The organism is Actinomycetospora cinnamomea (assembly GCF_003096675.1).
Classification (GTDB): Bacteria; Actinomycetota; Actinomycetes; order Mycobacteriales; family Pseudonocardiaceae; genus Actinomycetospora; species Actinomycetospora cinnamomea.
Map to the genome: position 1 here is coordinate 285798 of NZ_QEKW01000004.1, position 115343 is coordinate 401140.

92 protein-coding genes, 1 tRNA gene and 3 pseudogenes (2 of these 96 cut by a window edge) are annotated in these 115343 nt (G+C 75.0%); 54 read left to right on the forward strand and 42 right to left on the reverse strand.

From position 1 onward, the window contains the following. A protein-coding gene (locus C8D89_RS10550) for a LysR family transcriptional regulator (protein WP_116708064.1) crosses the window boundary here: on the reverse strand, positions 1 to 772 show its 5' portion. 98 nt of this gene lie to the left of the window's left edge; 772 of the gene's 870 nt are visible here — the first part of the coding sequence; the start codon lies at positions 770 to 772; the stop codon falls past the left edge of the window. 91 nt (positions 773 to 863) lie between these two features. Here C8D89_RS10550 and C8D89_RS10555 point away from each other — a divergent pair, with 91 nt between their 5' ends. From C8D89_RS10555 to C8D89_RS31100, 6 genes are all read left to right on the forward strand, one after another. Beyond that, positions 864 to 1559, forward strand: coding sequence for an SDR family NAD(P)-dependent oxidoreductase (locus tag C8D89_RS10555; protein WP_116708065.1), 696 nt, complete (start codon positions 864 to 866; stop codon positions 1557 to 1559). Beyond that, positions 1556 to 2602 carry an S-adenosylmethionine:tRNA ribosyltransferase-isomerase gene (locus tag C8D89_RS10560; protein ID WP_116708066.1) on the forward strand — a complete coding sequence of 349 codons (1047 nt, stop codon included), beginning with the start codon at positions 1556 to 1558 and terminating at the stop codon, positions 2600 to 2602. Before C8D89_RS10555 ends, C8D89_RS10560 begins: the two co-directional genes overlap by 4 nt. Next, complete coding sequence (locus C8D89_RS10565) at positions 2599 to 3003, forward strand: hypothetical protein (protein ID WP_243418000.1); 405 nt, start codon at positions 2599 to 2601, stop codon at positions 3001 to 3003. The genes C8D89_RS10560 and C8D89_RS10565 overlap by 4 nt, the downstream gene beginning before the upstream one ends. 33 nt (positions 3004 to 3036) lie before the next feature. Next, positions 3037 to 3816 carry a MerR family transcriptional regulator gene (locus C8D89_RS10570; protein WP_116708067.1) on the forward strand — a complete coding sequence of 260 codons (780 nt, stop codon included), beginning with the start codon at positions 3037 to 3039 and terminating at the stop codon, positions 3814 to 3816. A gap of 134 nt (positions 3817 to 3950) precedes the next feature. Beyond that, positions 3951 to 4307 carry a PE domain-containing protein gene (locus tag C8D89_RS10575; RefSeq protein WP_116708068.1) on the forward strand — a complete coding sequence of 119 codons (357 nt, stop codon included), beginning with the start codon at positions 3951 to 3953 and terminating at the stop codon, positions 4305 to 4307. 17 nt (positions 4308 to 4324) lie between these two features. Continuing rightward, a complete protein-coding gene (locus tag C8D89_RS31100; protein ID WP_423716945.1) occupies positions 4325 to 4867 on the forward strand; it encodes a DUF3558 family protein in 543 nt (180 codons plus the stop codon). A gap of 58 nt (positions 4868 to 4925) precedes the next feature. On the opposite strand, the gene C8D89_RS10585 is transcribed toward C8D89_RS31100, so the two are convergent. Beyond that, positions 4926 to 5888 carry a zinc-binding dehydrogenase gene (locus C8D89_RS10585; RefSeq protein WP_116708070.1) on the reverse strand — a complete coding sequence of 321 codons (963 nt, stop codon included), beginning with the start codon at positions 5886 to 5888 and terminating at the stop codon, positions 4926 to 4928. A 186-nt stretch (positions 5889 to 6074) separates the two neighbouring features. Here C8D89_RS10585 and recC point away from each other — a divergent pair, with 186 nt between their 5' ends. From recC to C8D89_RS10605, 4 genes are read left to right on the forward strand one after another with little or no spacing between them, the layout of a single operon-like run. Beyond that, positions 6075 to 9293, forward strand: a complete 3219-nt coding sequence (recC, locus tag C8D89_RS10590) for an exodeoxyribonuclease V subunit gamma (RefSeq protein WP_116708071.1) — start codon at positions 6075 to 6077, stop codon at positions 9291 to 9293. Continuing rightward, the gene (locus C8D89_RS10595; RefSeq protein ID WP_116708072.1) at positions 9290 to 12715 is read left to right on the forward strand and encodes a UvrD-helicase domain-containing protein; all 3426 of its coding nucleotides are present in this window, start codon (positions 9290 to 9292) and stop codon (positions 12713 to 12715) included. Before recC ends, C8D89_RS10595 begins: the two co-directional genes overlap by 4 nt. Beyond that, positions 12712 to 14574: an exodeoxyribonuclease V subunit alpha gene (recD, locus tag C8D89_RS10600; RefSeq protein WP_165825638.1), complete on the forward strand. Its 1863-nt coding sequence runs from the start codon at positions 12712 to 12714 to the stop codon at positions 14572 to 14574. The genes C8D89_RS10595 and recD overlap by 4 nt, the downstream gene beginning before the upstream one ends. A 44-nt stretch (positions 14575 to 14618) precedes the next feature. Further along, the gene (locus C8D89_RS10605; protein ID WP_116708074.1) at positions 14619 to 14885 is read left to right on the forward strand and encodes a hypothetical protein; all 267 of its coding nucleotides are present in this window, start codon (positions 14619 to 14621) and stop codon (positions 14883 to 14885) included. On the opposite strand, the gene C8D89_RS10610 is transcribed toward C8D89_RS10605, so the two are convergent. Then, entirely contained in the window at positions 14876 to 16381 is a 1506-nt protein-coding gene (locus C8D89_RS10610; protein ID WP_116708075.1) for a carboxylesterase/lipase family protein, read from the reverse strand. The two genes, C8D89_RS10605 and C8D89_RS10610, sit on opposite strands and share 10 nt — an antisense overlap. Positions 16382 to 16610: 229 nt before the next feature. On the opposite strand from C8D89_RS10610, the gene C8D89_RS10615 reads away from it, so the two are divergent. From C8D89_RS10615 to C8D89_RS10635, 5 genes are all read left to right on the forward strand, one after another. Further along, complete coding sequence (locus C8D89_RS10615) at positions 16611 to 17258, forward strand: hypothetical protein (RefSeq protein WP_116708076.1); 648 nt, start codon at positions 16611 to 16613, stop codon at positions 17256 to 17258. A gap of 30 nt (positions 17259 to 17288) precedes the next feature. Next, on the forward strand, positions 17289 to 17903 hold the full coding sequence (locus tag C8D89_RS10620; protein ID WP_116708077.1) for a hypothetical protein: 615 nt from the start codon (positions 17289 to 17291) through the stop codon (positions 17901 to 17903). Next, positions 17900 to 19126, forward strand: a complete 1227-nt coding sequence (locus C8D89_RS10625; RefSeq protein WP_207787157.1) for an MFS transporter — start codon at positions 17900 to 17902, stop codon at positions 19124 to 19126. The genes C8D89_RS10620 and C8D89_RS10625 overlap by 4 nt, the downstream gene beginning before the upstream one ends. A 139-nt stretch (positions 19127 to 19265) precedes the next feature. Next, on the forward strand, positions 19266 to 20813 hold the full coding sequence (locus C8D89_RS10630) for an N-acetylmuramoyl-L-alanine amidase (protein WP_165825639.1): 1548 nt from the start codon (positions 19266 to 19268) through the stop codon (positions 20811 to 20813). Positions 20814 to 20856: 43 nt separating this feature from the next. After that, complete coding sequence (locus tag C8D89_RS10635; RefSeq protein ID WP_116708079.1) at positions 20857 to 21657, forward strand: SirB1 family protein; 801 nt, start codon at positions 20857 to 20859, stop codon at positions 21655 to 21657. Between the two features lie 33 nt (positions 21658 to 21690). Here the strand turns inward: C8D89_RS10635 and C8D89_RS10640 are convergent, their stop codons facing one another. Beyond that, entirely contained in the window at positions 21691 to 23079 is a 1389-nt protein-coding gene (locus C8D89_RS10640) for a carotenoid oxygenase family protein (RefSeq protein WP_116708080.1), read from the reverse strand. A 58-nt stretch (positions 23080 to 23137) separates the two neighbouring features. Here C8D89_RS10640 and C8D89_RS10645 point away from each other — a divergent pair, with 58 nt between their 5' ends. Continuing rightward, the gene (locus tag C8D89_RS10645; protein ID WP_116708081.1) at positions 23138 to 23674 is read left to right on the forward strand and encodes a PadR family transcriptional regulator; all 537 of its coding nucleotides are present in this window, start codon (positions 23138 to 23140) and stop codon (positions 23672 to 23674) included. Here C8D89_RS10645 and C8D89_RS10650 read toward each other — a convergent pair whose 3' ends face one another. From C8D89_RS10650 to macS, 3 genes are read right to left on the reverse strand one after another with little or no spacing between them, the layout of a single operon-like run. Then, positions 23675 to 24349, reverse strand: coding sequence for a VC0807 family protein (locus C8D89_RS10650; RefSeq protein WP_116708082.1), 675 nt, complete (start codon positions 24347 to 24349; stop codon positions 23675 to 23677). A 46-nt stretch (positions 24350 to 24395) separates the two neighbouring features. Then, positions 24396 to 25034, reverse strand: a complete 639-nt coding sequence (locus C8D89_RS10655; protein WP_116708083.1) for a response regulator — start codon at positions 25032 to 25034, stop codon at positions 24396 to 24398. Beyond that, a complete protein-coding gene (gene macS, locus C8D89_RS10660; RefSeq protein ID WP_243418001.1) occupies positions 25034 to 26161 on the reverse strand; it encodes a MacS family sensor histidine kinase in 1128 nt (375 codons plus the stop codon). The genes C8D89_RS10655 and macS overlap by 1 nt, the downstream gene beginning before the upstream one ends. 292 nt (positions 26162 to 26453) lie before the next feature. On the opposite strand from macS, the gene C8D89_RS10665 reads away from it, so the two are divergent. Continuing rightward, complete coding sequence (locus C8D89_RS10665; RefSeq protein ID WP_116708084.1) at positions 26454 to 27470, forward strand: hypothetical protein; 1017 nt, start codon at positions 26454 to 26456, stop codon at positions 27468 to 27470. On the opposite strand, the gene C8D89_RS10670 is transcribed toward C8D89_RS10665, so the two are convergent. Together C8D89_RS10670 and C8D89_RS29140 are read right to left on the reverse strand one after the other, a co-directional pair. Further along, entirely contained in the window at positions 27460 to 27969 is a 510-nt protein-coding gene (locus C8D89_RS10670) for a hemerythrin domain-containing protein (RefSeq protein ID WP_116708085.1), read from the reverse strand. The two genes, C8D89_RS10665 and C8D89_RS10670, sit on opposite strands and share 11 nt — an antisense overlap. Before the next feature lie 72 nt (positions 27970 to 28041). Next, positions 28042 to 28962: a hypothetical protein gene (locus tag C8D89_RS29140; protein WP_165825640.1), complete on the reverse strand. Its 921-nt coding sequence runs from the start codon at positions 28960 to 28962 to the stop codon at positions 28042 to 28044. 117 nt (positions 28963 to 29079) lie between these two features. On the opposite strand from C8D89_RS29140, the gene C8D89_RS10680 reads away from it, so the two are divergent. Then, positions 29080 to 29397 carry an adhesin gene (locus C8D89_RS10680; protein ID WP_116708087.1) on the forward strand — a complete coding sequence of 106 codons (318 nt, stop codon included), beginning with the start codon at positions 29080 to 29082 and terminating at the stop codon, positions 29395 to 29397. Positions 29398 to 29416: 19 nt separating this feature from the next. Here the strand turns inward: C8D89_RS10680 and C8D89_RS10685 are convergent, their stop codons facing one another. Together C8D89_RS10685 and valS are read right to left on the reverse strand one after the other, a co-directional pair. Then, entirely contained in the window at positions 29417 to 30403 is a 987-nt protein-coding gene (locus tag C8D89_RS10685; protein ID WP_116708088.1) for a DUF6925 family protein, read from the reverse strand. 13 nt (positions 30404 to 30416) lie between these two features. Next, on the reverse strand, positions 30417 to 32999 hold the full coding sequence (gene valS, locus C8D89_RS10690; RefSeq protein WP_116708089.1) for a valine--tRNA ligase: 2583 nt from the start codon (positions 32997 to 32999) through the stop codon (positions 30417 to 30419). Between the two features lie 84 nt (positions 33000 to 33083). On the opposite strand from valS, the gene C8D89_RS10695 reads away from it, so the two are divergent. Together C8D89_RS10695 and C8D89_RS10705 are read left to right on the forward strand one after the other, a co-directional pair. Beyond that, on the forward strand, positions 33084 to 34043 hold the full coding sequence (locus C8D89_RS10695; RefSeq protein WP_341477317.1) for an NADP-dependent oxidoreductase: 960 nt from the start codon (positions 33084 to 33086) through the stop codon (positions 34041 to 34043). Positions 34044 to 34159: 116 nt separating this feature from the next. Continuing rightward, positions 34160 to 35233: a hypothetical protein gene (locus C8D89_RS10705; protein ID WP_165825641.1), complete on the forward strand. Its 1074-nt coding sequence runs from the start codon at positions 34160 to 34162 to the stop codon at positions 35231 to 35233. Between the two features lie 28 nt (positions 35234 to 35261). On the opposite strand, the gene C8D89_RS10710 is transcribed toward C8D89_RS10705, so the two are convergent. The 6 genes from C8D89_RS10710 to C8D89_RS10735 form a co-directional block, all read right to left on the reverse strand. Next, a complete protein-coding gene (locus C8D89_RS10710; RefSeq protein WP_116708092.1) occupies positions 35262 to 36035 on the reverse strand; it encodes a maleylpyruvate isomerase family mycothiol-dependent enzyme in 774 nt (257 codons plus the stop codon). Between the two features lie 64 nt (positions 36036 to 36099). Next, on the reverse strand, positions 36100 to 36426 hold the full coding sequence (locus tag C8D89_RS10715; RefSeq protein WP_116708093.1) for a Rieske (2Fe-2S) protein: 327 nt from the start codon (positions 36424 to 36426) through the stop codon (positions 36100 to 36102). After that, positions 36423 to 38933, reverse strand: a complete 2511-nt coding sequence (nirB, locus tag C8D89_RS10720) for a nitrite reductase large subunit NirB (RefSeq protein WP_116708094.1) — start codon at positions 38931 to 38933, stop codon at positions 36423 to 36425. The genes C8D89_RS10715 and nirB overlap by 4 nt, the downstream gene beginning before the upstream one ends. Continuing rightward, on the reverse strand, positions 38933 to 39277 hold the full coding sequence (locus C8D89_RS29720) for a molybdopterin oxidoreductase (protein WP_243418002.1): 345 nt from the start codon (positions 39275 to 39277) through the stop codon (positions 38933 to 38935). The genes nirB and C8D89_RS29720 overlap by 1 nt, the downstream gene beginning before the upstream one ends. Next, a complete protein-coding gene (locus tag C8D89_RS10730; protein ID WP_116708096.1) occupies positions 39277 to 41415 on the reverse strand; it encodes a molybdopterin oxidoreductase family protein in 2139 nt (712 codons plus the stop codon). Before C8D89_RS10730 ends, C8D89_RS29720 begins: the two co-directional genes overlap by 1 nt. Positions 41416 to 41461: 46 nt before the next feature. After that, positions 41462 to 42532: an LLM class flavin-dependent oxidoreductase gene (locus C8D89_RS10735; RefSeq protein WP_116708097.1), complete on the reverse strand. Its 1071-nt coding sequence runs from the start codon at positions 42530 to 42532 to the stop codon at positions 41462 to 41464. Between the two features lie 205 nt (positions 42533 to 42737). Between C8D89_RS10735 and C8D89_RS10740 the strand changes: the two genes are divergently transcribed. Together C8D89_RS10740 and pntB are read left to right on the forward strand one after the other, a co-directional pair. Next, the gene (locus tag C8D89_RS10740) at positions 42738 to 44294 is read left to right on the forward strand and encodes a Re/Si-specific NAD(P)(+) transhydrogenase subunit alpha (protein ID WP_116708098.1); all 1557 of its coding nucleotides are present in this window, start codon (positions 42738 to 42740) and stop codon (positions 44292 to 44294) included. Continuing rightward, positions 44291 to 45706 (forward strand): Re/Si-specific NAD(P)(+) transhydrogenase subunit beta, encoded by a 1416-nt coding sequence (pntB, locus tag C8D89_RS10745; RefSeq protein WP_116708099.1) that lies wholly within the window; start codon positions 44291 to 44293, stop codon positions 45704 to 45706. The genes C8D89_RS10740 and pntB overlap by 4 nt, the downstream gene beginning before the upstream one ends. Here pntB and C8D89_RS10750 read toward each other — a convergent pair. From C8D89_RS10750 to C8D89_RS10790, 9 genes are all read right to left on the reverse strand, one after another. Beyond that, positions 45701 to 46150: an ankyrin repeat domain-containing protein gene (locus tag C8D89_RS10750; RefSeq protein ID WP_116708100.1), complete on the reverse strand. Its 450-nt coding sequence runs from the start codon at positions 46148 to 46150 to the stop codon at positions 45701 to 45703. The two genes, pntB and C8D89_RS10750, sit on opposite strands and share 6 nt — an antisense overlap. Before the next feature lie 11 nt (positions 46151 to 46161). After that, entirely contained in the window at positions 46162 to 47337 is a 1176-nt protein-coding gene (locus tag C8D89_RS10755) for an alkaline phosphatase family protein (protein ID WP_116708101.1), read from the reverse strand. A gap of 117 nt (positions 47338 to 47454) precedes the next feature. Continuing rightward, a complete protein-coding gene (locus C8D89_RS10760; protein ID WP_116708102.1) occupies positions 47455 to 49290 on the reverse strand; it encodes a phosphoenolpyruvate carboxykinase (GTP) in 1836 nt (611 codons plus the stop codon). 197 nt (positions 49291 to 49487) lie between these two features. Continuing rightward, positions 49488 to 50408 (reverse strand): NAD-dependent protein deacetylase, encoded by a 921-nt coding sequence (locus C8D89_RS10765; protein WP_243418003.1) that lies wholly within the window; start codon positions 50406 to 50408, stop codon positions 49488 to 49490. Positions 50409 to 50464: 56 nt separating this feature from the next. Next, complete coding sequence (locus C8D89_RS10770; protein ID WP_207787158.1) at positions 50465 to 51904, reverse strand: metallopeptidase TldD-related protein; 1440 nt, start codon at positions 51902 to 51904, stop codon at positions 50465 to 50467. Beyond that, complete coding sequence (locus C8D89_RS10775; RefSeq protein WP_116708103.1) at positions 51901 to 53430, reverse strand: TldD/PmbA family protein; 1530 nt, start codon at positions 53428 to 53430, stop codon at positions 51901 to 51903. The genes C8D89_RS10770 and C8D89_RS10775 overlap by 4 nt, the downstream gene beginning before the upstream one ends. 40 nt (positions 53431 to 53470) lie before the next feature. After that, entirely contained in the window at positions 53471 to 53851 is a 381-nt protein-coding gene (locus tag C8D89_RS10780) for a hypothetical protein (RefSeq protein WP_116708104.1), read from the reverse strand. Between the two features lie 9 nt (positions 53852 to 53860). Beyond that, positions 53861 to 55585, reverse strand: coding sequence for a hypothetical protein (locus C8D89_RS10785; protein WP_133251875.1), 1725 nt, complete (start codon positions 55583 to 55585; stop codon positions 53861 to 53863). Beyond that, complete coding sequence (locus C8D89_RS10790; RefSeq protein WP_116708106.1) at positions 55582 to 57075, reverse strand: dynamin family protein; 1494 nt, start codon at positions 57073 to 57075, stop codon at positions 55582 to 55584. The genes C8D89_RS10785 and C8D89_RS10790 overlap by 4 nt, the downstream gene beginning before the upstream one ends. Positions 57076 to 57199: 124 nt before the next feature. On the opposite strand from C8D89_RS10790, the gene C8D89_RS10795 reads away from it, so the two are divergent. The 5 genes from C8D89_RS10795 (at position 57200) to C8D89_RS10815 (ending at position 61086) form a co-directional block, all read left to right on the forward strand. Then, the gene (locus tag C8D89_RS10795) at positions 57200 to 57637 is read left to right on the forward strand and encodes a hypothetical protein (protein WP_116708107.1); all 438 of its coding nucleotides are present in this window, start codon (positions 57200 to 57202) and stop codon (positions 57635 to 57637) included. A 100-nt stretch (positions 57638 to 57737) separates the two neighbouring features. Further along, positions 57738 to 58028 carry a hypothetical protein gene (locus tag C8D89_RS10800; protein WP_116708108.1) on the forward strand — a complete coding sequence of 97 codons (291 nt, stop codon included), beginning with the start codon at positions 57738 to 57740 and terminating at the stop codon, positions 58026 to 58028. Between the two features lie 114 nt (positions 58029 to 58142). Continuing rightward, positions 58143 to 58931, forward strand: coding sequence for a tRNA (guanosine(46)-N7)-methyltransferase TrmB (gene trmB / locus C8D89_RS10805; RefSeq protein ID WP_116708109.1), 789 nt, complete (start codon positions 58143 to 58145; stop codon positions 58929 to 58931). A 41-nt stretch (positions 58932 to 58972) separates the two neighbouring features. Further along, positions 58973 to 59671 carry an NYN domain-containing protein gene (locus tag C8D89_RS10810; RefSeq protein ID WP_243418004.1) on the forward strand — a complete coding sequence of 233 codons (699 nt, stop codon included), beginning with the start codon at positions 58973 to 58975 and terminating at the stop codon, positions 59669 to 59671. Between the two features lie 86 nt (positions 59672 to 59757). Next, positions 59758 to 61086 carry an amidohydrolase family protein gene (locus tag C8D89_RS10815; RefSeq protein WP_116708110.1) on the forward strand — a complete coding sequence of 443 codons (1329 nt, stop codon included), beginning with the start codon at positions 59758 to 59760 and terminating at the stop codon, positions 61084 to 61086. Positions 61087 to 61104: 18 nt separating this feature from the next. Here C8D89_RS10815 and C8D89_RS10820 read toward each other — a convergent pair whose 3' ends face one another. Continuing rightward, positions 61105 to 62865, reverse strand: coding sequence for a SulP family inorganic anion transporter (locus C8D89_RS10820; protein WP_116708111.1), 1761 nt, complete (start codon positions 62863 to 62865; stop codon positions 61105 to 61107). Positions 62866 to 63041: 176 nt separating this feature from the next. Here C8D89_RS10820 and C8D89_RS10825 point away from each other — a divergent pair, with 176 nt between their 5' ends. Continuing rightward, positions 63042 to 64931 (forward strand): propionyl-CoA synthetase, encoded by a 1890-nt coding sequence (locus C8D89_RS10825; RefSeq protein WP_116708112.1) that lies wholly within the window; start codon positions 63042 to 63044, stop codon positions 64929 to 64931. A 218-nt stretch (positions 64932 to 65149) separates the two neighbouring features. Here C8D89_RS10825 and C8D89_RS10830 read toward each other — a convergent pair whose 3' ends face one another. The 5 genes from C8D89_RS10830 to C8D89_RS10850 form a co-directional block, all read right to left on the reverse strand. Continuing rightward, on the reverse strand, positions 65150 to 65995 hold the full coding sequence (locus tag C8D89_RS10830; protein ID WP_116708113.1) for an SDR family oxidoreductase: 846 nt from the start codon (positions 65993 to 65995) through the stop codon (positions 65150 to 65152). A gap of 93 nt (positions 65996 to 66088) precedes the next feature. Then, positions 66089 to 66268: a CstA-like transporter-associated (seleno)protein gene (locus C8D89_RS10835; RefSeq protein ID WP_243418005.1), complete on the reverse strand. Its 180-nt coding sequence runs from the start codon at positions 66266 to 66268 to the stop codon at positions 66089 to 66091. A gap of 11 nt (positions 66269 to 66279) precedes the next feature. After that, the gene (locus tag C8D89_RS10840) at positions 66280 to 68547 is read right to left on the reverse strand and encodes a carbon starvation CstA family protein (RefSeq protein ID WP_116708202.1); all 2268 of its coding nucleotides are present in this window, start codon (positions 68545 to 68547) and stop codon (positions 66280 to 66282) included. 97 nt (positions 68548 to 68644) lie between these two features. Continuing rightward, complete coding sequence (locus tag C8D89_RS30175; RefSeq protein WP_243418006.1) at positions 68645 to 69496, reverse strand: transglycosylase SLT domain-containing protein; 852 nt, start codon at positions 69494 to 69496, stop codon at positions 68645 to 68647. A 360-nt stretch (positions 69497 to 69856) separates the two neighbouring features. Further along, on the reverse strand, positions 69857 to 70804 hold the full coding sequence (locus tag C8D89_RS10850) for an alpha/beta hydrolase (protein WP_116708115.1): 948 nt from the start codon (positions 70802 to 70804) through the stop codon (positions 69857 to 69859). Positions 70805 to 70925: 121 nt separating this feature from the next. On the opposite strand from C8D89_RS10850, the gene C8D89_RS10855 reads away from it, so the two are divergent. Both C8D89_RS10855 and C8D89_RS10860 read left to right on the forward strand, forming a co-directional pair. Then, positions 70926 to 71282 (forward strand): ArsR/SmtB family transcription factor, encoded by a 357-nt coding sequence (locus C8D89_RS10855; protein ID WP_116708204.1) that lies wholly within the window; start codon positions 70926 to 70928, stop codon positions 71280 to 71282. Then, on the forward strand, positions 71282 to 71761 hold the full coding sequence (locus tag C8D89_RS10860; RefSeq protein ID WP_116708116.1) for an SRPBCC family protein: 480 nt from the start codon (positions 71282 to 71284) through the stop codon (positions 71759 to 71761). The genes C8D89_RS10855 and C8D89_RS10860 overlap by 1 nt, the downstream gene beginning before the upstream one ends. A gap of 55 nt (positions 71762 to 71816) precedes the next feature. Here C8D89_RS10860 and C8D89_RS10865 read toward each other — a convergent pair whose 3' ends face one another. Beyond that, entirely contained in the window at positions 71817 to 72614 is a 798-nt protein-coding gene (locus C8D89_RS10865; RefSeq protein WP_116708117.1) for a hypothetical protein, read from the reverse strand. Between the two features lie 129 nt (positions 72615 to 72743). On the opposite strand from C8D89_RS10865, the gene C8D89_RS10870 reads away from it, so the two are divergent. The 6 genes from C8D89_RS10870 to C8D89_RS10890 all read left to right on the forward strand — a co-directional run bounded on the left by C8D89_RS10870 (position 72744) and on the right by C8D89_RS10890 (position 77114). Continuing rightward, on the forward strand, positions 72744 to 74465 hold the full coding sequence (locus C8D89_RS10870; RefSeq protein WP_116708118.1) for a carbon starvation CstA family protein: 1722 nt from the start codon (positions 72744 to 72746) through the stop codon (positions 74463 to 74465). Next, positions 74462 to 74734 (forward strand): cory-CC-star protein, encoded by a 273-nt coding sequence (locus C8D89_RS10875; protein WP_116708119.1) that lies wholly within the window; start codon positions 74462 to 74464, stop codon positions 74732 to 74734. Before C8D89_RS10870 ends, C8D89_RS10875 begins: the two co-directional genes overlap by 4 nt. After that, positions 74725 to 75657 carry an ArsA family ATPase gene (locus tag C8D89_RS10880; protein WP_116708205.1) on the forward strand — a complete coding sequence of 311 codons (933 nt, stop codon included), beginning with the start codon at positions 74725 to 74727 and terminating at the stop codon, positions 75655 to 75657. The genes C8D89_RS10875 and C8D89_RS10880 overlap by 10 nt, the downstream gene beginning before the upstream one ends. Before the next feature lie 32 nt (positions 75658 to 75689). After that, positions 75690 to 75818 (forward strand): hypothetical protein, encoded by a 129-nt coding sequence (locus tag C8D89_RS30730; protein WP_279323368.1) that lies wholly within the window; start codon positions 75690 to 75692, stop codon positions 75816 to 75818. Between the two features lie 181 nt (positions 75819 to 75999). After that, positions 76000 to 76260 (forward strand): hypothetical protein, encoded by a 261-nt coding sequence (locus C8D89_RS10885; RefSeq protein ID WP_116708120.1) that lies wholly within the window; start codon positions 76000 to 76002, stop codon positions 76258 to 76260. A gap of 68 nt (positions 76261 to 76328) precedes the next feature. Continuing rightward, positions 76329 to 77114 (forward strand): alpha/beta fold hydrolase, encoded by a 786-nt coding sequence (locus C8D89_RS10890; RefSeq protein ID WP_165825642.1) that lies wholly within the window; start codon positions 76329 to 76331, stop codon positions 77112 to 77114. Positions 77115 to 77184: 70 nt separating this feature from the next. On the opposite strand, the gene C8D89_RS10895 is transcribed toward C8D89_RS10890, so the two are convergent. Next, positions 77185 to 77258: transfer RNA gene (locus tag C8D89_RS10895), tRNA-Gly, on the reverse strand. A 257-nt stretch (positions 77259 to 77515) separates the two neighbouring features. Between C8D89_RS10895 and C8D89_RS10900 the strand changes: the two genes are divergently transcribed. Both C8D89_RS10900 and C8D89_RS10905 read left to right on the forward strand, forming a co-directional pair. Further along, positions 77516 to 78097 carry a glycosyltransferase family protein gene (locus C8D89_RS10900; protein ID WP_116708122.1) on the forward strand — a complete coding sequence of 194 codons (582 nt, stop codon included), beginning with the start codon at positions 77516 to 77518 and terminating at the stop codon, positions 78095 to 78097. Between the two features lie 151 nt (positions 78098 to 78248). Continuing rightward, entirely contained in the window at positions 78249 to 80009 is a 1761-nt protein-coding gene (locus C8D89_RS10905; protein ID WP_133251876.1) for a diguanylate cyclase domain-containing protein, read from the forward strand. Position 80010: 1 nt separating this feature from the next. On the opposite strand, the pseudogene dcd reads toward C8D89_RS10905, so the two are convergent. The 4 genes and pseudogenes from dcd to C8D89_RS10925 form a co-directional block, all read right to left on the reverse strand. Beyond that, positions 80011 to 80295: pseudogene (dcd, locus tag C8D89_RS10910) on the reverse strand (dCTP deaminase); the annotation flags it as partial. Positions 80296 to 80499: 204 nt separating this feature from the next. Continuing rightward, a pseudogene (locus C8D89_RS30960) lies at positions 80500 to 81291 on the reverse strand (LAGLIDADG family homing endonuclease); the annotation flags it as partial. Positions 81292 to 81336: 45 nt separating this feature from the next. Next, positions 81337 to 81645 (reverse strand): annotated as a pseudogene (locus tag C8D89_RS10920) (dCTP deaminase); the annotation flags it as partial. Between the two features lie 181 nt (positions 81646 to 81826). Next, positions 81827 to 84376: a heterodisulfide reductase-related iron-sulfur binding cluster gene (locus C8D89_RS10925; RefSeq protein WP_116708124.1), complete on the reverse strand. Its 2550-nt coding sequence runs from the start codon at positions 84374 to 84376 to the stop codon at positions 81827 to 81829. 478 nt (positions 84377 to 84854) lie between these two features. Here C8D89_RS10925 and C8D89_RS10930 point away from each other — a divergent pair, with 478 nt between their 5' ends. The 10 genes from C8D89_RS10930 (at position 84855) to C8D89_RS10975 (ending at position 97979) form a co-directional block, all read left to right on the forward strand. Next, positions 84855 to 85121: a hypothetical protein gene (locus C8D89_RS10930; protein WP_116708125.1), complete on the forward strand. Its 267-nt coding sequence runs from the start codon at positions 84855 to 84857 to the stop codon at positions 85119 to 85121. Continuing rightward, positions 85118 to 86296, forward strand: a complete 1179-nt coding sequence (locus tag C8D89_RS10935) for a hypothetical protein (protein WP_116708126.1) — start codon at positions 85118 to 85120, stop codon at positions 86294 to 86296. The genes C8D89_RS10930 and C8D89_RS10935 overlap by 4 nt, the downstream gene beginning before the upstream one ends. Next, positions 86280 to 89570 carry an ATP-binding protein gene (locus C8D89_RS10940; RefSeq protein WP_243418008.1) on the forward strand — a complete coding sequence of 1097 codons (3291 nt, stop codon included), beginning with the start codon at positions 86280 to 86282 and terminating at the stop codon, positions 89568 to 89570. Before C8D89_RS10935 ends, C8D89_RS10940 begins: the two co-directional genes overlap by 17 nt. Continuing rightward, on the forward strand, positions 89567 to 91624 hold the full coding sequence (locus C8D89_RS10945) for a hypothetical protein (RefSeq protein WP_133251877.1): 2058 nt from the start codon (positions 89567 to 89569) through the stop codon (positions 91622 to 91624). The genes C8D89_RS10940 and C8D89_RS10945 overlap by 4 nt, the downstream gene beginning before the upstream one ends. After that, positions 91608 to 92189, forward strand: coding sequence for a hypothetical protein (locus C8D89_RS10950; protein ID WP_116708128.1), 582 nt, complete (start codon positions 91608 to 91610; stop codon positions 92187 to 92189). The genes C8D89_RS10945 and C8D89_RS10950 overlap by 17 nt, the downstream gene beginning before the upstream one ends. 72 nt (positions 92190 to 92261) lie before the next feature. Further along, a complete protein-coding gene (locus C8D89_RS10955; RefSeq protein WP_423716946.1) occupies positions 92262 to 93272 on the forward strand; it encodes a C40 family peptidase in 1011 nt (336 codons plus the stop codon). Positions 93273 to 93451: 179 nt separating this feature from the next. Beyond that, entirely contained in the window at positions 93452 to 95305 is a 1854-nt protein-coding gene (gene dnaK / locus C8D89_RS10960; protein WP_116708129.1) for a molecular chaperone DnaK, read from the forward strand. Positions 95306 to 95423: 118 nt separating this feature from the next. Then, a complete protein-coding gene (grpE, locus tag C8D89_RS10965) occupies positions 95424 to 96182 on the forward strand; it encodes a nucleotide exchange factor GrpE (protein WP_243418010.1) in 759 nt (252 codons plus the stop codon). A gap of 67 nt (positions 96183 to 96249) precedes the next feature. Further along, a complete protein-coding gene (locus C8D89_RS10970; protein WP_116708130.1) occupies positions 96250 to 97497 on the forward strand; it encodes a DnaJ C-terminal domain-containing protein in 1248 nt (415 codons plus the stop codon). After that, on the forward strand, positions 97494 to 97979 hold the full coding sequence (locus C8D89_RS10975) for a heat shock protein transcriptional repressor HspR (RefSeq protein WP_423716935.1): 486 nt from the start codon (positions 97494 to 97496) through the stop codon (positions 97977 to 97979). Before C8D89_RS10970 ends, C8D89_RS10975 begins: the two co-directional genes overlap by 4 nt. Here C8D89_RS10975 and C8D89_RS10980 read toward each other — a convergent pair. Beyond that, a complete protein-coding gene (locus C8D89_RS10980) occupies positions 97976 to 99265 on the reverse strand; it encodes an FAD-binding oxidoreductase (RefSeq protein ID WP_243418011.1) in 1290 nt (429 codons plus the stop codon). The genes C8D89_RS10975 and C8D89_RS10980 overlap by 4 nt on opposite strands. 416 nt (positions 99266 to 99681) lie before the next feature. On the opposite strand from C8D89_RS10980, the gene clpB reads away from it, so the two are divergent. The 3 genes from clpB (at position 99682) to C8D89_RS10995 (ending at position 107230) form a co-directional block, all read left to right on the forward strand. Beyond that, positions 99682 to 102291 carry an ATP-dependent chaperone ClpB gene (gene clpB / locus C8D89_RS10985; RefSeq protein ID WP_116708131.1) on the forward strand — a complete coding sequence of 870 codons (2610 nt, stop codon included), beginning with the start codon at positions 99682 to 99684 and terminating at the stop codon, positions 102289 to 102291. Positions 102292 to 102544: 253 nt separating this feature from the next. Beyond that, positions 102545 to 105715 carry an ATP-binding protein gene (locus tag C8D89_RS10990; RefSeq protein ID WP_116708132.1) on the forward strand — a complete coding sequence of 1057 codons (3171 nt, stop codon included), beginning with the start codon at positions 102545 to 102547 and terminating at the stop codon, positions 105713 to 105715. An 84-nt stretch (positions 105716 to 105799) separates the two neighbouring features. Further along, positions 105800 to 107230: an FAD-binding oxidoreductase gene (locus C8D89_RS10995; RefSeq protein WP_116708133.1), complete on the forward strand. Its 1431-nt coding sequence runs from the start codon at positions 105800 to 105802 to the stop codon at positions 107228 to 107230. A 117-nt stretch (positions 107231 to 107347) separates the two neighbouring features. On the opposite strand, the gene C8D89_RS11000 is transcribed toward C8D89_RS10995, so the two are convergent. Further along, the gene (locus tag C8D89_RS11000) at positions 107348 to 108739 is read right to left on the reverse strand and encodes an FAD-binding oxidoreductase (protein ID WP_116708134.1); all 1392 of its coding nucleotides are present in this window, start codon (positions 108737 to 108739) and stop codon (positions 107348 to 107350) included. A gap of 34 nt (positions 108740 to 108773) precedes the next feature. Next, the gene (locus C8D89_RS11005) at positions 108774 to 109076 is read right to left on the reverse strand and encodes a YdhR family protein (RefSeq protein WP_165825643.1); all 303 of its coding nucleotides are present in this window, start codon (positions 109074 to 109076) and stop codon (positions 108774 to 108776) included. 130 nt (positions 109077 to 109206) lie between these two features. Between C8D89_RS11005 and C8D89_RS11010 the strand changes: the two genes are divergently transcribed. From C8D89_RS11010 to C8D89_RS11020, 3 genes are read left to right on the forward strand one after another with little or no spacing between them, the layout of a single operon-like run. Next, positions 109207 to 112140, forward strand: coding sequence for an AfsR/SARP family transcriptional regulator (locus C8D89_RS11010; RefSeq protein WP_207787161.1), 2934 nt, complete (start codon positions 109207 to 109209; stop codon positions 112138 to 112140). A 58-nt stretch (positions 112141 to 112198) separates the two neighbouring features. Further along, complete coding sequence (locus tag C8D89_RS11015; RefSeq protein ID WP_207787162.1) at positions 112199 to 112972, forward strand: PIG-L deacetylase family protein; 774 nt, start codon at positions 112199 to 112201, stop codon at positions 112970 to 112972. Between the two features lie 47 nt (positions 112973 to 113019). After that, a complete protein-coding gene (locus C8D89_RS11020; RefSeq protein ID WP_165825644.1) occupies positions 113020 to 114216 on the forward strand; it encodes an MFS transporter in 1197 nt (398 codons plus the stop codon). Here C8D89_RS11020 and C8D89_RS11025 read toward each other — a convergent pair. Continuing rightward, positions 114189 to 115343, reverse strand: the 3' portion of a protein-coding gene (locus C8D89_RS11025) for an FAD-dependent oxidoreductase (RefSeq protein ID WP_116708136.1). It continues 243 nt past the right edge of the window; 1155 of the gene's 1398 nt are visible here — the last part of the coding sequence; its start codon lies off the right edge, out of view; its stop codon occupies positions 114189 to 114191. The two genes, C8D89_RS11020 and C8D89_RS11025, sit on opposite strands and share 28 nt — an antisense overlap.

Here is a 115343-nt window from a genome sequence, read left to right on the forward strand (position 1 = left end):
ACCCGATCGGCACGAACCGCACGTCGGGGTGGGGGAAGAACCGCCGGGCCGGGTCGCCGTGCAGGCCGAGCAGCCCGGACGTGGCGACGGCGGTCGGGATGGCCGCCGGGGTGCGGACGGTCGGCGCGCGCCGCGACGTCTCGCCGGCGGGCCCGGCCCACCGCGCCAGGCCGGGGTGGCGCCCGAGCGGGCGGACCCAGGCCCAGCCCTCGACGTCACGGTCCTCGAGGCGCTCGGCGTCGGCCAGCGGGCTCGTGGCGGGGACGACCGCGACCGCCTCGGCCTCGAGCAGCGGGTCGAGGCGCACCCCGTCCACCGGGCCCACATCGTGGACCACCGCGACGTCGACCTCGCCGGCGCGCACGGCGTCGAACTGGCTGTCCCAGTCCAGCTCGACGTGCACGAGGCTGCGGCCCGGCAGCTGCGCGTGGACCAGCTGCCGCAGCTCCGCCCAGCGGTCGGCGGCCCCGAACCCCAGGACTCCCACCCGCACCACCGTGTCGTCGCCGGTCGGCGGGGCGTCGCGGGCGGCGGCGGCGAGGTCGTCGACCTGCGCCAGGACGTCGCGGGCCCGCTGGACGAGGCGGGCGCCGGCCGGGGTGAGCCCGACGCGGCGGCTCGTCCGGTCGAACAGCCGCGCCCCCACCTCCTTCTCCAGGGCGTGGACGTGCCGCCCGAAGGCCTGCGGGGCGATCCAGTGCCGCTCGGCCGCCTTCCGGAAGTGCAGCTCCTCCGCCAGCGTCACCACGTAGCGGAGCGCGCGTAGGTCCATGTCCGCCTCCGTGCCCGGCGACGCTACTGCCCCGGCGGGCGCGGGGGAACGGGCTTGACCTGCACCTTCGTAGAGGTCGCACCGTCGGGACATGACCGCACACCGATCCATCGCCCTCGTCACCGGCGCGTCCCGCGGGCTCGGGCGCGCCCTCGCCGCCGACCTCGCCCGCGACGGCTGGCGTGTCGTCGTCGACGCGCGTCACGGCGACCAGCTCGCCGACGCCGTCGCCGGCCTGCCCGGGGTCGTCGACGTCCCCGGCGACGTCGCCGACCCCGCCCACCGCACGGCGCTCGCCGAGATCGTCGACGATCTCGGCGGCCTCGACCTCCTCGTCCTCAACGCGAGCGTGCTCGGGCCCAGCCCGCAGCCGGAGCTCGCCGACTACCCCCTCGACGTGCTCGAGCAGGTCCTGCGGGTGAACGTCCTCGCGCCGCTCGGCCTGGTCCAGGCGCTGCGGGGTCTGCTGCGGCCCGGTGCGCGGATCCTCGCCGTCACCTCCGACGCGGGCGCCGAGCCCATGGCCGGGTGGGGCGGCTACGGGACCTCGAAGGCGGCGCTCGAGCACCTCGCCGCCGTCCTGGCCGTGGAGAACCCGCAGTGGCGCGTCTACGTCGTCGACCCCGGCGACATGCGCACCGCCATGCACCAGGAGGCGTTCCCGGGCGAGGACATCAGCGACCGGCCCGAGCCCGAGACGGTCGTGCCCGCGCTGCGCGCCCTCGTCGACGGCGACCTCCCGAGCGGCCGTCACCGCGCCGCCGACCTGGTGGCGGTGACGTCGTGAGCGTCGTCCCGGCCACCCGCTTCGTCCTGCCGGCCGGGGCCGAGGCGCACGAGCCGCCGGAGCACCGTGGGCTCGCCCGCGACGAGGTGCGGCTGCTGGTCGCGCGTCCCGGGGGTGTGGCGCACCGCCGGTTCCTCGACCTCGCCGACGTCCTCGAACCCGGCGACCTGCTGGTCGTCAACACCTCCGCGACGCTCGCGGCCGCGCTCGACGCCCGGCACGCCGACGGGCGGGCGATGACGGTGCACGTCGCCACCGCGCTGGACGACGGGACCTGGGTGGTCGAGCCGCGGCGCCCGGACGGCCCGGAACGCGACGTCGCCGCGGGCGACCGGCTGGAGCTGCCAGGCGTCGCCCTCACCCTCGTCGCGCCCTACCCCGACGAGGACGCCCCGCGACGCCTGTGGCGGGCGCGGCCGTGGCCGCCGGTCGGCCTGGTCGGCTACCTCGCGCGCTACGGACGGCCGATCGCCTACGGGCACCTCGGCGGGCGCTTCCCGCTCGCCGACCACCAGACCGTCTACGCGACCCTCCCGGGCAGCGCCGAGATGCCCAGCGCCGGGCGGCCGCTCTCGGAGCGGCTGCTCGTGCGGCTGGTGGCGCGCGGGGTGACGGTGGCGCCGCTCGTCCTGCACGCCGGGGTGTCGAGCCCGGAGAAGCACGAGCCGCCGACGCCCGAGCGCTTCTCCGTGCCGTCGGCGACGGCACGGCTCGTGAACTCGGCGCGCGACGCCGGGGCGCGGGTCGTGGCCGTCGGGACGACCGTGGTGCGGGCGCTGGAGACGGTGGCCACCCCCGACGGAACCGTGTCCCCGGGACACGGCTGGACCGACCTCGTCCTCGGCACCCACCGCCCGGCCCGGACGGTCACCGGTCTGGTGTCCGGGCTGCACGAGCCCGAGGCGAGCCATCTGGCGCTGCTCGAGGCGGTCGCCGGTCCGGAGCTGGTGGGGCGGACCTACGAGGCCGCGGTGCGCGAGGGCTACCTCTGGCACGAGTTCGGCGACTCGACGCTCCTGCTACCCACGGAGGTCTCGCGGTGACGACACGATCCACCCGGCACGCGCCGCTGCTCCTGCACAACACCATGCGGATCACGCCCGGCCACCTCGACGAGTTCCGCCGGGCCGTGGAGCGGGCCGTGGTGTTCGTCGAGGAGCACGGCCCGCAGCTCGCGGTCCAGGTGTTCGTCGACGAGGAGCAGCTCGTCGCGCACAGCTTCCAGCTCTACCCGGACTCCGCGGCGATCGCGCGGCACTGGCAGCTGTCCGACCCCTACATCGCCGCCGTGATGGAGCACTGCACGGTCGAGCGCCTCGAGATGTACGGCGAGCCCGAGGAGGACGTCGTCGGCGACGCGTTCCGTCCGGACGTCGCCGGGGACGTGCCGCGCACGGTCGTGCCGCGGCTCATCGGTTTCGTACGGTCTGCGGGAGACGCTTGACCCTCACGCGACGAGAGGCTCCACGGTGGTGCCATGACCGAGACGGCACGGGCGACGACCACATGGACGGTGGGGCAGGTCGCCGAGCGTTCCGGGGTGACGGTCCGGACCCTGCACCACTACGACGAGATCGGGCTGCTGCGCCCGAGCCGGCGGAGTGCGTCGGGCTACCGGCTCTACACCGACGAGGACCTCGTGCGCCTGCAGCACGTGGTGGTCTACCGGCGGCTCGGGTTCTCGCTCGAGGAGGTCGCCGTCCTCCTCGACGACCCCGAGGCCGACGTCGCCGCGCACCTGCGCCGGCAGCGGGCCGCGGTCATGTCCCGGCTGGACGAGCTCGCCGAGCTCGTCACGGCCATCGACCGAGCCCTGGAGGCAGAAGTGTCCGGAATCCAGCTGACCCCCGAGGAGCAGCGCGAGCTGTTCGGGGACGACTTCAAGGAGGAGTACCAGACCGAGGCGCGCGAGCGCTGGGGCGACACCGACGCGTGGCGCCAGTCCCAGCAGCGCACCTCGCAGTACACGAAGGCCGACTGGCAGGAGATCAAGGCGGAGGGCGACGAGATCAACGCCCGCTTCGTCGAGGCCCTGCAGACGGGCGAGCCCGCCGACTCCCCGGCGGCCGTGGACGCCGCCGAGGCCCACCGCCAACACATCACGCGGTGGTTCTACGACTGCCCGGCCGAGATGCACGCCTGCATCTCGGACATGTACGTGTCCGACCCGCGATTCACGAAGACCTACGAGGACATCGCGGTGGGGCTGGCGCAGTACGTCCGCGACGCCGTGCACGCCAACGCCGCTCGGCGGTGAGGGGCGAGGGGGAGGAACCGTGTCCTCGGGACACGGTTCCTCCCCGACGGGCTCGACCGAACCGGCCCCACGACGGAGTCGTGGTGGCTACCGTGTCGCCGAGCCCGAGGATCTCCCGACGAGGACGGTGACCCGTGACCCAGCCCGGACCGTCTGCACCGCCACCCGAGGCCGGAGGCGGCGCCTTCGCGGTGAACATCGCCGAAGCGCCGAAAGCGATCCGGGAGTTGGAGGCGGCGCGGGAGGAGTTGGAAAGCATCAAAGACGAGGCGCTGACACTGGGGCAGGTGAACCCGCCAGCGCGGGACCAGGTCAGCCTTGATGCCGCTGCTGCACTCGCGCGGACAGCGGTCGACGGCCCCACGTCGTTCATGCAGGCGCTCGACCAAGGAATTCGGGAGATCGACGCATTGATACACGCACTGAGAGCGGGGTTCGAGTCGTATCGGGCGAACGATGAAGAGGCACTAGCTCTCTACAGGTCGCAGTGAAGTATCAACTCGTTTCGATGTTGTTTCTCGTTGTGTTCGCAGGCTGCGGGAGGCAAGAAGCTCCCCAGCACGAACCGGTCGACAATCGCTATGGTGCTCCCCAGGTCGAGTCTCCTCGAGATGTTCGATCTTTCGCGGACGACCCGTGCAGCGGCCCCATCATCAGTGATAATTGGCCCGGCCTTGGATTCAGTGCCAGCGGGGAGCAGCGCACATTGACGACAGGGGAGCGGTCGTGCGTGCGCCAGGGCCCGGAGCGGCAGCGCAGGTTGTCGTTCATCGTTGTCCCGAGTCGGGATGTGCTGGTAGACGCGTACCGCGTGCGGCAATTCGCGCTATTCCGACCTTCGGCCGTCGGCGGGCTGCCAGCCGCGGTTGAGCAGAGCTCCCTCGACTCGCTGTCGTGTTCCGTCACGGTTGGCACCGCCGAGGGGCAAGGATTTGTGCTCAATTATTCCGAGTACAGTGCTCGTTCCAACGATGCAGTAGATCCTTGCTCCGCGGGGCGGCGGGTCGCCGAACACATAGTCGCCGGGCTGCCCCTGCTCTCCGAGAAGTAGCAACGAGCCGAACCGTGTTCTGAGGACACGGTTCGCTCGGTCGCTTCCCAAGGTCAGCTCACGGCAGCAGCAGCGTCTTCCCCACCGTCTCGCGCGCCGCGATCGCCGCATGGGCGTCCGACGCCTTCTCCAGCGCGAAGGTCTGGCCGATCACCGGGCGGTAGTGCCCCCGCGCCGCCTCGACCAGGGTCCGTTCGACCAGCGCCCGGCGGCGGGCGCGATCGAGGCGAGGCAGATCGGTCAGGCCGATCACGGCCACGGCGCGGCGGCGAGCCTCCTCGAGGTCCGGGGACGCGAACTCGCCGCCCGCGGTGCCGTACGAGACGAAGCGCCCACCGTCCCGGACGAGCGCGAACGCCGCACGGCCGAGCGCCGCGCCCGCCCCGTCGAGGACCGCGTCGACCATGCCGACGCGGTCGGTCCACCCGTCCTCGCCGTAGTCGACCACCTCGACCGCGCCGAGCGACCGCACCAGGTCGATCTTCGCGCGACCCCGCGCCGCGCCGACGACCTCGACCCCACGCCGGGTCAGCTCCTGCACGAGCAGCACGCCTGCCCCGCCGGCGGCCGCCGCGACCAGGACGCGTCGGCCGGGCTCGGCGGCCACGGCGTCGAGCAACGACTGCAGTGTCGGGCCGTCGTGCAGGAGGGCCACGGCCTGCTGGACGTCGAGCGCGTCGGGCACCGGGATCAGCTCGGTCTCGGGAACGACGGCGCGCTCGACGTAGCCGCCGACCGGGATCTCCGCGCCGCCCACCACCTGTTTCGTGTCCGCGACGACCCGGCGCCCGGTCCACGGCCCGGCGATCACGCGGCCGCCGACCCCGCTGCCCGGGACGTAGGGCGGGGCCACGGGGAAGAAGTCCTCGCCCCACCCCGACCGCAGCAGCGTGTCCAGGAACATCACGTCGGCAGCGGCCACCGCGATCGCCGCCTCGCCCGGCCCGGGCTCGACGTCCGCGACCGCCGCCGGGCGCAGCACCTCCGGCCCGCCGAACTCCTCCACCCGCACCACACGCACGGTTCCTCCTCGACTCGGTCGACACGTCGAGGTTCGGAGGTGAAGGAAGGTCGAGGTCAAGAGGTGTGAGCGCTTCTCCGTGCCAGGGCACGGGCAAGGGCGCACGAGCCCGGAGGGCAAAGGTGTCGGGCCCCTCGTCTAGCGTCCCGGGCAGGCAGAGATCGGATCGGCCGGGGGAGGTGCGGGGTGCTGCACGTGCACCGGGCCGAGCGGGCGGACCGTCTGGTCGAGGCGCTGGCCGACGTCCTCGCCGACCCGCTGGACGACCCCTTCGAGCCCGAGGTCGTCGCCGTCCCGACGCGGGGCATCGAGCGCTGGCTCGCCCAACGGCTGTCCCACCGGCTGGGCGTCACCGCGGGCGACGACGGGGTGTGCGCCAACGTCGTCTTCCCGTCGCCGGCGGAGATCGTCGCCGGGGTGCTCGACGTCGGGGAGCACGATCCGTGGCGCCCGGAACGGCTGGTCTGGCCCCTGCTGGAGACGATCGACGCGTGCGCCGAGGAGCCCTGGTGCGCCCCGCTCGGCGCGTTCCTCGGCGTCGGCGACGCGAGCGGCGCACGGCGCGGACGCCGCTTCGCCGCGGCGCGCCACCTCGCCCGGCTGTTCACCCGCTACGCCGACCACCGCCCGGCGCTCGTGCGCGCCTGGGCGGCGGGCGACGACGCCGACACGCCCGAGGACCTGCGGTGGCAGCCCGAGCTGTGGCGCCGGCTGAGGTCCCGGCTGACCGAGCCCAGCCCGGCGGAGATCGAGCCGCGGGTCGAGCCCGGTCGCTTCCCCGCACGCCTGTCGCTCTTCGGCGCCACGCGTCTGTCGTCCACCGAGCTCACGGTGCTCGGCGCGCTGGCCGTCGACCACGACGTGCACCTCTGGCTGCCGCACCCGTCGCCGGCGCTCTGGGCGCGCCTCGAGGGCCGCGAGGCGGAGCGGCGCGCCGAGGACGCGAGTGCCGACGCGGTGGCGCACCCGCTGCTCGCGAGCCTCGGCCGCGACGTCCGCGAGCTCCAACTGCGCCTCGCGCGGTCCCCGCGCACCGATCACCACCACGCGGTCGCGGCGCCGCCGACCACGCTGCTCGCGCGCCTGCAGGACGACCTGCGGCACGACCGGGCACCCGCGGGCGTGCCGGCCGTCGACGACGGCAGCATCCGCGTCCACCGCTGCCACGGGCCGGACCGCCAGGTCGAGGTGCTGCGCGAGACGATCCTGGGCCTGCTGCGCGACGACCCGACGCTCGAGCCGCGCGACGTCATCGTGCTCTGCCCCGACATCGAGACCTTCGCCCCGCTGATCACGGCGTCGTTCGGGCCCGGCGACGGGGAGGAGGTCGCCCACCCCGGCCACCGGCTGCGGGTCCGGCTCGCCGACCGGTCGTTGCGCGAGGTCAACCCGCTGTTCGGGACGGTCGCGACGCTGCTCGACCTCGCCGACGCGCGGATCACCGCGTCCCAGCTGCTCGACCTCGCCGAGTCCGACCCGGTGCGCCGCCGCTTCCGGTTCGACGACGAGGACCTCCAGCGGCTGCGCGAGCTCGCCGGGACCGCCGGGGTCCGCTGGGGCCTCGACGCGGCGCACCGCGCGGCGTTCAAGCTGGCCCGCTTCGGCGAGAACACCTGGGCACAGGGCCTGGACCGGCTGCTCGTCGGGGTCGCGATGTCGGCCGACGGCGGCGACTGGCTCGGCGACGCGCTGCCGCTCGACGAGGTCGACTCCTCCGACGTCGAGCCGGTCGGGCGGCTCGGCGAGCTGGTCGACCGGGTGGGCGCGATCGTCGAGGACCTGCACGGCGACCGGCCGCTGAGCGGCTGGATCGACGCGCTGCGCCGGGGCCTCGACACCCTCACGGCCACGGTCCCCGCCGACGCCTGGCAGCTCGCGCAGGCCCGCGCCGAGCTGGCCGCGGTGCTCGAGAGCGCGCCGCACGACCCACCGATGACGCTGCACGACGTACGGGCGGTGCTCGCCGACCGTCTCGCCGGCCGGCCGACGCGCGCGAACTTCCGCACGGGCACGCTCACCGTCGCGACGCTCATGCCGATGCGCTCGGTGCCGCACCGCGTCGTGTGCCTGCTCGGCATGGACGACCAGGTCTTCCCCCGCGAGACCCGCGCCGACGGCGACGACGTCCTCGCCCGCGACCCCCGGGTCGGCGAGCGCGACCCGGCCGCCGAGGACCGCCAGCTGCTGCTCGACGCGATCGTCGCCGCCACCGACCACCTCGTCGTCGTGCACTCCGGCGCCGACGAGCGCACCGGCGCCGAGCGCCCGCCCGCGGTCCCGATCGGAGAGCTGCTCGACACCCTCGACGCGAGCTTCGCGTTCGCCGACGGCCGCCGGGCCCGCAAGCACCTCACGCGGCTCAACCCCCTGCAGCCCTTCGACGCCGACGACTTCGACGCGCGCGGCCCGTTCTCCTTCGACGGCTTCGCCCTCGCCGGCACCCGCGCGTTGCTCGCCGAGCGGGGGACGCCGACGCCGTTCCTGCCCGGCCCGCTGCCGTCGCGGCCCGCCGGCGTGGTCGACCTCGAGGACCTCGCGCGGTTCCTCGAGCACCCGGTGCGCGCCTTCCTGCGCCAGCGTCTCGGGATCCACGCGCGCGGCGAGGAGGAGGAGCCGGTCGAGGCGGTGCCGGTGGAGCCCGACGGGCTCGCGACGTGGGCGATCGGCGAGCGCCTGCTGCGCGACCGCCTCGCCGGGCGCGACATCGCGACCTGCATCGCCGCCGAGCGCCGCCGCGGCGAGCTGCCCCCGGGCCCGCTCGGCGACCGGCTCATCCGGGACGTCGGTCACCAGGTCGACCCGCTGACCCGGGCCGTCGACGGGCTCCGCGACACCGCGGCCACCGACGTCGACGTCACCTCCGACGCCCTGGTCGGCGCGGTCGGCGGCGTGCACGCGACGACGCTGGTCACCGTCACGTACTCGCGGCTCGCGCCGAAGCACCGGTTGCGGGCCTGGGTGAGTCTGCTCGCCCTGGCCGCCGCGTACCCGGACCGGCCGTGGCGCGCGGTCACCGTCGGGCGTGGCTCGTTCGGCGCGCCCGTGCTGACGTCCACGCTCGGCCCGCTGGAGCCCGAGGTGGCGCAGAAGGTGCTCGCCGACCTCCTGGCCCTGCACGCCGAGGGGCTGCTCGAGCCGCTGCCGCTGATGTGCCGGACGTCCGAGGCCTACGCCCAGCAGCGGGCCACGAAGGGCGAGGTCGCGGCGATGAACAAGGCCCGCGACCAGTGGACCAGCCGCTTCGGCGGCGAGCAGTCCGACGCCGCACACGTCCTGGTCTGGGGCCGCCGGCGAGTGCTCGACGACCTGGTCGGCGCCCCGTGCGGTGACGCGCCCAGCCGTTTCGCGAGCCTGGCGACACGGCTGTGGACCCCCGTCCGCGAGGCCGAGGACCTGAGGCGATGACCGCGACGATGACCGCGACCCCGACGCTGACCCGGCCGTTCACCGTCACCGGGGAGCTGCCCCACGGCACCACGGTGCTCGAGGCCAGCGCCGGCACCGGCAAGACGTTCACCATCGCGGCGCTCGCCGCGCGCTACGTCGCCGAGGGCCACGCGACGCTGCCGCAGATCATGATCGTGACGTTCGGGCGCGAGGCGACCCGCGAGCTGCGCGAGCGGGTGCGCGGGCGGTTCGTGGACACCGAGCGGGGCCTGGCGGACCCGGCGACCGCACGGACCTCGGACGACCCGGTGCTGGCGCTGCTCGCCGACGCCGACGACACGGAGGTCGCGCGCCGGCGCGCCCGGCTGGCCGGCGCACTCGCCGGCTTCGACGCCGCGACGATCGCCACCACCCACCAGTTCTGCCAGGACATGCTCACCGGCCTGGGCATCGTCGGCGACACCGACCCGGACGGCACGTTCGTCGAGCGGATCGACGACGTGGTCACCGAGGTCGTCGACGACTTCTACCTGCGCAAGTACGCGGTCCCCGGCGCGCCGCCGCCCGATTTCGACCGCGCCACCGCGCTGGCGATCGGGCAGGCCGTCGTCAACGATCCGGGCGCGCGCATCGAGCCCGACCGCGACGCCCCGGACGCGGCGGGTGCGCGGGCGGGTTTCGCCGCCGCGGTGCGCACGGAGGTCGAGGACCGCAAGCGGCGCCGGCGCCTGTTCACCTTCGACGACATGCTCACCCGGCTGCACCGCGCGCTGCGCGACCCGCGGCTGGGCCGGGCCGCCTGCGCACGCCTGCGGGCGCGCTTCTCGGTGGTGCTGGTCGACGAGTTCCAGGACACCGACCCCATCCAGTGGGACATCCTGCGGGCCGCCTTCCACGAGGACCCGGGCGACGGCCGCCGGCCCGCGCTGACCTTCATCGGCGACCCGAAGCAGGCGATCTACGGGTTCCGCGGGGCCGACGTCGTCAGCTACCTCGCCGCCGTCGAGTCCGCCGACACCCGCGCCGGGCTGGCCACCAACTGGCGCAGCGACGCGCCGCTGGTCCGGGCCCTGGCCCGGGTCCTCGGCGGCGCCGCGCTGGGCGATCCGCGGATCGTCGTGCCGCCCGTCGAGGCCGCCCACTCCGGACGCCGGCTGGCGGGCGCGCCGCGGCCGGCACCGTTCCGGCTCCGGGTGCTCCCGCGCGCCGGCCTGCGCGCCGACCACCGCACGCAGCTCCCGCTGGTGTCCGGCGTGCGCGAGAAGGTCGCCGCGGACCTCGCCGCCGACGTGGCCGAGCTCGTCGCCGCCGAGTCCCGCTGGGACGACGGTGGCGGCCCCAGGGACCTCGGGCCCGGCGACGTCGCCGTCCTCGTGCGCACGAACGCGCAGGCGACGCTGGTCCAGGGCGCGCTCACCGCGGCCGGTATCCCCTCGGTGCTCGCGGGCGCCACCAGCGTGTTCGCCACCGAGAGCGCGGAGGAGTGGCTGACGCTGCTCGAGGCCGTCGAGCAGCCAGGACGTCCCCCGCGGGTGCGGGCCGCCGCCCTGACGACCTTCCTCGGGCACGGCGCCGCCGACCTCGACGCCCACGCCGACGAGGTGCTGCCCGAGGTCGGGGCGGCGCTGCGCCGGTGGGGCGCGGTGCTCCACGAGCGGGGGGTGGCGGCGTTCCTGGAGGCGGTGTCGGCCGAGACGGGGCTCGCGGCGCGGGTGCTGGCGCGTGTCGACGGCGAGCGGCGCATCACCGACCTCCGCCACGTCGGCCAGGTGCTGCACGCGGCGTCGGTGGAGTCGCGGCTCGGCGTCGTCGCGCTGGTCGAGTGGCTGCGCGCGCGGATGGCCGAGGCCGGCGCCGGGGCGGGGGAGATCCGCCCGGAGCGCAGCCGCCGGCTCGAGTCCGACGCGAGCGCGGTCCAGGTGCTCACCGTGCACAAGTGCAAGGGCCTCGAGTTCCCCGTGGTCTACGTGCCCTTCGGGTGGGACCGCTGGGTCGCCGACGCCCCGTCGGTGGTGACCCACCACGACGCCGAGGGGCAGCGGGTGCGTGCGGTCGGCGGGCCCGACGACCCCGCGTGGTCCGAGCACGTCACGGCCGCTCGCGCGGAGGAGGACGGCGAGGACCTGCGGCTGCTCTACGTCGCGCTGACCCGCGCGCAGGGGCAGGTCGTGTGCTGGTGGGCGCCGTCGACGAACACCGCGTCCTCGGCGGTGCACCGCCTGCTCGTCGGGCGGCCCGCGCCGGGCACCGACCCCGACGGCTCCTACCCGGTGCTCGAGGACGCGCGCATCGCCGAGCGCCTCGGCGAACTGGCCGGCGAGGACGTCACCGTCGAGCGCGTCGAACCCCGCACACCGGTGCCGTTCGTCCCCGACGCGGGGCCCGCCCGGCGTCTCGCGGCGGCCACGTTCGACCGTGACCTCGACCTCGCGTGGCGGCGCTCGTCGTACTCCTCGCTGACGGCCGGGGCGCACGCGGGCGCGCCGCTCTCGGAGCCCGAGGACCGCACGCTCGTCGACGAGACCGACCCCGACGAGGGGCCGGCGCTCAGCGCGGACGAGGTGCCGCCCGTGCCCTCGCCGCTCGCCGACCTGCCCGTCGGCGCCGCGTTCGGCACCCTCGTCCACGCCGTCCTCGAGACGGTCGACACCGGCACGGGCGACCTGCACCGCGCGCTGTGCGACGCCGCGGCCGCCGAGCTCGCGCACCGCCCGCACGCCGAGGTCGACGCGGAGACGCTGGCCGCCGCGCTCGCGCCGGTGATGGCCACGCCCCTGCCGCCGGCGGGCGGGCCGTGGTGCCTGGCCGACGTCGCCCCCCGCGACCGGCTCGCCGAGCTCGACTTCGAGCTCCCGCTGGCCGGGGGCGACCGCGCCGGGGCGGCGGGGCCGGGACAGCCCCGTGTCACGCTGGCGCGGGTCGCGGCGCTGCTGCGGCGCCACCTCCCCGCCGACGACCCGCTGGCCCGCTACCCCGAGGCGCTCGACGACGCCCACGGGCTGGGCGAGCAGGTCCTGCGCGGCTACCTCACCGGCAGCATCGACGGCGTGCTCCGCGGTCCGGACGGGCGGTTCGTGGTCGTTGACTACAAGACCAACTGGCTCGGGCCGGTCGGCCCCGCCGGGCGCGAGCCGCTCACCGCGGCGCACTACGGCCCGGCCTCCATGACCGCCGCCATGATCGCCGCCCACTACCCCCTCCAGGCGATCCTCTACGCCGTCGCGCTGCACCGGTTCCTGCGCTGGCGGCTGTGCGGCTACGACCCGGCGACCCACCTGGGCGGGGTGCTCTACCTGTTCCTGCGCGGGATGTGTGGGCCGGACACCCCGATGGTCGACGGCACCACGTGCGGGGTGTTCGCGTGGTCCCCGCCGCCCGCGCTGGTCGTCGAGCTCAGTGCCGTCCTCGACGGGGCCCTGCTCGACGGTGGCGCGCGGTGAGCGTTCCGACGGCCACCGGCGCGCTGCTCGCCGAGGACGGCGTCCGCTTCGCGGTGCGCGCCACCGGTCTGCTGGCGGAGTTCAACGCCCGCGGGGTCCTCGCGGCCACCGACGTCCAGGTCGCGCACCGTCTCGGACGGCTCGGCGGCGAGACCGACGAGCAGGTGCTGCTCGCGGCCGCGCTGACCGTGCGCGCGCTGCGGGCCGGGTCGGTGTGCCTCGACCTCTCCGCCGTCGACCGCACGGTGCTGGCCGAGGGCGACGAGCTCGTCGACACCTCCGACCTGCGCTGGCCCGAGCCGGAGTCCTGGACGGCGGCCTGCGCCGCGTCGCCGCTCGTCGCCGCCGACGACGCGACGGCCACCGGGCATCCCCTGCGGCTGGTCGACGGGCTGCTCTACCTCGACCGCTACTGGCGCCAGGAGGAGCAGGTCCGCGGCGCGCTCGCCACGCGCGCCGCCGCCCCGCCGCCCGTGGTGGACGAGGCGCGCCTGCGCGCCGCGCTCGACCGCCTGTTCCGCGGGGGCCCGGACGCCACCGACGCCGCCCAGCGCCGCGCCGTCGCCGTGTGCACCCTGCGCTGGATCAGCGTGCTCGCGGGCGGGCCGGGCACGGGCAAGACGACGACGGTCGCGACGCTGCTCGCGGTGCTGCGCGACCAGGACCCCTCGCTGCGGATCGCCCTGGCCGCGCCGACGGGCAAAGCGGCGGCACGGATGCAGGAGGCGCTGGCGGAGGTCGACCTGCCGCCGGGTGACCGCGAGCGCCTCGCCGGCCCGTCCGCGTCGACGATCCACCGCCTGCTCGGGCCGATCCGCGGGTCGTCGCGCTTCCGCTTCGACCGCCACCGCCGCCTGCCCTACGACGTGGTGGTCGTCGACGAGACGTCCATGGTGTCGCTGACGCTCATGGCCCGGCTGCTCGAGGCGGTCCGCCCCGACGCGCGCCTGGTGCTGGTCGGCGACCCGGACCAGCTCGCGTCGGTCGAGGCCGGCGCGGTGCTCGGCGACCTCGTCGCCGCCCCCGCCGACCCCGAGCCGCACCTCGACCACGCCCTCGAGCGCGTGGGCGCGCCGGGGCCGCCCGTCACCGGTGGTGTCACGGTGCTCGACCGCACCTGGCGCTTCCACGGCACCATCGCCGCGCTCGCCGCCGCCATCCGCGCCGGCGACGCCGACGCGGCGGTCGCGGCGCTGCGCGCGGGGCAGCACGACGTCGTCTTCGTCGAGGACGCCGACCTCACCGTCCGCGATCCGGCCGGGCTGCGGGCTCTGCGCGACGAGGTCGTCGGCGCCGCGTCGGAGACCGAGCTCGCCGCCCTCGACGGCGACGCGCCGCTGGCGCTGTCCCGCCTCGACGAGCACCGGTTGCTGTGCGCGCACCGTCGCGGCCCCTTCGGCGTCACCCGCTGGGCCGCGGACGTCGAGCGCTGGCTGCTCGAGGCCGGGCCCGTCGCCGACCGCGACGAGGAGTGGTACCCGGGACGTCCGCTGCTGGTCACCGCCAACGACCACGACCGCGGCGTCTACAACGGCGACACCGGGGTGGTGATCGCGACGCCGAAGGGCCCGCGGGCGGTGTTCGCGCGCGGGAACGCGCCGATCGCGATCGCTCCGAGCCTGTTGGACGCCGTCACCACGGTGCACGCGATGACGGTGCACCGTGCACAGGGCAGCCAGTTCGCCCGCGTCTCGGTGATCCTGCCGCCCGCCGAGTCGCCGCTGCTGACCCGCGAGCTGCTCTACACCGCGGTCACCCGGGCGCGGGTCACGGTGCGGCTCGTCGGCAGCGAGGAGGCCGTGCGGGCCGCGATCGCGCGCCCCATCGGCCGCGCCTCCGGGCTGCGGCGTCACCGGTGATGACGAGGGTTCAGCCGACCCCCGTGGGCGGGTAGTAGGCGGACATGACCGAGGACAGCGCCGACGCGGCCCGCCGGGCGCGCAACCCCGCCGCCGCACCGGACAGCTCGCCGGAGAAGCAGAGCGAGCTCAAGCTCAACGTCGGGATCGGCACCATCGGCACGATCCTGTCGATCGGCGTCGCGCTCATCTTCTTCTTCATCGAGCACCTCGTGGTGCTCGGCATCATCTTCTCGGTGGTCGCGCTGGTGTCCCTGCTGATCACCCTGTACGCGCTGCAGCGTCGGCGGCGCGCCCGTCCTCAGTCGTAACCGCGGAAGCCCTGCCAGGCGAGGCGGCGCTCGCGGCGCGGGTCGGACTCGGTGCGGTCGGCGCGGTCGAGGATCTTGGTCAGCCGGGTGTCGGCGTCGTAGGTCGGCCAGTGCGAGGCCGGGGTGCCGTGGTGGGCGAAGTGGATCCAGTCGTCCTGCACCCGCTGCTGCATCGCCCGCAGGTCGCGGCGGCCGCCGAGGAGCGTCAGCCAGGGCGCCTTGTCGGCGAGCCCGAAGACTCCGAAGAGCTCCATGCCGTGGGTGGCGCGCACGCCCATGAGGGTGAGCACCGGCGTCGTCAGGTCGTAGCGGTACGCCCACACCGGACCGCGGTGGGCCTGCATCACGCGCACCGACGGGTACCAGAACATGTAGTCGCCGCCGAGGTCGCGGCGGAACGCCGTGCCCCCGTAGACGGCGAGCACCTGTTCGCGCAGCTCCGGCTGGGTCAGCGCGAACATCTGCGCGGCACGCTCCTCGCTGACCAGCACGTCCATCCGCAGCCGGGGCAGCTCGAAGAGGCGCCCCTCGGTGTCGTTCGTCCCGATGATCAGCGGGACGTCGGCCGCGCGGCCGGCCTCGAAGGCGGCGAGCGGGGCCTCGGGCAGCAGGTCGCCGTCGACGACGGGCGCGGTGGGGATGGTGCCCGGTTGGTCGCCGAGGGTGTCGCGCAGCACCCGCGCGGCGCCCAGCAGCTGGTGCGGGGTGGCGGTGGTGAGCCCGGCGAGGGGATCGTCGTCGGCCCCCAGCGCCGTCACGTACCGGGCGGCCCACGCGCGGGCCCGTTCCTGGCCGAACACCATGCCGGGAGCGGAGCTCTGGGCGATCGCGCGGTGGAACAGGCCGCGGGCGGACGGGACGGTCAACAGGGTGGTCACCGAGATCGCCCCGGCCGACTCGCCGAAGATCGTGACCCGGTCCGGGTCGCCGCCGAAGGCCGCGATGTTGTCGCGGACCCACTCGAGCGCGGCGATCTGGTCGCGCAGCCCGAGGTTCGACTCGACGGGACGCTCCGGGGTGCCGTAGGAGGAGAAGTCGAGGTAGCCGAGGGCGCCGAGGCGGTAGTTGACGCTGACGAACACGGCCTCGCCGCGGCGGACGAAGTCGTCGCCGCGGTAGGTCGGGGCCGAGGACGCGCCGACGACGAACGCGCCGCCGTAGAACCAGACCATGACGGGGCGTGGCTCGGTCGACGGGGTCGTCGGGGCGCTGACGTTGAGCGTCAGGGAGTCCTCGTCCATCGGGGTCGTCCGGCCGGCGCCGATGAACTCGCCGACGCGCTCCTGGATCGGCACCGGGCCGTACCGCGACCCGTCGCGCACGCCCTCCCACGGCACGACGGGCTGCGGTGCGCGGAAGCGGCGCTCCCCGACCGGCGGCGCGGCGTAGGGGATGCCCCGCCACGCGTGGACGTCGCGCCGGGTGATGCCGCGGACGAGGCCGCCGGTGGTCTTCACCTCCGGGCCCGGAGCGGGCACCTGGTGACGGGAGCGCATGATCCCGAGCCTGCCCCGCGGCCCCGCCCGGCGCCCGTCGATGTGAGGGACGCGCCGCTCCCGGGCGTGTCGCGGCTCTCGTCCGTCGGTCGGCGACCCCCTCGTGACGGGACGAGTGGACGTGCTGACACGCTCGGCGGTACGCGGAGCCACGCTCGGTCACACAACTGAGTCATGTTCGCCCTAACGGCCCAGCGTGTCGCGTTGCGGCTGACGAGGATTTCCCTCGATGGACGTGCAGACGGACGCGGGGGTCGACGCCGCACTGTGGGGACTGGAGGCCGCCTTCGTGGCGCACCCGCCCCCGCGGTCGCTGGCGGGCTGCCCGCACTGCCACGGCGAGGTGCGGGTCGCCGACGCGGACCCGCTGACGCTCGCCCTCGCCCTGGGCAACACGCTCGGGACCGCGGACGACCTCCGCGCGCTCACCCCGTTCCTGCTGCGCCGGGCGCTCACCGACGAGCGGCTCGACCTCCGGACCGTCCTCGGGCGGATCGCCGAGACCTGGGCGGACTGGACCGACCTCGAGCGCGACGCGGTGCGCGACGTGGTCGACGCGGTGTGGTCGGCGCTGCTCGACACCCACCCGGACGTCCCCGACGGGGCGACGGCGGTGGCGATGCTCGACGGCATCGGCGCCCTCGGGGATCCGCCGGACCGGCTGCTCGCGATCTGGGAGTACAAGGAGATCGCCAGCGCCGATCACCACCTCGCCGAGCTGGTCGTCGACGCCTTCTACGGCGCGCGGGTCGACGAGCGGGTGCTGGCCTGGGCGCGGGCCCTGCCGCAGCGCGAGCGCCTGGAGCGCGCCCGCGAGCGCGACGCCGGCCAGCGCTGGGCGGGCACGCTGGCGGCGGCGTGCGACCTCGTCGGGTGAGCGGATGACCATCGGAGCGACACTGGTCCGGTGGCGAGCTCGCGGGGTCTGCCCGACACCCTGGTCGACGAGTTGTGGCGGCGCGCGGTCGGCGGGATCGGTCCGTTCGCGGGCGCGGCGTCGGTGGCCGAGGACGCGCTGGCGGCCACCGACGACGACGCCGAGGCCGCCGTCCGCCGGATCGTCGGCGCGCACGTGCGGCTCGCGGCGAGCTCGGGGCTGCTGACGAGCCTCGGTGGGGCGGCGACGCTGGTCGTCACCGCGCCGGCGGGGATGACCGGGCTCTACCTGCTCGGCACTCGCCTCGCCGCCGCGGTCGCCCACCTCCGCGGACGCGACCTCGACGACCCCGTGACGCGCACGGCGGCGCTCGTCTGCGTGCTCGGCGGCGACGGCGTCGAGCTGGCCGAGCGGACGGGGCTCGACCTCGTCAACGCCTCGCTGCTCTCGGGCCTGCGGCGGCTGCCGCCGGAGGTGCGCGCGCAGCTCGACACGCGGATCGGCTACCGGCTGACCTCGCGCTTCACCCGCCGCGGCGCGCTCAACGTCACCAAGCTCATCCCGGTCGTCGCCGGCCCGATCGGCGCCGGCGCGGACGCGATCGCCATGCGGACGGTGGCGACGTTCGCCCAGGCCCACCTGTGACCGGAGCCGACGGTCACGACCACGCCCGCGGGCGCGGGATGGCGCGGGACTTCGCCGCCCTGCTCGGCTGCGTGCTGCTGACCCAGGTCGCGCTGAACCTCGCCCGCCCGCTCGTGTCGTACCGGGCGATCGCGCTGGGCGCCGACGCGACGACGATCGGGCTGATCACCGCGGCCTACGCGCTGCTCCCCGTGCTCGTCGCGGTGCCGCTCGGGCGCGTCACCGACCGCTCGGGGCGCACGACCGCGGTGCTGGCGCTGGGGGTCGTCCTGCTCGGGGTCGCGCCGCTGGCGCTGTCGGCCACGGACACCCTGTGGGCGGTGGGGCTGGCGAGCACGGCCCTGGGCTTCGGGCACCTCGCCTTCATGATCGCGGCGCAGGGCACCGTCGCGGCGCGCAGCGAGACCGGCGCCCTGGACCGGGCGTTCGGTCTGTTCACCGCCGCCGCCTCGGCCGGCCAGCTGGTCGGCCCGCTGCTCGCCGGGGCGCTGCTCGGGACCGCGTCGGGCGACGTGCTGCTGGCCGCGAGCCGCCAGGCGCTGCTGGTCGCGGGCGTCACCGCCTTGCTGGCCCTGCCGCTCGTCGTGCTGCTGCGGCGGCGTGCGGTGCCCCGCGCCGACCCGTCGCCCGAGGGCGAGCGGACGCGCGTCCTCACCCTGCTCGGGCGCCCCGGGATGCGTCCGGGCCTGCTCGTGAGCCTCGCGCTGCTGGCCACGATCGACCTGCTCACCGCGTACCTCCCGCTGCTCGGCGAGCAGCGCGGCATCGCCCCGGCCGTGGTGGGCGTGCTGCTGTCGGCCCGCGCGGCGACCTCGCTGGCCTCGCGCCTGCTGCTGGACCGGCTGCTCGCCCGGTGGAGCCGCCCGGTGCTGGTGGTCGCGAGCGCGGCGGGGTCGGCGGTGGCCCTGGTGGCCGCGGCGTGGCCGGGCGCCGGGGTGGCGGTCCTGGCCGTCGCGCTCCCGCTCTGCGGCGTCTTCCTCGGCCTCGGCCAGCCGCTGACGATGACGCTGACCGTGCGCTCGGCGCCCGCGTCGTCGCGCAGCACGGCGCTGGCGCTGCGCCTGCTCGCGCACCGGGTCGGCCAGGTCGCGGTGCCCGCGGCGGCGGGGCTCGTCGCCGGCGTGGCCGGGGCGGCGGGGGCGCTGTGGATGGCGGGCGGGCTGCTCGGGGTCGCCGCCGGCGCCGCCGCCGACAGCGCCCGCCGCGGCGCGATCGAGCCCTGACCCGACACCTCGCGTCCCGGAAGTCACCCGACCGGGCGCCTTCTGCGTGTGATGGGACTGCCGTGACTCCTGTGGGGGTCAAGGTGGTGATCACGCGGTGCCGGTCGGCGCCGCCGCGAGACGCGGAGGGGTGTGCGCGATGGCCGGGTCCCGGGGTCCGACGGGGCGTCCCCGCAGGAGGGCGCGAGCGCGGTCGGTCGGCGTCGCGGCCCTGGTGGCGGCGACCGTCCTGGTGCTGCCCCCGGGTCCGGCCGCCGCGACGCCGCCCGCGGCACCGGCCGACCCGGCCCCGCCCGGGAACGCCGTCAGCCGGCCCGACCCGGCGCACGCCGTCCTGCCGCCGGCCGCCCTGCCGCCCGCTGCGCCCGTCGCCACCGGCATCGCGCCGGTGACCTACGCGCCCGGCGCCCGCGACGCCTTCGGCGCGCGGCGGGCGCACAGCCCCGAGCCCCTGCGCCTCGTCGCCGTCACGTGGACCGGCCCGGCACCCGACTCGGTCGCGCTGCGCTCCACCGACGCCGCCGGAACCTGGGGCGCCTGGACCGACCTCGACCCGGTCGGCAGCCAGCGCGACGACCCCGTCCCCGGCGCGGGCCCGCAGCGGGGCGGGACCGACCCCATTTGGGTCGGCGACCGCACCGCGGTCGAGGTGCGCGCGATGCGCGCCGGGCAGCCGGTCACCGACCAGGTGCAGGTGGTGCGGATCGACCCCGGGCTCGGCAGCAACGACGAGGCGATCGGCGCGATGGGTTCGGCGCGCGGCCCCGCGGCGCCGACGTACGTCACCCGGGCGCAGTGGGGTGCCGACGAGTCGATGATGAGCTGGCCGCCGGAGACCACGCCGACGGTCAAGGCCGTCACGATCCACCACACCAGCGAGTCCAACGACTACTCGCCGGCCGACTCGCCCAAGATCGTCCGCGCGATCTACGCCTACCACGCCCGCACCCAGGAGTGGGGGGACATCGGCTACAACGCGCTGGTCGACAGGTACGGCACGATCTACGAGGGGCGCGCCGGCGGCCTCGACCGCGCCGTCGTCGCGGCACACGCCGGCGGCTTCAACCGCGAGACCTTCGGCATCGCGGTGATGGGCAACACCTCGTCGACACCCCCGACGCCGGCCGCGATGGACTCGGTGGCGGCGCTCGCGGCGTGGAAGCTCGGCGGTCTCTACCGCGATCCGCGGCAGGAGGTCGAGCTCACCTCCGCCGGGGGCGGGACCTCCCGGTACCCCAAGGGTCAGACGACCACCGTGCCCGCGCTGTTCGCCCACCGCGACGTCGGCAACACCTCCTGCCCCGGCGACGCGGGGTACGCGCAGCTCGAGCCCCTGCGGGCCGAGGTGCAGCAGCTGATCGACCAGACGGCGACCGACGTGCGCACGGCCTGGTCCGCGGCCCGGGCGGCCCTCGGCGAGCCCGTCCGCGTCGAGTCGCCGACCGCCGACGGCACCGGGCGCAGCACCGACTTCGAGCACGGCACCGTCGTCTGGTCGCCGCGTACCGGGGCGTGGCCGGTGACCGGCGCGATCGCGGCACACTGGCGCGCCGCCGGGGCCGAGACCTCGGCGCTCGGCTACCCCAGGAGTGCGGAGTACGACGTGCCGAACGGGCGCCAGCAGGACTTCGAGCACGGGCGGCTCACGTGGTCCCGCGACACCGGCGCGGTGGCGTCACCGGCGTGAGCGCGTCCGGCGGCGGCGCGCCGGGCAGGGCACACTGCGCGCCGTGGACGACGACACGGGCCGGCGGGCAGCCGTCGACGGCGCCGTGGACCGGTTCCGCGCGCTGGTGGACGCGGGCGAGCCGGACCTGCTCGACGCCGCGCTGGAGATCGCTCGCGCGGCCGACCCGTCCGCCGACGTCACCACGGCGCGGGCCGAGATCGACCGGCTCGCGGTCGGCGTGGACGGCCTCGACGCGCTCGTGCGGCGCCTCTACGTCGAGGAGGGCTTCCACGGCGACCGCGAGGACTACTACGACCCGCGCAACTCCTCGCTGACCGAGGTGCTCGCCCGGCGCACGGGCATCCCGATCACGCTGGCGGTCGTGTGCCTGGAGGTCGGGCGGCGCGCCGACGTCGCGCTGGAGCCGGTCGGGATGCCGGGCCACTTCCTCGTCCACCCCGTGGGCTCGGCGCTGCACCTCGACCCGTTCACCGGCGAGCTGCTCGACCGCGACCAGTGCGTCCGGCGCTTCCGGGAGGCCACGGGCCTGGGCCGCGAGGTGGCGTTCGACGACGCGCTGCTCGCGCCGATCGGGACCGAGGCGGTGCTCGTGCGCATGCTGACCAACCTGCGCGGCATTCACCGCTCGCGCGGCGACCTCGCCGAGCTGGGCTGGGTGCTGCGCATGCGCCTGGGCCTGCCCGGGGTGTCGGCGACCGAGGTCGCCGAGCTCGCCGAGGTCTGGGGCCGGCGCGCGGCCTTCCGCGAGGCGGCCGACCTCCTCGACACCTGGGCCGAGGCGCCCCGCGACGCCGACGCCCTGCGCCGCCACGCCCGCCGCTGGCGCGCCCACCTCAACTGACGTGCGTGATCTTCTGAGCTATAGCTCAGAAGATCACGCACGTGGGTCGGGCAGCCAGGAACCGTGGAAGCCCGCGGGGACGCCGCGGGGGAGGGTCACGGCGGCGACGGGGGCGCCGGCGACGTCGGTCGCGTCGAGCACCAGCAGTCGCGAGGCGCGGCCGTCGCGGGTCGTCGTGATCGTCAGCAGCCAGCCGTCGTCCTCGGCCCGGTCGGACACCGTGCCCGACGGCGAGGACGGCACGAACACCGCCTCGCCCGCCGTGACGTCCGGGCCCAGCTCGTGGCTGGTCAGCGTGCCGTCGGCGTCGACCTTGACCACCGCGCCCGCCCGCTCGCCGCGCGCGCCCCGGTCGGCGATCGCGTAGCGCCACCGCGACGCCCGCCCGACCCGCGACTCGTCGAGCGTCGGGAACTCGACGCCCCGGTCCTCCAGCGTGGTCTCGCACACCGAACCGTCCCGCGGGTCGAGCACCCAGCGGTGCATCCGCGCGGCGCCGGTGGCCGCGGCGGCCGCGGCCGGGTCGCCCGGGACCGGCCCGCCCCACATCACCCCCACGTCCGCCGGCGCGTAGCGCGCGCCGTCGACCACCACGCGGCCCTCGGCGTCGGTGGACGCGCCGCCGACGTGGAACACGTAGCAGGGGTCGACGTCGAACCACGTCACCGCGCACGCTGGGTCGTCCTGGCGCATCACGCCCAGCCGCGCGCCGTAGGCCTCGTCCCACCCGAACGGCATGCCGGTGGCCATCCGCTCCCACTGGAACGTCATCGGCAGGTCGAGCCAGACGACGTGCTCGGCGGTGACCGCGAAGTCGTGCATCATCGTCGGCCCCGCGACCGCGACCTCCCGGCTGGTCAGCTCCGTGCCGTCGGCGGAGAGCCGGTGGTAGGTCAGGTGCGGCGGGAACGGTGAGTAGCCGAAGAAGTGCAGGTCGCCGGTGTCCGGGTCGGTCTTGGGGTGCGCGGTCATCGCCGTCGTGAGCCGCCCGCCGAAGTCGCAGGGACCGACCGTGCCCAGCGCGCGGTCCACCTCGTACGGCAGCCCGTTCTCCACCAGCGCGAGCAGCCGTCCCGCGTGCTCGATCACGTGGGTGTTGGCGGGCACGGCCGTGAGGTCGACGCCCGCCTCGGACAGGAACGGGTGGCCCTCGAGCGCGCGGGTGCGCACCCAGCGGTTCCGGTACCACTCCGCGCGCCCCTCGCGCAGCCGCACGCCGTGCAGCATCCCGTGGGCGGTGAACAGGTGGCCCGGCTCCTCGCCGGGCAGCCGGTTCGGGCCGTTGCGCAGGTAGCGGCCCGTGAGCTCGGGCGGCAGCGTGCCCTCGACGGGCAGGTCGACGGCGTCGATCTCGTCGGGCACCGGCGCGAAGCGCCCGCCCAGCTCGGGACGCCGGCCGATCTCGGTGGGGCTGCTCGTCATCCCGCCAGCGTCAACCTGTCACGATGGACATGTCAACCCGGACTGGTAGCGTCGTCGCATGTCGCTGCGCCACGCCCTGCTGGGTCTGCTCGCGCAGGGGCCGGCCAGCGGGTACGACCTCACGCGCACCTTCGACGGCAGCCTCGGACGCTACGCGTGGCAGGCCGGGCACAGCCGGATCTATCCCGAGCTGAACAAGATGGCCGACGCGGGTCTGGTGGTGGTCGACGAGACCGGCCCGCGGGGGCGCAAGACCTACGCCCTCACCGACGACGGGCGCACGGAGCTGCGCCGCTGGATGCTGCACTGGCCCGAGCAGACGACGGTGCGCGACGAGACCGTGCTGCGCATGTTCCTCGTCCAGTCGCTCGAGCCCGACGACGCGCGCCGCCTGCTCGAGGGCATCGCCGAGCACTGCGCCCGCGAGCTCCAGCGCCTGCGGCCGCTGATGGACGAGCTCGACGCCGAGCACGACCCGCACGAGCCGGTGCCGTTCGGTCGGCTGGCCGGCGAGTACGGCGTGCGCCAGTACGAGGCCGTGCACGGCTGGGCCCTCTGGAGCCTGGAGCGGCTGGCGGCGACCGTCCCGAGCTGATCAGGCGTTTGCGTGGTGCTCCTCGGCCCACGCGCGCGCCCTGGCGCCGGTGCGCGCGCCGTACCAGCCGTTCCAGATCGACAGCCCGACGATCACCGTCACCATCATCGCCGTCGAGACCCCGACCATGACGTCGATCGGCAGCAGGTAGATCAACGGGATGCGCAGGGTGGCCTCGAGCAGCAGCCCGACGCCCCACACCACCGCGCTGAGCCGGAACGTGTGCCGTACCGGCGGGATCGTCCGGTAGTACTCCTCCATCTCCCGGGCCTGGCGCGGCTGCCACGTCTGGAACGCCGAGAGCGTCAGCGGCTTGCGGGAGAACAGGCTCGCGAGGAAGACGAGGCCGACCAGGGCCGTGCCGAACGAGTCCTTGACCAGCAGGAACCGGGGGTCGCCACCGACGAACGCCAGCGCGAGCCCGAGCCCGAACACCGCGAGCATCACCGCGGCGAACCACGTGACCTCGCGCGCCCGCACCGCCACCCACACCAGCCGCAGGCCCGCCGCGAGCGTCGCGACGAGCAGCGCGACCCAGTCGGACGCGCCGAGCAGGTGCAGCGCGTAGTAGCCGACGAGCGGCACGCCGACGTCCCAGAGCAGCCCCGAGAACTGGCGCAGCCCGGGGCGCTGCGGCTCGTCGGCCTCGACGGTGGTCGACGTCTCCTGCTCCACGACGCCAGCGTCCACCTGTCCGCAGCGACATGTCAACCAGGACATGTCAGTCATCGGTGTCGAGACCCTGCTCGATGGCGTAGCGGGTGAGCTCCACGCGGTTGGCCAGCTGGAGCTTGCGCAGGGAGTTCTGGACGTGGTTCTCCACGGTGCGGTGCGACAGCGTCAGGCGCGACGCGATCGCCCGCGCCGTCAGGCCCTTCGCCACGAGGCGCAGCACCTCGGTCTCCCGCGGGGTCAGGCGCGGCTCGTCGGGCCCGACGCCCTCCAGCCGCCGGTACTCGCCGAGCACCAGCCCGGCCAGGCCCGGGGAGAACACGGCCTGTCCGGCGGCGGTCCGCGTGACGGCGTCGACCAGCTCGTCGAGCCCGGCCGACTTCACCAGGTAGCCCGACGCCCCGGCCCGCACGGCGCCGAGGACGTCGCCGTGCTCGGCGCTCGCCGAGAGCACGAGCACCCGGGTGTCGGGCAGCGCCGCCCGGATGCGTGCCGTCGCCTCCGCCCCCGAGAGCTGCGGCAGCTGCAGGTCCATGAGCACGACGTCCGGGCGCGTCGCCGGCGCGATCCGCACGGCGGCGGCCCCGTCGGGGGCGGTGGCGACGACGTCGACGCCCCGCTCGGCGAGGTCGCGGGCGACGCCCTCGCGCCAGATCGGGTGGTCGTCGACGACCATGACGCGGACCATCAAACCTCCCTCCGCGGCACGTGGATCTCCCACTCCGTCCCCTCGCCCGGCGCGGTGTGCAGTGCCAGGGTGCCGCCGAGCGCGGCGACGCGACCCCGGATCGAGCCGGCGACGCCGAGGTGGCCCTGCGCGGCGGCCTCCTCGAGCCGGCCCTCGGGGATCCCGATGCCGTCGTCGCGCACGCTCACGGTGACGCCCGTGTCGTCGTCCTCGACGAGCACCCACAGGCCCGCGTCGGCCCCGGCGTGCGTCGCGGCGTTGGCCGCGGCCTCGCGCACCACCGCGGCCAGCTCGTCGGCGTCGGCCGCGGGCAGCAGCACCGGTCCGGCCGGCACCGCCAGCGACGCCCGGGCCGGCAGCGCACCCCCGAGGCGGGCGGCGAGGTCGACGGTGCCGTCCTCGCGCGGCGCCGGCGACGAGGTGATCAGCCGGCGCAGCGCCACCTCCTGCTCGCCGGCCAGGCGCGCGAGCTCCGGGGCCGGGAGCTCGTCGCCGCGGCGCCGGACGAGCGCGAGCACCTGGAGCACGCCGTCGTGGATGTCGCGCGCGAGCCGTTCGCGCTCGGCCGTCGCCGCCTCTCGGGCCGCCGCGGCGCGCAGCCGTTCGGTGGAGCGACGCATGGTGTCGGCGGCGAGGCCGACCGCGAGGCCCGCCACCAGCAGCAGCTGCGCGTCGAAGAGCAGGGCGCCGTCGACCGTGCGGCGCACCCCGAACAGCACCCCGAGGGTGACCACGGCGCCCGCGAGGCCGCCGCGCCACCCGAGGGCGACGGCCAGCGCGAGCACCGGCCCCGCCGACCACACGGTCGTGATCACCGCCCCGCCCGCGGCGACCCGCTCCGGGGTCTCCACCAGCAGCGTCGACGCCGTCGCGAGTGCGGTGAGCCCGAGGTCGACGACGGCCGTCGCCGGGTCGCCGGTGCGCAGGTAGCGCCACGAGGACACCGCCGTCCACACCGCCATGCCGACGAGGACCGCGACGCCGAGCGCCGGGCGCGCCCAGGCGTCGAACGCCCGGACGAGGTTGACCACCGCCGCGGCGAGCGCCACCACGCGGTAGACGACGAGGCCCCGCCAGAGCGGCGCGAGGTCGGGGTGCGCCCGGGCGCGCGCGGCAGAGGCGATCACGGGGCGATCACGAGGCGATCACGGGACCTCCCGGGGCGGGGAGCGCGAGCGTAGGGCACGGGGTCGTCGACGACCGACCATGGACGCCGAGCGTGCTCGGATGGTGATCCACGGACCTCGTCGATCACCATGCGCGCACACTCGGTGCGTTCCGTGGGTCGCCGAACGGTCTACCGTGCGGTGTCACTCGTGGATGACGATCCCGGGATCGGCTAACGCAACGCGACTGTAGGCCGAACAGGCGAGTACGAGCGCACCTGCTCGGACCACAGCGCGACGCGAGGGGGACGACGTGGACCGGTGGACACTGGCGCTGGAGGCGGTCCCCGGCAGCCTCGCGGCCGTCCGGGTCGACGAGCAGGACCACCGCCCGGTCGACGTCGAGCTGGTCGACGGCGACGCCGGGGAGCTGGGCCGGTCGTTCGCCGCGCTGGCGTGCGCCGAGGGCGGCCACCCCGACCACGTCGTCATGGTCGTGCCCGGTGACCTCGACGTCGAGCGCTTCGCGACCCTCACCGAGGCGGTCGGCCTCGCCGGCCTGCCCGAGCCGTCGTGGCTGCCCGACGCCGTGGCGTGGGCGGGGGCGCAGCTCACGGGGTGGGTCGCGGGGACGCGCGCGCTCGTCGTCGACGCCCGCGGGGACGACCTCGTCGCGTGGTCGGTGTGCACGGCCGACGACGGCGTGGCCATCGCGCAGGGTGGCGCCCTGGACCTCGGCGGGCGGCTGGACACCCTGCTGGGCGGGGTCGTGCGCGCCAAGCTCGCGGTCGTGGCGCCGGAGCTCGCGGACGCCCTGCGCGGTCGGGTCGACGCGGCCGCCCGGCGCGACGCCGCCCACCTCGACCGCGAGCTGCGCGAGGCCCGCCGCCTCCTGTGCCGCGCGGACGACGAGGAGCTGGTGGTCTCGGCCGGGGAGACCGAGGTCTACCTGGACCGCGACGAGTTCACGCAGCTCGCCGACCACGCGCTGCACGACGTCGTCGTCGAGGCCCTCGGCCAGGAGGCCCCGCACCTCCCGATGGTCGTCGTCGCCGACCGGCCCACCGCGATCGTCGAGCACCTCGCTCCGCGCGCCACCGTGGTCCGGGCGCCCGAGAACGAGAGCTCGCTGGCCGGGGCGGCGGCCCTCGTCCTGCCGCGCCCGGCCGACGACCTCGACGACCCGACGCCCACCGACGGCATCCCGCGGACCGTGCTGCCGTTCCCGGCGCCCGCGTCCACCCCGCCGGCGACGCCCCGCGGGGGAGACGTGGTCCCGGCGCCGCGAGCTCGACGGCGGCCCGCAGCGCGGAGCAGGGTCAGGACGTGACGGCCTGCACGTACTGCTCGGCGTCCTTCTCCTCGAAGGACAGGCCGCAGCCCTCGGCGTGCTCGACCTTGAACTGCTCGAACTTCGCGCCGAGCTCCTGACGGAACGCGAGCGACGTGACCTTGCGGAACGGCGCGAGGTCGTCCCGCTCCTCCTCGGCCATGTGGTGGTTGTTCGCCTGGTCGGTCTCGTCGATGGCGTCCCACCACTCCTGGCTGCCGACCTCGGCGTTGCGCGCCTTGTCGGTGCCCTCGCGGATCTCGTCGTGGTCGCCGACGGCGTCCTCGGTGGCCGACGCGTCCTCGTCGTCGGCGCGGCGGGCCATCGACGGGTAGAAGTGCTGCTCCTCGGCGGAGGCGTGGATCTCGAGCTGGACCGCCAGCGCGTCCCAGACCTTCGCGGCCTCCTCGGGCTGCTCGCGCAGGTCGGCCAGGCGCAGGAACTGACGACGGAACCAGTCGTGGTCGTCGAGGATCATCTCGGTGATGTCGGCGGACATGCGGGCCTCTCGTTCGCGTGGTGGCGACCCGGTCCTACCCCGGCCTGCCGGGGACCAACCGGCAGGCCACCCTCACCTCGCGTGCACGGCCCCCGCCGCGTCGACGAACCACACCTCGGCCCGCGCCCCCGCCAGCGAGGCCGACCGCTGCTCGGTGAGGCTGCGGTAGCGGCGGGTGTCGGGCAGGGCGATGACGATCCGCGCCCGCGGGTGCGCCCGCCGGCGCTCGGCCGCCGCCTGCTCCGCCGCGGAGAACCAGTCGCCCGCGATCGTCGTCGGGTGCGTGCGCGCCCCGTCGGCGGGCCAGCCCGTGACCTCGACGTGGACGTCGTCACCGTCGAGCGACGCGACGAGGTCCCGCGCGGGACCCTCGTCGAGGCTCGCCGAGCGCAACGTGGCGCCCCGTCGCACCAGCCAGCTCGCCACCAGCGCCTGGACGTTGACGACCCGCGACCACGCCTGCAGCGCGTCGTACGGGGGCGGCCCGCACGTGGGGCCCTCCTGCCGTCGCGGCGCGGTGGCGATCGCCTTCGGCGGATGCTTCGGCAGCCGCAGCGTCGTGCGGGGACTCGGCGACGACGGCTCGGCGGAGGGTGGCGTCGGCGCGGCGGATGCCTCAGCGACGGGAGTGTCCGGCTCGGGTGCGGCGACGGCCGGCTCCGCGGGGACCGGCCCGGCCGCGGCGGGTGTTCCGGCATCCGGCTCGGGAACCGACGGCACCGCCTCGACGGCCGCGCCCTTGGTCCGGCGGCGGCGACGGCCCGGCCGGGCGGGGAGGCGGTTGAGGATCGGGCGGGTGCCGACGCGCTCGAGTTCGCCGGCGGCGGCCATCCGCCGGCACAGGTGGTTGACGGTCTGCGGCCGCACGCCGGCCTCCGGCCCCCCGAGCGCCCGGGCCAGCGCCGCGTCACTGAGCCCTTCCGGTGACGCGGTGAGCAATCGGACCACCGCAGCGCGCCGATCGGTGGGATCCGGGCTCACCGGGAGGGCCATCGGCTCGTTCCCCTCCGTGATCGGGCAGCGGTCTCGGGCTGAGCTGGGGATTTCCGTCGCGTGACGGCACGCGCATCCACGTGCGTGACCTATCCGTGACCCGTATGGTAACGAGGCATGCTGGCACTGACGGAGACGGCGGCCGAAGCCATCTCGACCATCCTCGAGTCCAACGAGATGCCCGAGGGGTCGGGTCTGCGCATCGCGGCCACCCCCAACATGGCCGAGGAGGGTCTCGAGCTCTCCGTGGCCCCCACGCCCGCGGCGGACGACACCGTGCTCGAGGGCGGTGGCGCGGTGATCTTCCTCGAGCCCCAGGCCGCCTCGGCCCTCGACGACAAGGTGCTCGACGTCGAGCGCGTCCCGGACGCCGAGCGCGGTGACGGCGACGAGTTCCGCTTCGCGATCACGCCGCAGTCCGAGCTCCAGGACTGATCCCGCACCTCCGTCGTGCTCACTGCGTCGGGTCGTGGGTGAGGGGCTGCCCGTCGTCCCCGGCACCCGCCGCCCGGTCCCGTGGCACCCGACTCCGCCACCCCTCGAGGTGGGGATGGTCGGGTTCCAGCTCCTCGCACTGCCGCAGCGCCAGCTCCACCGTCGCGCGGTGTTCCCGTGCCAGCACCCAGGGCGGCGGGACCGTCGAGGTCGCCAGCGCCTCGGTCACCGCCGCCTTCTCCGCCACCGCGGCCGGGTCGCCCCAGCGCGCCAGCACGTCCTGGGCCCGGCGATGACGCTCCGGTCGGGGAGCGGTGCGCCGCCCCTCGACCGTCCGCGTCGGGTGGGGTAGGTGCAGCGTCGCGACGGGGACGTGACCCGGCGGGATCGGGTCGGTCGCCGCGTGGGTGCGGCCGTGGGCGAGCAGCCGCGGCAGCAGGTGGGTGTGCGGGCCGTCGGGGCTCGCGCCGTCCGGCGGCGGGATCGGCGTGTACACCTCGAGGCGCGCCACGGCCGTGCGGAACACCCGGTGCGGCCCGGCCTCGACCAGCGCCGACGCCACCGCCCCGGCCTCGGCCAGCGGGCGCCCCTCGACCGCCCGCAGCGTCGCCAGCAGCGCGGCGTCGCGCGTGCGCACGCACGCCTCGAGGTGGGGCGCCCCGACCCCGAGGTCGACCAGCACGGCCTCGCGGTCCTCCTCGCGCAGCGCCCCGGTGTCGGGGCCGAGCTCGGTGACCACGGACCGCCCGCCCGAGGGCAGCAGCAGGCACAGCGCGAGGGCCTGGCTCCAGCTGTCGCCGGTCCTCCGCTCCCACGCGACGGGCAGGACGTCGTCGCTCACCCGCACCTCGAGACCGCCCCGTGGGGTGACGACGGACGCGCGCCCCGCAGCGTGCACCACCTCGGCCGGCTCGTCGGCGTCGCGCAGGAACTCGGCCAGGGCACCGAACGTCCCGACGCTCCAGCCCGCGTCCGGGTCGCCGACCCAGGCCAGCAGGTCGTCCATCCCGGTCAGCGGCTCAGGCGGTCGGCGCGCCGACCGTCGTGACGAGCTCGCCGTCGGGCGAGGCGACCAGCTCGACGTCGCGCACCCGGCCCGCGGCCCGCACGTCCGCGAGTGCCTCGCGCAGCGCCTCGAGCGCGGCCGGCGCGGCCTGCACCGAGAGCGTCTCGACCTCCGTGCGGATCGAGAGCTTCTGCTCCGACTTGGCACGCCGGATGCCGCCGATGACGTCGGAGGCGACCGAGAGCACCTGCGGGTCGACCTCGACACCGGTGGCGGCCTCGACCGGCTCGGGCCAGGCGGCCCGGTGCACCGAGCCCTCCTGCCACCACGACCACACCTCCTCGGCGACGAACGGCAGCACCGGCGCGAAGAGCCGCTGCAGCACGCGCAGGGCCACCGCCAGCGTCGCCCGCGCCGAGTCGCGGCCGGCCTCGTCGAACTCGCCGTAGGCGCGGGACTTCACCAGCTCGAGGTAGTCGTCGCAGAAGAACCAGAAGAACTGCTCGGTGACCTCGAGCGCGACCGCGTAGTCGTAGTCCTCCAGCGCCTCGGTGGCCTTGTGCACGACCTCGGCGAGCCGGGCCAGCAGCGCGCGGTCCAGCGGCGTCGACACGGCCTCGGTCGACGGGACGCCCGCGGGCACGCCGACCCCGAGGATGAACTTCGAGGCGTTGAGCAGCTTCATCGCGAGCCGCCGACCGACCTTCATCTGCCCACGGTCGAACGCGGTGTCGACACCGGGGCGCCCGCCGGCGGCCCAGTACCGCACGGCGTCGGAGCCGAACTCGACGAGCAGGTCCATCGGCGTGACGACGTTGCCCTTGGACTTCGACATCTTCTTGCGGTCCGGGTCGAGGATCCAGCCGGACAGCGCCGCGTGGGTCCACGGCAGGCTGTCGTGCTCGAGGTGGCTGCGCAGCACCGTCGAGAACAGCCAGGTGCGGATGATGTCGTGGCCCTGGGGCCGCAGGTCCATCGGGAAGACCCGGGAGAACAGGTCGTCGTCGATGCTCCACTGCCCCGCGATCTGCGGGGTGAGCGACGAGGTCGCCCAGGTGTCGAGGATGTCGCGGTCGCCGGTGAACCCGCCGGGGACGTCACGCTGCTCGGCGGTGAAGCCGGGCGGGACGTCGGTGGAGGGGTCGACGGGCAGCGCGTCGTCGGTCGGGGTGAGGACCTGGTCGGCCAGGACCTCGCCGTCGGCGTCGAGGCGGTACCACACCGGCACCGGGACACCGAAGAACCGCTGGCGGCTGACCAGCCAGTCGCCGTTGAGGCCGCGCACCCAGTCCTCGTAGCGGTGGCGCATGAACTCCGGGTGCCAGGCCAGCTCCCGGCCGCGTGCGATCATCTCGGCGCGGGTCCCCGAGTCGTGGTCGGGCGTGTCGCGCCCGCCGTTGCGGATGTACCACTGGCGGCTGGAGACGATCTCGAGCGGCTTGTCGCCCTTCTCGTAGAACTTGACCGGACGCGTCACCGGGCGGACGTCGCCGACGAGCTCGCCGGTCTCGGTGAGCATCGCGACGATCCGCTCCTTGGCGGTGTGCACCGTCGCGCCGGCGAGCTCCTCGTAGCGCCGGCGGCCCTGCTCGGAGGTGATCCACTCGGGGGTCTCGCGCACCAGGCGGCCGTCACGGTTGATCACCGTGCGGTTGGGCAGGTCGAGCTCGCGCCACCACGCCACGTCGGTGAGGTCGCCGAAGGTGCAGCACATGGCGATGCCGGCGCCGCGGTCGGACTCGGCTGCCGGGTGCGCGAGCACCGGGACCTCGACGTCGAACAGCGGCGAGCGCACCGTCGTGCCGAACAGCGCCTGGTAGCGCTCGTCGTCGGGGTGCGCGATCAGCGCGACGCAGGCCGGGATCAGTTCGGGGCGCGTGGTCTCGATGAACACGTCGCCATCGCCGCCGTGATAGGCGATCCGGTGCCACGCGCCGGTGTGCTCGCGGTCCTCGAGCTCGGCCTGGGCGACCGCGGTGCGGAACGTGACGTCCCACAGCGTCGGCGCCATCGAGACGTAGGCCTGGCCGCGCTCGACGTTGCGCAGGAACGCGCGCTGGCTGATGGCGCGGGCGCGCGCGTCGATGGTCTGGTAGCCGTGCGACCAGTCGACCGACAGCCCGTTGCGCCGCCACAGCGCCTCGAACGCCTTCTCGTCCTCGGCGGTCAGCACCTCGCAGAGCTCGACGAAGTTCCTCCGCGAGATCGCGAGCTGCTGCTTGCCGGGCTTCTCCGGCGGGGTGAACGCCGGGTCGTACGGGAGGCTCGGCTCGCACCGCACCCCGTAGTAGTTCTGGACGCGCCGCTCGGTCGGCAGGCCGTTGTCGTCCCAGCCCATCGGGTAGAAGACGTGCTTGCCCCGCATGCGCTGGAAGCGGGCGATGATGTCGGTGTGCGTGTAGCTGAACACGTGCCCGACGTGCAGCGACCCCGACACCGTCGGCGGCGGGGTGTCGACGGAGAACACCTGCTCGCGTGTGGCCGACCGGTCGAACGCGTAGGTGCCCTCGTCCTCCCATACCCGCGCCCACCGGTCCTCGAGGCCGTCGAGGGTCGGCTTCTCGGGCACGCGCGTACCGGGGTGGGACTGCACCATGACGTCGAGTTTACCGACGGGGCCGCCGCCACTTTCCGCCTGCTCAGGGTGTGCGCACGATGATCGCGGGGCACGCCGGGGGACATGCCCACCACCATGCGCAGGATCACCCAGGACACCCCCGGCGGTCCCGAGGTCCTGCACCTCGAGGACGCGCCCGTGCCCGAGCCGATCCCCACCGAGATCCGGGTGCGGGTGACGGCGGCGGGCGTCAACCCCGTCGACACCAAGGTGCGCGCGGGCGGGGCCGGGCTCGGCTCAGCCGGCGGGGACATGACCGCCCCGCCGTTCACGGTCGGCTGGGACGTGGCCGGCGTCGTCGACGCGGTCGGGATGGGCGTGACGCGCTTCGCGGTCGGTGACCGCGTGTTCGGGATGCCCTGGTTCCCGCGCCAGGCCGGTGCCTACGCCGAGTACGTCACCGCGCCGTCGCGGCACTTCGCGCACGTCCCCGACGGGGTGGACGACGTGACCGCCGCGGCCCTCCCGCTCGCCGGGCTGACCGCCTGGCAGATCCTCGTCGACGCCGCCGACGTCCAGCGCGACCAGCGGGTGCTGATCCACGCCGCCGGCGGGGGCGTCGGGCACCTCGCGGTGCAGATCGCGAGGACCCGCGGCGCGCACGTCGTCGGCACCGCCTCGGCCGGCAAGCACGCCGACCTCGTCGCGCTCGGCCTCGACGAGGCGATCGACCACCACACCGAGGAGGTGGCCGAGGCCACCCGGGACATCGACGTCGCCGTCGACCTGACCGAGGTCAACGGACCGTCCTCGCTCGCGGTGATGCGTCGCGGCGGCCTGCTGGTCTGCGTCCCGTCCGGCGTCCCCGAGGGCCTGGCCGAGCAGGCCGAGGCCGAGGGCAAGCGGGTGACCGACTTCCTCGTCGAGCCCGACGGCGTCGCGCTCACCGGTCTCGCGCGGCTCGTCGACGAGGACGTGCTGACCGTGCGCGTCGCCGGCACCTTCCCGCTCGAGGACGCCGCGTCCGCCCACCGCGAGCTCGAGAAGGGCTCGACGTTCGGCAAGCTCGTGCTCACGCTCTGAACGGCACGGCGTCACTCGTTCCGGTGACGGCTGCTAACGGTCCACGTAGCCCGACGACATGAGCGGCAGGTCCGCCGCACGGCGGACACCACACATCTCGTCGGGGGATCACCGTCATGACCGCTGTCCAGCCGCCGCGCCACCGGGCTCCCGCCGGAGCCCAGGGCTTCGGCCGCGAGCCGCACCCCTCCGGCCCGGTGGCGGTCACGCCGCGGATCGTGCGGATGCGCCGCTCCGCGCCCGCCGACACCGTGGCACCGTCGCCGGCCGACGGGGCGCTGACGGTGCCGATCCCGCGGGCCGCGCTCGACGCCGCGCGGCCCCCGTCGGGCCCGGTGCCGCCGGCCCCGACGGGGGCCGCGCCGGTGGGGCCGAGGGTTCCGGGGGTGCCCGTCCCGGTGGGCCCGGTCGCCCCGCTCGCCCCGGTGGGCCCGGTCGCCCCGGTGGGCCCGGTGGGCCCGCGCAACGGGCTCGGCATCGCCGGCCTGGTGCTCGGGCTGTGCGGCCTGGTGATCGGCCTCATCCCGCTGTTCGGGCTGGGCGCGATCCTGCTGGGCGTCGTCGGCCTGGTGCTGGGCCTCGTCGGCGTCCAGCGCGCCCGTCGCCGCGTCGCCACCAACACGAGGACGGCGGTCACCGGCGTGGTCGCCTGCGTCCTCGCGATCGCGCTCGGCATCACCGGGCTGGTCATCGTGGCCACCGCGGTGGACCAGCTCGGCGAGGATCTCTCGGCCATCGGCGCGACCACTCCGGCCGCGGGGTCGGCGCCGGCCGCCGGCTCGGCCCCCGCGAGCTCGGCCCCCGCGAGCTCGGTCGTCGCCTTCGGCCGGACCTTCACCTACGCCGACGGGCTGGCCGTCACGGTCGACGCGCCGACCTCCTACGACCCGGGGAGCTACGCCGCCGGCCACACCAACCCGTACGCGTACAGCGTCACCGTCCGCGTCACGAACGACACCGGCGCCGCGTTCGACCCGACGCTGCTGCGGGTCATGATGACCACCGGCGGTGCCCCGGCCTCCCAGATCCTCGACGATCGGTCGGGGCTGCCCCCGCAGAACCAGCTCCAGCCCGGCCGCAGCCTGACCTACGAGGTCGCCTTCTCCACCACCGCCGACACCGGCGAGGCGCAGGTCGACGTGGTCCCGTCCTTCTCCCACGACCACGCCGTCTTCACCGGCCGGCTCTGACCGACCCGCGCTGACCTGCACGCCCGACCTACACGGCGCCGTGGCGGCGCCACCGATCGAGCAGCTCCACGGCCCCGAGGACGTCGACACCGGCGTCCTCGGGGCCCTCGCGGTTGGTGAGGACGGTGAGCAGGGACCGCGCCGGACCCCGGACGGCGGCGTCGCTCTTGCGGTGCGCGTGCTCGACCCGCGGGCCCTCGGGCTCGAGGGTCACGACCCACTCGCCCGTGCCGTCGAGGCCCTCATCGGTCGCGTGCAGGTGCAGGGTCGCGCCGTCGGCGCCCAGGTCGGGGCGCCTCTTGGCGCTGCGCACCACCATCTCCAGGTGCTCGTCGACGGCGTCGGCCGCGATGATCGGGTCGACGTCGGCCAGCACCGGGCGCCCGGCGCCGAGCTCGGCGTCGGCGCGGTGCACGAGCGTCTCGTGGCACTGGCGGCGCGCCCAGAACGACACCGGCACCAGGCCGCCGAAGCCACCGACCAGGGTGTCGTCGCCGGCGTCGCGGACGGCCTTCGTCAGGACCGCGGCGCCCTCGAGCAGCCAGGTCGACACCTCGTCGTCGGCCTCGGGCATCGGCGGGTCGGTGACCCCGCGCCGCACCAGCTTCTCGCCCGGCCGGGAGACGGTCGCGGCGCACCACCGGTGCACGGCGCCGAGGTGCTCGGCGAGGTCGCGAACGGTCCACTCCGGACAGGTCGCCACCACCGCGTCCTGCCCGGAGGAGTGCACGGCGTCGGCGAACGCCGTGGTGTGGAGGACGACCTCGTCCAGGTAGCGGGCCACCGTCAGCATGGGCGCCATCTTTGCCCTCCGGGCTCGTGCGTGCTTGTCCGTGCCCCAGCACGGACGAGCACGCACGAGCGCGCTAGCGCAAACGCACGACCAGCTCGCCGTCCTCCTCGCGCGCGGAGTAGGCCGTCGCGTCGGGTGCACCCGTGGCGCACGAGCCGTCGGTCAGCGAGAACTGGTGCTGGTGCAGCGGGCACACCACCACCTCGCCGTCGGTGAGGCCGTCGGCCAGCGGGCCGCCGCGGTGCGGGCAGATCGCCCGCAGCGCGTGCAGCCCGCCCGACCGGGGCCGGAACACGGCCACCGGCTCGTCGCCGACGAGGAACGCCCGGCCCTCGCCGAGGGGGATCTGCTCCACCGGCCCCAGCCGCGCCTCGACGACGCGCCCCGTCTCGGTGCTCATCGCGCCGCGCCCCGGACCGGCACCTGCGGCAGCGGGACCAGCGGCAGCGCGTCGTGGAACTGCCCGGGCGTCCGGTCGACCTGGTCGGTGGCCCAGGGATCGGCGTAGCGGTCGACCGACTCCTGCATCCGCGCGTCGAGCTCGGCGGCGATGCCCTCGGTGTCGTCGACGACGACGCCGATGATGTGGTCGAGGCCCATCCGCGGCACGAAGTCGTACGTGCGCTCCAGCCAGTTGGCGTTCTCGCGGTAGTACTGCAGGAACCGTCCGGTGAGGCGCAACGCGTCGGCGTGCGTGTCGACCGTCGCCAGGACATCGCCCTTCCGGACCGTCGCGCCGGCGGCACCACCGACGTAGATCTGCCACTGTGTCGATCCCCCGGGCCGCCCTTCCACGGCGACGAGACCGACGTCCTTCACCATCGACTCGGCGCAGTTGCGTGGGCAGCCCGACACGGCGAGCTTCATCTTCGCCGGCCCCTCGATGCCTTTGTAGCGCTCCTCCAGGTCGATCCCGAGCCGCGTGGAGTCGCCCAGCCCGAAGCGGCAGAAGTCGGTGCCGACGCAGGTCTTCACGGTGCGGAAGCTCTTGCCGTAGGCCCAGCCCGAGGGCATGTCGAGGTCCCGCCAGACCTCCTGGAGCTTCTCCTTCGGCACCCCGAGCAGGTCGATGCGCTGCCCGCCCGTCAACTTGATCATCGGGATGTCGTGCTTCTCGGCGACGTCGGCGATGCGGCGCAGCTGCGCGGCGTCGGTGACCCCGCCGGACATCCGCGGGACGACGGAGAACGTGCCGTCGCGCTGGATGTTGGCGTGCACGCGGTCGTTGATGAAGCGCCCGTCGCGCTCGTCGACGAACTCGTCCGGCCACATCATCCGCAGCAGCGCCGTCAGGCCCATCTTCGAGCCGACGTGCTCGTTCCCGTCGGGCGCGAGCGCGGCGAACACCGCCGAGACGCTCCGCAGCCCCCGTTCGCGGATCTCGCGCATCAGGGTCGGCTTGTCCAGCGGGATGCCCGGCACGTAGTAGGAGTCGGCCGGGTCCTCGGCGCCGGCCCCGCCGAGCGCGGCCTCGACGACCTCCTTGACCAGGCCCTTGCACGATCCGCACCCCTTGCTCGCGCGCGTCTGCGTCATGCAGGCCGACACGGACTCCGCGCCGTGCTCCACGCACGCGACGAGGTCGCCCTTCGAGACGCCGTTGCAGTGGCAGATCTGGGTGTCGTCGGGCAGGTCCGCGGCGGCGGAGGCGTCGCCGGCCGCACCGAGGTCGAACAGCAGCCTGACGCGCTCCTCGGGCAGCGCGGAGCGGCTGTCGAAGGCCTGGGTCAGCGCCGCCACCTTGCTGACGTCCCCGACCAGCGTCGCGCCGATCAGCGTCCCGTCCCGGATGACGACCGTCTGGTAGACCCCGCGCCCGGTCTCGGAGAACTGCACGAACTCGTCGGACTCGCGCTCCGGGGCCTTGACGCCCATCTGCGCGACGTCGACGCCCGCGACCTTGAGCTTCGTCGCCAGCCGCGAGCCGTGGTACTCCGCGTGCGGGTCCGCACCCGTCACCACGTCCGCGAGCACGGCGGCCTGCTCCCACAGCGGACCGACGACACCGTAGACCTCGCCGCGGTGCTGGGCGCACTCGCCGACGGCGAAGATCGCGTCGTCGTCGACCGAGCGCATCGTGTCGTCCACGACGATCGCGCGCTGGGTCTCCAGCCCCGACACCATCGCGAGCCCGATGTTGGGCCGGATGCCGGCGGTGACCACGACCATGTCGCACGCCAGCTCGGAGCCGTCGGTGAAGCGGACGCCCGAGACGCTGCCGTCCGATGTCAGGATCTCGTTGGTCTTCACCCCGAGGTGGAGGTGCATGCCCATCTGCTCGAGCTTGCTGCGCAGCACCTTCGACGCCTCGGCCTCGAGCTGCTGGTTCATCAGCACCTCGGTCGGGTGCACGACGTGCACGGCGACCCCGTGCGCTTGCAGCCCGGCGGCCGCCTCGAGACCGAGCAGCCCGCCGCCGATGACCACCGCGGAGTGCCGGCCCTGGACGTGACGGAGCATGTTCGTCGCGTCGTCCAGCGACCGGAACCCGAACACCCCGCGCGTCAGCTCGGTGTTCGACGCCCACATGCCCTCCATGGGCGGGAAGAACGAGCGGCTCCCGGTGGCGAGCACGAGCACGTCGTACGGCGTCACCGAGCCGTCGTCGCCGAGGACGACCTTCGCGTGCCGGTCGATGCGCACGATGCGGACGCCGGCGTGCAGCGTGATCCCGTTCTCGTCGTACCAGTCCAGCGGGTTGAGGTAGAGGTCGTCCGCGTCGTCGTCGTCCACCGCCTCGTCGGCGGCGTTCGCGAGCACCTCCGAGAGCAGGATGCGGTTGTAGTTGCCGTAGGGCTCGTCGCCGAAGACGGTGATGGCGAACTGCTCATCGCCGCCGCGCGCGAGGATCTCCTCGAGCGCGCGGGCGCCGGACATGCCGTTGCCGACGACCACCAGGCGGCGCATCAGACCTCCACCAGACCGCAGTCGACGACGAGCGTGCCGCTGGTCCCGGCCGGGGCCGTGTAGTGCACCTCGACGGAGGTGCCGGCGAGGAGATCCTCGACCACGCGCAACGACACGTGCATGTCGGCCTTCGCCCCGACCGGCAGCCACCGCGCGGGCGCGCCGTCGAACACGAGGACGACCGTCGCGAGCTCGCCGGAGGAGTTGCCCGCGCGCACGTAGAGCACCTGCCCCGTGACGCCCTCGGGGACGGTGTAGGTCAGCGTCGGGTGCAGCAGGGCCGGCTTGTCCAGCCCCTTCCCGTCGAAGGCGAACGCGCCCTGCAGGAACCGTGGCGTGGTCATCATCCGGAGGGGTCCTCTCGTTCGGGCGAGCGGAGCGACGGGGGGTCGGCGGTGCGGGCGGCTTCCAGTGCGACCGCGCAGACCTTGAACTCCGGCATGCGGGAGGCCGGGTCCAGCGCGGGGTTCGTGAGGTCGTTGATCGTCTGCTCGCCCGACCAGTGGAACGGCGCGAAGACCGTGTCCGGCCGGATCGTCGTGGTGAGCCGGGCGCGCATCCGGGCGCGGGCGCGGCGGGTGCGCAGCTCGAGGTCGCCGCCCTCGGCCACGCCGAGGCGGGCGGCGAGGTCGGGGTGGATGTCGACGGCGGGCTCCGGCTCGGCGTCCAGTAGCGCCTTGGTCCGCCGGGTCTGGGTGCCGGACTGGTAGTGCGCGCGGCTGCGGCCGGTGGTCAGGCGGTACGGGTACTCGTCGTCGGGCGTCTCGGCGGCGTCGCGGTGGTGCACGACGTGGAAGCGGGCGCGCCCGTCGGGCGTCGGGAAGGCGTCGCGGAACAGCCGCGGGGTGCCCGCGTCGTCCTCCGAGCGGCACGGCCAGAACACCCCCTGCTCGGCCTCGATCCGCTCCCAGGTGATGCCCGCGTAGTCGGCCTTCCCGCCCGCGCTGGCGCGGCGCAGCTCGTCGAACACGGCGCGCGGGTCGTCGTCGAAGGGCTCGCCGCGCCCGAGACGCCGGGCCAGGTCGGCGAGGACGGCGAGGTCGCTGCGCACGCCCTCCGGGGCGTCCGTGACGCGTCGGCGGCGCAGGACGCGGCCCTCGAGGTTGGTCATCGTGCCGTCCTCCTCGGCCCACTGCGTGGTGGGCAGGACGACGTCGGCGAGCTCGGCGGTCTCGGAGAGGAAGAGGTCGGACACGGCGAGGAAGTCGAGGCTGCGCAGGCGCTCGCGCACGTGGGCGGCGCGCGGGGCGGAGACGGCGACGTTCGAGGCCATGACCAGCAGCGCGCGCACGCCGCCGTCGGTGCCGAGGCCGTCGAGCATCTCGTAGGCCGAGACGCCGGGCTGCGGGAGCTCGTCGGGGTCGACGCCCCAGACGCCCGCGACGTGGGCGCGCGCCGCGGGGTCGGCGAGCATCCGGTAGCCGGGCAGCTGGTCGGCCTTCTGCCCGTGCTCGCGCCCGCCCTGCCCGTTGCCCTGGCCGGTCATCGTCGCCCAGCCCGAGTACGGGCGGCCGGGCAGGCCGAGGGCGAGCGCGAGGTTGATCCAGGCCAGCGCGGTGTCCGAGCCCTTCGCGTGCTGCTCGGCGCCCCGGCCCGACAGGATCATCGTCGCCCGGGACTCGGCGAGCAGCCGGACCGCGCGCTCCATCACCGCGACCGGGACGCCCGTGATGCGCTCGACGCGGTCGGGCCAGTACTGGCGCAGCGCGCGCTTCACCGCGGGCCAGCCGGTGGTGCGCCCGGCGACGTAGGCGGTGTCGACCAGGCGGTGCTTCACCGCGAGGTGCAGCAGCCCGTTCGCGAGCGCGAGGTCGGTGCCGGGCACGGGCTGGAGGTGCACGTCGGCGGCGGCCGCGGTGGCGGTGTGGCGGGGGTCGACGACGAGATGGGTCGCCCCGCGCTCCCGACCCGCGGCGAACCACCGCATCGCGGGCGGCATCACGTCGGCGGGGTTGGAGCCGACGAGCAGCACGGTGTCGGCGCGGGCGATGTCGGACAGCGGGAACGGCATGCCGCGGTCCACCCCGAACGCCTTCGTCGCGGCCGCCGCGGCCGACGACATGCAGAAGCGGCCGTTGTAGTCGACCGAGGCGCTGCGCAGCGCGACCCGGACGAACTTGCCGGCCTGGTAGGCCTTCTCGTTGGTCATCCCGCCGCCGCCGAACAGGCCCGCGGCGTCCGGGCCGTGGCGCTCCTGCGCGACGGTGAGGCCGTCGGCGATCCGCCGGAGGGCCTCGTCCCAGGTCGCGGCCCGGAACGGCTCGTCGCGGACGTCGCGGACCAGGGGCGTCGTGAGCCGGTCGGGGTGCCCGAGCAGCTCGGCCGCCGACCGGCCCTTCTCGCACAGCCCCCCGCGGTTGGTGGGGAAGCGCGCGCCCGTCACCTCGAGCACCGTCCCCGCGCCCTGCTCGCGTGGCGTGAGGGTCATGCCGCACTGCAGGGAGCAGTACGGGCAGTGGGTGGTGGTCGGGGATCCGGCCATGCCCCCCACGCTGCGGGCGCGCCGTTTCCCGCCGGTTACACGGGCGCTACGCCTGCGCGAGCGAGGGTGCGACGCCCGCCACCGCGGGACCGGAGACGCCGAACGCCTCGGCCACCAGCTCGTACGACCGGCGACGCTCGGCGGCGTCGTGGATGGGCGTCACGAGCATGATCTCGTCGGCGTCGGCCTCGCGGGCACGGCGCTCGAGGTCGTCGCGGACCTGCTCGGGCGTCCCGGCGGTCATCTTCGGCGCCATGCCCTGCTCGACCTGGAGCTCGAGGGGGCTCCAGTCGTGGGCCATCGCCTCCTCGGGGCTGGGCAGCGGGCCCGGGTTGCCGGTGCGCAGCCGGGCCATCGACAGGGCGTGCGCGCGGCCCAGGGCGCGGGCGCGCTCGGCGTCCTCGCTGCACATGACCGCCGCGGCGAGGACGACGTGCGGGTCCTGGGCGCCGGCGGCGTCGCTCGGGCGGAAACCCCGGCGATAGATGCGTGTGGCCTCGCCGGGGTGGGCGCCGCCGAAGTGGCCGGCGTAGGCGAAGCCGGTGCCGAACGCGGCCGCGGCCTGCCCGCCGTAGTAGCTGGACGCGAGGATCCACACCGGCGGCAGCGGCACGTCATCGGGCATCGCGACGATGCCGGCGAAGGGGTGGTCGGCGGGGAAGCCGTCGACGTAACCGCGGAGCTCCGAGAACTGCTCGGGGAAGTCGTCCGCGGTCAACGCTTCCCGGCTGCGGCGCAGCGCGACCGCTGTACGCGGGTCGGTGCCCGGGGCGCGGCCGATGCCGAGGTCGATCCGGCCGTCCCCGTCCTGGCCGGGGTGCAGCCCGGCCAGCGCCCGGAACGTCTCGGCGACCTTCAGCGGCGAGTGGTTCGGCAGCATGATCCCGCCCGACCCGACGCGCAGGGTGGTCGTCGCGTCGGCGACGGCCCCGATGAGGATCTCCGGGCTCGAGCTCGCGACGCTGGGGATGCCGTGGTGCTCGGCGAGCCACATGCGCCGATAGCCGGCGCGTTCGACGGTGCGGGCGAGCTCGAGCGTCTCGTGCAGCGCCGCCGAGGTGCGCGTGCCGGACGGGACCGGCGAGAGGTCGAGGACCGAGAGCACGGGGTCACGCATGCCCGGTGCAACGCCGCGCCGCGCGGCCCGTGTTCCGGTGACAGCGGCCTGGCGCTGCAGACACCGGGTGTCCGTGGCGTCACACCGCCGACACTCACGACGCGCTCACCGGCTTTCGTCTCACATCGAGACGGACCTCCGCGCGGCTGCTCCGACCGCGTGAGTTTAAGGTCGGCGAGACGGGTGAGAGCGAAGGAGCGCAACGGTGCGCATCGGCGTGCCCCGGGAGTCCGGGGAGCACGAGACCCGCGTGGCCGCGACGCCGGCCACCGTGGTGGGACTGGTCGAGCTGGGGGCGACGGTCGTCGTCGAGCCCGGCGCGGGCAAGCGGGCGAGCTTCCCCGACGCCGCCTACACGGCGGCGGGCGCGGAGCTCGGCGATCCCTGGGGCGCGGACGTCGTGCTCGCGCTCGGGACGCCGGACGCCGCGCACCTCGACCGCATGACCCCGGGCGCGACGCTGGTCGCGATGGTCGGCCCGGCGCGGAACCCCGAGCTGCTCGCCGACCTCGCCCGTCGTGGGCTCACCGTGCTCGCCGCCGACGCCGTCCCCCGCATCTCCCGGGCCCAGTCGCTCGACGTGCTCAGCTCGATGGCCAACATCGCGGGCTACCGCGCGGTGGTCGAGGCCGCGCACCGCTTCGGGCGGTTCTTCGCGGGCCAGGTGACGGCGGCGGGCAAGGTCCCGCCGGCCACGGTGCTCGTCGCCGGGGCGGGCGTCGCCGGGCTCGCCGCCATCGGCGCCGCGACGAGCCTCGGCGCCGTCGTGCGCGCCACCGACCCGCGGCCCGAGGTGGCCGAGCAGGTCCGGTCGCTGGGCGGGGAGTTCCTCGCGGTCGGGACCGGGGACGCGGGCCAGGAGTCCTCCGACGGCTACGCCCGCGCCACCTCGGCGGACTACGACGCGCGCGCCGCGGAGCTGTACACCGAGCAGGCGGCGGACGTCGACGTCGTCATCACGACGGCGCTGATCCCCGGCCGGCCCGCCCCCCGGCTGCTCACCGCGGCCGACGTGGCGCGGATGAAGCCCGGCAGCGTCATCGTCGACATGGCCGCGGGGCAGGGCGGCAACGTCGAGGGGTCGGTGGCCGACGAGGTCGTCGTCACCGGGAACGGTGTGACGATCGTCGGCGACACCAACCTCGCCGCCCGCCTGCCCGTTCAGGCCTCCCAGCTCTACGGCACGAACCTCCTCAACCTGCTCAAGCTCCTGGTGCCGGCCAGGGACGGGCAGATGGTGCTCGACCTCGACGACGTCGTGATCCGCTCGATGACCGTGGCCCACCGCGGCGACGTGCTGTGGCCACCGCCCCCCATCCCGGTGTCGGCGGCCCCCGCGGTGCCGGTCGAGCCCGAGACGTCGACCCCGGTGGTGGCACCGGCGAAGCCCGCGTCCCCGGCCCGCCGGTACGGCCTCATCGCCGCGGCGTTCGCGGTCCTCTTCGCGGGCACGGCCTTCGCGCCGGCGGAGCTCGCCACCAACCTCACGATCTTCGTGCTCGCCGTGGTCATCGGCTACTACGTGATCGGCAAGGTGCACCACGCGCTGCACACCCCGTTGATGTCGGTGACCAACGCGATCTCCGGCGTCGTCATCGTCGGGGCGCTGCTGCAGTTCGGGCAGCACGGCACGGTGGTCTCGGTGCTCGCGGGCGTCGCCGTCCTGCTGGCCAGCATCAACATCGTCGGCGGCTTCGCGGTCACCCGCCGCATGCTCGCCATGTTCACGAGGGGCCCCGCCCAGGAGAGGTCGGCGCAGTGAGCCCGGAGACCGTGCCCGGACTGGCCACCGCCGCCTACATCGTCGCGGCGCTGCTGACGGTGATGAGCCTCGCCGGGCTGTCGAAGCACGAGACCGCGCGGGCCGGCGTCGCCTACGGCATCGCCGGTATGACCGTCGCCCTCGTCGCGACCGTGGTGCTCGCGGCGCAGTCGCTCACCGCCGGCGCGATCGCGCTGCTCGCCGCGGCGATGGTGGTCGGCGGCGGCATCGGGCTCTGGCGCGCCCGGGTCGTCGAGATGACCGGCATGCCCGAGCTCATCGCGCTGCTGCACAGCTTCGTCGGCCTCGCCGCGGTGCTGGTGGGGTGGAACGGCTACCTGGAGGTGGAGGCCCTGGGGCCGGCCCAGACCACGGTGGCGCCCGAGCTGCTGGGCATCCACTCCGTCGAGGTCGGCGTCGGGGTGTTCATCGGCGCGGTCACCTTCACCGGCTCCATCGTCGCCTACGGCAAGCTCTCGGGGCGGATGAAGTCGCGCCCGCTGACGCTGCCGGGCAAGAACGTCCTGAACCTCGTCGCGCTGGTGGCCTTCGCCGCGCTGACCGTCGGCTTCACCGTGGCCCCGTCGCTCGGGCTCATGATCGCGATCACCGCGGTGGCGCTGGCGCTCGGCTGGCACCTGGTCGCGTCCATCGGCGGCGGCGACATGCCGGTCGTCGTGTCGATGCTCAACAGCTACTCGGGCTGGGCCGCGGCGGCCTCGGGCTTCCTGCTCGACAACACCCTGCTGATCGTCACGGGCGCGCTCGTCGGCTCGTCCGGTGCGTACCTGTCCTACATCATGTGCCAGGCGATGAACCGCTCGTTCCTGTCGGTCATCGCGGGCGGCTTCGGCGTCGATGCGGGGACGTCGGGCGGGACGGTGGACGGCGAGCACCGCGAGGTCACCGCGCCCGAGGTCGCCGAGATGCTCGCCGAGGCGTCGTCGGTCGTCATCGTGCCGGGCTACGGCATGGCGGTGGCGCAGGCGCAGTACCCCGTCGCCGACCTGACGCGGCGCCTCACCGAGCGCGGCGTCGACGTCCGCTTCGGCATCCACCCGGTCGCCGGGCGCCTGCCGGGCCACATGAACGTGCTGCTGGCCGAGGCGAAGGTGCCCTACGACGTCGTCCTGGAGATGGACGAGATCAACGACGACCTGGCGTCGACGTCGGTCGTGCTGGTCATCGGCGCCAACGACACCGTCAACCCGGCGGCCATGGAGGACCCCAACAGCCCCATCGCGGGCATGCCGGTGCTGCGGGTGTGGGAGGCCAAGGACGTCGTGGTGTTCAAGCGCTCGATGGCCGTGGGCTACGCGGGCGTGCAGAACCCGCTGTTCTTCCGCGAGAACACGTCGATGATCTTCGGTGACGCGAAGGCGCGGGTGGAGGACATCCTCGCCGCGCTATGAGCGTTGCTCGAGGATCGCCAGCAGGTCCTCGCGCTCGAACATCCGCGCCGTGTCGACGGCCGTCGGGTGCCCGGCTCGGGGGTCCGCGCCGCCCGCGACCAGCGCCCGGACGACGGCCTCCTCGCCCTTGAACACCGCGCCGGCGACCGGCGACTGGCCGCGGTCGTTCAGCCGGTCGACGTCGGCGCCGCGGTCGACGAGCACGCGCACCGCGTCGGCGTGGCCGTGGTAGGCGGCGAGCATGACGAGCGTGTCGCCCTTCTCGTTGGTGAGGTTCACCGGCACCCCGGCGTCGACGTAGGACGCGAGCGCCTCCGCGTCGCCCGCCCGGGCGAGGTTGAACACCCGGGTCGCGAGCTCGCGAACCCCCTCCTCGATCGGCTCCTGGCCGGGGGCCGCGGTGCCCGGAGCGGGCGCGGACGGGTCGGGCGGCACGTGGCTCATCGCGGCCGAGTCTAAGCACCTCGCGCGAGCAGGAGCGGCACGTGCTGCTCGGCGTCGGTCAGGGAGCCGTGGTGCCCGACGAGTGCGGTCTCCCTCGGCTCGATCCGCGAGCGCACGAGCGTCCAGTTCCCCCGCGCGGCGGCGACGACGTCGCCGATGCGGCCGCGCGCGGCGTCGCTGACCGCGGCGCCGAACCAGCCCGCGTCGATCGCCTCGTCGCGGGTGCGCACCCACGCCGCGTCGCCGAGCTGCCCGCGCCAGGCCGCGGTGACGTCGTCGAGGGCCCCGTCGGCGACGAAGACGTGGCGCACCCGCGCCTCCCCGGCGAGCCGGCGTACCCCGGCCACGAGCTCCGGTGTGCTGTCGAGGTCGATCCGCCAGCCCGCGTCCGTGCCGACCATCCCGTGGTCGGCGACGACGGCGAGGGCCGTGTCGGCGGGCAGGTCCTCGACGATGGCGGCGACGAGGCGGTCGACGACGCCCAGCTGCTGGAGCCACGGCCGGCTGCCCGGCCCGTGCACGTGGCCGAGCAGGTCGAGGTCGCCGTGGTAGGCGTAGCAGAACGCGCGCTCGGCACCCGGGCCCAGCGCGTCGAGGACCCCGGCGGCGAGATCGCCGAGCGCGGCGACGCCGTGGAAGCGCCCGCCGCGCAGGGCGGCGCGCGTCAGCCCCGAGCGGCGCTGGATCTCGGGGGCCACCGTCGTGACCGCGACCCCGGCCCGCGCCGCCCGCTCGAGCACCGTCGGTGCCGCCTGCACCCGCTCCGGCGGCAGCTGCTCGCGCAGGTCGACCGGCTCGGCGCTGCCGTGCGCGCACCAGCGCAGCGTGTTGAGCACGACGTCGGCCGGCGCGCCCGGCTCGTCGAGCGGCGGGACGCCCATGCTGTAGCCGACGATCCCGTGCTCGCCCGCGGGCAGCCCGGTGCCGAGGCTCGCGACGCTGACCGCGGTCGTGGCCGGGAAGCCGGCCCGCAGTGTCCGGCCGCCCGCGGCCAGCTCGGCGAGGGCGGGCGCGCGGTCGGCGTGCTCGGCGAGGAGCTCGGAGCCCAGCCCGTCGACGAGCAGCAGCGCGACCCCGCGGACCTCGCCCGGACCGAGACCGGTGCCCAGGCGATCGGCGAACCCGTCGACGCCGAGCGCGGCGGCGAGGGCGGGCGTGACGTCGGCGAGCGTGCCGGCGGGAGTCATGCGACGGAGTATGGACCGCCGATCACGCGGTCCGGGGCGGGGCGGGGACACGAACGGCGCGTTCGCTGCGCGCGGAGCAGCGAACGCGCCGTTCGTTCGTCCCGGGCGGTGTGTCCGTCAGGCGACGCCGAGCCGCTGCTTGAGCGCCTCGAGCTCGTCGCGCATCGACGTCGGCAGCTTGTCGCCGATGGTGTCGAACCACTCCTCGATGAGCGGGATCTCCGCCTTCCACTCCTCGAGGTCGACCTTCAGCGAGGCCTCGATGTCGGAGAAGGGCTCCTCGACGCCGTCCAGGTCGATCTGGTCGGCGGTGGGGACGTGCCCGATCGCGGTCTCGCTCGCTGCGGCCTTGCCCTCCAGGCGCTCGATGATCCACTTGAGGACGCGGCCGTTCTCGCCGAACCCGGGCCACAGGAACCGGCCGTCGTCGCCGCGGCGGAACCAGTTCACGTAGAAGATCCGCGGCAGCTTGTCGGCGTCGGCGCCCTTGCCCACGTCGACCCAGTGCTGGAAGTAGTCGCCGACGTTGTAGCCGATGAACGGGATCATGGCCATCGGGTCGCGGCGGACCTGGCCGACCGCGCCGGCCGCGGCGGCCGTCTTCTCCGACGACAGGGTGGCGCCCAGGAACGTGCCGTGCTGCCAGTCGAACGACTCGTTGACCAGCGGGATCGTCGTCTTGCGGCGCCCGCCGAACAGGATCGCCGAGATCGGCACGCCGTTCGGGTCCTCCCACTCCGGCGCGAGGATCGGGCACTGGCTCATCGGCGTGCAGTAGCGCGAGTTCGGGTGGGCGGCGGGCTCCCCGGCGTCACCGTTGCTCGGCGTCCAGTCCTTGCCCTTCCACGAGGTGGCGTGGTCGGGCTGTCCCTCCATCCCCTCCCACCACACGTCGTGGTCGTCGGTGAGGGCGACGTTGGTGAACAGCGAGTTGCCGCGCTCGATGGTGCGCATCGCGTTCGGGTTGGTCTTCCAGTTGGTGCCCGGCGCGACGCCGAAGAAGCCGGCCTCCGGGTTGACCGCGTAGAGGCGGCCGTCGGCGCCGAAACGCATCCAGGCGATGTCGTCCCCGAGGGTCTCGACCTTCCACCCCGGGATGGTCGGCTCGAGCATCGCGAGGTTCGTCTTGCCGCAGGCGCTCGGGAACGCCGCCGCGATGTAGTACGTCCTCTGCTCGGGGCTGATCAGCTTGAGGATCAGCATGTGCTCGGCGAGCCAGCCCTCGTCACGGGCCATCGCCGACGCGATGCGCAGCGAGTAGCACTTCTTGCCGAGCAGCGCGTTGCCGCCGTAGCCGGAGCCGAAGCTCCAGATCGTGCGCTCCTCGGGGAAGTGGGTGATGTACTTCGTCTCGTTGCACGGCCACTTGACGTCCTGCTGGCCGGGCTCGAGCGGGGCGCCCACCGAGTGCAGCGCCGGCACCCAGTCGGTGTCGCCGTCGAGCAGGCGCATCACCTCGGGGCCCATCCGGGTCATGATGTGCATCGAGGTGACGACGTAGGCCGAGTCGCTGATCTCGACGCCCAGCATCGGGCGCTCGGCGTTCGTCGGGCCCATGCAGAACGGGATGACGTACATCGTCCGGCCGCGCATGCACCCGCGGTACAGCTCGGTCATGGTGGCCTTCATCTCGGCCGGGTCCATCCAGTTGTTGGTGACCCCCGCGTCGGCCGGGTCGACCGAGCAGATGAAGGTGCGCTCCTCGACCCGCGCGACGTCGTCGGGGTCGGAGGCGGCGTAGAACGAGTTCGGCTTCTTGGCCGGGTCGAGCTGGACGAACGTGCCGGCGTCGACGAGCTCCTTGGTCAGCCGGTCCCACTCGTCCCGGGACCCGTCGCACCACACCACCCGGTCGGGGGTGGTCATTTCGGCGACCTCCGACACCCAGTCGAGCACCTCGCGGCGTCGGATCGGCGGGTTCTCGAGTCCTTGGATGGTCGGAACAGCAGTCATGCGTCTCCTCGGTCGCTCGCTCGCCGGAACGCCGCGACCGCGAAGCGGCCCCGGTCGCCTCGGGAACGGACGGGCGGCGGACACGGCCTCGTGCCCGCTGACTCGTCCGTCGGGGTGTCCGACGTTAACGAGACTTCTCCCGAAGGACACCGCCGAGTGCTGTCGGGGGCCTCACTTCCACGATCAAGCTGAACGATTCAGGCTCGATCGGCCAAACCGAGGGTGTCCAGCACCGCCGGCAGGACGAGACCCAGTTGATCGGTCAATCGGATGGTGGCCGCCGCGTCGGCGCGGCTCGGGCCGGCCGTGGCGACCGCGACCGGGAGTCCGCGGCGCACCGCGGCGTGGACGAAGCGCAGCCCCGACATCACCGTCAGCGACGACCCGAGGACCACCAGGGAGCGGGCGCGGTCGACGAGGTCGAAGCAGTGGTCCACGCGCGGGCGCGGCACCGACTCGCCGAAGAAGACGACGTCGGGCTTGAGCGGCCCGTCGGCGCACGCGGGGCAGGCGGCCATGGTGAACCGGTCGAGCTCGGCGTCGGCGAGCTCCGCGTCGCCGTCGGGGTTGATCGCCGCGGCGCGGGCCCCGAACCCGGGGTTGAGCGTCGTCAGCCGGTCCTGGATGCGTCCCCGGGCGTGGACCTCCCGGCAACCCAGGCACACCACGCGCCCGAGGGCCCCGTGCAGCTCGACGACGTCGCGCGCGCCGGCGGCCTGGTGCAGGCCGTCGACGTTCTGGGTGATGAGGCCGCGCACCAGGCCCGCGCGCTGCAGCGACGCCACGGCCCGGTGCCCGGCGTTGGGCCGCGCGCCGGCGATCTGCGGCCAGCCGACGTGGCTGCGGGCCCAGTAGCGGTGCCGGGCGACGGGGTCGCCGACGAAGGCCTCGTAGGTCATCGGGGCGTGGCGGCGGGCGGCGCTGGTGGGGCCCCGGTAGTCGGGGATGCCCGAGTCGGTGGAGATGCCGGCGCCGGTGAGGACGAGCGCCCCGCCCTCGGCGAGCAACGTCGCCAGCGCGGCGACGTCCCCGTGCACCGGGACCGTGCCCTCAGGGGCCTCCCACGCCTCCTGGGGCGCGGTGTACCGCATCACCGACCGGACCACGGTCTCCATCATGCGCCTCCCACGTGCGTGATCTTCTGAGGTATAGCTCGGAAGATCACGCACGTAGATCAGCGGCCGGGGGACACCGAGGTCATGTGGTAGTCCGGGATACGCAGGGGCGGCATGGCGGCGCGGGTGAACCAGTCCTTCCATTCCCGCGGCAGGGTCCGCTCGGTGGCGCCGGCCTCGGTGGCGCGGCGCAGCAGGTCCAGCGGCGACTCGTTGAAGCGGAAGTTGTTGACCTCGCCCACGATCTCGCCGCCCTCGACGAGGTAGACGCCGTCGCGGGTCAGGCCCGTGAGCAGCAGGGTCGTCGGGTCGACCTCGCGGATGTACCAGAGGCAGGTCAGCAGCAGGCCGCGCCCGGTCGACGCCACCATCTCCTCCAGCCGGGCGTCCTCGCCGCCGGTGAGCACGAGGTTGTCGGTCGGCGCGGCGAACGGGGCGCCGTACTCCGCCGCGGCCGCCCGCGGGTAGGCCAGGGCGTTCACCGTGCCGTCGCGCACCCACTCCACGCGGCCGGTGGTGGCGCCGTTGTCGAACACCGAGACCTCGTCGCCGGAGTAGGTCGTGGCGAGCACCGGGGTGTAGGCGAGGTCGGGGAAACCGGGCGCGGCCGGGTCGCCGGCGAGGGTCAGCGGCAGGGCGCCGAGCTGCTCGCCCACCCGGGTGCCGCCGGCGCGGGAGAACGCCGAGCGGCCCTCCTGCGCCGGGCGCCCGCCCATGGACCACGCGAGGTAGATCATCAGGTCGGACACCGCCGACGGCGGCAGCAGCGTCTCGTAGCGCCCGGCGGGCAGGTCGATCTGCCGGCGTCCCCACGGCAGCCGGCCCCGCAGCCGCTCCACGAGCGCGGCGACGTCGACCGTGCGCAGGTCGACCGCACCCTCGCCGCCCCACACCGACGTGCCGGTGACCGGGTCCTTGAGGTTGAGCTCGACCGACCCTCCCGGCTCCACCCACCGCCGCCGCACCCCGGCCGACGTGCCCAGCCAGGACGTCGTGACGCGGTGCTCGGCGAACCCGTACGACGCCTCGTCGGGACGGAACGACGCGCCGAGCTCCCCGGCCAGCCGGCCGAACGCGGCCATCGAGGTCTCGCCCGCGCCCTCGTGCCAGGCGGGGTCGTCACCGGACGCGCCGTTGGAGGGCTCGGGCAGCGGGGCGGCGTCGCGGGCGGGACCCCCGCGCCGAGCGGCCTGCACCGCGCCGGCGACGGCCTCGCGCAGCACCGCGTCACCCTCGCGCCCGGCGGCCAGCGACGTCGGCGCGGGCACCGTCACCACACCGGCGCCGGTGCCCCCGTCCAGCGGCACGAGCATCACCACCGACAGGCGCCGCTCGATCGTGTGCCCGTTGGTCGTCAGCGTGGAGTTGGCCCAGCGCACGACGGCCTCGGACACCTCGCGGACCAGCGCGACCGCCCCGGCCCCCGGGGCGATCTGCGCCGCCACGACCAGCGCGCGCTCGACCAGCGCGGATCCGGACGCGGACCCGGACGCGCTCACGACCCGCTCCCCGTGTTGAGGACGTTCACGCCGCGCAACAGCGCCGACGGGCAGCCGTGGCTGACGGGGGCGACCTGGCCGGGCTGGGCCTTGCCGCAGTTGAACGCCCCGCCGAGACGCCACGTCGAGCGGTCGCCGACGGCCTCGAGCGAGCCCCAGAAGTCGGTGGTCGTGGCCTGGTAGGCCACGTCGCGGACCTGCCCCACGAGCCGGCCGTGGCGGATCCGGTGGAACCGCTGCCCGGTGAACTGGAAGTTGTAGCGCTGCATGTCGATCGACCAGGAGCGGTCGCCCACGACGTAGATCCCGTCGGACACGCCGTCGATGAGCGCGGCGGTGGAGCGGTCGGTGTCGGGGTCGGGCCGCAGCGACACGTTCGCCATGCGCTGCAGCGGCACGTGCTCGGCGGAGTCGGCGTACGCGCAGCCGTTGGAGCGCTCGAGCCCCAGCCGCGGCGCGAACGAGCGGTCCACCTGGTAGCCGACGAGCACGCCGTCACGGACGAGGTCGAACTCCTGGGCGGCCACGCCGTCGTCGTCGTAGCCGACGCTCGCGAGGCCGTGGGGGACGGTGCGGTCGCCGGTGACCGTCAGGGCGTCGCTGCCGTAGCGCAGGCTCCCGAGCTTGTCGGGGGTGGCGAAGCTCGTGCCGGCGTAGGCGGCCTCGTAGCCGATGGCGCGGTCGTACTCGGTGGCGTGGCCGATCGACTCGTGGATCACCAGCCACAGGTTGGTCGGGTCGATGACGAGATCGGTCGGCCCCGGCTCGACGCCCGGCGCGCGGACCTTCTCCGCGAGGAGCTCGGGCAGCTCGGCGAGCTCGGTGTCCCAGTCCCAACCGGTGCCCGTGAGGTACTCCCACCCGCGCCCGGTGGGCGGGGCGAGGGTTCGCAGCGTCTCGAAGCCCCCGCCGGCGCGGTCGACGGTCGTGATCGTGATGTCGGGGTCGACGCGCACCCGCTGCTGCGTGGTGGACGTGCCCGCGGTGTCGGCGTAGAAGACCTGCTCCTTGACCTGCACGCAGCTCGCGGCGACGTGGTCGACGCCGGGCGCGGCGAGCAGGGCCGTGGAGCGGGCGGTCAGCAGGCCGATCTTGTCGGCGACGTCGACGGCCCAGGGGTCGAGGTCGTACGGGGAGATCCACGTGGCGTCGGCGTGCACGGGCTCGGCGGCCAGCGTGACGCGCTCGGTGGCCAGCGCCGCCAGGGTCGAGGAGACGTCCAGGGCCCGGCGCGCGGTGGCGGCGGCCGCCTCCGGGGTGAGGTCGACGTGCGCGGCGAACCCCCAGACCCCGTCGCGCAGCACCCGCACCGCGAGCCCGGCGCTGTCCTGGTCGGCGGCGACCACCACCCGGCCGTCGCGCAGCTCGAGGTGCTGGGTGCGCAGGCGGTGGACGCGCAGGTCGGCGTGCTCGGCGCCCCCGCGGCGGGCGGCGTCGAGGGCCGCGTCGGCGAGCGCCGCGCGCGGCAGCGCGAGGAAGTCGGGATCGACGGCGGGGTCGACGGCGGGCGTGTCGCGACTCTCCACGGGCCGCGAACCTACCCGGCGGGGCGACCGGTTTCTCGCCTCAGCCGCCCCGTACCCAGCGTCCGGTCGCCGGGTCGATCGTCGTCGGCGGCGGGGTCGGCCCCTCGTCCCACGGGTCCCCGAGGAGCTCGCCGGGGTGCTCGCCGGGGGGCTCGCCGGGGAGGTCGGTCGTGGTGGCCGTGCCGTCGGCGTGCACGCGGGTGAGCACGTCGACGCGGGCGTCACCGTCGAGGTCGGTGGCCAGGGCCAGCACGTCGGGATCGGCGGGCTCGGTCACCACGGCGGTGTCGGCGCGGCCGTCGGCGTCGCTGTCGACGGTGGCGGGCCCGAGCGTGTGCGGTGCCGCGACCGGGCCGACGAGGAGCTCGGGTGCGGGGTCCGGGTCGACCTCGGGGTGCAGGAGGTCCGGCAGCTCCACCATGACGCGAGGCTAGGTCGCGCCGGCGGGGCGCGGGTGCGGTTCGCAGAGATCCCCGGCCACATCCCCGAGGGCATCTCCGGTCTCGACGTCGACCCGGTCCCGCGCCGCCGCGAGCCGGCGCAGCAGCGCCTCGGCGCGGTCCCGGCCCTCGCGGGCCTCGGCCGCCGTGCGGGCCGCCAGCCGGTCCGCCTCGACGCGATCCGCGCCGGCGTGCCGGGCGGCCCGCTCGGCGGCGGCCCGGGCGTCCTCGAGGTCGCGGGCGCGTTCCTCCAGCGCGGCGTCGAGGGCCAGGGTGACCTCGCGCTCCGTGGCGATCAGCGCGTCGGCGAGCACGCGGTCGAGGTCGCCGCGCACCTCCGCGAGCGCCTCGGCGGTCCACTGCCGCAGGTGCGCCCGGTCCGCGGCGAGCCGGCGGGCCCGCGCCACCCACCCCGCCGCGCCCAGACCCAGCCCCACCGACACCGGCACGAGCGCGACGCCCAGCGCCGCCGGGGCCAGCGGCACCGCCAGCAGCGGGAGCAGCGCCAACCGCGAGAGCCCGAGCCCGCCCGATGCCCCCGCGACGACGAGCAGCCGGTCCTCGGCCGGGCGGGCCCGCGGGGGCGGGACCGGCCCCGGACCGGCCACTCCCGACACCTCGGGGACGCGGAGGGCCGGGAGCTCCCCGGCGGGCACGAGGTCGGACAGCGTCGCGGTGACCAGGTGGCGCAGCCGCACGCCGAGGGCGTCGACCACGGCGGACACCAGCGCCTCGACCTCGGCGGCCAGCTCGTGCGGGATCGCGGCCACCCCCGTCCGGTCGGCGGTGTCGATGCGGGCGCGCGTGCTCGAGGCGAGGGCCCGCATCCGGGCGGCGAGGTCGTCGGCGGCCGCGACCCGCGCGGCGGCGAGTTCGGCCCGCCAGCGGGTGTGGTGGTCGCGCCGGAGCGCCGACCGCGCGGCGAGCAGCTCGTCGCGACGTCGGGCGAGGTCGCCGGTGGCCGGGGCCCGCAGCGCCGCCCGGGTCGCGTCGGCCCGCGCCGCGACGCCGTCGAGACCGGCCGCGAGCATCCGCAACGCGTTGGCCTCGGCGAGCATGCGCCGCCGGCGCGCCACGAGACGGTGCAGCTCGCGCTGCAGAGCCGCGACGCCCGAGCGGGCGCGCAGGGCGGCCGCGGCGCCCGGCGCCGCCGTGCCGGCCCGCCGTGCCAACGATGCGGCGACCGGGAACCACGGCGCGCCCGCCAGCCGCGGCACGTGCCCGGCGACCAGGGCGCGGTCGGCCTCGAGGACGGTGCGCCAGCCGCGGTGGGCGTCGGTGCGGGTGAGGGCGAAGACCACGGTGTCCACGCGGCCGGCGGCGCGGGCCAGCGCCTCGAGCTCCTCGGCGCCCAGCGGAGCGGCGGCACCGGCGAGCACGAGCGCCGCGGTGGCGCCGTCCACCGGCCACGCGCCCGGGTCCGCGCCGGGGCCGGGGACGACGAGGTCGAGCTCCTCGAGCAGGGGCACCGGGACGTGGACGTGGGTGGCGCACACGCCCCCGTCGGCGTCCCGCTCCGGGACGGCGTCGAGCCCCAGCAGCGCGGCCAGCAGCTCGCCGCGCCCCCGCCCCGGCGCGCCGACGAGGACGACGGCCGGTCGCGCCGGCGGGGGTGGTGCGGCGGCCGTGGCGGCGGCGTCGGGGTCGAGCCGGGCGAGCAGCGTGGCCAGCGCCTCGCGGGTGCGGGCGACCTCGGCCGGGATGCCGCCGGTCACGCGGACCGCCCGACGGTGAGGTCCCGCCACAGCCCGGCGTAGGTGCGGTGCACGACGTGGGCGAGGTCGGCGATGCGCCGCGGCGACCCCCAGGACCCGTAGGCCCGCCACCAGGCCGCGCGGCGGGCGGCGTGCCCGGCCAGCTCGACCGCGCCGGCCCCGGCCCGTCCGAGGCGGACGTCCGGCGGGGCGGGCGCGGCGAGGCGGTCGACCTCGTCGAGCAGTTCGGCGGGCAGGCCCAGTGCGCCGGCCCACAACCGGGCGCGGGCGGCGAGCAGCGCCCGCTCGGTGAACGCCTCCCGGCGCGCCAGCGCGGCGGCGGCGTCGGCGACCCGAATGCCCTCGCCGGACCGCCCGGCGCCGGTCTCGGTGCCGGTGTCGGTGCCGGTGTCGGCGCTGGCCTCCTGCGCCTCCGCCCGGGCCAGCGCCTCGCCGAGCTCGGTGAGCTCGCGCACGCCGGCCGTGGCGGCGTGCAGGTCGGTGCGCGCGCGGACCTCGTCGCGCAGCCGACCCACCAGCGTCGCGAGCCCCGACGCGGCGAGCAGCGCCTCGCAGAGCTCGCCGACGCCCGCCGCGGCGTCGGCACGCAGGAGGGCGAGCCCGAGGGCCAGCCCGCGCAGGTCGAGCAGCTCGAGCAGGCGCGCGCGGACCTCGACGGGCAGCGGCAGCTCGGCGGTGGTGAAGAGCTCGGCGTCGAGCAGGGCGACCTCGAGCACGGCCGGGTCGGCGCCGGCGAGGACCCGCAGCGCGCCGACGTCCTCGGCCCGCAGCGCGCCGGTCACCGCGGTCTCGGCGAGCAGCCCGATCACCGGCGTCACCGGCCCGACGCGGTCGCCGAGGCGCCGGCCCAGCGCCACCGCCAGCTCGCGGCCGTCGTCGGGACCCACGGTGTCGGCCCGCCCCAGCACGGCGACGACGCCCGCGGGCCCGTGCGCGGCCGGCCCGGGCAGGACGTCGAGGTCGCCCGCGTGCGCGGTGGCCGGCAGCACGACGAGCGCGGCGTCCGCCCGCGACCCGCCGGCCGGTCCGCCGGCCGGCCCACCGCGACGCCGCGCGGAGCCCGTGCCCGGCGTGTCGATCACCGTCAGGCCGTCGAGGGCGGCGCTGGTCAGGGTGACGAGGAGGTGGTCGACGTCCTCGACGCGCACCCCGAGCCGGTCGCCGACCGCGGCCGGCACCCGCCCGTCGGCGGCCAGCGGCAGCGGGCGCCGGGTGCCGTCGGTGAGGACGACGTCGAGACGGTCGGCCGGCCCGCGGACGTAGTGGGCGGTCAGGCCCGTGCACTCGCCCGCGCCCGTCGGCGCCACACGCCGGCCGACCAGCGCGTTGACCAGCGTCGACTTGCCCGACGACACCGGGCCGGCGACCACCAGCGAGGGCGTCGCGAGCATCCGCGCGGCCACGGCCTCGACGACGTCGGCGGTGGGTAGCGACACCCGGGGGGCCAGGGCGCGGCAGGTGGCCACGACGGCGCTGCGCAGGGGACCCACAGCGACCGCAGCGTAGGCGGCCGCCCGCGCGCGTGAGGCCCGTTCCGCGAGACGCCCGAGGGTTTCGCGTGATCGCCCGTCAGGGGAGACTGCTCACGAAACGTCACCAGGGAAGGAAGTCGCCGTGCTCGACACTCCCACGTACCTCTTCATCGTCGTCGTGGGCGGCTTGATCACGCTGGTGGTGGGCCAGATCCTCATGCGGTCGGGCATCGGGTTCCTGCGCGACGTCTTCGACGACGACGAGGCGGCGGTCTCGGCCAACCGGTTGCTCGGCGTCCTGTTCCACCTGGTCGCGCTCGGCTTCCTCGCCCTCATCTCGACCTACCGCCCGTTCGACGTCGAGGGCCGGGTGCAGATCGTCGTCACCCAGCTCGGCGGTGTCCTGCTGGTGCTCGGCGTCCTGCACGGCCTCGCCCTGCTGCTGCTCGCGCGCATCCGCAGCAAGCGCCGCAACGAGTCGATCGAGACGGCGATGACCACGCAGTACGAGCAGCAGCGCCGCGCACGCCAGACGCAGCGCCAGCAGGTGATCGAGGGGGGTCCCCCGTCCGGCGGTTAGGGCGTTCGCGCGGCCGCCGCGGGTGACACGTCCGATCGTCCGACCGGGTCATGCGGGCCGGCATCGCTAACCCGGCTCGAGAACGCGGCGATGGGCAGGTGTGACCCTCGTCCCCCTGACCCGGCGCCCGGCGCGTGGCGTCGCCGAGCCGATGACCATGCCGCTGCCCCGGCTCGCCGACGTGGTCCACGCGGTGACCGCCCGCTTCGGCTCGTCCTGCTGGACGCTGCGCTTCGGCCCCGGCGGCGAGCAGGTCGTGGTCGCGCGCCTGGCCGAGGCCGACGCGGCGGCCCGGCGCCTCGTGGGCCGGGTCCTCGGTGTCCCGGCCGACGCGGTCCGGATCCGCATCACGCCGGACCTGGCCACCCTGGAGGCGCTGCGCCGCCCCTGAGGACCCGCCCCTGACGACCCGCCCCTGACGACCCGCCCCTGACGACCCGCCCCTGACGATCGGCTCCTGGCCACGGACCGCACCCCTGCGTGGCCCGCGTGTGAGGATCGGGGGATGGGGCCCGACCACGACACGCTGCCGGCGTCCGGCGCGGACGTCCCGCGGCGCTCGGTCGTGAGCTTCACCGACCGCGGCGGGCGGATGACGGCCGGGCAGCAGCGCGCGTGGGACCGCCTGTGGGCGCGCTACGGGGCCGTCGCCCCGGGCTTCGACCGTCACGGCGACGGCCCACCACCGCCCCGGGACGCCGACGGCCGGCTCGCCGCTCCGGCGTGGTTCGGGCGGACCGCCCCGCTGCGCCTGGAGATCGGGTCCGGGATGGGCGAGACGACCGCCGCTCTGGCCGCCGCCGAGCCCGACACCGACCACGTGGCCGTCGAGGTCTATCCCCCCGGGCTCGCCCAGCTGCTCATGCGCCTCGAGGAGCGGGAGCTCACCAACCTGCGGCTGCTGCGCGGCGACGCCGTCGTGGTGCTCGAGCAGCTCGTCGCGCCGGACTCGCTGGCGGGCCTGCGCGTCTTCTACCCCGACCCCTGGCCCAAGCGCCGCCACCACAAGCGGCGCCTCGTCCAGCCCGCGACCGTGACGCTGATGGCCTCCCGGCTCGCGCCCGGCGCGACGCTGCACCTCGCCACCGACGTCGCCGACTACGCCGCCTGGATGCAGGAGGTCACCGACGCCGAGCCGTTGCTGCACAACCCTCACGGTGGGTTCGCGCCGCGCCCGGGCTGGCGTCCGCGCACCAAGTTCGAGACGCGCGCCGAGGAGGAGGGACGACCGAGCCACGACCTGCTGCTCACCCGCGTCGCCCCCGACGCCGAGCCCGCCGGGAGGCGACCCTGAGCACCCGTCGCGTCCGCCGCCGGGCCGTTAGAGTCGGGCCCGTGTCGCCGTCCCCGTCGCCCGCCGATCTCGCCACCCCGCCCGCCGCGCTCTCCGGGGGGATCGAGGACGCCGGTGACGAGGGCGCGGTCGAGGCCGTGGAGGTCCCCGGGCGCACCCTGCTGGTCTGGGACGCCCCCAACATCGACATGAGCCTCGGCTCGCTGCTGGGCACGCGGCCCACCTCGGCGTTCCGGCCCCGCTTCGACGCCGTCGGACGCTGGCTGCTCTCCGAGGCGGGCCCGGACGGGGTCGCCGAGGCCACCGTGTTCACCAACGTGGTGCCCGGCTCCACCGAGATCGTGCGGCCCTGGGTCGAGGCGCTGCGCAACGTCGGGTTCGCGGTGTTCGCGAAGCCGAAGACCACCGACGACTCCGACGTCGACTCGGACATGCTCGCCCACATCGCGCTGCGTCGCAGTGAGGGCGGGCTCTCGCACGTCGTCGTGGCCTCGGGCGACGGGCGCGCGTTCCGCGAGCCGCTCGAGGACCTGGTCGCCGAGGGCATCACGGTCACGGTCATCGGGTTCCGCGAGTACGCGGCGTTCGCGGTGGCGTCGGACATCGTCGACTTCCTCGACCTCGAGGACATCGAGGGCGTCTTCCGCGAGCCCCTGCCGCGCGTCAGCCTCGACACCCTGCCCGACGCCGGCGCCTGGCTGCCCCCGCTGCGCTCCCTGCGTTCCCTGCTGGAGCGGTAGCGCACCGCCTCTGGTGCAGCGAACGCGCTGTTCGCTGCTTCTATGCGCGCGAACTCCCCGCTCGCGCCGGGCCGGGGTGGGCCAGGATGGGCGCCGTGAGCACAGCGCGCCGCCTGCACGCCCCGGTGGTCCTGCCCTGCGACGAGGACATGACGGTGCTGCGCGACGCCGTGGTCGACGTGGACGACGACGGGCGGATCGCCCACGTCGGACCGGCGGACGCGGCGCCGGCCACCGACGCACCGGTGACGCAGCTCGCGGGTCTGGTGATGCCTGGCCTGGTCAACGCCCACGCCCACACCCCGCTGACGGTCCTGCGGGGGCTGGGGGGTGACCTGCCGCTGATGCGCTGGCTGCTCGAGGTCGTCTGGCCCGCGGAGGCCCGGCTCGGGGGCGCCGACGTGCGCGCGGGGATGCTCGCCGGGTCGGCGGAGATGCTGCGCGGCGGGGTCACCACCTCCGCCGAGATGTACTTCCAGAGCGAGCACGTGGTCGAGGCCGTGCTGGAGATCGGGTCCCGTGTCGTGCTGACCCCGGGGATCATCACCGCGCCCGGCATGGAGCGCCTCGGCACCTGGCAGCAGATGCGCGACGCGATCACCCGCTGGATCGACGCCGACGGCCTGCGGTTCGGGCCCGGCGAGCGGATCGAGCTGGGCTACGGCCCGCACGCCGCGTACACGTTGCCGACCGAGGCGATCGTCACCACGGCCGCGTTGGCCCGGGAGCGCGGCGCGCTGATGCACCTGCACGTCGCCGAGGCGCCGGGCGAGGACGACGCGGTGCGCGCCGAGTTCGGCTCGGTGCCCGCGATGCTCGAGGCGACCGGCTCGCTGGGTGGACGGGTGCTCGCCGCGCACGCCATCCAGCTCTCCGACGACGACATCGCCATCCTCGCCCGCCACGACGTCGCCGTCGCCCACTGCCCGGGGTCGAACGCGAAGCTCGCCGCGGGCGTGGCGCGGCTGACCGACCTGCGCGCCGCGGGCATCCGGCTCGGCCTGGGCACCGACTCGCCGGCGTCCAACGACGACCTCGACCTGTGGGAGGAGCAGCGCCTCGCGTCGCTGTTCGCCCGCCAGCGCGGGGCCGACGCCACCGCGCTCACCGCCTCCGGGGCGCTGGCCCTGGCCACGCGGGAGGGCGCCCGCGCGCTCGGCCGCGACGACCTCGGCGTGCTGGCCCCCGGCGCCTGGGCCGACCTCGTGCACGTCGCGCTGGACGACGCGTCGTTCGTCGACCCCGACGACGACGTCCAGCTGATCTCCAACCTCGTGTGGGCGGCGGGGTCCCGCGGCGTGCGCGACGTCTGGGTGGCGGGCGAGCAGGTCCTCGGCGACGGCGTGCCCACACGGGTCGATCCCGGCGAGGTGCTCGCCGGGGCCCGGCGCGTGGCGGCGAAGGTCAAGGCCTGACGGCGCCGGCCCTCGTCCTCAGAGCACCCCGCTGAGGTCCGTCCGCGCGGGCTCGGCGGGAGAGCGGAGCGGGCTGCGGCCGCCGGGGTCCACGACCTCGACCGCGGCCGCGACGTCGCGGTGCACGGCGCCGACCGCGGTGAACGCCGGCCACACCTCGGCGCGGGCGAGCAGGTCGCGGACCGGGCCGCGCACGGTCGCCAGGTGCAGGGCCACGCCGCGGTCGGCGAGCCGCTCGCGCAGCGCGTCGAGGGCGTGCGCGCCGTCGGTGTCGGTGTCGCTGACCGCCGACGCGTCGAGCACGACCGCGCGCAGGTCGGGGCGGTCCTCGACGATGCCGGTCACCTGGTCGGTCAGCCGCTCGGCGTTGGCGAAGTAGAGCGGCCCGTCGACCCGCAGCAGCAGGACCGCGGGGTCGGTGAGCACCTCGTAGCGGGCGGTGTTGCGGTAGACGGCGCTGCCGGGGACCCGGCCGAGCTCGGCGGTGTGCGGACGCGCCGAGCGCCAGAGGAACACGGCGAGGCTGAAGACCACCCCGGCGGCCAGGCCCGGCTCGACCCCGAGGGTCAGGGTCGCGGCGAACGTGAGCAGGACCGCGACGCCGTCGCTGCGCCGGGTGCGCCACGCGGAGACGGCGGAGGCACGGTCCACGAGCCCGAGGACCGCGACGACGACCACCGCGGCGAGCACCGCGCTCGGCAGGTGGAAGAACAGCGGCGTCAGCACCAGCGCGGTCACGGCCACGACGAGCGCGGCCACGAGGGACGCGACCGGGGTGCGGGCCCCGGCCTGGAAGCTCACGGCGCTGCGCGAGAACCCGCCGGCCACCGGGAACGCCTGGAACACCCCCGCCGCGGCGTTGGCCGCACCGACGGCGATCAGCTCCTGGTTCGGGTCGACCCGCTGGCCCGCCTTCGCGGCGAGCGCCTTCGCGACCGCGATCCCCTCCATGTAGGCGACGAGCGCGATGGCCGCGGCGGACGGGGCGAGGGCGGTGAGGTCGGCGACCGCGAGCGGCGGGACCACCGGCGCGGGCAGCCCGGCGGGCACCGTCTCCAGGATGCGGACCCCGCGCTCGCCGAGGCCGGCCAGCGCGCTCACCGCGGTGGCCACCACGACCACCAGCAGCGGCCCCGGCAGGCGCGGGACGAAGCGCCGAAGGACCAGCAGCGCGGCGACGCTGCCGAGCCCGACGAGGGCCGTCAGTCCCTGCGTCGTCCCCAGCGCGCCCGCCACCGAGGTGACGATCCCGACGAAGTCCTCGGCGCGCGGGATGCGCAGCCCGAGCAGGTCCTTCAGCTGGCTGGCCGCGATGACCAGGGCCGCCGCGGAGGTGAAGCCGGAGAGCACCGAGTGGGACAGGAAGCTCACGAGCACACCGAGACGGAGCGCGCCGAGCAGCAGCTGGAGGGCCCCGACCATGAGCGCGAGCAGGCCGGCGAGGGCCGCGTAGCGCCACGGGTCGCCGGCGGCGAGCGGGGCGAGGGCGGTGCTGGTGAGCAGCGCCGTGATCGCCACCGGCCCGACCGCGAGCGCCCCCGAGGTGCCGAGCAGCGCGTAGACCACCACCGGCACGATCGCCGCGTAGAGGCCCGCGACCGGCGGCAGCCCGGCGAGGCTCGCGTAGGCCATGCTCTGGGGGACGAGCATGACGGCGACGGTGAGCCCCGCGACGGCGTCGGTGCGCAGCGACGCGCGGTCCGAGCGGCGCACGAAGCCGACGAGGGGGACCAGCCGCTCGAGGAGAGGGGTCCGGGCGGCCCGTCGCGGCGTGGTCATGGCGTCTCCGGTTCCTCACGGGGAGCAGGACACGCTTATTGTTCCTACATTTTGTCGGCGACGGCGTGGGCCGAAGGTCCCGGAACCGCGGGCCACCCGGCGCCGATCCGGGATCGGGGGGAACCGTCGGGTCAGGCGGTGCGTCCGGCCGGGATGCGTGGCTAGTGTCGCCCCCCATGAGTGGCGAGTACCGGCGCGCGTACGACCGCAGCATGACCGACCCGGACGGCTTCTGGCGCGAGGCCGCGGTGCTGATCGACTGGTACCGCGAGCCCGAGACGATCATGGACACCTCGGCGCTGCCGTTCTCACGGTGGTTCGCCGGCGGCGAGCTCAACACCTGCCACAACGCGCTGGACCGCCACGTGGAGGCCGGCCGCGGCGACCAGGTCGCGCTGATCCACGACTCCCCGGTGACGGACGACCGGCAGCGGTTCACCTACCGCGAGCTGCGGGACGAGGTGGCGCGCTTCGCCGGGGTGCTGCGCTCGGTCGGCGTCGACAAGGGCGACCGCGTGATCATCTACATGCCGATGGTCCCGCAGGCGGCCATCGCGATGCTCGCCTGCGCGCGGCTCGGGGCGATCCACTCCGTGGTGTTCGGCGGCTTCGCCGCCCGCGAGCTCGCCGTGCGCATCGACGATGCCCAGCCGTCGGCGATCGTCAGCGCGTCCTGCGGCATCGAGGGCAAGCGGGTGATCGAGTACAAGCCGCTGCTCGACAAGGCCATCGAGCTGTCCTCGCACGACCCCGGCCGCTCGATCGTCCTCCAGCGCCCGCAGGCCGAGGCCACGATGACCGAGCGGGACCTCGACTGGGCCGAGGCGATGCGCGACGCCGAGCCGGTCGAGTGCGTCCCGGTCGCGGCGACCGACCCGCTCTACGTCCTGTACACCTCGGGCACCACCGGCAAGCCGAAGGGCGTCCAGCGCGACAACGGCGGGCACGCCGTGGCGCTGCGGTGGTCGATGGAGAACGTCTACGACGTCGGGCCCGGCGAGGTCATGTTCACCGCCTCCGACGTCGGCTGGGTCGTCGGGCACTCCTACATCGTCTACGCGCCGCTGCTCACGGGGGCGACGACGGTGCTCTACGAGGGCAAGCCGGTCGGCACGCCCGACGCGGGCCAGTTCTGGCGGGTGGTCCAGGAGCACCGGGTCAAGGCGCTGTTCACCGCGCCCACCGCCTTCCGCGGCATCAAGAAGGAGGACCCGGAGGCGTCGTACCTGGAGCAGTACGACATCTCCAGTCTCGAGACGCTCTTCCTCGCCGGCGAGCGGCTGGACCCCGAGACCTGGACGTGGGCCTCGGAGAAGCTCGGCATCCCGGTGGTCGACCACTGGTGGCAGACCGAGACGGGCTGGCCGATCGCGGCGAACCTGCGCGGCCTCGAGCCGATGGAGCTCAAGGCCGGCTCGCCGTCGGTGATCGTGCCCGGCTACCAGGTGGAGATCCTCGACGTCGACGGCACCGTTCTGCCGCACGGCGAGGAGGGCGCGATCACGATCAAGCTGCCGCTGCCGCCGGGCTGCCTGCAGACGCTGTGGAACGACGACGAGCGCTTCCGCGAGTCGTACATGAGCCGCTACGAGGGCTACTACCTCACCGGCGACGGCGGCTACCTCGACGAGGACGGCTACCTCTACGTCATGGGTCGCACCGACGACGTCATCAACGTCGCCGGCCACCGCCTGTCGACGGGTTCGATGGAGGAGGTGCTCTCCAATCACCCCGACGTCGCCGAGTGCGCGGTCATCGGCGTGCACGACGCGATGAAGGGCCAGGTGCCCCGGGGGTTCGTGGTGCTCAAGGCCGGGGTGGAGCGCGAGGAGTCCGAGCTCTCCGCGGAGCTCGTGAGGATGGTCCGCGACGAGGTCGGGGCCGTGGCGTCGTTCAAGGACGTCGCCGTCGTCCCCGCCCTGCCCAAGACCCGCTCGGGCAAGGTGCTGCGCAAGACCATGCGCGGCATCGCCGACGGCGCCGACGAGGCCGTCCCGTCGACCATCGACGACGCGAGCGTGCTCGACACCCTCCGCCCCGTCCTCCAGAAGGGCCCGGGCGCCTGAGGCTCGCCCGACGGAGCGAACGCGCTGTTCGCTGCTTCTAGGCGTACGAACGGCGCGTTCGCTCCGACGCGGCCCGCGCCGGTCTGGTGATCAACGGGGACTTCGCGCGCGTAGAAGCAGCGAACAGCGCGTTCGCTGCGGTCGGGGGTCGGGGGTCGGGGTCGGGGTCGGGGTCGGGGTCGGCGGTCGGGGTCGGCGGTCGGGGTCGGCGGTCGGGGTCAGCGCTCGTCGGGCGGGAAGTCCGCGGCGACGGCGACGTCGCGCCAGGCCGCGGCCTCGTCGATGCGCTGCTGCCACAGCCGCGGGGCCAGATCGGCGGCCATCTCGCCGAGCAGCAGGCGCCGGGGCGGGTCGTCGCTGTCGACGACGCGCACCATCGCCTCGCCCGCGCGCCGCGGATCCCCGGGCTGGGTGAACGCCGCCGAGCCGTCCATGGCCGCCCGGCGGGGCCCGAGGACGTCGTCGTAGGCGTGCATCGGGGTCGCGCGCTCCATGCTCGTGCCGTTCCAGTCGGTGCGGAACGGGCCGGGCTCGACGATGGTCACCCGGATCCCGAACGGTGCGACCTCCTGCGCGAGCGACTCGCTCAGCCCCTCGAGGCCCCACTTGGTCGCGTGGTAGAGCCCGGTGTTCGGGAAGGCGCCGACGCCGCCGACGCTCGAGATCGGCAGCAGGTGCCCGCGGCGCTGGGCGCGCATGGTCGGCAGCACCGCCTGCAGCGACCACAGCGCCCCGAACAGGTTCACCTCGACCTGGCGGCGCGCCTGCTCCTCGGTGACCTCCTCGACGCCGCCGGCCAGCCCGTAGCCGGCGTTGGCGACGAGCACGTCGATCCGGCCCGTCTCGGCGGCGACCTGGTTGACCACCGCGAACACGGCGTCGCGGTCGGTGACGTCGAGGTCGCGGGTCAGCAGCCGGTCGCCGTGCCCGCGGGCGAGGTCGTCGAGGGTGCCGGCGTCGCGTGCCGTCGCCACCACCCGGTCCCCGGCCGCGAGGACGGCCTCCACGAGGGCGCGGCCGAGGCCACGGGACGCGCCGGTCACCAGCCAGGTGCGATCGCTCATGGCCCCCGGGTGCCCAGAGCCGCTCCCGCTACGCGGCTCGGGATCGACGTCTCAGCAGCGACGTCTCAGCAGCGACGTCTCAGCAGCGACGTCTCAGCAGCAGCGCCCCTGCGGGTGACGCTCCTGATGGTCGACGTGGGCCCGCCAGAACTCGCGCTCGCCCATCGGCGGGTGGGTGTGGCCTCCCCGGTGGTGGGCGGCGAGGTAGCGCTCGTAGGCGTCCGCGCCGACGACGCCCCGGAACCACCACGCGCAGCCGCGCCAGGCCCGCACCAGCGCCTCCATCAGTGGCCGCCGGTGCGTGACGGCGCCCCGACCTCGGCCAGCCACCGCTTCTCCAGTTCCTTCTCGGCGGCCTGCGGGACCAGGCCCGACGGGGCGTAGATCCGCGACGGGACGGCCTCCCGCTCGGCGCTCGGGAACCCGCCCGCCCGGACCGAGCGCAGCGCGGCCAGCGCGGCGGCGGTGATGACCACCAGCGTGAGCACGAGGAACACGATCGACAGGGTGCCCTGGATGAACGTGTTCCGGACGACCGCCTCCATCTGCTCGGGCGTCTTCGCCGCACCCATGCTCGTGCGTCCCTGGGCGATGGCGTCCCGGTAGGCGAAGTGCTGCGCCCAGTACCCCACCCCGGGCGTCGGAGAGAAGATCTTGTACAGCGATGCCGTCACCGTGATGACCGCGACGGCGACGAGCGGCACCAGCACGATCCACAGGTAGCGGACGGTGCCGCGGCGGGCGACGATCGCGAGGCACACCGCCAGGGCGATGGCCGCGAGCAGCTGGTTGGCGATGCCGAACAGCGGGAAGAGCGTGTTGATCCCGCCCAGGGGATCGGTGACGCCCATGATCAGGATGCCGCCCCAGGCGCCACACATCACGAGCGTCCCGATCCACACCCCGGGGCGCCACGACATGTCCCGGAACTTCGGGACGACGGTGCCCACCGCGTCCTGGAGCATGAAGCGCGCCACCCGGGTGCCCGCGTCGACCGCGGTGAGGATGAACAGCGCCTCGAACATGATCGCGAAGTGGTACCAGAAGCTCATCAACGCGGCGCCGCCGAAGAACTGGGCCAGGATGTTGGCCAGGCCGAGCGCGAGGGTCGGCGCGCCGCCGGTGCGCGAGACGATGCTCTGCTCGCCGACCGCCTGGGCGGTGCCGGCGAGCACGTCCGGCGTGATGTTCACCCCGGCGAGCCCCAGCGAGTTGACCCACAGCGCCGCCGTCTCCACGGTGCCGCCGGTGGCGGCCGTGGGAGCGTTCATGGCGAAGTAGATGCCGCGGTCGATCGACACCGCGGCGACCAGCGCCATGATCGCGACGAACGACTCCATGAGCATGCCGCCGTAGCCGATGAAGCGCGTCTGGCGCTCCTTCTCGACGAGCTTCGGGGTGGTGCCCGACGAGATCAGCGCGTGGAACCCCGACAGCGCGCCGCAGGCGATCGTCACGAACAGGAACGGGAACAGCGGCCCCGGCACGACGGGGCCCCCGGCGGGGTCGCCGGCGAACTCGCTCCACGCCGGGGCCATGACGTCCGGGCGGACCACGATGACCGCGACCGCCAGCAGCACGATCGTCCCGATCTTCATGAAGGTCGAGAGGTAGTCGCGCGGCGCGAGGAGCATCCAGACCGGCAGGACCGCGGCGACCACACCGTAGATCACCACGCCCCACGCGAGGGTCGTGCGGTCGAACGTGAACCACTCGGCGAGGCCGCTCTCGGCGACCCATCCGCCGGCGACGATGGCCAGCAGCAGCAGCGCGACGCCGATCGCCGAGACCTCGCCGACCTTCCCCGGTCGCAGGTAGCGCAGGTAGAAGCCCATGAACAGCGCGATCGGCACGGTCATCGCCACCGAGAACACGCCCCACGGGCTCTCGCCCAGCGCCTGCACGACCACCAGGGCCAGCACGGCGATCAGGATGATCATGATCGCGAGCGTCGCGACGACCGCCGCGGCGCCCCCGACGCGTCCGAGCTCGTCACGGGCCATCGCCGCGAGCGAGCGCCCGCCGCGGCGCATCGAGAAGAACAGCACCAGGTAGTCCTGCACGGCGCCGGCGAGCACCACGCCGACGACGATCCAGATGGTCCCGGGCAGATAGCCCATCTGGGCGGCGAGGACGGGTCCGACGAGCGGGCCGGCGCCAGCGATCGCGGCGAAGTGGTGCCCGTAGAGCACGCGCCGGTCGGTGGGCACGAAGTCCTGGCCGTTCTCGGCGTACTCGGCGGGGGTGGCCCGCCGGTCGTCGGGGCGCAGGAGCTTGCGCTCGATGTACGTCGAGTAGAAGCGGTAGGCGATGAGGTAGGTGCACACCGCGGCGAACACGAACCAGATCGCGTTGACCGTCTCGCCGCGGATGAGCGCGAGCATCACCCAGCCCAGACCGCCCAGCAGGGCGATCGCGGTCCAGGTCGCGATCCGCAGCGGCGTCCAGCGCCGGCGCTGCTCGTCGAGCACCTCGTCGTCCACCCCGGCGGGCGGCAGTTCCTGCTGGTCCGGGCCGGCGGTCCCGCCGGCACCCGGAGACGTCGTCGTCATCGTGACCCCCCGCTCCCGATCGGTCACGAGGAGCATAGGTCGGTGGACACGATTGTGTCGTCCGTGTGAAGTGACGTCCCGGACGCCCGGGGTCGAGTCAGTCGGCGCGGCCCAGACCGTCGTCGGGTATCGCCGCGCCGCCGTAGCCGATGTAGTCGCCCGACGAGTTGCGCAGCCCGCCCGCCATGACGTCGTCGATGCTGTGGTTCGCGATCATCGTGCGGATCCCGGCCGTGATGTTGGCGACGGGGTCGAAGATGCCGCGGTCGGCCAGCTCGGGCAGCACCGCGTTGCGGAAGGTCGGGTCGATGAGCTGCATGAGCCCCTTCGACGGCGTGCCCGCGGCGGCGTTGGAGTCCCAGTTGTTCACGGCGTCCGGGTCGCCGGTGGACTCCCGCATGATGATCTTCTTGACGCCCGGCGCCAGGCGCTGCGGCAGCCCCAGGAGACCCAGCGCCCGGGCGATCTGCCCGTCGAGCGTGCGCTCGTTGCCGGCCTCGTAGGGGCGCCCGAACTCCAGCGGCCCGTTCTCGCGCTCGACCTCCATGCTCTTGAGCAGCGCGGAGACGTCGCCGGCGTCCCCCGCGCTCGGCCCGTCGTCGTCGGAGGACGACGAGGACGAGGAGGTCCGGTCGGTCGTGGCCGGCATCGTCACGGGACTGACGGCGGCGACGGCCCCCGACGCGACGGCGGCACGGTGCTGGGCGGCGAGGGCCAGCGCGGCGGTGGCCGGCGCGGCGGGCGCCGCCTGCGGGGCCTCGGCGTCGGCGACGTGGGTGTCCAGGGTCTGCACCGCGGGCAGCACGGCGCCGGCGGCGACGGCGGCGACGAGGACCGAGCCGGAGCCTGTGCGCGCGCGGGAGGTCGCGCGCGGGGCGGTCCGGGTACCGCCGAGGTCGACCGGAGTGCGCGGACCGTGGCCCTGCCGCCCGTGTCGTCCCACCGTCACCTCGCTCACCGTCGGGGGCGGACGGACCGGCGGCGTTGCGGAGGGGAGCTGCCGTCGTGACCGTCCCGTGATCGGACGGTCCGCAACGTAGCGAGCCGGTGACGCTCGGCGTCGCACCCCTCGGTGCTCCCGAGGGCTCCGGGAGTCCCCGGACACCCGGGTCGTGGCGGCGAGAGGTCCGACGGGCGGTGCCGGTCGGCCGATGCGCACCCGCGCATACCCGCGAACGGAGCACCGCGGACGACGGGCGGTCCCGCCGGCGCCGAGCGGTCGGCACGACGACCCGGTGCCGACCCCGCGGGGCTCGCGGACCCTTCGGCGCAGCGGGACGCCGCCGGGCGTGTCCTGCGTGTCGGACCGTCAGGCCGCGAGCAACGCGCGCAGGGCGTCGAGGGCGCGGTCGCCCTCCGCGCGGGCGGCGGTCGACGCGGCGCCGAGCCCGAACCACCCGTGCGTCAGCCCCGCCCCCTCGAGCCGCCGCACCGCGACGCCGGCGGCCTCGAGCGCGTCGGCGTGCGCGCGGCCCTCGTCGCGCAGGAGGTCGAGCTCGGCGGTCGCGACGACAGCGGGCGCGAGGCCGTCGAGGTCGCCGGCCCGCGACAGCGCCACCGACGGGTCGTCGCGCAGGGCAGGGTCGGGCAGGTACCGCTCCCAGAACCAGGCGAGGTCGGCGCGGGTGAGGAACGGGCCGTCGGCGTTCTCCGCCACCGACGGCCGGGTCATCGAGGGGTCGAGGCCGGGGTAGAGCAGCAGCTGCGCGTCGAGGCGCGGACCCCAGTCGCGGGCGAGCAGCGCGACGCCGGCGGCCAGGCCCCCGCCCGCGCTGTCGCCTCCGACGACGAGCCGGTCGGCCGCGCGCAGCGTCGCGGCCCAGCGCAGCGCGGTGTGGGCGTCGGTCAGGGGCGCCGGGTGCGGGTGCTCGGGCGCGAGGCGGTAGTCGACGGAGACCACCGTGGCCCCCAGGTGCGCGCAGACCCGCCGCGCCGAGGCGTCGGCCGTGTCGAGGTCGCCCAGCACCCAGCCGCCTCCGTGCAGCCACACCACCGTGACGGCCCGCTGCTCGCCCACCGGCTCGTAGACGCGCACGGCGACGTCGGCCTCGCCATCAGGGGTGCCCGGTACCACGTCGTCGTGCACCGACCCGACCTCGGCGACGGCGTCCCCGCGCCGTGCCAGCGCCAGCTCGCGGTACACCCGGCGCGCCTCGCCCACGTCGTCGCGGGTCATCGGCAGCCAGCCGTCGGCCTCGAGCCGCGCGATCGCCGCGGCGAGCTCGGGGTCGATGCGGGACGCGGGTCCGGGGGTCATGGGCGCCGATCCTCGGGGAGGTCCGGGGCACCCGCCACCCCGCGTCTTCAACTTGGGGGTTGGACACGGCGCACACGTGCGCTACTGTCTTATCAACCGCAAGGTTGAACAAGGAGTGAGCGTGGACGACCAGCTGAACCGGGTGTTCTCGGCACTCGCCGACCCCATCCGGCGCGACATCGTGGCCCGCCTGGCCGTCGCGGACGCCGGCGTCAACGAGCTCGCCGAGCCCTACGACGTCAGCGTCCAGGCCGTGTCCAAGCACCTCAAGGTGCTGGAGGAGGCGGGGCTCGTGAGCCGCACGCGTGAGGCCCAGCGCCGGCCGGTCCACCTCGAGGCGGAGGTCTTCGACCTGATGACCAAGTGGATCGAGCGCTACCGGCGCCAGGCCGAGGAGCGCTACCGCCGTCTCGACGACGTCCTCGCCGAGATGGATCCCGAGCAGACCCGACCCGACACGCAGCGAGGAGTCTCCTGATGAGCACCACGACCCGCGAGACCACGATCACCGCCGACCCCGCGGCGCCCACGGTCCGCATCGCCCGGGAGTTCGACGCGCCCGTCGCGAACGTCTTCCGGGCCCACGTCGATCCCGACCTCGTCAAGCGCTGGCTCGGCCCGCGCAACCTGACGATGGAAATCCACCGCTTCGACGCCGAGACCGGGGGCGCGTACCGCTACACCCACCGCGACGACGACGGCGAGTACGTGTTCTACGGCTCGTTCCACGAGGTCCGGCCGACCGAGCGCATCGTGCAGACGTTCAGCTACGAGGGCTTCCCGGACTCGGTGACCCTGGAGACGATGACCTTCACCGACCTCGGCGACGGCCGCACCCGGATCGAGGGCCTGTCGCTGTTCGAGTCGATCGAGGCCCGGGACGCGATGGTCGCCAGCGGGATGGAGGTCGGGGTCCGGGAGGGCTACGAACAGCTCGACGAGCTGCTCGCGGAGTGATGACGCGCGCGGCGCCCCTCGACCGCCCGGGCAGGACGGTCGGGGGAGCGTGCGGTCAGCGGTGGCGGGCGCGCTCGGCCGCTGCGATCCCCCGCCGGCAGCCCCGGCTGAGCTCGCGGTGGCGGGAGAGGCGCCGCAGGAGGGGCAGCGGGCCGAGGTCGCGCTCCGGGTCGCCCTCCCGGCCCGACACCACCAGCTCGTCGCCGAACAGGGTGCCGTGCACCGACCACGACTCCCAGCGCTCGAGGTCGGGCTGGGAGTAGTCGTAGCCGAACACGGTGGCGCCCGCGCCGTCCCCGCGCAGCCGCTCCCCCGCGAGGCCGGTGAGGCTGAGGCGCTCTCCGCCGCCCCGGACCTCGACGACGTCGATCCCGGGCCGGTCGCCGGCGTCGCGGACCAGCAGCCGGTGCGCGCGCGGGTTGGTCCGCCGGGGCACCGCGACCTCCTCGGCGGTGGCGGGGTCGAGCCGCACGACGATCCGGGGGAGCCACCACCAGTTCTCCCGGCGCAGCAGGGGGCTGTCGACCAGCGACCGCGACGGTGGGTACTTCCGCAGTTCCTGCCCCAGCACCTCGTCGACGAGGAGGCCGCCGTCGGTGTCGTCGGTGACCTCGACCCGGCCGATCGCGGCCCGGCCGGTCTCGTCGCGGCGCAACGAGCGGGAGTCACTGACGACGAACGCCGCTTGCTCGGCGGCCCGCAGGCCGCTCACCACGGGTGCGTGGGCGTAGGGCAGGGCGACGACCGGGAGCCCGTCGACCACCAGCGGCGTCACCGCGAGGGCGACGGGGCGGCCGTCGGGCTCGATCCAGCACAGCTCGGCGGTGATCGCGCGGCGCCAGGACGCGAACATTGCGCTCACCTTACGATTCTCCTCGGTCGAGGTCCCCGGTGTTACTTTGCGAACCCGATCCGTCACGCGGAGTTCCCGGTGGACGCTCGTTCGGGCGACCCCTCGCCGACGCTGCCCGTGGAGTGAGCCATGCCCGCTGTCGTTGTCGCGCTCACCGTCGCCGTGCTGTTCTTCCTCGGCTATCGCTACTACTCGAAGTACCTGGCCGAGAAGGTGTACGCCCTCGATCCCGCGTTCGCCACCCCCGCGCACGCGATGCGTGACGGCGTCGACTTCGTGCCGACCAACAAGCACGTGCTGTTCGGCCACCACTTCACCTCGATCGCAGGGGCGGCGCCCATCGTGGGCCCCGCGATCGCCGTGTTCTGGGGCTGGCTCCCCGCGTTGACGTGGGTGGTGCTCGGCACGATCTTCGCGGCCGGCGTGCACGACTTCGGCGCGCTGGTCGTCTCCGTGCGCCACCGGGCCCGCAGCATCGGCACGCTGGCCCAGGACGTGATCAACAAGAGGTCGCGCACCCTGTTCCTGTTGATCATCTTCTTCCTGCTGACGTTGGTCAACGCGGTCTTCGCCGTGGTGATCGCGACCCTGTTCGTGGCGAACCCGGAAGCGGTCCTCCCGATCCTCTTCCAGATCCCGCTGGCGATCGGGATCGGCCAGTACGTCTACCGCACCCGCAGCGCCGCGCTGGTCCCGTCGCTCATCGGTGTCGTGCTGCTCTACCTGTCGATCCTCGTGGGGCAGGCCGTGCCGATCTCGCTGGAGTTCCTCGCGGCCGACAGCGGGTTCTTCACCGAGCGCAACATCTGGGTCATCCTGCTGTTCGCCTACACGTTCGTGGCGTCGCGCATCCCGGTCTGGGTCCTGCTCCAGCCCCGCGACTACATCAACTCCCACCAGCTGTTCATCGCCCTCGGGGTGATCGCGCTGGGCGTGACGGTCGGCATGGACCGCATCGTCGCCCCCGCCGTCAACGACACCCCGCCGGACTCCCCGAGCTGGTTCCCGCTGCTCTTCGTCACCATCGCCTGCGGGGCGGTGTCCGGGTTCCACAGCCTGGTCGCGTCGGGGACGACGTCGAAGCAGCTGGACAAGGAGACCGACGCGCGCTACGTCGGCTACTTCGGCGCGGTGGGCGAGGGCTCCCTCGCCCTCGCCACGATCCTGGCCTGCACCGCGGGGGTGGCGGCGTCGACCACCGACTGGAACGCGCTCTACTCCGACTTCGCCACGGCCTCGGACGGGGCCACGGGCAACTTCGTCGACGGCGTGGCCGGCTTCGCGGGCAACCTGGGCGTGCCCCTCTCGATCGCGACGATCTTCGCGGCGATCGTGGTCATCAGTTTCGCGGCCACCACCATGGACACCGGGGTGCGGCTCCAGCGCTACATCGTCCAGGAGATCGCCGACGTCGCCGGCGCCACGAAGCTCTCCCGCAACGCCACGCTGGCCAGCTTGATCGCGGTCGGGGTCCCGCTGGTGATGGCACTGCTGCCCGGGGGCGGCGAGGACGGCTACACCTTCGGCGTGCTCTGGCAGCTCTTCGGCACCACCAACCAGCTCACCGCGGGTCTGGCCCTGGCCGTCATCGCGGTGTGGGTGACCAGGAACCGGCGCAACCCCGTCGCGGTGCTGATCCCGCTGGTCTTCCTGCTGGTCATGACGACCTGGGCGCTGATCATCAACCTCGTCGAGTTCGTCGGCGAGGGCGACTGGGTCCTCGCGCCGCTCGACCTCATCATCTTCGTGCTCGCTGTCTGGCTGATCGTCGAGGCGAGCCTCGGCCTGCGTGCGGCCTGGCGTTCGACCCGCACGCCGGAGGTCGAACGCGAGCCGGAACGCGAGAGGTGAGCGCCCGGTCGCGGCTGGCGTCGATCTGGCGCACGCTCGAACGCGGGCACGACCAGGTCTTCGTCGCCCGCTGGCGCCAGGGTCTTCAGCGGGAGGCCCGCCGCCAGGAGGACACGCTGCGGGCGCTGGTGCTGCTGGAGACGCTCGGGGTGGACAACCCGGTCGCCTACGAGACGCTCGACCTGATCCCGTACCTGGTCGCCGACCTCCACGCGTGGCACCAGCGGATGGGCCGGGAGAGCTTCGGCGATCCCGGGGTCTGCTGTTGATCCGGTTCTTCGGGGGCAAGGGCGGGGTCGGCAAGACGACGCTGGCCGCGGCGTTCGCCGTCGCACGGGCGGGCGCCGGGCGCCGCACCCTGCTCGTGTCGACCGATCCCGCGCACTCGCTGGGCGACGCCCTGGGCGGCGAGCTGGGCGAGGAGCCGCGCGCGGTGGCCCCCCTGCTGTGGGCGGCCGAGATCAGCGGGGAGGCGCAGGCCCGGCGCCGGATCGCCGAGATCACGACCGACGCCGAGCAGGCGCTGCCGCGCGAGGTCCTCCCGGCGGTGCGCCGGCACCTGGCGCGCGCGACGGAGAGCCCGGGCACGGTGGAGTCGGCACTGCTGGACCGCCTCACCGAGCTCGTCGAGCAGGTCGGCGACCGGTGGGACGACCTGGTCGTGGACAGCGCGCCGACCGGTCACATGCTGCGGCTGCTCAGCCTCCCCGCCCTGCTCGCCCCGTGGATCGAGGGTCTCGCCCGGCAACGGACGAAGGCACGCGACGCCGACCGGATGGTCGCGGGGCTGCTGGGCCGCGCCGAGGAGCAGCCGGACCCGCTGCTCGAGCGGCTGCACGCCCGCCGCGCGCGGCTCGAGGCCGTGCGGTCGCGGCTCGCGGCCGAGGCGCTCGTGCACCTGGTGCTGGTCCCTGAGCACCTCCCGCTGACGGAGACGCTGCGGGCGGCGGAGACGGTGGCCGAGACCGGCCTGCGGCTGGGTCAGGTGATCGTCAACAGGGTCGTTCCCGAGACCGAGACCGGGGTCCTCGCGCGACGGCGGGCCCAGCAGGACGAGGTCCTGGCCCGCCTGGCGGTGCGCTTCGACGAGCCGGACCTGGTGCGGGTCCCGCTCCTGCCGGGCACGCTCACCGGACGTCAGGGGCTCGGGGAGCTCGCGGAGGTCCTGCGGGAGGCGGGGTTCGACCCGTAGCGCACCACTCCCGGCAGGGTGGGCATCGCAGGGTGGGCATCGCAGGGTGGGCACCGCGGGATGGGCGCCGCAGGGTGGGGATCGCCGGGTTCACCGCCGGCTACGTCCTCGCCGCCGGGCCCTCGGGGCTGCGGATCGCGGTGCTGGCGCTGCACGGCTGACGTCGGGTCGGCGCACGGCCCCGGCGTCGCCCTCGCGCCCACCGTCGTGTGCACGAGACGTCACCGCAGGTCGGCCCGCTGCGTCTCATCGGGCGATGCCATGAGCAACGCATCGTGATTCGTGTCACGCTGAGCGAGCGAGGCCGGGGACGAGTCGACCGCGGTCAGGAAGGGGCTCGCCGTGTACATCACCGTCGTGCACGAGATCACCGAACCATCGACGTTCTGGAGCGCCGCGCAGGAGGCCATGAGCCAGCCCATGCCCGAGGGCGTGGCGCTGCACGGTGTCTTCCCCAGCAGCGACGGGACGCACGCCGTGTGCCTCTGGGAGGCTCCCGACCAGCAAGCCGTGCGCGAGATGGTCGAATCGGTCGTCGGGCAGGTCAGCAAGAACGACTACCACGAGGTCGACGCGGTCAACGCCGTCGGACTCCCGGCCTGATCCGAGCCGAGGGGACCGCGTCCGGACGGCGACGCCCGGGCCGGGGCCGCGCCATGCCGACAGCCACGGTGAACGGGACCGAGCTGCACCACGAGGTGAGGGGCACGGGGCCGCCGGTGCTGCTCGTCATGGGAGCGACGGGGGACGGCGGCCACTTCGACGCGCTCGCCGACGCCCTGGCCGACGAGTTCACCGTCGTCACCTACGACAGGCGCGGGAACGGGCGCAGCCCCGTGCCACCGCACTGGACGACGACCTCACCCGAGGAGCAGGCCGACGACGCGGCGGCCCTCCTCGATGCGCTCGGAATGCGTCCTGCGGCGGTGTTCGGGACGAGCAGCGGCGGGAACTTCGCGCTGTGCCTGCTCGTCCGCCATCCGCGGTGCGTGAGTGGGGCGGTCCTCCACGAGCCGGGCCTGTTCGCGTTGCTGGACGACGCCGACGCCGCGCGGGCCCCGATGAGGGCGCGGACCGGGGCCGCGATGGCCACGGGTGGGCCACCGGCAGCGGTGGAGGCGTTCTGGCGCTCCGTGGCCGGCGAGGACGCGTGGGAACGGCTCCCGGTCGCCTTGAGGGAGCGACTCCGTGCGAGCGCCGCGACCCTGTTCGAGGTCGAGCTGGGGACCTACGAGCTCTACCTGCCCGACGACGCCATCCTCGCCGCCGTCGGCGTACCGGTGACCGTGCTCGTCAGCTCGGACGGGGATCCGGTGCGCGCCGAGATCTCTGCCCGTCTCGCTCGTCGTCTGGGCGTGGACGTCGCCATGACGCCGGGCGGTCACGCCGCGTACGACGAGCACCCCCGCGAGCTCGCGGAGACGGTGCGCCCGCTCCTGCGCGCAGCGACGAGCTGACGGGCCCGAACACGACGCGGCCCGCCCCCGGGCGATCGGGTGGCGGGCCTGTGACCAGCGAGAACAGCTCTGGAGCGAGTGACGGGAATCGAACCCGCGTTCTCAGCTTGGGAAGCTGATGTTCTACCATTGAACTACACTCGCGCGTCTGGCTCAGAGCCTACACGGCACTCCGGCGCCTGCGACGGGGGCCCGTCCTCGGGTGCCGTCGGTGACCACATCGGTGTCGTTCGCCGCTCGATCACGGTCCGATCACGGGTTGGGCGCGACGGGATCGCACGGAGCGTCACGACGCGTTGCGTCGTCGGGGTAGATCCATCGAGACGGCCTCCTGCTGGGCGTCGGCGTCGTGTTGGCTGGTCAGCGCCATGGGAGCCGGGACCCCCGGGGAGGAGGCCGCCATGACTGCGCGTGAGCAGGACGAGTTCGCCCTTCCCGAGCTCTTCGTCGTCGTGGCCTCGGTCGACGACGCCACCGCCTTCGCCCCGCTGGCGGTGCGTGATCCCGAGGTCCGCCCGGTCCTGGTCGCCACCGGACCCGACCCGATGGGCGTCGACGAGGCGCTCGACGACCTCGGCGCCCTCGCCGGCCGCGTGCTGCTGGTCGACCGTCCCGACGCCGGGCCCGTGGCGGAGATCGCGGCGCTGCTGCCGCGCCTCGACTCCCTCGTCGACGACGACCGTCCCGCTGCCGTCCTCGTCCGTGGCGGGTCGCCCAGCGCCCTGGCCGCCACCCAGGTGGCGGTGTGGCGGGACGTCCCGGTCGTGGCGGTCCCCGTCGACGGGGTCCCGGCGGTCGAGGCCGCGAACCAGGCGGCCGTCGCCGCCCTCGTCGCCACCCAGGACGCCCGCCGTGTCCCGCCCGAGGACGTGCGCGTCGCGGCCGCCACCCAGCGCCTCGTGCGTGAGCGCCTGACGAGCGGCGACGGTACTCGGATCGTCCGGCTGCCGACGGATCGCTCGCGGAGGCATCTGTCCGCCTGACGCACGTCACTCTGCGCGAGAATCGGTCGCTCGATCATCACTCAGTGATGAGGAGAGCACGAAAAGTAGAGGCTGTACCCGCTCCCGGCTAACGTCATGCCCCGCAAGCCTGATGGACCTGGTGGACCAGAGGGGGCAGGAGGGGGAGCCGGTGAAGCCAGCACCCAGGCTGATCCACGAGGTGCAGCGGCTCGGGCTCACGGTCTCGATCGCCGCCCTCGTGATCGTCGTGCTGGTCGTCTTCCGGCTCGTGTGGTCCGCGGCCGTCACGACACCGACGGACCAGCGTCTGCAGAGCGGTCTGCTGGCCCTCGAGGACTCCCACCAGGCCATGCTCGACATGGACGCGGCACTGCGCGGCTACCTCGCCACCGGCGACCAGTTCTTCGCCGACACCGCCACCGACGCCGCGCCCGTCCTCGCCGCCGCCGACACGCAGATGGTCAACCTCCTCGAGGAGCCCCAGCTGCGTCAGGACGTGCTGGCCCTCCTGCTGGCTCAGCAGCGCTGGCGCGCCGAGTGGGCCGATCAGGCGCGGCGGCTTCCCCCGCCCGGTGGTGTCGAGCTGTTCCTCAAGCAGGGCAAGGCGCTCTTCGACGACTACACCGCCCGCAAGGACGCCACGCGCGCGGACACCCTCGCCGCGATCGACGCGGCCGACCGCAGCAACGTGATCACGCAGTGGATCGTCGGCGGTCTCCTGACGCTCGTCGGCGTGGCGACGCTGCTCGTCGCGCTGCGCGGCCGACAACGCCTGCAACGCCACGTCGTCGCCCCCGTCGACGGCCTGCTCGCCTCCGTCCGCGACATCGGCGAGGGCCGGCTGACCCCACCCCACCCCGTGGACGGCTCCGCCGAGCTCGTCGCGCTGCGCGACGGGCTCGCGGACATGACCGTAGCGCTGCGCCGGCAGCGCGAGGAGGCCGCGGCCCAGGCCGAGCGACTGCAGGCCCAGACCGACCGGCTGCGCACCATCCTGATCATGACCCGCGAGATCGCGGGCAGTCTGAACACCCGCTACGTCATCGACTCGACCGTCCAGGCGGCGGTGGCCGTCACCGACGGTCGCGTGCTGCTGTGGCTGCTCGAGGAGGACGGCAACGGCCTCGAGCTCGCCTACGACTCCGACCGCGGCCCGGTCGCGCCGATGGAGACCCACTGCCACCTCGGAGTGGGCGTCGTCGGGCGATCGGCGCGTTACGGGCAGATCTCGCGCGGCGACCCGGAGACCGGGGAGGACGCGGCGGTGGCGGTGCCGCTGGTCGTCGGTGCGCGAGTGATCGGCATCCTCGAGTGCTACGACTCGGTCGAGGGCGAGGTCGAGGGCCAGCGCCTGTCCGCGGTCGAGATGCTCGCGACGCTGTCCGGCTCGGCCATCGAGGCCAGCCGCCTGCACGCCGCCACCGAGCGGCTCTCCCAGTTCGACCCGCTCACGCAGCTGGCCAACCGGCGGCGGCTGGGGGCCGATCTGGACTCGGCGGTCGCCAACGCCAAGCGTCACGGCACGCCGATGTCGGTGATCATGCTGGATCTCGACCACTTCAAGGAGCTCAACGACCGCTACGGGCACCAGCAGGGCGACGTGGTGCTCCAGGAGGTCGCGAGCACCCTGCGCACGGCCATGCGCGACGGCGAGACCGCCTACCGGTACGGCGGCGAGGAGTTCGCCATCCTCGTCACGCGCGGGGGCCCGGACGACGCCGTCCAGCTCGCCGAGCGCCTGCGCGCCCGCGTCGAGGCCGACTTCCGGCGCGGCGACAAGCAACTCGTCACCGCGTCCTTCGGCGTCGCCGGCCTGCCCGAGCACGCCGGCGACGGCGAGGCCCTGCTCAGCGAGGCCGACCGGGCGCTCTACTCCGCGAAGAACTCCGGCCGCAACCGCGTGCACCGCGCCGGCGGGCTGGTGGGGTAGGTCAGCGCCCGTCCTCGGACAACCCGCGCCGGAAGTTGACGAACGAGCGCGAGGGCGTCGGGCCCCGCTGGTCCTGATAGCGCGAGCCGTAGACGGGCGAACCGTAGGGGTGCTCGGCGGGCGACGACAGCCGGAACAGGCAGAGCTGGCCGACCTTCATCCCGGGCCACAGCCGGATCGGCAGGTTCGCCACGTTCGAGAGCTCGAGCGTGACGTGACCCGAGAAACCGGGGTCGATGAATCCGGCGGTGGAATGGGTCAACAACCCGAGACGACCCAGGCTCGAGTTGTGGGTCGGGATGAAGGTACGGCCGACCAGGAACATGCCGTCCGCTGCCGCGACCTGGATACAGCGCACGGGACGCGAGCCGGTCGCCTGCACATCGGCGATGCCACGGTGCAGGTGACGGCGGCGGTCGGGGGTCTTGAGCCGCGCGACCTTCCGCTCGAGGCGGAACACCTCGAACCACGGCGTGAACTTCACCTGGTGCGCGAGGCCGTGTTCGACGCCGCGGAAGTTGGCCCGCTTCTTGCGCTGTCGCGGGCGGAGGCCGAGGCTCGCGGCGAGCTCGGCGACACCGTTCGACAGGTCCTCGCGCATGTTGACGAACTCGCAGCGCCCAGCGACGTCGACGTACCCGTCCGAATCCATGAGGCCCTGGAGGAGTGCGAGGCGCTGGCCGATGCTGCCGCGGAGGTAGGCGACGGGGATGTGCTTGTTGCCGAGCACACCGAGTGCGCGCAACGCGCTCGAGAGCGATCCATCGGCGCTGTAGCGCCCGCCCGCGTCGCGGGTCCGGCCGACGCGACCCCGGCAGAGACCACCGACGCGGTACGCGTACCGACCGGAAGCCTTCCCAACGTCGTGTCCGGCGGCGCGGATCTCATCGAGCATCTGCTCATCTCCGGGCCCGCAGGTCACCTCCGCTGTGCTGCTGGTGCCGTCGCCCAACCAGACGCCCAGGACATACGGGTCGATCGGGAGATCAGCTTCGGGACAGTGCACCGCGTTGGCCAGCTCGACGTGGTGGTTGACCTCGTCGTGCCAGCGCAAGCTAGCGGCGATCTCCTCCGTCGTGCTGACGGTAGCGGGATGCTGACGCTTCCGCGCAGGCTTCGTCGTCGTCCGCCACCTATGGGCGGCGTCGGCGGTGACGACCTCGCCGTCGGAGAACCGGACGTCGTAGCAGGGGCGGCCGAGCATCACCTCGGTCGTCGCGATGACCCGTACCGGTCGACCGTCGAGGCCGAAGACCTCGTCCCCGACGCGCACGTCACCCATCGTCGTCCACCCCGTCGGTGTCGGGACCGGGGTGTCGACAGCGAGGGCCTTGCCCTCGAGGCGACCGGCGATGTCGTCCGGCAGCGAGATGACCTCGTACGTCGAGCCGAGGACGAACTCGCCGGGGTGCAGGACGAACGCCTCGTCGGGGCCGGGTGGCTCGACCGGGCGTGTCAGCTCGTCCTGCTGCAGCGCGGGGTCGATGTGCGTGTACGCATGGTTGTTGAACGTGCGGAAGTGCCGGTCGAGACGCAGGTCGACGCTCGAGGGCTGCAGCAGCGTCGCGTCGAACGGGTCGAGCCCGACGCGTCCGGCCGCGATCTCGGCGCGGATGTCGCGGTCGGAGAGCAGCACGCGCGGACCCTATCGAGGCGGTCGGCGTGCGGCGTGTCGGCATCGCGAACGGGGACTTCGCGCGCGTAGAAGCAGCGAACAGCGCGTTCGTTCCGATAGGCCGGGCCCGAGACACGAACGGCGCCCTCGCTGCTCGGGAAGCAGCGAGGGCGCCGTTCGTCCCCGGCGGAGCGGGGGCCCGTCAGCTCTCGGCCGACGGGTTCTGCACGTTGCCCGCGGTGGCGGCGGTGTCGGGGTCGGAGTCGCCGACGGTGTCGGTCTCGGGCCGCCCGCGCTTGACCGCCGCGAGGAGCATCTGCGAGACGTCCATGACCTCGGTGCCGACGGCCGTGGCCTCGCTCTGGCGCTCGGTGAGGCCGTCGGTGAGCATCACGCGGCAGAACGGGCAACCGGTCGCGATCGTGTCGGTCTCGGTCTGGATGGCCTCGTCCACGCGCTCCATGTTGATGCGCTTGCCGATGTGCTCCTCCATCCACATCCGCGCACCACCCGCGCCGCAGCACAGCGCCCGGTCGGCGTGGCGGGGCATCTCCTTGAGCTCGGCCCCCGCGGCCTCCACGAGCTCGCGCGGCGGCGTGTAGACCTCGTTGTGCCGGCCCAGGTAGCACGGGTCGTGGTAGGTCACGGTCTTGCGCGCGGCGCCCTCGCCGTGCGACGAGCCGTGGCCGTTGGTCCCGCCGTGGCCGTTCGTGGCGCCGCTCGACGCCCCGTCCCCGCCGTGCTTCTCGGCGAGGGCGACGCCGGCGGGCGCGGCCTGGTCGGCGTCGTGGCCCGGGGTGCCGTGGCCGCCCGCGGTGATGAGGCCGCGCTCGGTGCCGTCGGAGTGCGGGCCGTGGTACTGCAGGCCGGTCGCCGGGTTGATGTCGAGCTTCTTCGCGGCGGGCACCGGCGAGGACTCCGGCGCCACCGGCACCAGCTTCTTCTCGCGCACCAGCTGGTTGAGCAGCTGCGTGTGGTGGACGACCTCGTAGTGCCCCTCGAGCTGCGGGTACTCGCGCCCGAGGGTGTTCATGCAGTGCGGGCACGTGGTGACGATCTTGCGCGTGCCCGGCTCGCGGCCCTCGAAGACGGCGTCGAGCATCTCCTTGGTCTGCGCGGCCATCATCTGGAAGAGGAACTCGTTGCCCGAGCGCCGCGCCGGGTCACCGGTGCAGCTCTCCTCCTTGCCGAGGACGACGTAGTCGACGCCCGCGATGTGCAACAGCTCGGCCGTCGCGCGCACGGTCTTCTTGGCGTTGTCGTCGAAGGCGCCGGCGCAGCCGATGAAGAAGAGGTACTCGGTCTCGGGGCGCAGCTCGCCGTCGAACTCGGGCACCTCGAAGGGCAGGTCCTTCGCCCAGTCCATGCGCGCCGAGTTGTTCTGGCCCCACGGGTTGCCCTTGTTCTCCAGGTTGCGGAACAGGACGCCCAGCTCGGCCGGGAACTCCGACTCGATCATGACCTGGTTGCGGCGCATGTCGATGATGTGGTCGACGTGCTCGATGTCGACGGGGCACTGCTCGACGCACGCGCCGCAGGTGGTGCACGACCACAGGACGTCGGGGTCGATGACGCCGAGCTGCTCCGCCGTGCCGACGAGCGGGCGCGAGGCCTGGACGTCGTCGCTCTTGCGGTAGCGCTCGTAGCCGGACTCCGGCACGCCGTGGCCGTCGTGCACGGGCTCGCCCGGGTTGTTCGCCCCCGCCTGCGTGGCCGCGCCCTCCTCGGGCCCACCTCCGATGGACGCGGTCTTTCCGCCGATCATGTACGGCGCCTTCGCGAACATGTGATCGCGCAGGTCCATGATCAGGAGCTTGGGCGAGAGCGGCTTGCCGGTGTTCCACGCCGGGCACTGGCTCTGACAGCGACCGCACTCGGTGCACGTCGCGAAGTCGAGCATGCCCTTCCAGGTGAAGTCCTCGATCTTGCCGCGACCGAACGACGCCTCCTCGGGCGGGTCCTCGAAGTCGATCGGCTTGCCCTCGTGCTCGATCGGCGGCACGGGGCCGAGCGCCTTCGGCAGGCGCTTCGCCGAGACGTTGATCGGGGCGATGAAGATGTGGAGGTGCTTCGAGTAGAGCACGACGACGAGGAAGATCAGCGCCACCGCGATGTGCAGCAGCAGGAAGATCGTCTCCAGGACGAACAGCGTCGTCTCCGAGAGCCCGGAGAAGAGGTAGCCGACGCCGATCGAGGCCCAGGCCCCCGACTCGTAGGGCAGGTTGCCCGCCGCGGAGGCCGTGCCGCGGAAGGCGAACAGCGTCCACACGACGTTGAAGATCAGGAACAGGATCAGCCAGGCGCCGCCGGTGTGGGACCCGTAGAAGCGGGACGTCCGGGCGCGGCGCTCCGGTGCCTGCTGCAGGCGCATGATCGCGAACGCGATGATCGAGATCAGCACCATGATCGCGATGAAGTCCTGCAGGAAGCCCAGGACGGCCCAGCGTCCGATCAGCGGGATGTGGAAGTCCTCGACGAACAGGGCGCCGTAGGCCTCGATGTAGACCGTCAGCAGGATGATGAAGCCCCACATCGTGAAGAGGTGGGCGAGACCGGGGATCGACCAGCGCAGCAGCTTGCGCTGCCCGAACACCTCGACGAACTGGGCGCGCACGCGCTGGCCGAGGCCCTCGGCGCGCTTCGCGTCGGGCTGCCCGGACGCGATCAGGCGGTAGAGCCACCAGGCCCGGCGGGCCGACACCGCGGCCACGACCAGGGTCAGGGCGAGCCCCAGGACCAAACGGACGACCACGACGGGACCTCCCCGTGAGCCGGGCCTGTGGTGGCGACCCGGTTTGAGAACAACGACTGCGTGGGCGGCACTGTAACGGCCGGTAGGGCCCTCGGCGCTGCGAGAGGTGACCGAGGCTACCCGTCGGTAACCAGCGTGGCCGGCGTCGGGCGTCCGGCGACGGCCACCGCTGGGCGACGCTTTGCGATCGCGAACGCGGCCGCGGCGCGCCGGAGCGTGATGACCGCTCGTGGCGTGTGGATCACGATAGGCTCATCCGGACCAGGAGAGCGGGTCGCGGCTGCCGTCGGTGGCGGAGGGTGGACGATGTGTCGACGCCTGTGGGGGAGGGGCGGGGAGAGCGGGTGCCCGGACGTGTCCGGGGGGTGCCCGGCAGCATGCAGCGAAGGGGTTTGATGACCCGCGGCTGCCATGTTTACTCGTCCGGTCGAGATCCGCTCCCGGCACACTGACCAGCACGTCCGCAGGAGGAACCGCCATGACCGTCACGCTCCTCGGCGCCGACGTCGTCGCGCAGGCTCCGGGGACGGGCGGGCTGCAGGGCTGGATCCAGGACAACATCGTCCCGCTGATCCTGCTGGGCATCGCGATCACCATGCTGTGGATCGGCGGGCGCGGTGACAACGCCGGTGTGGCCCGCCGCAGCATCGGTCTCATCATCGGCCTGATCGCCCTCGGCATCGCGCTCACGCCCGGCGCCGGCGCCCGGGTCGGGGCATTCTTCGCCCAGCTCATCACCGGGTGACGCGGGTGCACATCCGCACCGACGACGAGGTGTACCGCGTCGACGCCGTCTGGCTCGGCCCACCGCGGGCGACGTTCCCGTGGCGTGCCCGCTACTCGGCCTACGGCGTCGGGCTGCTCGTCATGATCGCCGTGATGTTCGTCCAGCGCCGCCTCGGCATCGACCTCGGGTTCTTCTCGGTGGCGTGGGCCCTGCTGATCACCGTGGCCATCACCCGCTTCGTGTCGCGCCGCATCAACGACGAGCGCCCGCTGCTGGAGTGGCTGACGCTGTTCGTCCACGAGCTGCGCGGTCCGCGGGCCAAGGAGCGGACCATCGGCGGGGCGCTGACGACGGGCCACGTCGCCGTGCGCCGCGACCGGCCCAGGCTCACCGGCGCGTCCAGGGCCATCGCGCTGCCGCGGGGGAGCGGCGGCGAGCGCGTCGTCCGCCCGCGCGCCGGGGCGTCGGACGACGCCGACACCTGGGGCCCGCCGCCCCGCGACGACGAGGAGGGCGTCGCGGGCCGCCCCTCGACGCCGGCGGCGGAGACACCGGCCGGGGAGCCCGCCGCCCCCGCCGCCCCCGCCGTCCCCGCCGTCCCCGCCGTCCCCGCCGCCCCCGCCGAGGCGGACGTCGACGCCCCCGCCGTCCCGGCACCGCGGACGGCGACGCCGGAGGCGGAACCGGACGGCGCGCACCTCACGCCCGGGCTCGAGGACGCGGACCCCTCCCACGCGCGGGCCGCGAGCCGCCGACCGCGGAGGGCGGGCACGGACGGCGCGCGCCGCCGCACCCGTGCGCGCCGCACCGCCGGCGCCGACTCCGGGCCCCCGGCCGGCGCGGACGTCGGTGCCCCGGAGAAGGACCGGCTCGTCCTGCCCCCCGCCCCGGACGCCCGGACCACGGCGGCCGCCGACGCGTCGATGGCGGCCTGGACCGGCGGGACCGGCCGCCGTGAGCCCGTGCCGGCACGCCGCACCCGACGCGTCCCCGACCGCGTGACGAACAGTGCCGCCGACCGCGCCGCCGACGCGGATCCCGACCGCACCCAGCGCCGTCCGGCGCGGCCCCGCCGTCGCCCGGGCTGGCCCCTGTCGAACGAGCCCGCCGGCGGCAGCGAACCCCGCGGAGCCCGCGAGCCCTTCGGCCCCGGCACCCGCGCGCGGGGGGACGACGGTGCTGCGCCGCGGTAGGGCCCGGCGCGCGGACGGGTCGGCACCGGAGGCGCTCGAGGCGGGCCCGCGCGGGAGCGGGCTGCGGGCCGCGCGGAGCACCCCGGCGCGCACCTCCGGGCGCCGCCCGCGCTCGTTGACCGGCGAGGGCCCCGCCCAGGGCTACCGCTCCGCGATCGCGCTGCGCGCCATCGACGGCAACCTCGCGCGCACCGCGTCCTCGGTCACGGCCTGGTACCGCCTCGCCCCGCAACCCTGGAGCTTCCGCAGCGACTCGCAGCGCGAGACGTTGATCCGCCAGATCGCGACGCAGCTCGGCGAGCTGCAGGGCCGCTGGCTGCACGTCCGGGTCACGTCGCGGCCCTATCCGGTGGCGCTGTGGGCGGAGGCGTTCGACCACAACGCGCCCGGGCGGATGCCCGACGTGCCCGGCGCGCTGAGCTGGGAGCAGTTCCTCGAGGGCGAGCAGCGCCACCTCATGGGGCTGTCGATGTCCGACAAGGAGGTCTTCCTCGGCGTCGAGGTGTCCGGGCGCTCGATCGTCGACCGCTGGCTCGAGGGGGCCGCGCCGATCCTCGGCCGGCTGGTGCCCTCGGCCGCGACGGCGGAGCTGGCCGCGCTCGAGTCGGAGATCGCGCACGTGGAGGCACTCGTCTCGCGGGCGGGGCTGGACGCGGTGCCGGCGACCGCGGAGGACATGGCCTGGCTGATGCACCGCTCGTGCTCGCTCGGCCTGCCCGCACCCCGCACGGTGGCCCCGGCGTCGGGCGAGCACTGGGAGACCGAGGACCTCGCGGCGTTCACCGACGGCGTCGCGCTGCAGCAGGAGCCGTACGCGCCGACCGTGCAGGTGCTCGGGCGGTTCGGGACGCAGCCGGTGCAGCGCCACGTCGCGGTGCTCTCGGTCGGGCTGATGGACGCGCTGCGCATCCCGGAGGCCGACGACCCGTGGATGCAGCGCAGCGACCGCCTGCCCTTCCCCGTCGAGTGGTCGGCGCGCATCTACGTGCGCAAGCCCGAGGAGGTCGCGGGCGAGCTGCAGCGCCAGATGGGCAAGGTGCGCAGCCAGATCCGGCACTACACCCACGACCACGACCTCGACCCCCCGATGTCGCTGGCCCGGCAGGCCGACCGCGTGCTCCAGATCGAGGACGAGCTCTCGGGCGGGCTCACGCAGCTCAACACCCGTGTCTACGGCTGGTGGCGGGTCGCGGTGTCCGGACGTGACGAGGGCGAGGCGCTGACCCGCGCCCAGCAGGTGCTCGACCTCTACCGCCCGCGGGTGGCGATGGAGCACCCCGAGGCGCAGTACGCCTACGCCCGCGAGTTCATCCCCGGCGAGCCCCTGGCCTCGACGGCCTACCGGCGGCGGGGCTCGGTGACGTGGGTGGCCGCCGGGGTGCCGGCGGCGTCGGCGTCGGTGGGCGACCGGCGCGGGATCATGCTCGGCGAGACGTGCACGGCCACGCGCCGCCCGGTGGCGTGGGACCCGTGGATGGCCCAGGAGGTCCGCCGCGCGTCGGGGCTGACGGCGATCGTCGGCGGGCTGGGCTCGGGCAAGTCGTTCCTCACCGGCCTGCTCGTCTACAAGACGCTGCGCGCCGGTGCCCGCTGGACCGTGCTCGACCCGTCGGGCCCGCTGGCCGAGCTGACGAAGCTCCCCGAGCTCGCCCCGTTCTCCCGGCACATCCACCTGCTCGGCGCCGACCCGGGCATCCTCAACCCCTACCGCGTGGTGGCCGAGCCGCGCCGCGAGCACTTCCTCGACGAGGAGGACCCGGACAAGGCGTGGCGTCGCGAGCGCTCCCTGGCCGCGGCCACCCGGCGGCGCCTGGTGCTCGACGTGCTCACCGGCCTGCTGCCGTTCGACGTGGCACGCATGCCCCACACGCGGATCGTGCTGCTGCGCGCCGTGCGCGAGGTGGGCGGCGCCCCGGACCGCGACCCGGGGCAGGTCATCGCCGTGCTGCGCCGCCACGCGCGCGAGGGCGAGGAGCACGCCGACGTCGTCGCCGATTTCCTGGAGGAGCGCCGCGAGCTGCCCCAGGCGGCGCTGCTGTTCCCCGACGGCAGCACCGACCCGCGCGCCGACCCCTGGGTCGGCGAGGAGAACTACCGGCTGACCGTGCTGACGATGCAGGGCATGGCGTTGCCGCGGCCGGGCAGCCCGCGCGAGGAGTGGACCGACGGCGAGTCGCTGGCCGTCGAGCTGCTCAACCTCGCGTCCTGGCTGACCCAACGCACGATCTACACCGCCGACCGGAACCTGCGGAAGGGCGTCGCGCTCGACGAGACCCACTTCCTGTCGCAGATCCCCACCGGCAAGGTGCTGATCGACCGGTTGGCCCGCGACTCGCGCAAGTTCAACGTCCGCGCGCTGTTCGCCAGCCAGCTCGCGGGCGACCTGCTGCGCGTGCCCGGGTTCGCCTCGCTCGTCAACGCCGTGTTCGTCGGACGTACCGACGACGAGGAGGCCCAGGCCGAGGCGCTGCGGCTGCTGCGCGTGCCCACCGAGGTCGGCTACGAGGAGATGCTCGGCACGCTCTCGCCGCGGCCCTCCTTCCAGCGACACGGCCACGACGACCGGCCCGACGACACCCCGCGCCAGTTCGTCTTCGCCGACGGGCACGGCGGCGTGGAGAAGATCCGGATCGATCTCGAGGGAGCGCACCTCGAGCACCTGCGCGTCGCGCTGGACACCAACCCCGACGCCCGCCGCGTCCGCCCGATGCCCGCGCCAGGGGCGAGCGCGCCGCGGGACGTCCCGGTGCCGCCCGAGACCGACGCCGAGCGCACCGGGCCGGTGCCCGTCGTGCCCGCTGCCGGGCCGCCGCCGGCCGGTCCGCCGCCCGCGACCCCGCCGACCCCGCCGCCCGGCACCGCGCGGGTCACGCCGGTGACGCCGTCCCGGGACCCGATGGTGGAGCGGACGGTCGTCGAGGGCATGGTGCTCGACGAGCGGCCGGACGACGCCGACCCGGCCCTGCCGCCGGGTCTCGACGACCTCGTGCCCGACCTCGACGACGACCTCGCCGGGAGGTCCGTCGACGGGTCCGCCGACGGGTCCGCCGACGGGGCCGGCCCGGCGGGCCGCGAGTCCGCCGGCGACGACGAGTGGGCCGAGGCCTGGGTGATGGACGAGGGCACGGGCGAGGACGGCGCCAGCGGCGACGCCGTCGGTGAGCTGGCCGACGACGCCACCGTCACCGCGCCCGGCGACCGCGGCCCCGGCGCGCGGCGCGACGCCGGCGAGTGGGTGGGGGCGGGCCGGCACGGACCCGGGACGCCCGCGTGACGCTCGTCGTCGTGATCCTCGCCGCCGCCCTGGTCGTGGGGTGGCGGCGGGCGCGGCGTGCCCGAGGAACCGCCTGGGCGAGCGAGGGCGTCCTTCGCTGCGTCCCACGCAGCCAGGGCGTCCCTCGCTCCGCACCCCGGGGGCGGCGCCGGGCCGTGGTCGTGGTGGCGTCGCTGGTCACGGGCCTCGTCCTCGTCGGGCTGCCCGCGTCGGCGGCCCCGCTGGACTGCAAGGCCGCGCCCGACCCCGACCGGCCCGGCACGGGCCTCGTCGGCTCGCTCGACCCGGCGCCGCTCGGGGTCGGCGCCCCGGGCAGCGTCTACCACGAGGTGGGCTACGCGGGGCAGGTCTGGTGGACCTACGACCTGGGCTGCGGGCCGGGCGGTGCCCGCGACCCGGCGGCCGCCACCGACACCTGGCTGGGCAACCAGTTCTTCAACCTCGCCAAGCTCGTCGTCGGCGGCGTCAACTGGGCGCACTACCTCATCGAGCAGGGCTCGGGGCTGCTGCGCCCGCTCGACGGCGTCGTCCAGGCGGGTACGCAGGCGATGTACAGCGCGGTGTTCACCACGTGGGTCGGGCTCGCGCTGCTGGTGCTGGCGGCGATCCTGCTGGTGCTCGCGATGCGCGGCGACCTGTCGCGCCAGGCCCAGCGGGCGGGGATCGCGGTGATCGCGCTGGCCATCGCCGCGGCCGCCTACGCCGCGCCGGTGCGCTGGTCGAGCATGCTCGACGGGGTCCTGCTCGACGGCGTGACCGCGATGCAGCAGGGCTTCCTGTCCCAGGTCGGCGTGGGGGACGCCAACACGCTGCCCACCGTGCTCACCGACCAGATCGTCTACAACAACTGGCTGCGGGGGCAGTTCGGCTCCGCCGACGTCCCCCAGGCCCGCGACATGGGCCGCGAGCTGCTGCGGGCGCAGACGTTCACCAAGCAGGAGGTCGCCGACGGCCAGGACGGCCAGGCCCAGGCGGACGCGAAGAAGCAGCAGTACACCGCGGTCGCCGACCGCGTGGGCGACCGGTACAGCTACTTCCAGGGCCGGCAGGGCTCGCGCACCGGCGCCGGGATGCTCGCGCTGATCCAGGCCGTGTGCATCGGGCTGTTCCAGCTGATGAGCAAGCTGCTGGTCCTCGTCTCGATGCTGATCATCCGGCTGCTCGTCATGGTCGCCCCGGCGCTCGCGGTGCTCGCCCTGCTCAAGCCCGAGGTGCTGCCCGCGACCCTGCGCGTCGGTGGGGCGGCGCTGGTGAACACCCTGCTCGTGGGGGCGATGGCGGGCCTGCACTCGCTCATGGTGATCGCGCTCTTCCGGCCCGGCTCCGGGGTCGACACGTGGCTCGCGCTGCTGGTCACCGGCGTCGTCACGATCGTGCTGTGGGCGGTGGCGCGCCCGTTCCGCCGGCTCTCGGCGATGGTGTCGCTGACCCGGGACCAGATGGGCGGCTTCCTCCCGCCCGCGGGGGGCGGCGGCGTGCTGTCGCGCTTCCTCCCGCGGACGCCGACGAAGCAGGACGACTGGTGGAGCGAGCGCCGCGCGGCCGGCGGGGCCGGCGGCGACGTCTGGCGTCCCGAGGGGAGCACTCCCCCGCGCACCGACGCGACGCCCACCGCCGGGGACGCGGCCGGTGCGGGCGCCGCGCCCGGACCCCTGCGGGTGGACAGCGAACGCGTGGGCCCGGCGGCGGGCCACGCCGCCGACCCCGCCGCGGCCCTGGCGTCCCGGACCGCGGCCCGGCGCGCACTGCCGCGGGGCGCGGGAGCGGTCCCCGGCGGCGACCCCCGCGGCGACCGCGACCCCACGCCGGCGCGCGCCCAGGTCAGCGACGCCGACCGCAGCCTCTACCGCAGTGTGGCCGCGCGGGCCGCCGAGAGCGGCGAGGCGGGCGGGCCGCGGAGCCCGGTGCGCGCCGAGCTGGTCGACGGGGCGCCGGTGTACCGCATCTATCGCCCCAGCCGTCCCGTCGGCGCCGGGTCCTCGGGCCTGCCGCGGCGCTCCGGGCCGTCCACGTCGCCGTCCCGCGGGGGAGGCCCGCGTGCCGATACGGACTAGGCGCGGGCGCGCGGCGGCCTACCGCGCGCTGTGGGAGTGGCCCCTGCACTCCCCGGCGCGCCTGTTCCTGGTGCTCGCCGCCGTCGTGGCGATCGCCGCCGGCATCTCGTGGATCGGCGGTGCGGTCGGCGGCCCGGAGCCCACGGGCGGCGCGCTCGGCCCCGCCACCACCGCGGCGCCCGGCACCGTCGCCCCCGCGCCCGGCGCACCGCCGGTCACGGAGCTTCGCCCGCGGATCCTGCCGCTGTCCGCCGCCCCGCCGGTCGCCCTGGCCGTCGCCGAGCGCTGGACCCGCGCCTGGGCCACGCACCCGCCGGGGACCACGCCCCAGCAGTGGAGCGCCGGCCTCGCGCCCTACACCACCGAGGAGTACCTCGCCGTCCTCGCCGAGGTCGACCCGGCCAACGTCCCGGGCAACGCCGTCACCGGGCCGCCGGAGGCGGTGGAGGTGCGCCCGGAGGCCGTGCGCGTCCAGGTCCCGACGGACGCGGTGCGCCTCGAGCTGCTGCTGGTGCAGGTGGGGCCGGGTGACTGGCGCGTCTCCGGCTACGACCGGGCGTCCTGAGGGCGGGCCAGGAGTGCCACGGTGATCACCCCGCCGCGCCTGCCGCCCGGTCTGCGGTTCCTGCGCCTCCTGCTGCCCGTGGCCGCCCTCGCGGGTTTCCTGGTCGTGGTGCTCGCGGCCGGCCTGCTCGTGGTCGGCCAGTTCGTGCCCGGCGGCGGGGAGGCCGGCGACGGGACGACGTGCGAGGCGGGGACCGGCGAGGCCCCGCCGGAGGACGTCCCGCAGACCTCGGCCGAGCTGGACGCCGTGCAGCGCCAGACCGCGGCGACGATCATCGGGGTCGCCAAGGGGATGGCGATCCCGCCGCGCGGGTGGGTCGTCGCCCTGGCCACGGCGATGCAGGAGTCGCAGATGGGCACCGTCGGCATGGACGTCGCGGTGGACCACGACTCGCTCGGCGTGTTCCAGCAGCGCCCGAGCCAGGGCTGGGGCAGCCCGGACCAGGTGCGGGACCCCGTCTACGCGACGCGGACCTTCTTCGAGCGGCTGCTCACGGTGCCGGGGTGGGAGACGATGCCGGTCACCCGGGCCGCGCAGACCGTGCAGCGCTCAGCGTTCCCGAACGCGTACGCCAAGTGGGAGTCGCTGGCCAACAGCCTCGTCAGCGACCTCGCGGGCGTGACCGGGGCGATCCAGGAGTGCGTCCCCGCCGCGGAGGCGGGTCCGGGGCCGGCGGCCGCGCTGCCCGAGGGCGTCGCGCGCACGGCCATCGAGTTCGCCACGGGCGAGACCGGCAAGCCCTACGTCTGGGGCGCGACCGGGCCGAGCAGCTACGACTGCTCCGGGCTGATGCTGCGGGCCTACGAGCGCGCGGGGATCATCCTGCCGCGGGTGTCGCGGGACCAGTACAAGGCGGGCGCCCACGTCCCCGTCGAGCAGGCGCAGCCGGGGGACCTGCTGTTCTGGGCCTACGACGAGTCCGATCCCGAGACGATCCACCACGTCGCCATGTATCTGGGCAACGGCCAGATGATGGAGGCCCAGCAGAGCGACGTCCCCCTGGGCACCCGCGCCGTGCGGTGGGGCGAGCCCGAGCTGCTGCCGCTCGCCACCCGGCCGGGCACGGGCTCCGACCGCGCGTAGATTTCTTCGGCGGAGTTGAGCCCGCAGGGAACAAGTCCGTGCAAGGCTCCGTTGGTCGGGATGACACACTTGAGTACAAGCGGCTCAGGTCTGGTTTGCGAAACCCAGAGCTCGGGCCATACTTGAGCGCAGAACACTCAACCAGCACCGGACACACGGTCTCGAGAGGAGACGTCAGCATGGCGCGAGCGGTCGGCATCGACCTCGGCACCACCAACTCCGTGGTCGCCGTCCTGGAGGGCGGCGAGCCGACGGTCATCGCGAACTCCGAGGGCAGCCGCACCACCCCGTCGGTGGTCGCGTTCGCCCGCAACGGCGACGTCCTGGTCGGCCAGTCGGCGAAGAACCAGGCGGTGACCAACGTCGATCGGACGATCCGGTCGGTCAAGCGGCACATGGGCACCGACTGGACCGTGGAGATCGACGACAAGAAGTACAGCCCGCAGGAGATCAGCGCCCGCGTGCTGATGAAGCTCAAGCGCGACGCCGAGTCGTACCTCGGCGACGAGGTCACCGACGCGGTGATCACCGTCCCGGCGTACTTCGAGGACGCGCAGCGCCAGGCCACCAAGGAGGCCGGCCAGATCGCGGGCCTCAACGTCCTGCGCATCGTCAACGAGCCCACCGCCGCGGCCCTGGCCTACGGCCTGGAGAAGGGCGAGAACGAGCAGACCATCCTGGTCTTCGACCTCGGTGGCGGCACGTTCGACGTCTCGCTGCTCGAGATCGGCGACGGCGTGGTCGAGGTGAAGGCCACCAACGGCGACAACCACCTCGGTGGCGACGACTGGGACGAGCGGATCATCAGCTGGCTCGTCGACCGGTTCAAGGGCTCGCAGGGCATCGACCTGTCCAAGGACAAGATGGCGATGCAGCGCCTGCGCGAGGCGGCGGAGAAGGCGAAGATCGAGCTGTCGAGCTCGTCCAGCGCCAACATCAACCTGCCGTACATCACCGTCGACGCCGAGAAGAACCCGCTCTTCCTCGACGAGACGCTCTCGCGCGCCGAGTTCCAGCGGATCACCTCCGACCTGCTCGACCGCTGCCGCAAGCCCTTCAACCAGGTGATCAAGGACGCCGGCATCTCGGTGGGCCAGATCGACCACGTGGTGCTCGTCGGCGGCTCGACCCGCATGCCCGCCGTGCACGACCTGGTCAAGGAGCTGACCGGCGGCAAGGAGCCGAACAAGGGCGTCAACCCGGACGAGGTCGTCGCCGTCGGCGCCACGCTGCAGGCCGGCGTGCTGCGCGGTGACGTCAAGGACGTCCTGCTGCTCGACGTCACCCCGCTGTCCCTCGGCATCGAGACCAAGGGCGGCGTGATGACGAAGCTGATCGAGAAGAACACGACGATCCCGACCAAGAAGTCCGAGGTCTTCACCACGGCCGAGAACAACCAGCCGTCGGTGCAGATCCAGGTCTTCCAGGGCGAGCGCGAGATCGCGGCCTACAACAAGAAGCTCGGCATGTTCGAGCTGACCGACCTGCCGCCCGCCCCGCAGGGCGTGCCGCAGATCGAGGTCAGCTTCGACATCGACGCCAACGGCATCGTCAACGTCTCGGCGGTCGACAAGGGCACCGGCAAGTCCCAACAGATGACCATCACCGGCGGCTCGGCCCTCTCCAAGGAGGAGATCGACCGCATGGTGGCCGACGCCGAGGCCCACGCCGACGAGGACCGCCGCCGCCGCGAGGCCGCGGAGACCCGCAACCAGGCCGAGACGCTGGTCTACCAGACCGAGAAGTTCATCTCCGACAACGACGAGAAGCTGCCGTCGGACGTCAAGGAGAAGGTCCAGGCCGCCGTCGGCGAGCTGAAGACCGCGCTCCAGGGCGACGACACCGAGGCCATCAAGGCCGCGTCGGAGAAGGTCGCCACCGAGTCCCAGCAGCTCGGCCAGGCGCTCTACGCCCAGCAGCAGGCGGACGGCACGGCGGGCGCCGCCGGGGCGGCCGGTGACACCGGCGCGGCCTCGGGCCAGGCCGACGACGTGGTCGACGCCGAGATCGTCGACGACGACAAGAAGCAGTGACCCCCGCCGGCGGGGTCACCGGGCACACCACCCGGTGACCCCGCCGGTCCCCCCGCTCGACCACAAGACGAAAGATCGGGCCCGGCGCCTCGGGCCCGATCCCCCCGAGGAGGTCACCGTGCAGGATCCGGACGTCGGGCCGGACGCCCCCGACTCGAGCACCGACTCGAGCGTCGGCGGCGTGCCCACCTCCGGCCAGGACACGCCCCCCGGCACCCCCCAGGCCGACGGGGCCACCGACGACGCCGTCGACCCGGCGCCGGAGGGGCTCGACGGCCTCGAGGGCGAGGCCCGGGCGGCCGCGGCGGCGGCCGGTGCGTCGGCGGCCGCGTCGACCACCACCGACGCCGGCGACGCCACGGCGAGCACCGCCGCGGACGACACCGCAGGCGCCGACCCCGCGCTGGAGCGCCTGCGCGCCGAGCTCGCCGAGCGCACCGCCGACCTGCAGCGCGTGTCGGCGGAGTTCGCGAACTACCGTCGGCGCACCGAGCGCGAGCGGGAGTCCACCGTGGCCGCGGCCAAGGCCGCGGTGGCCGGTGAGCTGCTGACCGTGCTCGACGACGTCGAGCGGGCGCAGAGCCACGGCGACCTCACCGGCCCGTTCAAGGTGGTCGCCGATCGGCTCATCGAGACGCTGCAGCGCGCCGGGCTCACACCGTTCGGGGCCGAGGGCGACGCCTTCGACCCGTCGGTGCACGAGGCCGTCGCCCACGAGACGTCCCCCGAGGTCTCGGGCCCGACCGTCACCACGGTGATGCGTCGCGGCTACCGCTTCGGTGACCGCGTGCTGCGCGCCGCGATGGTCGGCGTCACCGACTCCGACGGCAGCGCCCCGAGCGAACCGTCGCAGACGGCGGACGCCGGCACCTCCTGAGGCCTATCGTCCCGCCCACCACAGTCCCACCCACCACCGGAGAACCGCGGAAGGAGCAGTCTCGGCCATGAGCGCTCGTGACTGGGTCGAGAAGGACTACTACCGCGAGCTGGGCGTGGCCAAGGACGCCTCCGACGCCGACATCAAGAAGGCGTACCGGAAGATCGCCCGTGAGAACCACCCGGACGCCAAGCCGGGTGACGCCAAGGCCGAGGCCCGGTTCAAGGCCGCGGGCGAGGCGTACGGCGTGCTGTCCGACCCGGAGAAGCGCCAGCAGTACGACGAGGCCCGCTCGCTGTTCGCGGGCGGGCGCTTCGGAGGGTTCGGCGGCGGGCGCGGCGCGGGTGCGGGTGCGGGCGGCACCGGCTTCCAGGGCGGCTTCGACGTCGGCGACCTGTTCGGTGGGGGCCGCGGTGCCGGTGCCCCGGGTGCCGGGGGGCTCGGCGACCTGCTCGGCGGGCTCTTCGGCGGCGGTGCCGGCACCACGGCCGGCCCGACGCCGGGCATGGGCACGCGGCCGCGCGAGCAGCGCGGCGCCGACGTCGAGACCGACGTGCGCATCGACTTCGCCGAGGCCGTCGGCGGCACCACCCTGCCGCTGCGGCTGGCGTCGCCGACGCGGTGCGGCACGTGCGGCGGCAACGGCGCCCGGCCCGGCACCAGCCCGCGCACGTGCTTGACCTGCGGCGGTGCCGGAGTGGTGTCCCGCAGTCAGGGGGCGTTCGCGTTCAGCGAGCCGTGCCGCGACTGCTCGGGCACCGGCTCGATCGTCGACGACCCGTGCCCCGAGTGCGGCGGCGACGGCGTCAGCACCCGGACCCGCACCCTCACCGTGCGCATCCCGCCTGGGGTCGACGACGGTCAGCGCATCCGGCTCGCCGGGCAGGGGCAACCGGGCCAGCGCGGCGGGCCCCCGGGCGATCTGTTCGTCGTCGTGCACGTCAACGCCGACGACCTGTTCGGCCGCTCCGAGCGCAACCCCGACGACCTCACGCTGACCGTGCCGGTCACGTTCCCCGAGCTGGTCGACGGCACGACGATCACCGTGCCGACGATGGACGGCAAGGTCTCGCTCAAGGTGCCCGCGGGCAGCCAGAGCGGCCGCACCTTGCGCGTCCGCGGGCGCGGGGTGCGCCGGAAGGACGGGCGCACCGGTGACCTGCTGGTCACCGTCGAGCTCGCGGTGCCGAGCCGGCTGGACAAGGCCGCGCGCGAGGCCCTCGACGCCTACGCGAAGGCCACCGCCGACCACGACCCGCGCGCCGAGCTCACCCGGCGTGCCGAGGCCGCCGCACGGAGGGAGACGGCGTCGTGAGCCGCGGAGGGGACGGCGAGCGCGGGCCCTGGCCCGCGCCGCTGGGCTCCGTGCCGGCGCTGCCCTCCTGGGCCGACGAGGACACCCCGGTCTTCGTCATCTCGGTCGCCGCGCAGATCGCGGGCATGCACGCCCAGACGCTGCGCTCCTACGACCGCATCGGGCTGGTCAGCCCTGGCCGCGCCAGCGGTGGGGGCCGGCGCTACTCGGTGCGCGACATCGCGCTGCTCCGCGAGGTGCAGCGCCTGTCCCAGGAGGACGGCGTCAACCTCGCGGGCATCAAGCGGATCATCGAGCTCGAGCGCGAGGTCGGCGTCCTGAGCGACCGGCTCGCCGAGGTCACCGAGGAGCTCGCCCGCTGGCGCGCCGCGGCCGAGCAGGCCGGGGCCCAGCGCAGCGACCGGCGCAACGATCGCCTCCCGGCGCGGCGTACCCAGTCGGTGGTCGTCTGGCAGCCGGGCCCCCGTAGCCGCGGCGACTAGTCGGCGAAGGGGTCGTAGGAGATGTGGTCGAGCGGGACGCCGTCGACGAGCAGCGCCGAGGCGGTCGCCCGGATCATCGTCGGCGAGCCGGAGAGCAGGACGTCGTGACCCGACCAGTCGCCCCCGCGCAGCACCGCCTCGGGCAGCGTGCCGGGCAGCGTGCGCTCGTCGAGGGGGTCGTCCTCGCACACCGCGGCGACCGCGAGCCAGGAGTGCTCCTCGGCGAGCGCGCGGAGCCGGTCGAGCACGGTGAGGTCCTCGGGCACCCGCCCGCCCAGGAACACCGTGCACGGGCGGGGGTCGGGCCGGCGTGCCATGTCCTCGCACAGCGCGAGCACGGGCGCACCGCCGGTGCCGCCCGCGACCATGAGCACCTCGCGGCTGCTGCCCGGGTCGAGCCCGAGGCGCCCGGACGCCGGGCCGAGCCGCCAGCGGTCGCCGGTCGCCGCGTGCGCGACGAGCGCACGGCTCACCCAGCCGCCCTCGACGGCGCGGACGTGGAACTCGAGCAGGCCGTCGGGACGCGGTGCGGTCGCGGGACTGAGCGCCCGCCACATCCGCGGTCGCTGCGGCACCTCGACGGTGAGGTACTGGCCGGCGCGGTGCGGGACGGGGACGTCCGGGCGGACGTGCACGACGGCGAGGTCCCAGCTCAGCCGGCGGTGACCCACGACCGTGCCGGCGGTGACGGCCGGCGTCGCGGCCGCGCGCACCGCCTGCTCCATCGGCCCCGCGGCCAGCGAGAACGCGCGCACCCAGGCGTGCTCGGTGGCCTCGTCCCACGCCTGACCGCCGTACCGGCGCATCGCCCCGACGAGGGCCACCCCGAGCGGTTCGTACTGCCCGGCGTGCAGGCCCAGCGCCCGGTGCTCGCGGACCAGCGGCTCGACGAGCCGGCGCAGCTCGTCCGGGCGGTCGACCGTGCTCATGGGCAGCACCAGCGAGCGCACGAGGCGCCGGGCGGGCTCGGTGACCCGCGTCGGGAAGAGCGCCCGTGTCTCCGGGGCGAGGCTGAACAGCAGCGCGGCGAACCAGTCGGCGAGCTCGTCGACGTGCGCCTCGACCTCGTCCCACGTCTCGCGCACCCGGCGAGCGGCGTGCGCCTCCGGGGTCTCCCGGGTGGGCGCCGGCTCGGGTGCGAGGGACGCCCCGGCGGCGTGGGAGGCACTCGGGGCGTCCCTCGCTGCGTCGGCGTCGGGTGCCGCGTCGGTTGGTGCGGTTTCGGGGGCGGCGTGGCGGCCGGGGCGCACGAACGGCGTCGTCGCGGGCGCCGGCACGGCGCGCACGGGTGTGAGGCGACGGGCGGCGGGACGGGGCGCGGGCCGACCGGGGTCCCGGCCCGGCACGACCGGACCGCCTCCCGACAGCGGCTCCGCGGACATTCTCGGCGTTCCTCCCGGCCCCCCGGCGCGGGTCCGTGGTACCCGCGCGACGAGGTCACTATGACAGCCCGTTCGTGGTCGTCACGCAGGGTCCCCACCATGGGCTCGTCGCCCGGGCCTCCCGGCGCGCCGGACGGTGCCCCCAGCCACGCTGAGCAGCGACGACGAACCGGATCGGGACCGCTCGTCGTCGTTGCTGTGGGTGACCGGTGGCGGGTGGTCGGACGGCGGGAAGAAAGCGGCCACCCCCAAGGTTGAGCCAGATAGACTCAAGTTGAAGGGCGGCTTGGTGGGCCGCCCGCGCGCCACCAGGAGGACCGATGGATTTCACCCCCACCACCCGCACCCAGCAGGCGGTGTCGGCCGCCGTCCGCGCGGCCACCGTCGACGGTCACCCCCAGGTCTCGCCGGCCCACCTCGCGACCGCGCTGCTCGACCAGACCGACGGGCTCACCGAGCCGCTGCTGCGCGCGGTCGGGGCGGACCCCTCGGCCGTCCGGTCGGACGTGGAGAAGGTCCTCGCGGGCCTGCCGAGCGCCAGTGGCTCCAGCGTCGCGGCGCCGCAGTTCGACCGCGAGACCGCGCGCGTGCTCCAGCACGCCCAGCAGCTCGCCGCCGACATGGGCGACGAGTACGTCTCCACCGAGCACCTCCTGGTCGGGCTGGCCGCCGCCGGTGGGCGCACCGCCGACGTGCTCACGCGCCACGGCGCGACGCCCGAGGCGCTGAAGGAGGCGTTCACCAAGGTCCGCGGCTCGGGGCGGGTCACGTCCGCCGACCCGGAGAGCACGTTCCAGGCCCTCGAGAAGTACGGCCAGGACCTCACCGAGCGGGCCCGCTCCGGCGCGCTCGACCCGGTCGTCGGCCGCGACGCCGAGATCCGTCGCGTCGTGCAGGTGCTCTCGCGGCGCACCAAGAACAACCCCGTGCTCATCGGTGAGCCCGGCGTCGGCAAGACCGCGATCGTCGAGGGGCTGGCCCAGCGCATCGTCGCCGGCGACGTCCCCGAGTCGCTGCGCGGCAAGCGCGTCGTCGCCCTGGACCTGGGGTCGATGGTCGCCGGCGCGAAGTACCGCGGCGAGTTCGAGGAGCGGCTCAAGGCCGTCCTGCAGGAGATCACCGACTCCGCGGGCCAGATCATCACGTTCATCGACGAGCTGCACACCATCGTCGGCGCCGGCGCCACCGGCGAGTCGGCGATGGACGCCGGCAACATGATCAAGCCGATGCTCGCCCGCGGCGAGCTGCGCATGGTCGGTGCCACGACGCTGGACGAGTACCGCCAGCACATCGAGCACGACCCCGCGCTGGAGCGGCGCTTCCAGCAGGTCCTCGTGGGCGAGCCGTCGGTGGAGGACACCATCGGCATCCTGCGCGGGCTCAAGGAGCGCTACGAGGTGCACCACGGCGTGCGCATCACCGACGCCGCGCTGGTCGCCGCCGCGACGCTGTCGGACCGCTACATCACCGCGCGCTTCCTGCCCGACAAGGCCATCGACCTCGTGGACGAGGCGAGCTCGCGGCTGCGCATGGAGATCGACTCGCGGCCGGTGGAGATCGACGAGGTCGAGCGCGCGGTGCGCCGCCTCGAGATCGAGGAGATGGCGCTGGCCAAGGAGTCCGACGAGGCCTCGCGCGAGCGCCTGACCGCGCTGCGTGCGGAGCTGGCCGAGCGCCGCGAGGAGCTCGCCGCGCTCACCGCGCGCTGGCAGGGCGAGAAGGAGTCGATCGACTCGTCGCGGGCGCTCAAGGAGCAGCTCGAGACGCTGCGCGGCGAGTCCGAGCGCGCCGAGCGCGACGGCGACCTCGGCCGCGCCGCGGAGCTGCGCTACGGGCGCATCCCCGCGCTGGAGAAGGAGCTCGCCGCCGCCGAGGCGGCCACCGCCGAGCACGGCGCGGTCATGCTCAAGGAGGAGGTCGGCCCCGACGACGTCGCCGACGTCGTCTCGGCCTGGACCGGCATCCCCGCCGGGCGCCTGCTCGAGGGCGAGACCGCGAAGCTGCTGCGGATGGAGGACGAGCTCGGCCGCCGCGTGGTCGGGCAGGCCGAGGCGGTCCGCGCCGTGTCCGACGCCGTGCGCCGGGCCCGCGCGGGCATCGCCGAGGAGGACCGGCCCACCGGGTCGTTCCTGTTCCTCGGGCCCACGGGCGTCGGCAAGACCGAGCTGGCCAAGGCGCTCGCCGCGTTCCTGTTCGACGACGAGCGGGCGATGATCCGCATCGACATGAGCGAGTACGGCGAGAAGCACTCGGTCGCGCGCCTCGTCGGTGCCCCGCCCGGCTACGTCGGGTACGACCAGGGCGGCCAGCTCACCGAGGCCGTGCGGCGCCGCCCGTACGCGGTGGTGCTGCTCGACGAGGTCGAGAAGGCGCACCCGGACGTCTTCGACGTGCTGCTGCAGGTGCTCGACGACGGGCGCCTCACCGACGGCCAGGGCCGGACCGTGGACTTCCGCAACACGATCCTCGTGCTGACCTCGAACCTCGGCTCCGCAGCGCTCATGGACAGCTCGCTGGACGACGCGGGGCGGCGCGAGAAGGTCATGGAGGTCGTGCGGCGTTCGTTCAAGCCGGAGTTCCTCAACCGGCTCGACGACGTCGTGGTCTTCCACGCCCTGTCGACCGAGGAGCTGACCTCGATCGTCGACATCCAGCTCGAGCGCCTGGGTGCCCGCCTGGCGTCACGGCGGCTCACGCTGGCCGTCAGCGACGCGGCCCGCGAGTGGCTCGCGCTCCAGGGCTTCGACCCGGTCTTCGGCGCCCGGCCCCTGCGCCGGCTCGTGCAGTCGGCCATCGGCGACCAGCTCGCCCGGGCCCTGCTCGCCGGCGAGGTGCGCGAGGGCGACACGGTGGCCGTCGACCTCGACGAGTCCGCCGACGGGGGCACCGGCGCCCTCGTGGTCTCGCGCGCGGCCCAGCCGGTCGCCTGAGCCGACCCGGGCACGCCGCGCCGGCGTGACGTGCGGTACCCCGAGGGACGAGCGGCGCTCTCGCTGCTCCCGGAGCAGCGAGAGCGCCGTGCGTTCGTGTCGGGGTGGCACGTGGGCGGTCCTCGCCCTCCTGGCCCAGCCGTCGCGGGCGAGGCGTCACGATCCCGTGACGAACTCGGACAGACCAGGCGCACTGCTGGTCTCACCCCGACGTCGTCGCCACCCTGGGTGACCGCCCGGTGAGAGGTCGCCCATGCTGCACGTCGCGCTGCTCGGTCAGCAGGTGATCGCCGACGAGGAGGGCGGTCACCGGCCGTGCTCGTCACGGGGGCTCGCGCTCGCCGCCTACCTCGTCGCGCACGCCGGGGCGGTCGTCCCGCGCCGGCGTCTGGCGGCCCTCTTCTGGCCGGATTCCACCGACGCCCAGGCGCTCACGAACCTGCGCCGGGAACTGCACCACCTGCGCCACGCCGTCGGGCAGGCCCCGGTGCTGGGCGCCGAGACGGCCGGGCTCGCGTGGCGGGACGTGGCCGAGGTGACCGTCGACCTGCGCGTCTTCGACCGCGCGGCCCGGGACGCCGTCGACGCCGCGGCGCGGGAGGACACCGCGGCCGTCGTCAGTCACGGCGGGGCCGCCCTGGCGCAGTACCGCGGCGCGTTCCTGCCCGAGGTCGACGACGAGTGGGCGGTCCGGGTGCGCGAGGACCGCGAGACCTGCTGCGCCCGGGTGTGCTCGCTGCTCGCCGAGGCGCTCGCCCGCACCGGTGACCCGGGCGCGGCCGAGGACGTGGCGCGCCGCCGCGTGCGGCTGCGGCCGCTGGAGGAGGCCGGGTACCGGGCGCTGATGCGGCTGCAGCTCGAGCAGGCCGACCACGCCGGTGCCGTGAGCGCCTACGAGCGCTGCGCGTCGGTGCTCGGTCGGGAGCTCGGGGTGACACCGGGCGCGGAGACGCGCCGGCTCCTCGACACCCCGTCCCTCCACGGCACCGCGTCGGGTGCGGGCCCACCCGATGCGGCCGGCGGTGCCCCCGCCGCCCCCGGCCGCGCCCACGGGACGAGGAACGCGCTCGTGGGCCGCGAGGCCGAGCTCGCCGCCCTCGGCCGGGCGTGGCGCCGCGCCCTCGCCGGCGGACCCGGGCTCGTCCTCGTGCGCGGCGAGGCCGGCGTCGGCAAGACCCGGCTCGTGGGCGAGTTCGCCGCGGTCGTCCGGGACGGCGACGGGCTCGTGGCCGAGTCCGGCTGCTACGGCACCTCCGACCGGTTGGCGCTGGCCCCGGTCGCCGACTGGCTTCGCGTGCCCGCCCTGCGCGCGTCCATCGAGGGCCTCGACCCCGTCTGGCGCCTCGAGGTGGAGCGGCTGGTCCCCCGCGACGAGCGTCCGGACGACCGGCTCCTCGACGGGTCGCGCGCGATGGTCGACGCGTGGCGGCGGCACCGTTTCGTCGAAGGACTCGCGCGGGCGTTCCTGCAGGTCGGACGCCCGCTGCTGCTGGTGCTGGAGAACCTGCACTGGGGCGACCAGGAGACCCTGGACTTCCTCAGTCACCTCCTCGGCCGGGCCGGCGACGCGCCGCTGCTGATCGTCGGGACGGCCCGGGACGGGCCGGGCGCCGTGGACGAGTGGTTCCCGCGGGTGCGTGCGACCGGCGCCGCGTCCGAGCTCCCCCTGGACCCGCTCAGCGTCGAGGGCACGGCCCGGCTGGCCACGGTCGTCACCGGACGGCCACCCGACGACGCCGCCGCGCTGCACGCCGTCACGGGCGGCCTGCCGCTGCACGTCGTGGAGGCCCTGAGCGCCGGCGCCGCCGACACCGCCGGACCCGCCCGGGGCGACCTCGCGGCGATGCTGCGTGCCCGCTTCGACGAGGTCGGGCCCACCGCCCGGGAGGTCGCCGCCCTCGCCGCCGCGGTCGGGCGGGAGTTCAGCCTCGCCCTGCTCGTCGAGGCGAGCGAGCTCGACGCCGACGCCGTGGTCCGCGCGCTCGACGAGCTCTGGCGCCGTCGCATCGTGCGCGAGACCGGGCCCGGCTACGACTTCTCCCACGAGCTGCTGCGCGAGGCGGCCGACGCGCTGGCGAGCCCGCCCACGCGGTGGTTGCTGCACCGCCGGCTGGCGGGCGCGCTGGAGGAGCTGCACGCCGACGGTCTCGACGCCGTCTCGGCACGGCTCGCGCGTCACCACGCCCTCGGCGGGCGGCCGGAGCGCGCCGTCGCCGCCTACCGCCGGGCCGCCGACGTGGCCGCGTCACGGTTCGCGCACGGCGAGGCGATCCGGCTGCTCCGGGAGGCGCTGGGCCTGGTCCGCGCGCTGCCCCCTGGGCAGCACCGCGACGAGGAGGAGCTCGCCGTCCGCAACGCCCTCGCCGCGCCGCTGAACGCCCGCCACGGCTACGCGTCGGCGGCGGTGCGGGAGACGCTGGAGGCGTCCGTGGCGCTCGCCCACCGGATCGGACGCCGCGACGCCGAGCTGTCCGCGCTCGTGGGGCTCTGGACGGCGCGTTTCGTGGGCGGCGCCGTCATCGAGGCCGACGCCATCGCAGCGCGGGCACTGGCGATGGTCGACGCCGCCCCCGCGCTCGCCGTACCCGCCCACTTCGCGGCGGGCGGGTCGGCGCTCGGCCTCGGACGGCTCCGGGAGGGCCTGCGCCACTTCGCGGTCGTCGCCGAGGCGGGGGACACGGTGTCGCTGAGCGTCGGCAGCCGCCCGGACGTGCACGGCGCGGGGTGGTCGGCGCACGCCCACTGGCTGCTCGGCGACGACGACCGGGCGCGCGAGACCGCGGCCGGCGCCGTCGCGGCGGCGCGTCGCATCGAGCACCCCTACAGCCTGGCGATCGCCCTGGCGTACGAGGCGGTCACCCACCAGCTGCGCGACGACCGGGCGTCCGTCGAGGCGTCGGTGGCCGAGCTGACCGAGCTCTGCGAGCGGTACGGCTTCGCCTACTACCGGGAGTGGGCGCCGTTGCTCACGGGCTGGGCGCGCGGCGGCCGGGCGGGTGCGGAGAGCGCCCGGCGCGGCATCGACGGCCTCCGCGCCACCGGCGCGTTCTTCCGGATGCCCTACTGGCTCACGCTGGTCGCCGACATCGCCCTGCGTCGGGGGCGGCCGGACGAGGCCCGCGCCGTGCTCGACGCGGCGATCGCCGACGCCCGGTCGCGGGGCGACGTGTGGTGGCTGCCGGAGGTGCTGCGCCGTCGCGCGGCGTTCGACGAGGACCCGGCGGCGCTCGAACGCCTGGCCGTCGCGGCCGACCTGGCCCGGGAGCACGGCAGCACCGCGCTGCTGCGCCGGTGCCGGGGCGACCTCGGGGCCCGGGGTGTCGCGCCGGACGGCCACGTCCCGGCCTCCGCCACCGGAGACGGGGAGCTGCCGGGCGCGCGACGCCACGCGGAGCGTTCCCCCGCCGGACGCCGGGGCGGGTGACCGGCGGGACGGCGCGAACGCTGCGCGAACGCGAGCCGTGGACCGTCGGCTCCTCCGATCGTCCACCCCGTCAGGGAGACCGCCGTGACCACGACCGCCGACCGCGCCACCGTCCCGTGGACCGACCTCGCCGCCGTCCTGCGCGGCCGGATCGTCCTGCCCGCCGACCCCGACTACGACGCCGTCCGGGCCGTCTACAACGGCATGATCCACAAGCGTCCGGCGGCCGTCGCGCAGTGCCGCGACGTCGCCGACGTCATCGCCGGGGTGAACTTCGCCCGCCAGTACGGCCTGACACTGGCCGTGCGCGGCGGCGGGCACAACGCCGCGGGCCTCGGGGTCACCGACGACGCGCTCGTGCTCGACCTCTCGCTGATGCGCGGCACCCGCGTCGACCCCGAGCAGCGGACCGTCCGCGCGGACGGGGGCTGCGTCTGGGGGGACGTCGACCACGCGACCGGAGCGTTCGGGCTCGCCACGCCCTCGGGCATCGTCGGCACCACCGGCGTCGCCGGCCTGACGCTCGGCGGGGGCACGGGCTACCTGACCCGCCGCTACGGGATGACCATCGACAACCTGCTCTCCGCCGACGTCGTCCTCGCCGACGGCTCGTTCGTGACCGCGTCCGAGGACAGCCACCCGGACCTGTTCTGGGCGCTCCGCGGCGGCGGCGGCAACTTCGGCGTCGTCACCTCGTTCACCTTCCGCTGTCACCCCGTCGGTGACGCCGGGACGATCATCGGCGGGCCGGTGTTCTACTCGCTGGACGACATGGCCGACGTGATGCGCTGGTACCGGGAGCTGCTGCCGTCGCTGCCGGCGGAGCTCAGCGGCTGGATCGGCGTCATGGCCGTCCCCCCGGCCCCACCGTTCCCCGAGGAGCTGTGGGCGCGCACGGTGTGCGGGATCGTCTGGTGCTACAGCGGACCCGGCGACCGGGCGGACGAGGTGCTCGAGCCCATCCGCTCCTACGGGTCGCCGCTGCTGGTGGGCCTGCAGCCGATGCCCTACGCGGCGCTCCAGTCGGCGTTCGACCCGCTCTTCCCGCCCGGGCTGCAGTGGTACTGGAAGGGCGACGTCTTCACCGAGATCAGCGACGAGGCGATCGAGGTGCACCGCCGCTTCGCCGAGGCCCTGCCCAGCGGGCAGTCGACCATGCACCTCTACCCCATCGACGGGGCCGCCGCCCAGGTGCCCGAGGACGCGACGGCCTTCTCGTACCGCAGCGGCGGGTGGTCCGGCGTCATCGTCGGCGTCGACCCGGACCCGGCGAACGCGGAGCGGATCACGCAGTGGGCCCGTGACTACTGGGAGGCCCTGCACCCGTACTCGGCCGGCGGCGCCTACATCAACTTCATGATGGAGGAGGGCGTGGACCGCATCCGGGCGTCCTATCGCGGCAACTACGACCGGCTCGCCGAGATCAAGGGCCGCTACGACCCGGAGAACCTGTTCCGCGTCAACCAGAACATCGTGCCCGCGGGCAACGTGGTGCCCTCGCCGCGGCGAGGGTAGGTAGGCGCGTCCCGGGGGGAACGAACGAACGGCGCTCCCGCTGCGTCGCAAGCAGCGAGAGCGCCGTTCGTTCTCCCGGGCCGGGCGCAGGCGGCCCGGCGTGCCCGCCCGGACGGCTCAGGGGCGGGCGGCGGCGCCGCTGAGGACGCCGTCGGGGTCGTACGACCGCACGATCGCGTCGAGCCGGGCGGCGTGGGCGCCGAACGAACTCGTCCGGTCGGCGTCGTCGTCCAGGCCGGCGAAGTTGACGTACACGCCCCCGGTGGCGTGGGGGCGCAGCGACTCCCACCCCTGCCGGGCCCAGCCGATCGCCGCGTCGTCCATCGCCGGGTCGGTCCAGCCGGCGTCGATGCTGATGTTGAACAGGGCACCGCGGTGGGCGAACGCACTCTCGTGCGCGCCGACCCGCGAGATCGCCCCGCCCATCGTGCGCACGATGACCAGCGACTGCGGGGTCGGGCGGCTCGCCCCGGCTGCGAGCACCGCCGCGACGGCGTCGTCGTCGAACCGCTCGACGAAGTGGGACTTGAAGAAGTAGCGCGCCCCCGCCGGGAAGAGCGGGTCCGGCCCGGTCTGGCTCGTCGCGTAGTCGACCACCGCCGTCGCGTCGAGCATCGGCGTGCCCAGGCGGGCCAGCGGCGCGAGCACCTCGAGGCCCTCGTCCGCGGGTCCTGCGTAGAGCCCGACCACCATCACCATCTCGGCACCGTGCATCTCCGACGGGATCGCGGGGTCCGGCGGGATGCTCCACAACGCGATCTCCGGCGAGACGGCCTCGGGCATGCGGGGCGCCAGGTCCCGCCAGGCCGACATCACGGTGGCCGCCTCCTCGACGGGATAGATGACCTGGGCCATGGCGACCTCCGGGCCCAGCGGCGACAGGTCGAACTCGAACGCGGTGACCACGCCCAGCCCCCGGCCGCCGCCGCGGGCGGCCCAGAACAGGTGCGGGTGCTCGGTCCGGCTCGCGGTGCGCACCACCCCGTCAGCGGTGACGATCTCGATCGAGCGCAACGCGTCGCAGCTCAGCCCGAGGGCCCGCTGCAGCACGCCCATCCCGCCGCCGAGGGTCAGCCCGGCCACCCCGGTCACCGACACCTCGCCGCCCGGGGTGACCAGGCCGTGGCGCTGGGTGGCCGTGTTGACGTCGGCCCAGCGGGCGCCGGGGCCGACGCGGGCGGTGCGGGTGTCGGGGTCGACGGTCACCTCGGTCATGCCCGACAGGTCGATGACGAGGCCGTCGTCGCAGACCGCGCTGCCGGCGACCTGGTGGCCGCCGCCGCGGATGCTCACCGGTGGCCGGTGGATCCGTGCGGCGGCGATCGCGGCGACGACGTCGGCGGTGTCCGCGCACCGCGCGATCACGCTCGGATGGCGGTCGATCAGGCCGTTCCAGACGTGGCGGGCCTCGTCGTAGCGGGGGTCGGCGCGGTCGATGACGTCGCCGCGCAGCGTGGCGCGCAGCGTGGACACGAGGGCGGACTCGCGGGTGGTGATGGTCGTGGTCATGGCGTCCTCCGGAAGGGGTGGCGTGAGGGGTGGGTCAGGCGGCGGCGCGGGTGATCGAGCCGGTGAGGGCGCCGAGCTCCTCGTCGACGTCCCAGCCGCGGATCTCCACGTCGTCGAACGTCGCGTGCAGGCCGGCGACGAGCGGTCCGTCGCGGTACGCCTCGGCCGCGGCACGGTCGGCGAACAGGTAGAAGCCGCCGTGGTGACTGCCGTGGTGCAGCCACGTCTTGGCGACGAAACCCGGCACGGTGCGCACGGCCTCGGCGAACGCGTACGCGGCGTCGTGCAGCTCCTCCGCCGACAGGGTCGTGGTGAAGGTGATGTGCAGGGCGTACATGGGCGGGTCCTTCCGCTCGCGGTGCGTGTCGGCCGGTCGGGCCGACGCCGAGCGAGACTCCGCCGGACGGCTGGCACGCCCCTTGCACGTCGCTGTCATCGCGGCATGCTGCTCACCGAGGGTGGTGCCGGTGCGGGATGTGGAGCAGGAACCGTCGGTCCGCGTCGACGTGCTGGGTCCGTTGCGGCTCCTCGTCGACGGCGGGCCGGTCGACGTGCGCGGGCCCAAGCGGCGCGCGGTCCTGGCGCTGCTGGCCCTGGCCGAGGGGCGCACGGTGGGCGTCGAGCAGCTCGTCGACGCGCTGTGGCCGACCGACCCGCCGGAGTCGGCGCGGGCGAGCGTGCACAGCCACGTCTCGCGGTTGCGGTCCGATCTCGGGGTCGCGGCGTCCCGGCTGGCCACCGACGAGGCCGGCTACCGCCTGGACCTGCCCGACGACGGGCTCGACCTGCGGTGCGTGCGGGTCCTGCGCGACCGGGCGCGGCGGCTCGCGGGGACCGCCCCCGCCGCCGCGGCGGCCCCGCTGCGCGCGGCGCTGGCGTGGTGGCGGGGCCCGGCGCTCGCCGACCTGACCGAGGTGCCCCCGCTGCGCGCCGCCGCGGACGCCGCGACGCAGCTGCGCCGCGAGCTCGGCGACCGCCTCGTGGCCGCCCTGGTCGACGGCGGCGCCGCCGCGGAGGCGCTGGGCCCGGCCGCCGACGCCGTCGCCGAGGACCCCCTGCGGGAACCGGCGGTGCTCCTGCTCGTGCGCGCGCAGGCCGCCACCGGCCAGGCCCCGCGGGCCCTGCGCACGGCCCGCGACTTCCGCCGCCGGCTCGCCGACGAGGTCGGGCTCGACCCGTCGCCGGCCCTCGCCGCGATGGAGCGGGACGTCGCCGCCGGCGCGCTGGGTCCCGCGCCGACTCCGCCACCGCGGGAGCCGCCACAGCCGCCGCCCCCACCGTCACCCGCCACGGCGACGGAACCGACGCTGCACGGCCGCGAGGCCGATCTCGCGCGCACCGCCGAGCTGCTCGCGGGCGAGCGGCTGGTCAGCGTCGTGGGCCCCGGTGGGGTGGGCAAGACGCGGCTGGCCCGTGAGCTGGCCCGCCGCGCCCCGGGCGCGGCCACGCTGCTGCTCGCGCCCGTCACCGATCCCGGCGCCGTGGACCACGCCCTCGCCGCCGCGCTGCACCTGGGCTCGGTGACCGGCGACGTCCTCGCCGCGTGCCTCGACGTGCTCGGCGCGGGTCGGCGCCTGCTCCTGGTGGACAACTGCGAGCACCTGCTCGATGCGGCCCGGGACCTCGTCACCGCCCTCCTCGAGCACTGCCCGCGGCTCACGGTGCTGACCACGAGCCGCGAGCCCCTCGGGCTCGCCGAGGAGGCCGTCGTCCGCCTCGCGCCGCTGCCCGTACCGCCGGCCCGCGACGCCGGCCCGCTGGTCGACGTCTCGCTGGCCGACGTCCCGTCGGTCGCGGTGTTCCTCGACCGGGCCGCGCGCGTGCGGCCCGCGCTCGACCCCGACGAGCTGCCGCACGTGGCCGTGATCGTCCGGCACCTCGAGGGCCTGCCGCTGGCGATCGAGCTGGCGGCGGGACGGCTCTCCACGTTCGCGCCGGCCGCGCTCGCCGCCCGGCTCGACCGTTCACTGGACCTGCTCGGCAACCGGGCCCTGCCGGCACGCCAGCGCACGCTGCGCACGACCGTCGCCTGGTCGTACGACCTGCTCGCCGACGACGAGCAGCGCCTGTTCCGGCACCTGTCGGTGTTCGCCGACGGCGTCGACCTCACCGCGGTGGAGCGGGTGGCCGCCGAGCTCGCGCTCGCCGAGGACGCGGGCAGCCTGCTCGCCCGCCTGGTCGACACCTCCATGGTGGAGGCCACGACGGAGCCGCCGCCACGGGACGACGGGCCGGCGGGCCGCGTCCGGTACCGGATGCTGGAGACGCTGCGCGCCTTCGGCCGCGACCGGCTCGTCGCCGCGGGCGAGGACGACGCCGCCGACGACCGCCTCGTGCGCTGGGCCGTCGACCTCGCCGGCTGGGTCGCGCGCACGGCCTACAGCGCCGACGAGGCCGCCGCCGACGCGGTGCTGCGCCGGGAGGCGGGCAACCTGCGCGCCGCCTGGCGTGAGGCGCGCCGACGGGGCGACCTGGACGCGGCCGTCGCGGTGGCCACGGCCCTGATCGAGCACGCCTACTGGCGGGACCTCGTGGAGATCCGTGGCTGGGCGGCGGAACTGGTGGCCGACCCGGCGCTGGTCGGGCACCCCGGGGAGGGAGAGGTGTACGGGGCCGCGTCCTTCGACGCCTACATCAGCGGCGACGCGCCGCGGGCCGAGCGGCTCGCCCGCGCCGGCCTCGCGCGACTCCCCGCGCACGGTGTCCACCGCGGGCGCCAGCTCTGCCTCTCGGGGCTCGCCCAGGCCGAGCTCACGCTCGGCGCCTGGGAGGACGCCGTCGCCCACGACATCGAGGCGCTCGACGCGGCCGGCAGGCCCGCCTCCCACCCGACGATCGGCGCGCTCGCCGCGCTCTACGCCGGACGGCCGCAGCGGGCACGGGAGCTCGCGGCGGCCATCCCGGCCGGTGCGTCGCCCACGCTGCAGGGCCTCGTCGCCTACGTGGAGGGCGAGATCGAGAGCGTCGCCGGCGACGTCGACGTCGCCGAGGAGCGCTACACCACGGCCATCGCGTGCGCCCGGAGCACGGGATCGACCTTCCTCGAGGCCATCGCCGCAGTGGGACTGGCGTCCCTGCTCTCGCGGGCCGGGCGCTACGACGCCGCCCTCGCCGGCTACCGCGACGTCGTCGACCACTGGGTCGAGGGCGGCAACTGGGGGCACCTCTGGGTGACGCTGCGCAACCTGGCGGAGCTGCTCCGGGAGCTGGGCGACGGCGAGACGGCCGACCTCGTCGACGCGGCCGCCGACCGGGCCCCGGACGCCCCCGAGGGCGGGCGTGGGTCGGGCCGCGTCCCGCCGGAGCGGGCGCCGGACCGCGAGCAGGTGATCGCCCTGTCGCAGGCAGCGATCGCCCGCCACCTCGCACGGAGCCGTGACAGTGGCGTGCCCGCGCCCTGACAGCGGCCCGGCCGATCCTCGACGGCGTCCACCCACGGACCGTCACGAGGAGACCGCCATGACCACGATCGAGGCCAGTGCCGTGATCCGCACCGCCGCCACGGTCCCCCGCCTCGGCACCATCGTCGGCGTCTGGGCACACCCCGACGACGAGGCCTACCTCTCCGCGGGCGTGCTGGCCGCCGCGGCCGCTGCCGGGCAGCGGGTCGTCGTCGTCACCGCCACGCGGGGCGAGCACGGCACCGACGACCCCGTGCGGCACCCGCCGGAACACCTCGCGCAGGTGCGGGCCCTCGAGATCGTCGACTCGCTCGCGGCACTGCACCCGTCCATCGAGCACCGCTTCCTCGGGCGCGGGTGCTGCCACCTCGACGGCGCGTTGCGCCCCGACCCGGGCACGGAGACGATCGACGAGCTCGCGGGGGTCCTGGCCGAGGTCGCCCCCGACACGGTGCTGACGTTCGGACCGGACGGCATCACCGGGCACTCGGACCACCGGGCGGTCTCGGCCTGGGTCGATCACGCGGTCGGCCGGCTCGCCCGGGCACCACGGGTGCTGCACGCGGCGGTCACGGCGGAGTGGGTCGCGCGGTTCGCCGAGTTCGTCGAGCCGATGGACGACAGCGACGACGCCTTCGCGCCCTGCCCGGCCGAGGAGCTGGTGGTCGACCTCGAGCTCGACGGCGAGCTCCTCGACCGCAAGGTCGCCGCGCTGCGTGCCCAGGTCACCCAGACCGCCGGGCTCGAGGCCGCCGCCGGTCCGGCGCAGTACCGGGAGTCGGTGGCCGGCGAGTACTTCCGGTGGGCGGCGACGACGGGGGCCGGGTCGTGAGGATCGCGGGGCGAGGCGCGGCGCCCGTTGTCGTCCTCCTGCGCGCGGTGATCGCCACGACGGTGGCGCTCGGTCTCGCAACGGGCGCCGGCCCCCTGGCCGACCCGCTGGCCGCGGCCCACGGCGTCGGCCGGGGGAGCACCGCGTCGATGTTCTCGGCGACGTTGTTCGTCATGCTCGCGACGGGCCTGCTCGCGGGCCCGCTCGCGGGGCGGTGGGGGACCCGCCGGCTCGCCCTCGCCGGTGCGGCGCTCCTGCCTGCCGGGCTGGTGGCCCTCGCCCTCACCGAGCCCTTCGCCCTCGCCGGCGCGGCGTTCGCGCTCGGCGTGGGCGGCGGCGCCGGGTGCCTCTTCGTGCCGATGCTCGCCGAGGTCGGGGCCACGTTCGGGAGGCACCGCTCGGTCGCGCTCGTCCTGGCCACGGCCGGCGGAGGGCTCGGCACGGTGGTGGCGCCGCCGGTGGTGCTCGCGCTGCTCGACGGTGTCGGGTTGCGCGGGACCCTGCTGCTCCTCGCCGCCGGGTCCGCCGCCGTCCTGGTCGGGTGCGCCCTGACGGCCGGCCCCGGGCGCGCGCCGGCGGACGGACCGGGGGCGGCGGAACCGGGGCCGCTCACGGTGCTGCGCGACCCGGAGGTCCGCCGGCTGTGCCTCGCGGCGGTCGGGGTGACCGCGGCCATGTTCGTCCCCTTCGTGCACCTGGCCCCGGACACGGTCGCCCGGGGTCTCGGTCCGGCGTTCGGTGCGGCCCTCGTGGCCGTCGTCGGCGCGGCGAGCGTCGTCGGGCGCCTCGCCGTGGTGCCGGCCGTCGCGCGCTGGGGCGCGTGGCCGCTGTACCGGGCGGCCGCGGTGACGCTCACCGCCGTCCTCGGCGTGTGGCTCGTGGCCGGGAACCGGACGGTGCTCCTGCTCGTGTTCGCCCTGGTGTTCGGACCGGCGCACGGCGCCTACGTGGGCCTCGGCACGGCGGTGGCGGCGGAGCGGTTCGGGACGACGGGCCTGGCGGCACGCCTGGGCGTCATGCACGCGTCCGCGGCGATCGGCGGGCTGCTCGGGCCGGCGACGGCGGGCTGGGCCGTCCAGCTGCTCGCCAGGCCGGGAGCGGCCCCGGTGGTCGCCGCCGTGTTCGGCGCCGCCGGATGCGTGCTGCTCCTCGGCCGGTGGCGGGAGCACGCGGTCGCGGCGCCCCGCACGCCGGCGCCCCCGGGCGCACCGGCGGGTCAGGCCGCGAGCAGCTCGACGAGCTGACGCCGGTCGGGCCCGGGCGTCGGCGGCGGCGGGTCCTCCGCGTGGGCGGCGAGCGCCTCGGCGACGGCGGGCCGGGCGAGGACCTCGTCGAGGAACGCCAGGCAGAGCAGGATGTCGATCATCCCGCGGAAGGCGTCGGCGTCGCGGGCCGCGGCGCGCACCAGCGCGGCGAGGGGTGACGTCGCCGGCGGCGGGTCCTCCCCGCGCCGCGCGGCGGTCATCTCGGCCATGCGCACCCGATCCGCGGCGAGCTGGTGGTCGTGGAACGGCCGCACCGACCGCTCCGTGCGCTCCTCGAACGCCCGCGCCAGCGCGGCCGGGTCGTCGAGGTGGGCGCGCACCACGGCGCGCAGCTGCTGGGCGTGCACCGCCCCGACCGACAGGCCCCGCCCCGCGGACGGGTTCGTGCAGGCCCAGGCGTCGCCCACCGCGACGAACCCGGTGGCGACCGGGGTGCCCCCCGTGCTGAACCGGCGGTGCCGGTCGAGGATCCCGCCCATCGCGAGCACCTCGGTGATCGGCGTGCCGGCGAGCCAGTGCGCCTGCAGGGGGCACGCCGCGACCACGCGCGTGAAGGTCCCGGGGTCGCGGAAAGCCCGGAGCGCACGGTCGTGCGCGGCGCCGAACACGGTGACCGACCAGGTGTCGTTGTCGCCTTCGAGCGTCAGCAGGGACACGCTGCCCAGCGGGAACAGCGCCGGGCCACGCCGGACGGGACGCTCGGGGCCGGTGAAGTAGCGGGTGTAGTAGACGAACCCGCGGTCCTCCGCCTCCTGCCCGACGGGCCGGGCGCCGAGGGCGGCGAGCCACGACGGTGCGACGCTGCGTCGCCCGGTGGCGTCGACGACCAGGTCGGCCCGCAGCTCCTCCCCGGCGCTCGTGCGCACCCCGGCGACGTGGGGCACGCCGCGCAGGCTCTCCGGGCCCGCGAGCAGGGCGGCGACCCGCGTCCCCCGGCGCATCTCGACGCCCGGCTCCCGCGCGGCGGCCGCGGCGACCACCGACTCGACGACCGGACGGCGGCCGGTGACGAAGCGGACCCGCTCGTCACCGGGGCGCGGCGTGCGGTCGGTGATCGAGGGCGGCAACGCCGCGAGGGGATCGATCGGCACGCACCCCGCGCCGAG

What these genes read in the sequence shown, in the direction of transcription:
- C8D89_RS10695 (WP_341477317.1), top strand. Translation starts at nt 33,084, where the DNA reads ATGCCCACCACCATGCGCAGGATCACCCAGGACACCCCCGGCGGTCCC.
- C8D89_RS10765 (WP_243418003.1), bottom strand. Translation starts at nt 50,408, where the DNA reads ATGATGGAGACCGTGGTCCGGTCGGTGATGCGGTACACCGCGCCCCAG.
- C8D89_RS29140 (WP_165825640.1), bottom strand. Translation starts at nt 28,962, where the DNA reads ATGGCCCTCCCGGTGAGCCCGGATCCCACCGATCGGCGCGCTGCGGTG.
- C8D89_RS10705 (WP_165825641.1), top strand. Translation starts at nt 34,160, where the DNA reads ATGACCGCTGTCCAGCCGCCGCGCCACCGGGCTCCCGCCGGAGCCCAG.
- C8D89_RS11000 (WP_116708134.1), bottom strand. Translation starts at nt 108,739, where the DNA reads ATGACCACGACCATCACCACCCGCGAGTCCGCCCTCGTGTCCACGCTG.
- C8D89_RS10850 (WP_116708115.1), bottom strand. Translation starts at nt 70,804, where the DNA reads ATGACCCCCGGACCCGCGTCCCGCATCGACCCCGAGCTCGCCGCGGCG.
- trmB (WP_116708109.1), top strand. Translation starts at nt 58,143, where the DNA reads ATGGGGCCCGACCACGACACGCTGCCGGCGTCCGGCGCGGACGTCCCG.
- C8D89_RS10615 (WP_116708076.1), top strand. Translation starts at nt 16,611, where the DNA reads ATGGACGTGCAGACGGACGCGGGGGTCGACGCCGCACTGTGGGGACTG.
- C8D89_RS10825 (WP_116708112.1), top strand. Translation starts at nt 63,042, where the DNA reads ATGAGTGGCGAGTACCGGCGCGCGTACGACCGCAGCATGACCGACCCG.
- C8D89_RS10780 (WP_116708104.1), bottom strand. Translation starts at nt 53,851, where the DNA reads ATGGTGGAGCTGCCGGACCTCCTGCACCCCGAGGTCGACCCGGACCCC.
- C8D89_RS10735 (WP_116708097.1), bottom strand. Translation starts at nt 42,532, where the DNA reads ATGCGTGACCCCGTGCTCTCGGTCCTCGACCTCTCGCCGGTCCCGTCC.
- C8D89_RS10730 (WP_116708096.1), bottom strand. Translation starts at nt 41,415, where the DNA reads ATGGCCGGATCCCCGACCACCACCCACTGCCCGTACTGCTCCCTGCAG.
- C8D89_RS10755 (WP_116708101.1), bottom strand. Translation starts at nt 47,337, where the DNA reads ATGACTCCCGCCGGCACGCTCGCCGACGTCACGCCCGCCCTCGCCGCC.
- valS (WP_116708089.1), bottom strand. Translation starts at nt 32,999, where the DNA reads ATGGTGCAGTCCCACCCCGGTACGCGCGTGCCCGAGAAGCCGACCCTC.
- C8D89_RS10820 (WP_116708111.1), bottom strand. Translation starts at nt 62,865, where the DNA reads ATGACCACGCCGCGACGGGCCGCCCGGACCCCTCTCCTCGAGCGGCTG.
- C8D89_RS10930 (WP_116708125.1), top strand. Translation starts at nt 84,855, where the DNA reads ATGACCGTCACGCTCCTCGGCGCCGACGTCGTCGCGCAGGCTCCGGGG.
- C8D89_RS10860 (WP_116708116.1), top strand. Translation starts at nt 71,282, where the DNA reads ATGAGCACCACGACCCGCGAGACCACGATCACCGCCGACCCCGCGGCG.
- C8D89_RS10595 (WP_116708072.1), top strand. Translation starts at nt 9,290, where the DNA reads ATGACCGCGACGATGACCGCGACCCCGACGCTGACCCGGCCGTTCACC.
- C8D89_RS10655 (WP_116708083.1), bottom strand. Translation starts at nt 25,034, where the DNA reads ATGGTCCGCGTCATGGTCGTCGACGACCACCCGATCTGGCGCGAGGGC.
- C8D89_RS10715 (WP_116708093.1), bottom strand. Translation starts at nt 36,426, where the DNA reads ATGAGCACCGAGACGGGGCGCGTCGTCGAGGCGCGGCTGGGGCCGGTG.
- dnaK (WP_116708129.1), top strand. Translation starts at nt 93,452, where the DNA reads ATGGCGCGAGCGGTCGGCATCGACCTCGGCACCACCAACTCCGTGGTC.
- C8D89_RS11015 (WP_207787162.1), top strand. Translation starts at nt 112,199, where the DNA reads ATGACCACGATCGAGGCCAGTGCCGTGATCCGCACCGCCGCCACGGTC.
- C8D89_RS10670 (WP_116708085.1), bottom strand. Translation starts at nt 27,969, where the DNA reads ATGTCCGCCGACATCACCGAGATGATCCTCGACGACCACGACTGGTTC.
- C8D89_RS10760 (WP_116708102.1), bottom strand. Translation starts at nt 49,290, where the DNA reads ATGACTGCTGTTCCGACCATCCAAGGACTCGAGAACCCGCCGATCCGA.
- C8D89_RS31100 (WP_423716945.1), top strand. Translation starts at nt 4,325, where the DNA reads ATGTTGTTTCTCGTTGTGTTCGCAGGCTGCGGGAGGCAAGAAGCTCCC.
- C8D89_RS29720 (WP_243418002.1), bottom strand. Translation starts at nt 39,277, where the DNA reads ATGACCACGCCACGGTTCCTGCAGGGCGCGTTCGCCTTCGACGGGAAG.
- nirB (WP_116708094.1), bottom strand. Translation starts at nt 38,933, where the DNA reads ATGCGCCGCCTGGTGGTCGTCGGCAACGGCATGTCCGGCGCCCGCGCG.
- C8D89_RS10830 (WP_116708113.1), bottom strand. Translation starts at nt 65,995, where the DNA reads ATGAGCGATCGCACCTGGCTGGTGACCGGCGCGTCCCGTGGCCTCGGC.
- C8D89_RS10680 (WP_116708087.1), top strand. Translation starts at nt 29,080, where the DNA reads ATGCTGGCACTGACGGAGACGGCGGCCGAAGCCATCTCGACCATCCTC.
- C8D89_RS10900 (WP_116708122.1), top strand. Translation starts at nt 77,516, where the DNA reads ATGACTGCGCGTGAGCAGGACGAGTTCGCCCTTCCCGAGCTCTTCGTC.
- C8D89_RS10840 (WP_116708202.1), bottom strand. Translation starts at nt 68,547, where the DNA reads ATGACGACGACGTCTCCGGGTGCCGGCGGGACCGCCGGCCCGGACCAG.
- C8D89_RS10610 (WP_116708075.1), bottom strand. Translation starts at nt 16,381, where the DNA reads ATGCGCTCCCGTCACCAGGTGCCCGCTCCGGGCCCGGAGGTGAAGACC.
- C8D89_RS10640 (WP_116708080.1), bottom strand. Translation starts at nt 23,079, where the DNA reads ATGACGAGCAGCCCCACCGAGATCGGCCGGCGTCCCGAGCTGGGCGGG.
- C8D89_RS10750 (WP_116708100.1), bottom strand. Translation starts at nt 46,150, where the DNA reads ATGAGCCACGTGCCGCCCGACCCGTCCGCGCCCGCTCCGGGCACCGCG.
- C8D89_RS10815 (WP_116708110.1), top strand. Translation starts at nt 59,758, where the DNA reads ATGGGCGCCGTGAGCACAGCGCGCCGCCTGCACGCCCCGGTGGTCCTG.
- clpB (WP_116708131.1), top strand. Translation starts at nt 99,682, where the DNA reads ATGGATTTCACCCCCACCACCCGCACCCAGCAGGCGGTGTCGGCCGCC.
- C8D89_RS10970 (WP_116708130.1), top strand. Translation starts at nt 96,250, where the DNA reads ATGAGCGCTCGTGACTGGGTCGAGAAGGACTACTACCGCGAGCTGGGC.
- C8D89_RS10645 (WP_116708081.1), top strand. Translation starts at nt 23,138, where the DNA reads ATGTCGCTGCGCCACGCCCTGCTGGGTCTGCTCGCGCAGGGGCCGGCC.
- C8D89_RS10555 (WP_116708065.1), top strand. Translation starts at nt 864, where the DNA reads ATGACCGCACACCGATCCATCGCCCTCGTCACCGGCGCGTCCCGCGGG.
- C8D89_RS10990 (WP_116708132.1), top strand. Translation starts at nt 102,545, where the DNA reads ATGCTGCACGTCGCGCTGCTCGGTCAGCAGGTGATCGCCGACGAGGAG.
- C8D89_RS10685 (WP_116708088.1), bottom strand. Translation starts at nt 30,403, where the DNA reads ATGGACGACCTGCTGGCCTGGGTCGGCGACCCGGACGCGGGCTGGAGC.
- C8D89_RS10865 (WP_116708117.1), bottom strand. Translation starts at nt 72,614, where the DNA reads ATGTTCGCGTCCTGGCGCCGCGCGATCACCGCCGAGCTGTGCTGGATC.
- C8D89_RS10710 (WP_116708092.1), bottom strand. Translation starts at nt 36,035, where the DNA reads ATGGCGCCCATGCTGACGGTGGCCCGCTACCTGGACGAGGTCGTCCTC.
- C8D89_RS10630 (WP_165825639.1), top strand. Translation starts at nt 19,266, where the DNA reads ATGGCCGGGTCCCGGGGTCCGACGGGGCGTCCCCGCAGGAGGGCGCGA.
- C8D89_RS10870 (WP_116708118.1), top strand. Translation starts at nt 72,744, where the DNA reads ATGCCCGCTGTCGTTGTCGCGCTCACCGTCGCCGTGCTGTTCTTCCTC.
- C8D89_RS10570 (WP_116708067.1), top strand. Translation starts at nt 3,037, where the DNA reads ATGACCGAGACGGCACGGGCGACGACCACATGGACGGTGGGGCAGGTC.
- C8D89_RS11005 (WP_165825643.1), bottom strand. Translation starts at nt 109,076, where the DNA reads ATGTACGCCCTGCACATCACCTTCACCACGACCCTGTCGGCGGAGGAG.
- C8D89_RS10605 (WP_116708074.1), top strand. Translation starts at nt 14,619, where the DNA reads ATGACCGAGGACAGCGCCGACGCGGCCCGCCGGGCGCGCAACCCCGCC.